The sequence below is a fragment of the Mucilaginibacter gracilis genome, assembly GCF_003633615.1.
Taxonomy (GTDB): domain Bacteria; phylum Bacteroidota; class Bacteroidia; order Sphingobacteriales; family Sphingobacteriaceae; genus Mucilaginibacter; species Mucilaginibacter gracilis.
Genome location: NZ_RBKU01000001.1, coordinates 2,825,371 through 2,940,713, shown reverse-complemented (window position 1 = coordinate 2,940,713; position 115,343 = coordinate 2,825,371). Strand labels below are relative to the sequence as shown.

Annotated in this window: 92 protein-coding genes and 1 tRNA gene (2 of these 93 only partly in view); 42 read left to right on the top strand and 51 right to left on the bottom strand. The window is 41.5% G+C overall.

Features of this window, described 5'->3' with window-relative positions; genetic code table 11:
- The 11 genes from tnpC to BDD43_RS12515 all read right to left on the bottom strand — a co-directional run.
- Positions 1–1,386 carry the 5' portion of an IS66 family transposase gene (gene tnpC / locus BDD43_RS12565; RefSeq protein WP_121197994.1) on the bottom strand. 474 nt of this gene lie to the left of the window's left edge, so the window shows 1,386 of its 1,860 coding nt (coding positions 1–1,386); the start codon lies at positions 1,384–1,386; its stop codon lies beyond the left edge, outside the window.
- A gap of 178 nt (positions 1,387–1,564) precedes the next feature.
- Positions 1,565–1,906 carry an IS66 family insertion sequence element accessory protein TnpB gene (gene tnpB, locus BDD43_RS12560; RefSeq protein WP_121197993.1) on the bottom strand — a complete coding sequence of 114 codons (342 nt, stop codon included), beginning with the start codon at positions 1,904–1,906 and terminating at the stop codon, positions 1,565–1,567.
- A 3-nt stretch (positions 1,907–1,909) separates the two neighbouring features.
- Positions 1,910–2,242, bottom strand: coding sequence for an IS66 family insertion sequence element accessory protein TnpA (gene tnpA / locus BDD43_RS12555; protein ID WP_121197992.1), 333 nt, complete (start codon positions 2,240–2,242; stop codon positions 1,910–1,912).
- Between the two features lie 9 nt (positions 2,243–2,251).
- Entirely contained in the window at positions 2,252–2,911 is a 660-nt protein-coding gene (locus BDD43_RS12550) for an NAD-dependent epimerase/dehydratase family protein (RefSeq protein ID WP_317128775.1), read from the bottom strand.
- A 108-nt stretch (positions 2,912–3,019) separates the two neighbouring features.
- On the bottom strand, positions 3,020–4,507 hold the full coding sequence (locus tag BDD43_RS12545) for a S8 family serine peptidase (RefSeq protein ID WP_246001865.1): 1,488 nt from the start codon (positions 4,505–4,507) through the stop codon (positions 3,020–3,022).
- A 38-nt stretch (positions 4,508–4,545) separates the two neighbouring features.
- The gene (locus BDD43_RS12540) at positions 4,546–5,034 is read right to left on the bottom strand and encodes a hypothetical protein (RefSeq protein WP_121197991.1); all 489 of its coding nucleotides are present in this window, start codon (positions 5,032–5,034) and stop codon (positions 4,546–4,548) included.
- Between the two features lie 39 nt (positions 5,035–5,073).
- Positions 5,074–7,482 (bottom strand): glycoside hydrolase family 2 protein, encoded by a 2,409-nt coding sequence (locus BDD43_RS12535; RefSeq protein WP_121197990.1) that lies wholly within the window; start codon positions 7,480–7,482, stop codon positions 5,074–5,076.
- Positions 7,483–7,573: 91 nt separating this feature from the next.
- Positions 7,574–10,270, bottom strand: coding sequence for an alpha/beta hydrolase family protein (locus BDD43_RS12530; RefSeq protein ID WP_121197989.1), 2,697 nt, complete (start codon positions 10,268–10,270; stop codon positions 7,574–7,576).
- Positions 10,271–10,281: 11 nt separating this feature from the next.
- Positions 10,282–11,580 (bottom strand): DUF255 domain-containing protein, encoded by a 1,299-nt coding sequence (locus BDD43_RS12525; protein WP_121197988.1) that lies wholly within the window; start codon positions 11,578–11,580, stop codon positions 10,282–10,284.
- 59 nt (positions 11,581–11,639) lie between these two features.
- Positions 11,640–12,833 (bottom strand): RagB/SusD family nutrient uptake outer membrane protein, encoded by a 1,194-nt coding sequence (locus BDD43_RS12520; protein ID WP_162847061.1) that lies wholly within the window; start codon positions 12,831–12,833, stop codon positions 11,640–11,642.
- A gap of 138 nt (positions 12,834–12,971) precedes the next feature.
- A protein-coding gene (locus BDD43_RS12515) for an IS630 family transposase (protein ID WP_233276784.1) occupies positions 12,972–14,104 on the bottom strand; the annotation gives its coding sequence in 2 pieces (ribosomal slippage) (positions 12,972–13,675 and positions 13,675–14,104; 1,134 coding nt in all).
- A gap of 174 nt (positions 14,105–14,278) precedes the next feature.
- On the opposite strand from BDD43_RS12515, the gene BDD43_RS12510 reads away from it, so the two are divergent.
- The 3 genes from BDD43_RS12510 to BDD43_RS12500 all read left to right on the top strand — a co-directional run bounded on the left by BDD43_RS12510 (position 14,279) and on the right by BDD43_RS12500 (position 17,150).
- Positions 14,279–15,013: a TlpA family protein disulfide reductase gene (locus BDD43_RS12510; RefSeq protein WP_121196124.1), complete on the top strand. Its 735-nt coding sequence runs from the start codon at positions 14,279–14,281 to the stop codon at positions 15,011–15,013.
- Between the two features lie 133 nt (positions 15,014–15,146).
- Positions 15,147–15,971, top strand: coding sequence for a hypothetical protein (locus tag BDD43_RS12505; protein ID WP_147425547.1), 825 nt, complete (start codon positions 15,147–15,149; stop codon positions 15,969–15,971).
- A 46-nt stretch (positions 15,972–16,017) separates the two neighbouring features.
- Positions 16,018–17,150, top strand: a protein-coding gene (locus tag BDD43_RS12500) for an IS630 family transposase (RefSeq protein WP_233276784.1) whose coding sequence is annotated in 2 segments (ribosomal slippage) — positions 16,018–16,447 and positions 16,447–17,150 — 1,134 coding nt in all. Because the reading frame shifts where the segments join, the coding sequence is not laid out codon by codon here.
- A gap of 122 nt (positions 17,151–17,272) precedes the next feature.
- Here the strand turns inward: BDD43_RS12500 and BDD43_RS12495 are convergent.
- The gene (locus BDD43_RS12495; protein WP_162847060.1) at positions 17,273–20,557 is read right to left on the bottom strand and encodes a SusC/RagA family TonB-linked outer membrane protein; all 3,285 of its coding nucleotides are present in this window, start codon (positions 20,555–20,557) and stop codon (positions 17,273–17,275) included.
- 203 nt (positions 20,558–20,760) lie between these two features.
- Positions 20,761–21,939, bottom strand: coding sequence for a FecR family protein (locus BDD43_RS12490; protein ID WP_121197985.1), 1,179 nt, complete (start codon positions 21,937–21,939; stop codon positions 20,761–20,763).
- A 267-nt stretch (positions 21,940–22,206) separates the two neighbouring features.
- On the opposite strand from BDD43_RS12490, the gene BDD43_RS12485 reads away from it, so the two are divergent.
- A complete protein-coding gene (locus BDD43_RS12485) occupies positions 22,207–22,407 on the top strand; it encodes a hypothetical protein (RefSeq protein ID WP_246001562.1) in 201 nt (66 codons plus the stop codon).
- Between the two features lie 5 nt (positions 22,408–22,412).
- Here BDD43_RS12485 and BDD43_RS12480 read toward each other — a convergent pair whose 3' ends face one another.
- On the bottom strand, positions 22,413–23,885 hold the full coding sequence (locus tag BDD43_RS12480; protein ID WP_121195838.1) for a transposase: 1,473 nt from the start codon (positions 23,883–23,885) through the stop codon (positions 22,413–22,415).
- A gap of 52 nt (positions 23,886–23,937) precedes the next feature.
- Here BDD43_RS12480 and BDD43_RS12475 point away from each other — a divergent pair, with 52 nt between their 5' ends.
- The 5 genes from BDD43_RS12475 to BDD43_RS12455 are packed head-to-tail and all read left to right on the top strand — an operon-like array spanning position 23,938 to position 29,474.
- Positions 23,938–24,993, top strand: a complete 1,056-nt coding sequence (locus BDD43_RS12475; protein ID WP_246001560.1) for an aminotransferase class V-fold PLP-dependent enzyme — start codon at positions 23,938–23,940, stop codon at positions 24,991–24,993.
- Between the two features lie 30 nt (positions 24,994–25,023).
- Positions 25,024–25,647 carry a TnsA endonuclease N-terminal domain-containing protein gene (locus BDD43_RS12470; RefSeq protein ID WP_121197984.1) on the top strand — a complete coding sequence of 208 codons (624 nt, stop codon included), beginning with the start codon at positions 25,024–25,026 and terminating at the stop codon, positions 25,645–25,647.
- Positions 25,635–27,380, top strand: coding sequence for a Mu transposase C-terminal domain-containing protein (locus BDD43_RS12465; protein WP_121197983.1), 1,746 nt, complete (start codon positions 25,635–25,637; stop codon positions 27,378–27,380). Before BDD43_RS12470 ends, BDD43_RS12465 begins: the two co-directional genes overlap by 13 nt.
- Positions 27,352–28,233: a TniB family NTP-binding protein gene (locus BDD43_RS12460; protein ID WP_121197982.1), complete on the top strand. Its 882-nt coding sequence runs from the start codon at positions 27,352–27,354 to the stop codon at positions 28,231–28,233. The genes BDD43_RS12465 and BDD43_RS12460 overlap by 29 nt, the downstream gene beginning before the upstream one ends.
- 32 nt (positions 28,234–28,265) lie before the next feature.
- Positions 28,266–29,474 (top strand): TniQ family protein, encoded by a 1,209-nt coding sequence (locus BDD43_RS12455; RefSeq protein WP_162847059.1) that lies wholly within the window; start codon positions 28,266–28,268, stop codon positions 29,472–29,474.
- A 155-nt stretch (positions 29,475–29,629) separates the two neighbouring features.
- On the opposite strand, the gene BDD43_RS12450 is transcribed toward BDD43_RS12455, so the two are convergent.
- The 5 genes from BDD43_RS12450 to BDD43_RS30035 form a co-directional block, all read right to left on the bottom strand.
- Entirely contained in the window at positions 29,630–30,232 is a 603-nt protein-coding gene (locus BDD43_RS12450) for an RNA polymerase sigma factor (protein WP_121197980.1), read from the bottom strand.
- A 98-nt stretch (positions 30,233–30,330) separates the two neighbouring features.
- Entirely contained in the window at positions 30,331–32,403 is a 2,073-nt protein-coding gene (gene mobC / locus BDD43_RS12445; RefSeq protein ID WP_121197979.1) for a conjugal transfer protein MobC, read from the bottom strand.
- Between the two features lie 10 nt (positions 32,404–32,413).
- Entirely contained in the window at positions 32,414–33,691 is a 1,278-nt protein-coding gene (locus BDD43_RS12440) for a relaxase/mobilization nuclease domain-containing protein (protein WP_121197978.1), read from the bottom strand.
- A complete protein-coding gene (locus tag BDD43_RS12435; protein WP_121197977.1) occupies positions 33,676–34,083 on the bottom strand; it encodes a plasmid mobilization protein in 408 nt (135 codons plus the stop codon). Before BDD43_RS12435 ends, BDD43_RS12440 begins: the two co-directional genes overlap by 16 nt.
- 186 nt (positions 34,084–34,269) lie before the next feature.
- Positions 34,270–34,434: a hypothetical protein gene (locus BDD43_RS30035; protein WP_162847058.1), complete on the bottom strand. Its 165-nt coding sequence runs from the start codon at positions 34,432–34,434 to the stop codon at positions 34,270–34,272.
- 153 nt (positions 34,435–34,587) lie between these two features.
- On the opposite strand from BDD43_RS30035, the gene BDD43_RS12430 reads away from it, so the two are divergent.
- Both BDD43_RS12430 and BDD43_RS12425 read left to right on the top strand, forming a co-directional pair.
- On the top strand, positions 34,588–34,797 hold the full coding sequence (locus BDD43_RS12430; protein ID WP_121197976.1) for a hypothetical protein: 210 nt from the start codon (positions 34,588–34,590) through the stop codon (positions 34,795–34,797).
- Between the two features lie 16 nt (positions 34,798–34,813).
- Complete coding sequence (locus BDD43_RS12425) at positions 34,814–36,340, top strand: recombinase family protein (protein ID WP_121201973.1); 1,527 nt, start codon at positions 34,814–34,816, stop codon at positions 36,338–36,340.
- Here BDD43_RS12425 and BDD43_RS12420 read toward each other — a convergent pair.
- Positions 36,336–36,409, bottom strand: a tRNA-His gene (locus BDD43_RS12420). The genes BDD43_RS12425 and BDD43_RS12420 overlap by 5 nt on opposite strands.
- A gap of 117 nt (positions 36,410–36,526) precedes the next feature.
- Here BDD43_RS12420 and BDD43_RS12415 point away from each other — a divergent pair.
- Together BDD43_RS12415 and rnhA are read left to right on the top strand one after the other, a co-directional pair.
- The gene (locus BDD43_RS12415; RefSeq protein WP_121197975.1) at positions 36,527–38,626 is read left to right on the top strand and encodes a heavy metal translocating P-type ATPase; all 2,100 of its coding nucleotides are present in this window, start codon (positions 36,527–36,529) and stop codon (positions 38,624–38,626) included.
- A gap of 241 nt (positions 38,627–38,867) precedes the next feature.
- Positions 38,868–39,335 carry a ribonuclease HI gene (rnhA, locus tag BDD43_RS12410; RefSeq protein ID WP_121197974.1) on the top strand — a complete coding sequence of 156 codons (468 nt, stop codon included), beginning with the start codon at positions 38,868–38,870 and terminating at the stop codon, positions 39,333–39,335.
- A gap of 205 nt (positions 39,336–39,540) precedes the next feature.
- Here rnhA and fbp read toward each other — a convergent pair whose 3' ends face one another.
- From fbp to BDD43_RS12360, 9 genes are all read right to left on the bottom strand, one after another.
- On the bottom strand, positions 39,541–40,590 hold the full coding sequence (gene fbp / locus BDD43_RS12400; protein ID WP_121197972.1) for a class 1 fructose-bisphosphatase: 1,050 nt from the start codon (positions 40,588–40,590) through the stop codon (positions 39,541–39,543).
- 24 nt (positions 40,591–40,614) lie between these two features.
- A complete protein-coding gene (locus BDD43_RS12395; protein ID WP_121197971.1) occupies positions 40,615–41,106 on the bottom strand; it encodes a metallophosphoesterase family protein in 492 nt (163 codons plus the stop codon).
- Between the two features lie 78 nt (positions 41,107–41,184).
- On the bottom strand, positions 41,185–41,892 hold the full coding sequence (locus tag BDD43_RS12390) for a tRNA1(Val) (adenine(37)-N6)-methyltransferase (protein ID WP_262707411.1): 708 nt from the start codon (positions 41,890–41,892) through the stop codon (positions 41,185–41,187).
- A gap of 199 nt (positions 41,893–42,091) precedes the next feature.
- On the bottom strand, positions 42,092–42,481 hold the full coding sequence (gene gloA2, locus BDD43_RS12385) for an SMU1112c/YaeR family gloxylase I-like metalloprotein (protein ID WP_121197969.1): 390 nt from the start codon (positions 42,479–42,481) through the stop codon (positions 42,092–42,094).
- Complete coding sequence (gene purL / locus BDD43_RS12380; RefSeq protein WP_211339672.1) at positions 42,481–44,703, bottom strand: phosphoribosylformylglycinamidine synthase subunit PurL; 2,223 nt, start codon at positions 44,701–44,703, stop codon at positions 42,481–42,483. The genes gloA2 and purL overlap by 1 nt, the downstream gene beginning before the upstream one ends.
- A gap of 247 nt (positions 44,704–44,950) precedes the next feature.
- The gene (locus BDD43_RS12375) at positions 44,951–45,613 is read right to left on the bottom strand and encodes an energy transducer TonB (RefSeq protein WP_121197967.1); all 663 of its coding nucleotides are present in this window, start codon (positions 45,611–45,613) and stop codon (positions 44,951–44,953) included.
- A gap of 67 nt (positions 45,614–45,680) precedes the next feature.
- Positions 45,681–46,274 (bottom strand): DUF4468 domain-containing protein, encoded by a 594-nt coding sequence (locus BDD43_RS12370; RefSeq protein WP_162847057.1) that lies wholly within the window; start codon positions 46,272–46,274, stop codon positions 45,681–45,683.
- A 69-nt stretch (positions 46,275–46,343) separates the two neighbouring features.
- A complete protein-coding gene (locus BDD43_RS12365; RefSeq protein WP_121201972.1) occupies positions 46,344–47,399 on the bottom strand; it encodes a porin in 1,056 nt (351 codons plus the stop codon).
- A 241-nt stretch (positions 47,400–47,640) separates the two neighbouring features.
- On the bottom strand, positions 47,641–49,302 hold the full coding sequence (locus BDD43_RS12360) for an ammonium transporter (protein ID WP_121197965.1): 1,662 nt from the start codon (positions 49,300–49,302) through the stop codon (positions 47,641–47,643).
- Between the two features lie 361 nt (positions 49,303–49,663).
- On the opposite strand from BDD43_RS12360, the gene BDD43_RS12355 reads away from it, so the two are divergent.
- Genes BDD43_RS12355 through BDD43_RS12340 form a run of 4 tightly spaced genes read left to right on the top strand, consistent with a single transcriptional unit; the run spans position 49,664 to position 53,545 of the window.
- Complete coding sequence (locus tag BDD43_RS12355; protein WP_121197964.1) at positions 49,664–51,850, top strand: glutamine synthetase III family protein; 2,187 nt, start codon at positions 49,664–49,666, stop codon at positions 51,848–51,850.
- Positions 51,851–51,904: 54 nt separating this feature from the next.
- Positions 51,905–52,459, top strand: a complete 555-nt coding sequence (locus BDD43_RS12350) for a hypothetical protein (RefSeq protein ID WP_121197963.1) — start codon at positions 51,905–51,907, stop codon at positions 52,457–52,459.
- A gap of 37 nt (positions 52,460–52,496) precedes the next feature.
- Positions 52,497–53,126, top strand: coding sequence for a hypothetical protein (locus BDD43_RS12345; RefSeq protein WP_121197962.1), 630 nt, complete (start codon positions 52,497–52,499; stop codon positions 53,124–53,126).
- A gap of 14 nt (positions 53,127–53,140) precedes the next feature.
- On the top strand, positions 53,141–53,545 hold the full coding sequence (locus BDD43_RS12340; RefSeq protein WP_121197961.1) for a hypothetical protein: 405 nt from the start codon (positions 53,141–53,143) through the stop codon (positions 53,543–53,545).
- Between the two features lie 128 nt (positions 53,546–53,673).
- Here BDD43_RS12340 and BDD43_RS12335 read toward each other — a convergent pair whose 3' ends face one another.
- The gene (locus BDD43_RS12335; protein ID WP_121197960.1) at positions 53,674–55,464 is read right to left on the bottom strand and encodes a chloride channel protein; all 1,791 of its coding nucleotides are present in this window, start codon (positions 55,462–55,464) and stop codon (positions 53,674–53,676) included.
- A gap of 120 nt (positions 55,465–55,584) precedes the next feature.
- Here BDD43_RS12335 and BDD43_RS12330 point away from each other — a divergent pair, with 120 nt between their 5' ends.
- Complete coding sequence (locus tag BDD43_RS12330; protein ID WP_121197959.1) at positions 55,585–56,766, top strand: AIR synthase related protein; 1,182 nt, start codon at positions 55,585–55,587, stop codon at positions 56,764–56,766.
- Between the two features lie 9 nt (positions 56,767–56,775).
- Here the strand turns inward: BDD43_RS12330 and BDD43_RS12325 are convergent, their stop codons facing one another.
- Together BDD43_RS12325 and BDD43_RS12320 are read right to left on the bottom strand one after the other, a co-directional pair.
- Positions 56,776–57,246, bottom strand: a complete 471-nt coding sequence (locus BDD43_RS12325; RefSeq protein ID WP_121197958.1) for a hypothetical protein — start codon at positions 57,244–57,246, stop codon at positions 56,776–56,778.
- Positions 57,247–57,251: 5 nt separating this feature from the next.
- Entirely contained in the window at positions 57,252–58,496 is a 1,245-nt protein-coding gene (locus tag BDD43_RS12320) for a cation:proton antiporter (RefSeq protein ID WP_121197957.1), read from the bottom strand.
- 92 nt (positions 58,497–58,588) lie between these two features.
- Between BDD43_RS12320 and BDD43_RS12315 the strand changes: the two genes are divergently transcribed.
- Positions 58,589–60,427, top strand: a complete 1,839-nt coding sequence (locus tag BDD43_RS12315) for a UbiD family decarboxylase (protein WP_121197956.1) — start codon at positions 58,589–58,591, stop codon at positions 60,425–60,427.
- A gap of 82 nt (positions 60,428–60,509) precedes the next feature.
- Here the strand turns inward: BDD43_RS12315 and BDD43_RS12310 are convergent, their stop codons facing one another.
- Together BDD43_RS12310 and BDD43_RS12305 are read right to left on the bottom strand one after the other, a co-directional pair.
- Positions 60,510–61,088: a hypothetical protein gene (locus BDD43_RS12310; RefSeq protein ID WP_147425625.1), complete on the bottom strand. Its 579-nt coding sequence runs from the start codon at positions 61,086–61,088 to the stop codon at positions 60,510–60,512.
- A 42-nt stretch (positions 61,089–61,130) separates the two neighbouring features.
- Positions 61,131–64,457 (bottom strand): TonB-dependent receptor, encoded by a 3,327-nt coding sequence (locus BDD43_RS12305; RefSeq protein ID WP_121197954.1) that lies wholly within the window; start codon positions 64,455–64,457, stop codon positions 61,131–61,133.
- Positions 64,458–64,891: 434 nt separating this feature from the next.
- On the opposite strand from BDD43_RS12305, the gene lpdA reads away from it, so the two are divergent.
- From lpdA to BDD43_RS12280, 5 genes are all read left to right on the top strand, one after another.
- On the top strand, positions 64,892–66,286 hold the full coding sequence (lpdA, locus tag BDD43_RS12300) for a dihydrolipoyl dehydrogenase (protein WP_121197953.1): 1,395 nt from the start codon (positions 64,892–64,894) through the stop codon (positions 66,284–66,286).
- A 130-nt stretch (positions 66,287–66,416) separates the two neighbouring features.
- Complete coding sequence (locus BDD43_RS12295; protein WP_121201971.1) at positions 66,417–67,268, top strand: MBL fold metallo-hydrolase; 852 nt, start codon at positions 66,417–66,419, stop codon at positions 67,266–67,268.
- An 81-nt stretch (positions 67,269–67,349) separates the two neighbouring features.
- A complete protein-coding gene (locus BDD43_RS12290; RefSeq protein WP_121197952.1) occupies positions 67,350–68,183 on the top strand; it encodes a sulfite exporter TauE/SafE family protein in 834 nt (277 codons plus the stop codon).
- A 2-nt stretch (positions 68,184–68,185) separates the two neighbouring features.
- Positions 68,186–68,569 carry a DUF1634 domain-containing protein gene (locus BDD43_RS12285; RefSeq protein ID WP_246001556.1) on the top strand — a complete coding sequence of 128 codons (384 nt, stop codon included), beginning with the start codon at positions 68,186–68,188 and terminating at the stop codon, positions 68,567–68,569.
- 243 nt (positions 68,570–68,812) lie between these two features.
- Positions 68,813–69,478: a hypothetical protein gene (locus tag BDD43_RS12280; RefSeq protein ID WP_121197950.1), complete on the top strand. Its 666-nt coding sequence runs from the start codon at positions 68,813–68,815 to the stop codon at positions 69,476–69,478.
- Here BDD43_RS12280 and BDD43_RS12275 read toward each other — a convergent pair whose 3' ends face one another.
- Entirely contained in the window at positions 69,479–70,138 is a 660-nt protein-coding gene (locus BDD43_RS12275) for a phosphatase PAP2 family protein (RefSeq protein ID WP_121197949.1), read from the bottom strand.
- A 78-nt stretch (positions 70,139–70,216) separates the two neighbouring features.
- Between BDD43_RS12275 and BDD43_RS12270 the strand changes: the two genes are divergently transcribed.
- Both BDD43_RS12270 and BDD43_RS12265 read left to right on the top strand, forming a co-directional pair.
- Positions 70,217–71,932 (top strand): amino acid permease, encoded by a 1,716-nt coding sequence (locus tag BDD43_RS12270; RefSeq protein WP_121197948.1) that lies wholly within the window; start codon positions 70,217–70,219, stop codon positions 71,930–71,932.
- A 30-nt stretch (positions 71,933–71,962) separates the two neighbouring features.
- A complete protein-coding gene (locus BDD43_RS12265) occupies positions 71,963–72,217 on the top strand; it encodes a SemiSWEET transporter (protein WP_121197947.1) in 255 nt (84 codons plus the stop codon).
- Positions 72,218–72,320: 103 nt separating this feature from the next.
- Here BDD43_RS12265 and BDD43_RS12260 read toward each other — a convergent pair whose 3' ends face one another.
- Complete coding sequence (locus BDD43_RS12260; RefSeq protein ID WP_121197946.1) at positions 72,321–74,285, bottom strand: KUP/HAK/KT family potassium transporter; 1,965 nt, start codon at positions 74,283–74,285, stop codon at positions 72,321–72,323.
- A 234-nt stretch (positions 74,286–74,519) separates the two neighbouring features.
- Here BDD43_RS12260 and BDD43_RS12255 point away from each other — a divergent pair, with 234 nt between their 5' ends.
- The 4 genes from BDD43_RS12255 (at position 74,520) to bcp (ending at position 77,892) form a co-directional block, all read left to right on the top strand.
- Positions 74,520–75,008 carry a T9SS type A sorting domain-containing protein gene (locus BDD43_RS12255; RefSeq protein WP_162847056.1) on the top strand — a complete coding sequence of 163 codons (489 nt, stop codon included), beginning with the start codon at positions 74,520–74,522 and terminating at the stop codon, positions 75,006–75,008.
- Between the two features lie 84 nt (positions 75,009–75,092).
- Positions 75,093–75,704 carry a fumarylacetoacetate hydrolase family protein gene (locus tag BDD43_RS12250; protein WP_121197944.1) on the top strand — a complete coding sequence of 204 codons (612 nt, stop codon included), beginning with the start codon at positions 75,093–75,095 and terminating at the stop codon, positions 75,702–75,704.
- A complete protein-coding gene (locus tag BDD43_RS12245; RefSeq protein ID WP_121197943.1) occupies positions 75,701–77,431 on the top strand; it encodes a M23 family metallopeptidase in 1,731 nt (576 codons plus the stop codon). Before BDD43_RS12250 ends, BDD43_RS12245 begins: the two co-directional genes overlap by 4 nt.
- A complete protein-coding gene (bcp, locus tag BDD43_RS12240) occupies positions 77,431–77,892 on the top strand; it encodes a thioredoxin-dependent thiol peroxidase (RefSeq protein ID WP_121197942.1) in 462 nt (153 codons plus the stop codon). The genes BDD43_RS12245 and bcp overlap by 1 nt, the downstream gene beginning before the upstream one ends.
- Before the next feature lie 78 nt (positions 77,893–77,970).
- Here the strand turns inward: bcp and BDD43_RS12235 are convergent, their stop codons facing one another.
- Positions 77,971–78,393 (bottom strand): EamA family transporter, encoded by a 423-nt coding sequence (locus BDD43_RS12235; RefSeq protein WP_121197941.1) that lies wholly within the window; start codon positions 78,391–78,393, stop codon positions 77,971–77,973.
- Between the two features lie 192 nt (positions 78,394–78,585).
- Between BDD43_RS12235 and BDD43_RS12230 the strand changes: the two genes are divergently transcribed.
- The 12 genes from BDD43_RS12230 (at position 78,586) to BDD43_RS12175 (ending at position 95,323) form a co-directional block, all read left to right on the top strand.
- Positions 78,586–79,140 (top strand): RNA polymerase sigma factor, encoded by a 555-nt coding sequence (locus tag BDD43_RS12230; RefSeq protein WP_121197940.1) that lies wholly within the window; start codon positions 78,586–78,588, stop codon positions 79,138–79,140.
- Positions 79,141–79,184: 44 nt separating this feature from the next.
- A complete protein-coding gene (locus BDD43_RS12225) occupies positions 79,185–80,093 on the top strand; it encodes a hypothetical protein (RefSeq protein ID WP_121197939.1) in 909 nt (302 codons plus the stop codon).
- Positions 80,094–80,118: 25 nt separating this feature from the next.
- Positions 80,119–80,637, top strand: a complete 519-nt coding sequence (locus tag BDD43_RS12220; protein ID WP_121197938.1) for a hypothetical protein — start codon at positions 80,119–80,121, stop codon at positions 80,635–80,637.
- A gap of 60 nt (positions 80,638–80,697) precedes the next feature.
- Positions 80,698–81,885, top strand: coding sequence for an aspartate aminotransferase family protein (locus BDD43_RS12215; protein ID WP_121197937.1), 1,188 nt, complete (start codon positions 80,698–80,700; stop codon positions 81,883–81,885).
- Between the two features lie 419 nt (positions 81,886–82,304).
- On the top strand, positions 82,305–84,581 hold the full coding sequence (locus BDD43_RS12210; protein WP_121197936.1) for a glycosyltransferase family 4 protein: 2,277 nt from the start codon (positions 82,305–82,307) through the stop codon (positions 84,579–84,581).
- 141 nt (positions 84,582–84,722) lie between these two features.
- Positions 84,723–85,730, top strand: a complete 1,008-nt coding sequence (locus tag BDD43_RS12205) for a glycosyltransferase family 4 protein (protein WP_121197935.1) — start codon at positions 84,723–84,725, stop codon at positions 85,728–85,730.
- 154 nt (positions 85,731–85,884) lie between these two features.
- A complete protein-coding gene (locus tag BDD43_RS12200) occupies positions 85,885–86,478 on the top strand; it encodes a TetR/AcrR family transcriptional regulator (RefSeq protein ID WP_121197934.1) in 594 nt (197 codons plus the stop codon).
- A 254-nt stretch (positions 86,479–86,732) separates the two neighbouring features.
- On the top strand, positions 86,733–87,860 hold the full coding sequence (locus BDD43_RS12195) for an efflux RND transporter periplasmic adaptor subunit (protein WP_121197933.1): 1,128 nt from the start codon (positions 86,733–86,735) through the stop codon (positions 87,858–87,860).
- Between the two features lie 156 nt (positions 87,861–88,016).
- Complete coding sequence (locus BDD43_RS12190) at positions 88,017–91,229, top strand: efflux RND transporter permease subunit (protein WP_121197932.1); 3,213 nt, start codon at positions 88,017–88,019, stop codon at positions 91,227–91,229.
- A 67-nt stretch (positions 91,230–91,296) separates the two neighbouring features.
- On the top strand, positions 91,297–92,706 hold the full coding sequence (locus BDD43_RS12185; protein WP_121197931.1) for an efflux transporter outer membrane subunit: 1,410 nt from the start codon (positions 91,297–91,299) through the stop codon (positions 92,704–92,706).
- 201 nt (positions 92,707–92,907) lie between these two features.
- On the top strand, positions 92,908–93,945 hold the full coding sequence (locus BDD43_RS12180) for a tetratricopeptide repeat protein (protein ID WP_121197930.1): 1,038 nt from the start codon (positions 92,908–92,910) through the stop codon (positions 93,943–93,945).
- 76 nt (positions 93,946–94,021) lie between these two features.
- Positions 94,022–95,323, top strand: a complete 1,302-nt coding sequence (locus BDD43_RS12175; protein WP_121197929.1) for a leucine-rich repeat-containing protein kinase family protein — start codon at positions 94,022–94,024, stop codon at positions 95,321–95,323.
- Between the two features lie 84 nt (positions 95,324–95,407).
- Here the strand turns inward: BDD43_RS12175 and BDD43_RS12170 are convergent, their stop codons facing one another.
- The 14 genes from BDD43_RS12170 to dnaE form a co-directional block, all read right to left on the bottom strand.
- A complete protein-coding gene (locus BDD43_RS12170; RefSeq protein WP_121197928.1) occupies positions 95,408–97,384 on the bottom strand; it encodes an OmpA family protein in 1,977 nt (658 codons plus the stop codon).
- A gap of 48 nt (positions 97,385–97,432) precedes the next feature.
- Positions 97,433–98,398, bottom strand: a complete 966-nt coding sequence (locus BDD43_RS12165; protein ID WP_121201970.1) for a PorP/SprF family type IX secretion system membrane protein — start codon at positions 98,396–98,398, stop codon at positions 97,433–97,435.
- A 17-nt stretch (positions 98,399–98,415) separates the two neighbouring features.
- The gene (locus BDD43_RS12160; protein ID WP_121197927.1) at positions 98,416–102,048 is read right to left on the bottom strand and encodes a CshA/CshB family fibrillar adhesin-related protein; all 3,633 of its coding nucleotides are present in this window, start codon (positions 102,046–102,048) and stop codon (positions 98,416–98,418) included.
- 357 nt (positions 102,049–102,405) lie between these two features.
- Complete coding sequence (locus tag BDD43_RS12155) at positions 102,406–102,984, bottom strand: peroxiredoxin family protein (protein WP_121197926.1); 579 nt, start codon at positions 102,982–102,984, stop codon at positions 102,406–102,408.
- Positions 102,985–103,065: 81 nt separating this feature from the next.
- Positions 103,066–103,311 carry a hypothetical protein gene (locus BDD43_RS12150; protein WP_147425624.1) on the bottom strand — a complete coding sequence of 82 codons (246 nt, stop codon included), beginning with the start codon at positions 103,309–103,311 and terminating at the stop codon, positions 103,066–103,068.
- A gap of 61 nt (positions 103,312–103,372) precedes the next feature.
- Positions 103,373–103,648: a hypothetical protein gene (locus BDD43_RS12145; protein WP_121197924.1), complete on the bottom strand. Its 276-nt coding sequence runs from the start codon at positions 103,646–103,648 to the stop codon at positions 103,373–103,375.
- A gap of 9 nt (positions 103,649–103,657) precedes the next feature.
- The gene (locus BDD43_RS12140) at positions 103,658–104,257 is read right to left on the bottom strand and encodes a sigma-70 family RNA polymerase sigma factor (RefSeq protein WP_121197923.1); all 600 of its coding nucleotides are present in this window, start codon (positions 104,255–104,257) and stop codon (positions 103,658–103,660) included.
- A gap of 206 nt (positions 104,258–104,463) precedes the next feature.
- The gene (locus BDD43_RS12135) at positions 104,464–105,210 is read right to left on the bottom strand and encodes a PP2C family protein-serine/threonine phosphatase (protein ID WP_121197922.1); all 747 of its coding nucleotides are present in this window, start codon (positions 105,208–105,210) and stop codon (positions 104,464–104,466) included.
- Complete coding sequence (locus BDD43_RS12130) at positions 105,207–105,854, bottom strand: FHA domain-containing protein (protein WP_121197921.1); 648 nt, start codon at positions 105,852–105,854, stop codon at positions 105,207–105,209. The genes BDD43_RS12135 and BDD43_RS12130 overlap by 4 nt, the downstream gene beginning before the upstream one ends.
- 2 nt (positions 105,855–105,856) lie before the next feature.
- Positions 105,857–109,231, bottom strand: a complete 3,375-nt coding sequence (locus tag BDD43_RS12125) for an AAA family ATPase (protein ID WP_121197920.1) — start codon at positions 109,229–109,231, stop codon at positions 105,857–105,859.
- A gap of 26 nt (positions 109,232–109,257) precedes the next feature.
- On the bottom strand, positions 109,258–112,149 hold the full coding sequence (locus BDD43_RS12120; protein WP_121197919.1) for a protein kinase domain-containing protein: 2,892 nt from the start codon (positions 112,147–112,149) through the stop codon (positions 109,258–109,260).
- 18 nt (positions 112,150–112,167) lie between these two features.
- Entirely contained in the window at positions 112,168–113,058 is an 891-nt protein-coding gene (locus BDD43_RS12115; RefSeq protein ID WP_121197918.1) for a double zinc ribbon domain-containing protein, read from the bottom strand.
- Positions 113,033–113,668: a hypothetical protein gene (locus BDD43_RS12110; RefSeq protein ID WP_121197917.1), complete on the bottom strand. Its 636-nt coding sequence runs from the start codon at positions 113,666–113,668 to the stop codon at positions 113,033–113,035. Before BDD43_RS12110 ends, BDD43_RS12115 begins: the two co-directional genes overlap by 26 nt.
- A gap of 345 nt (positions 113,669–114,013) precedes the next feature.
- Positions 114,014–115,343, bottom strand: partial view of a DNA polymerase III subunit alpha gene (gene dnaE, locus BDD43_RS12105; RefSeq protein ID WP_121197916.1) — the final stretch only. It continues 2,258 nt past the right edge of the window; only the last 1,330 of its 3,588 coding nucleotides appear in the window; its start codon lies beyond the right edge, outside the window; it ends in the stop codon at positions 114,014–114,016.

Here is a 115,343-nt window from a genome sequence, read left to right as displayed (position 1 = left end):
CAAGTTTGCCTCACGGCATTCGGCTTCAATGGCGTACAATTCATTGAACAGGTTCAATGGCAAAGCAGCGCGCTTGTCGTTGTTCTTATAGATCTCCTCGAACTTGCGGCGCACGTGCGCTATACAGCATACCAGTATATTGCCGTTCTTTGCAGCAATTGTCTCGTAAACCTGGTAACCATCTGCCTGAATGTAACCTTTGTAATCCCGCAACATCGTTTCGGGCACTGCGCCGCTCCGGGTAGGTTTGTAATCGTAAAAGACCAGCTTTCCCCAATGATGGAGATAGACCCAGAAGTAACCCAGTGCTGTTTTACCTGTTTTGGCCCCTTTTTCGATGACCTTCATCGTCGTTTCATCCACGTTCAGGTAATCTGCCTTTAATACTTCCTTTTTCAGTAGCTCGTACAGTGGTTCCAGCAGTTCGCAAACCTTGGTGATCCAGCCACTCATGGTTCCTGAAGCGATCTCAACGCCAGCTCTTTTGAAGATCTCGATCTGGCGGTACAGCGGTAAGCTGTCGATATACTTCGAGATTACGATATAAGCCAGTAACGATGCACCGGCGATACATTTATCGATCGCTTCTACCGGCAGGTCGGCTTGTTTCATCAGGGTACTGCCGTCTTCCTGCTTAGATGAGTAAACCGGGCGGATGGTTGTTTTTACAAAAAACTCGCCTGGTATGTATTCCAGCGTTTCGCTCACATCGTTGCGCACGAACACATCACCTTCGGCTTTATCGATAGGTTCCAGTACCAGCTCTTCCCGGCGCAGGTGCGCGGGAAGAGGGTTACGGCCCGGGTGTTTTTTAGGTGTAGTTACCGTGGTGATCTTCGTATAGCTGATATCGGTGATACCGGTAATGGTTTCGCTGCCGATCTCATCGGCCTGAATATCCAATCTTAACTGGTTGAGCTGCTCAGGGGTGAACTTTTCGCTTTTCTTACCAAAGATCATCCGCTGCAATTGCATCAGTTGGAACTGCGCACGCGCTAGTTTTTCTTCCAGTAGGTTAGCTCTTGATTCAGCATTGTCCCTTTGTTTAACCGCCTCTTGTGCTATTTGTATTGCTTTCTCGGAATTGGCTGTAGCGGCCTTAATATCCCCGACGTTAGTTTCAGTCAATTCCCGCAATTCTTTATTCAGATTTGACAGGGATTGGTTTGTTTCATTCGCCAATGTCAGGGATGCTGTCAATTTACCGTTGACCTCATCCTGCTGCTGAACCAGTTCAATAAGCCGATCTACTTGTTGTGCAGCTTTATCAGAGCGACTCATAGCCATTTCTAATACCTTCATGGCATCGGGCGCATCGGAATCGAAAAGGTCGGCAAATGCTACCATTTTACGGTAGAGCTGCCAGGCCTGTTCCGGCTCTTGCATAAAGTCCTCGAAAGTGTTTAAAACGCTGATTTCCACTGGTTGATTACACTATAAAAATACGTAATTTATTTGTTACATTCATAATTAAAAAGCCCTTTTTCGGACATTTTTTGCCACTTTTTTAATAAAAGTGGCAATCTTTTCGCAATCTCTTATTTGTCGCTTTTTCATCCTCATCTTACTCGGCTGTTTTCCTGAAAACGGTCTCCATCCTGATCCCCCGGATCAGCTGCAAAAGCTGTAACGGGGTGATGTAAAAGCCCAAGTCATCCACCCGTCCGGCAGGCACCTGGAACCTTTTATGCTCGATCCGTTTGCCATAGATCACATAACCATCGCCATCCCAGAACAGCATCTTCATCAGTGTCCTTGCGGAGTTAAAGAAGATGTAAACATCGCCGCAGCGCGGGTCCTGGCCCAGCTCGTTCCTCACTAACCCGCTTAGCCCGTCATAGGCTTTCGACATGGTTACTGTGAATGGATACAAAAAGTACCGGCGGTTTTCTAAAAAGTCCATCATCGCTTAATTGATAAAGGCTTTTAAGAATGCGGGATCGGCCTGCTGAAAGATGCGGAACAACCTGCCGTCCGGCAGTTCCAGTTCTGCTATCGGCAAACGCTCGGTCAGCTTCAGCACGTCGTCGGTAATGATGATCGGTTGCATATTACCTGTAGTTTGTTCCTGGTTCCTCATCTTGTACTTCTTTTGCCATTCATAAAAACAGCTGTTACTGATGCCATATAATTCGCAGAACTCAGGGATGCTGATACCCCCTTGTTCAAATTCCTCAATGGCTTCGTAGATCTGTTCATTTGTCCGCATTGTCCTGCCGGTCTTGTTTTTGTTCTGATCCATACTCTTAATTTATTGTTGGTATGGATCAAAGGTATTTAGTGTTTCTCGCCTTAAAAAAGAGTTGCCCGAGTGCTTACGGCGGTGCTTCAAAGCATGGTGAAAAATATCTACCGCATAATCTGTTGTCCCACCGCCTGGAGGCGCTGAATAGCTAATCAATCCGGGGTAACGAATGCTGCGCACATCAACGCCGTACTGACTGAAATAATAATTCGCCCATAATTCGCCAGCCACTTTACTAATACCATAAACTGTTGAAGGTTCGGTTATGGCATGTTGCGGACTAAAAGCCTTCGGCCCTGTAGGGCCAAACACCGCTATACTACTCGGCCAAAATACTTTTAGCTGATCCGATTTGGCAATATCTAAAACATTCAACAAACCTTGCATATTTAAGTCCCATGCTGCCAATGGCTGTTTTTCGCCATTGGCTGATAACATGGCCGCTAAATGGTAAACGGTAGTAATCTTTTCTTTAAGGATCAAAGTGCGCAACTCTAACTTATCCATCACATTCAGTTTAACATATGGACGCAGTTGGAAAGGCACATCGTTCAATAATTTTACGTCTGCCGCAAGGACGTTATCATTGCCGTATTTGGCTTTTAGTGCGCTGGTCAGCTCAGTACCAATCTGGCCGCAAGCCCCGATGACTAATATTTTGTTCAATGGATGAGTTTTTATTTTTTTTAATAAACAGAGATCAACCTCGCGCTTCACCCTGTTCCCCTAATTGAATAAAGCGATGCGTTTTGGTATTTTATCTAAGCTTCGCTTTCATTTTTGATACGTTTCCGCTAATTGCAGCGCATTATAGGCGTTTACGACACCACCGGTTATGCAATAGTTTGTCAAGGCACTTCTTTTTACAACACTTTTCAAGATAATGTCTTTTACCTCCAAAGCGGTTAGCTTGGGGTAGTATTCCCTAATTAAGGCTGCTAAACCGGAAACTACAGGGCAGGCCATGCTGGTCCCGTCAAAATAGGCATACTTGGAACCGGGTATGGTTGAATAGATCTGGACACCCGGCGCAAAAACATCAACCGATGTTTTACCATAATTGGAGAAACTAGCCTTCAGATGATCATCATCTTTTAATCCTGAAGCACCCACCACGATATAAGCATCTGCGACCTTGCCGTTTATGTATTTCCTATTGGGGAAATTCGCGGCTGAATCAATGTTCTTATTGCTATTTCCTGCGGCCTGGATCAACAAAACATCTTTCTTTAACGCATATTGAACCGCTTCGTCTACTACTTTTTTATCCTGGCTATAATCTTTACCAAAGCTCATATTGATCACCTTGGCACCACGATCTGCGGCATAACGGATAGCATTTGCCACGTCCTTGTCGCGTTCATCACCGTCAGGAACAGCACGAATGGTTAAGATTTGAACATTATCAGCGATTCCGTCAAGGCCTATGCCGTTATTTCTTACAGCCGCAATTATACCCGCTACATGGGTGCCATGTGTGGCATCAGGCCCCATAACATCCGGGCTACCGTAATTATGCTGCTTGCTGTTGAAATAGTCATCGCCAATAATAATCCTGGGATCGTATCCCGTATTCAACTGGTAATCGGCTTGCACCTTGAAGTGTTCCATAGGGCTGTCTAATTGTTCCTCTTTAAAAGATTTATAGTCATCTTTCTCTGTCAGGATTTTTATCAGGGTTTGGCAGACCTGTGTTTCTCCCGGCCCAACTGGCTGGTAAGTTTGAAAATCGCTTAGCTTTGGTTCTGGTTTACCGATCTTTTGAACGATGCTTTCAAGAATGCGGCGAAAGTTGCCCATGCCATCAACCATGCGCTGCGCCTCCGACAGCTGTTTTTGTAGCACTTGTTTTTCGGCATGGTAAGCCAGCAAGTCGGATGCGGGTAATTTGCTGGTATCCCGTTGTTCAAACTGCCGCACTTGGCGGGTCACTTCCAGGTTGTCGTAATGAACGTTGCCTTTTGGTGAACCGAGATAGCTCCAGCCATAAGTGCCAATATCAAAAGTTTTCTTTTTAGGGTTGATCCATAAAATACTTTTCAGGTCCTCATGGGTTGTATCTATACCCGCGTCAATAACGGCGACCGTAATTTTAGTAGCTTTCTTGCCCTGAAGCAGGGTGTAGGCCTTTTCTGTACTGATACCGAATAAGGTGTCCTTTTGCAAGTCTTTATTTTGCCAATTGGGAATCTGTTGCCCAAACACGTTAAGACAAAATAAAGTCCCGGCGGCGATTAATATAAGTTTAGTCACTCTAATCATTTTCTTGGTAGCAATTTTGCTGATTTGCAATTCCTGAATCATTGTTTACTATACACCGCGATAAAACTATAGGGATCACCACCACCGTCAGGTGTAACGGTTACCGCCATAGTGAGGGTTTTGTTATCCGCACTCAGTTCCCATTGCTCATCTCTTGTATATTGTAGTTTGTCATATTCGTTAGGGACGCTGACTTTCAGCATTCGTTTTAAACTTTTTTCTCCATTGGGTTGAATAGTGGAAGTGATCTTTGCGCCCGCACCGGTAATCATGTTAGCAGGCTGGGTATCCAGTGTGTTGATATAAGTGTTTTTATTCTCACCATTAATACTCACAATAGTAAGTTTATCGCTGGTTTGGGTAATATTCACTTGTTGAACGGCAACTACCGCAGGTAAGCTGCCAAAAGAACTTTTATCAGTGCTTAAAGTCCAGTTACCGCTAAAGTCAACGGTTTTGGTTTGCGCGAATATTGCAGAATGAATGAACAAGCTGCACAGGATTGCTAAGAAATGGATACGTTTCATAATTTAGGTTTAAGATGTCTGATTAGTGATTTATTATCTTTAATTCGATTTGTGTTGGTCAATAGCCTGCTGAAAAGTCGTCCGTTCTTGCTCACTGATATTTTTACCATATTTAGTTAGGTACTGATTAGCCGATGAGACATAATTTGACCAATCCTGCTTATTGTAGCAGGCGATAGTTTTCGCACGCAGGAACATTTCTTCTCCCGGCTCGCCGTATGATTTGATCTTAACTTCCAGCGCGTTCCAATCAGGGTTAGTGCTTGAATTCAAGAAAGGTTCTATTTCTCCTTTATAAATCATGTTCATCATCGCAACCGCGTATTCCCGGTCACCCATAACTTTTTTAAATCCTACAGGGTCCGCGTTCATCATCGTAAAGCCTGGATCTTTGGTACTCTTAGTAAATTGGCTGACTTGCTGGATATCTTCCTCACTCATTGGCTGTTTCAAACCTGCTATGTAAGCATTACTGGCCAGCGCGGCACCTGGTTTATCACCTGCCTGTATCGCCATCATTGCCATTTTCTTAAGGAAAGCCGCATCATGATTGCCATTGATATAATCATCCAGCATGGCGCTATATTTAATACCCGGCTCGGTCAGGTCGGCATCCTGTGCGGTAACGTCACCCAAGTTTGCCATCCAGTTAGGTGAATTAACATCCGGGTTCAGCTTACTGTGGATTCTCCTTAACTCTGCAAAAGGTATTTTGACCACTTCGCGGTCGTAGGTCATCAGCCCGTTCTGCTCACCTTCTACATCAAAGGGCTGGGTATAGATACTTCCCGATAGCCCTTCCTGCTCGAATAATTGCAGGTGCTGCTGCATAATAGTATATTTAGATTTTAATGCAGCAGGCTTTTCCTGGATGTAACCCCAGGCACTGCCGGTCAACCACTGGTGATCGGGGATGAAAACACCGATACCACCAAACTCACCGCATACCTGAGCCTTACCGGGTTGTTTGATACTCATCATTGGGTCCGGGTAAGCGTGCACGTCGGTCATATCCGCATCTACGTAAGCATCAGGGCTAGGGCTCCTTAATTGTTCGTTGACATAAAGCAGCTCGCCGCTATGGCCATTTAAAATCCTGCTTGGGTCGGTTTGCTTGACCCAGTCAGTTAAACGTTTCTGGTCATACTGCCCCCATTTTTCGTTGAACAATACCCAGGTTGTAATACAAGGGTAATTATGCAGCTGGGTCAGCTCCTCTTTACATCCTTTTTCAAAGGCTTCTTTTGCACCCGGCGGCAGCCCTTGGTTCGGGTTTACCATGTCCTGCCATATCAGCATCCCCAGTTTATCCGCCCAGTAATACCAACGTGCCGGTTCTACTTTGATGTGTTTTCTGATCGTATTAAAACCCATCGCTTTGATCGCTTTGATATCAAACGCTAAAGCTTCATCTGTAGGCGCAGTATATAAACCTTCCGGCCAGAAGCCCTGATCAAGTGTTCCCAGGTTATAGTAGGGCTTATTGTTCAGCATGATCCGGTCAATGCCTTTTTCATCCTTGCCGATACTGATCTTGCGCATACCAAAGTAACTCTTTACTTCATCGACTACTTTGCCATTCTTTTTTACCCGTACGATCAAATCATACAAAAATGGGTCTGAAGGCGACCACAAATGAGCATTCGGAATTGAAATATGACCATTATGCCAATCAGCAACTTTTTTGCCTTTATCGTATGCTGTCGCCTCGACCTGGGTACCTATTTTATCGTCCTGATTCACTTCAAGGTTGAGCAATCCTTTGTCGATATCAGGCGTCATCACTAAACTGCTTACTGCGTTAGTTGAAACTGTTTCCAGCCACACCGTCTGCCAAATACCAGAAGAAGGGGTATAGTAAATATTTGCAGGATTCAGCACTTGTTTACCATGTTGGCCTATGCCCTGGTCGGTTGGATCAAACACTTTTACCACGACCTCGTTCGCACCATCTTTCAGTGCTGTAGTAATGTCAAACGAAAACTCTGTATAACCACCAGCATGCTTACCGACCTCCGTACCATTGACAAATACCGTTGCTTCATAATCAACCGCGCCGAAATTCAATTTTACCTTTTCACCGGTTTTTAAAATAGGTTTTTCAAAACTGCGTTTGTACCAGAGGTTCTGGTTGGGTTGCAAGGATTTTTTTACGCCTGACAAAGCGGATTCCAGTGGGTATGGTACTAATATCTGTCCGTCAAAACCATTGGGCTTCGCAGCATCCTTCGCGGTTATCGCATAATCCCATAAACCATTCAGGTTTGCCCAGGTCTCGCGAACCAATAGCGGACGTGGATATTCTTTCAGTGCATTCGTTGGCCATACATCTTTTGCCCAGCTGCTTTGAATAGAAACAGGTTGCACCTTCCAATTTTGAGCTTTTCCATTTAACGGATAAGATAAAGCTAGCGCAAGAAGCAGTGTAATTATTGCTTTGATTTTCATTTGTTCAGAAAAGTATATTTAACTTAGATGTTACCGTATTAGAATTTACAGATTACAATGGGTTGAGCCATACAATTGGATTTTTGAGTATTCAACGCGGTTTGACTCCAACCGGTTCTAATCCCAATCCATCATGAATTTGTTTCATATTAGCAGGAACTCCTTCTACCATCCATTTAGGAGCGGGCGCATTTTTTAAATAATAATCAAAGAATTGTTTTAAGCGAATTGTATAATCAATTTGGTTATCTATGCTATTAAAAATACCATGCCCCTCCCCGTCATAAGATAATAACCAAACTTTTTTACCAAGATCGCTCAACACGTTAAAAAAACCCAGATCCTGAGTAAAGTTCACACGTGCATCTCCTTGGTTATGCAAGATTAGCAATGGGGTTGTAACCTTGTCAGCATACAGCTTAGGCGAATTCTTAATAAAATTTTGCAGATTGGCAAAAGGCGAGCCGAGGTCATCATAAGCGATAATACTAGTAGCAACATGAGCTGATTCTTTAGTAACGGCTCCAAATCCTTCAAACATATCCGAAAATCCTCCTCCTGATGCAGCAGCTGTAAACCTATTTGTGTGCGTCACAAAATAATTGCTCAAAAACCCACTCCAGCTATACCCTTCAAAAGCCATCTTAGTGCTATCGACAAATGGCAGTTTAACAATCTCATTTGCAGCCCCGGTTAAACACCTCATCGCTGACTCAGCTGCATTTCCCTGATCGTATCTAACATTTATGTCATAAACATAAACTAAGTAACCATTGCTAACATAATAGGGAATGTTAACTATTGAATTGCATAGCGCAGGCGAAATATAATTATTTAGCGATGGGCTTTCTTGCTGATAAGAGTAAAAAATAACCGGGTACTTTTTTGATTCAGAAAAATTTTGAGGCTTGTAAAGTATACCTAACGCCTTTTTATTGTCAGTCCTTGTAAAAGGAATAAGTTTCGCATCGAACCAGTTAAATTTTTTTTCTGGATTTATTTTGGAAATCTGTCGGAAATTCTTGAAATCAGAAGTAATAAATAAATTTTTTTCATTGGTATTTTGCTTACTAATTAAGTAAGAATTTACATTTTTTGCTGCTTTATTAAATATTCTGACTTGCTTACTTCTAGCATTTATATCGATAGCTTCGTATTGATAACCTCCATTAGTTAATCTTTTTGGGACTTGCGACTTGTGAATGTTAATTTCGTAATAATCATTATCGATATTTTTATAGTTAAATGATGTTAAAATAAGTTTACTTACTTTATCAGATTTTAAATCTATATAGTTTGAATTTTCAAAATTGTTTAACTCCGAAATTTGAAACCTGATTTCATTCCGACGTCCATAACCTCCGGTTAGACATTTGGGAGATAACTTGCCATTAAGGTCGATTTCCCATAAATCAAAATTATCGCCTAAAATAATTAAGTCCTTTCCCATTAGCCATTTTTGTATTCTAAACCCCCTTTGCTTCCAAGGTTCATCGGACTTTAAATCTGAAAAAGGTGTTCTAAGACTTTTCGTCAAATTAACACATTTTCCTGAAGTTATATTGTAGCTTATAAAATCTGTACTATCACCTTTATGCTCCTCTAAAATTACGTATTTTCCATTTGGAGAACTATTGTCATTAGGAATGCTTGAAAAGTTAAGAATATTTTTCGTTCCGTCACTAAGTAAAATCAACGATGGTTTATTGTCAAGAAGAACGTTTTTATTTGTTTCGAGGTTCGGCAACTCAAACCCTACTTGATCGTTAGATTTAATTGAAAACGTAGAGAACTTTCCTTCTCGATAGATAACCTTTTGATCTGAAAATCGAAAAACAGTATTAAATTGTGTTTTAATGCCATTACCCCAAACGGTATTTTGAACAACACGGCTTATTGTATCGGAATAATTGTATACATCAACACTGGCAGAATGAGGGATGCGAGTTTCTATTTTTAATGCAGATAAAGTTATAAGAATACACTTGTCATCGGCAACAAATTGTTCTATTTGCAAAAACTTCAATCCATTTCCTGCTAATTTATCTTCATGTATTCTTTCGATAGCCGCACCCTTGTTCAAATCGTACACAAAAACTTCTCTATAATCTTCGGTTCCTGTATTCATATTAGTAGCATCAAAAGCAATCTTATCGTTTCTTTTGCTAAAAATCACTTTTCCGAAACTGATGGCACGCCATATTTCCTTTGTTTGATTAGTGGAAAAAACATATGACATTAAAATCTGTTTGGACGAAGAATTGGTCACAATCATCAACGACGAATGATCTGGGCTAACAAAATAGGTTAAAAAACCTTTGAAAGCAGTTTGCCGGTTGTTTTTTAAGTTCTTAATTATCAAATCGTCTTTGGAATGATAGGCAATATAATCCTCTCTTTCAAATTGAAAAAGTCGAAAATCAGACACATCAAATATTGAATCTGCTCGAGCACTTCCAAGCGTCTGTTTTATTAGGGTATCGCCTTTTAAAAAAAATGCATATTTGCTATCGGATGAGAATGTTACTGAATTTAAGCTGACAATTCTTTTTTCCCAGGTGTTGTCGACGCGTTTCAAATGCAGCACTGGCAAATCTGATATTTCATTTGCAACAGAATAATATAAGTACTTTCCATTTGGGCTCAAATCATAATTATAATTTAATTCCGGCCAATTTTCTAAATCAGTGATTTGTAACGGTCTTTTTCCTTCTTGTGCAAAGGTTAGACCTGATAATTCTATAAGCGTTGTTAAAATCAACGCGATTTTTCTAAAGATAAATTTCATACATTTTTAAATTAGTTTTCATCCCAAGTTTTAGCATCACCATCTAACATTCGCGACAAACTCCGTTGAATAGGAATAATGTTATCTTGATCTTTCGCCTCCTGCACTTCTTTAAGAGCTTGACGCTCTATGATAATTGCCTTTTGTTTATCACCAGATTTCCAAAGGAGATTTCCATAGGTATCAAGCAATGTATAGGCAGTGGGGTAAGTTTTGATTAACTTATCCATATATGCGAGACCCTTATCAATTTCTTTGCTGTCTATACTGTGAAGTAATATACCGTTCCAGACGAATGCATTAATCATGGGTCTTTGCATGATATCTACGCCTCCCTTATCAATTAAATCAATATTTAACTGGATATAAGTCGGCCAATCCTTTATCTCTTCCGCCCAGCGAATTTTAGCAGGAGCTATCGCTTTCTCGGCTGTTGTAACATCAAACCTTAAGGTGATTTGCTTTTCAACGTCTATCCAAGACGGACTTATTCCTTGTTTTTTGGCGGTAGCTATGTTAGGATCAATAAAATCCTTCACGACTAAAAAATCAACAATTCTTTGAGAAAAGCCTTCTGCTTTAAAGGAGGAATCTGATGAAGCTTGATTTTTAAAGATGAATTTAATAAATGGATCATTTACGTTGAAAACCCTTCCAAACGCAGTAAACAACTGTAAATTCTCAGGTTTATAAAAACCTGAGAATTTATTGGTATTCATAAGCTCATCTTTCAAGGCCGTGGCGATTGCCAAAGCCGAAGACTCTTGTTTTTGTGCTCGCTGAAATTTGGCTAGGTTTAATAAATCTATTCCGCCTCTCTTTCCGGCATTAAACTCAGTTAGCTGCTCTGCTAAACCCTTTTTGATCGATAGTGCGGCTTTACCTAAATTAATAAATTCCTCTATTGATTTAAATCCATCCCGGCTATAAATCAACTCACCTTCAGGGTTAAAAAACAAAAATGCTGGGAACGCTTTTATGCCACCAATCCTCATAATCTGTTTTGCATCACCATACCAGCTTTTTACATAGTCATTGTCGTGAGTCGTCTGGTCCATTTGAACTTTGACAGAGATAAATCTCCCATTAAAAAAATCGCCTACTTGCTTGTTAATATACACCTCTTTATCCATTTGTTTGCACGGTACACACCATGTAGCGAATGCATCAACGAATATGTATTTATGTTCAAGCTTGGCTTGGTTTTTAACTTGCTCCCAGTTTCGATTTTTATCGAAAGATATTCCATGGGAACTTGCAAATGCAAAGGAAGGGACGAATAGGACCAATAATATTTTTATGATCTTCATTTTACTAAATTCTTAATTAGACAGATAATTCTTACTTGTGATAGTAAACTAGTATTCTATTAATAGCCTGTATTTTGCGTTAGTTGAGAGTCTTTTACTATTTCTTGATACGGGATCGGGAATAATGCTTTGAAAGATTCCCAAGTACTGCCCTTAACTACTGCAGCTTGAGTCATGATTTGATCAATAGTTCCAGTTCTCTTTATATCAATCCATCGATGTCCCCATTCTGTGAAAAGCTCTACTCTTCTTTCTTTTAAGATTGCAGCTTTCAAGTCAGATGTGTTATTGGCAACCGTATTAGCTAAACCTGCACGAGAACGAATTATGTTCAAATCAGCCTGGGCATCCGAAATTTTATTTTGCTCTGCCCGCGCTTCGGATCGTATTAAGTATTGTTCAGCAAGTCTCAGGACAATATCATATTCAAAAATATCAGTACCAATTGCCGGCACTTTGTATTTATAAGAAAAATAATATGTTTGACTTCCAACAATCACAGAGCCTATCCATTTTGATTTTCGAAGGTCATTATTCGATTCAAAACTATTAACTAATGAATTTGATAAATAAACCGGATAGCTAAAATCAGGCCCCGTTACAGGAAGTATGAAAATCTGAGCTTGATTTGTGTTTAAAAATGCTCTTACAGGTTGTAGCGCCCAAATTGTTTCGTCACTATTTTTTAAAAAGACCTGCTCCGGTGCAACTATGTTATAAGTGGGTTTATTCTCAATTACCTTAGTTGCTGCTTCTTCAGCGGCTAAATAGTTTTTTCTTTGGAGCTGAACACGAGCTAGTAACGCATAAGCCGCCATCTGATTAGGTCTTACTCTCTCGGTAGTAACGTTTTTTAAATTAAAATCTAAATACTGCGAATCTAAATAGTCTTTGGCTTGGAGTAAATCGTTTACAATTTGATTATATACATCAGCCGCGGCAGATCGCTTCAAAACCGAAGTTAATTTATAATCAGTTGTTAGCGCCAATGGAACGTCTCCGTATAAATTAACAAGATAATAATACATAAACGCCCTATCGAAGTAAGCTTCGCCTAAAATTCTGTTTTTGACACTTGAAGTAAGTTTTTTGGAATTTGACACTCCCTCAATTGCTGCGTTGGCTTCATATATTGACTTATATAACGCCGCCCAATAAGGTGTAGACACATTATCAATGCTAGCTAAATTATTAGTATAAAGTTGTTTTAGTCCAACATCTGTCAAATCTGCTAAAGTTAAATTATCTGACAAAAGTTCTGAATGATATGATATTGTTGAGATTCCGCCGAGCCCAAATTGGGAACTCATATCGGAATAAATATTTGTTATTGCAGCCGCAGCAGTTTTATCATCATCGTAAACATTTGCACTATTTATACTAGTGTTATGTTAATCGTGTAATGACGGATAAAGTCTTTTCAGTTTTATTCGCGCATCTTTATTTTCGAACTGCCAGTTAATTTTGCTGTTCTTATTATTTCTGTTGTGTTGCCATGCCGCTACCTCTTCATTGATCTTCAGCATTGTTGAAATATGCCTGTTTAGGCATTGCCCATTCAATACATGCAATTCTATCTCGGCCATATTGAGCCAGCTTCCATGCTTGGGCGTATAAACAAACTCAAACCTATCCCATAGCCTTTTGGCTTCGGCTGGTTCAAATGTCTCGTAAAATGCAGAGGCCGAATGGGTTTTAAAATTGTCCATTACTAAAGTTATTTTTTTCGCTGTCGGGTACCATTCATCTGCTATTCTTTTTACGAATAAAGCCCAGTCCTTTTTGGTTTTAAACGCCGTAATTTCTACAAAGCGCTTGCCCCTCAAAGGCTCGTTGGCCATAAATATATTGACTACCCCATGCCTTATGTACTCGTAATCTACTCTTGCCTCCTGGCCAGGCTTCATGGCTTGAGAGGGCTGCCCTTCTTCTATCAATTGTTTTGGCGACTCATCCATACATACAACCGGAAATTCCTCATCATAAGGTTTTTTGTATACATCCAATACGCGTTCCATATTGGCTACAAATTCGCTGCTTTTTTCCGGTGGTATTACCCAGCCCTTTACTTTCCAAGGCTTAAGTTCGTTTTTTTAAGCACACTTCTTACTGTTACATGCGAAATACTTTCTACATATTCCAACTCTACCATTTTATCGGCGAGTAGCCTTAATGACCATTTAGCAAACCCCTCAGGCGGCTCGCTGCAACACAAGGCAACCAGCTTCGCTTCTACATCGCCATCTGATTTTGTTTCATAAACACGGCTGGTGGGGCGACGATCTAAAACACCTTCAAAACCCTCTTCAATAAACTTTTTCTTCACCCGGTCTATCGTTCGCATCCCTACTTTCAGGACTTTGCTGATCTGTTCATTTGTTATTTTCTCCGCATATTCCCCTTCATCACAATTCAATAGTATATAGGCTGTCCGGAATGTTTGAGAACTATGGGAGCCCTTGTTGATTATCGAGTATAACTCTCCAACCTCCTCTTTTGTAAGTTTTATCGTATAACGTACCATCTGTAATTTGTTTTACAAATATACGCTTTTATACGTCATATTATATTTAACTTAACACTAGATACTGAAAGCCCTATAGAGGTAGATAAATACATAGCAACTAATTTTGACAGTAAGATAATAAACGACTTATCGAATAGCAGCAATTTGACCTGCCCTGCCTTTAAAAATCTAATGGGCTTTTCATATTGGTACCTTTATTACAGTTTCAAACACGATAACAAAGTAAAGAATAGTATTCCTTATGATAAATATGGCTCATTGTTAAAAAAAATCAATACGACCTTTAAAGGTGATGTTAGGGATTATGTTTTTTACAAGTTTATCAATCTTAATTTAAACGCGGTAATTAACACTTATGAAGAATTTAAGGTGGCTGCTAAAAACACTTTACCTTATTTAGGCAACATAAATAGCACGCTTTACCAAAACGAACTGATAACTCTCATAAATAAGAAAGAGTATGAGCTTGGTAAATACAAAATTGGAGATGCAGCACAAGCATTTTCGCTTGTTGATAATAAAGGAATTAAACATACGCTGTCAGATTTTAAAGGCAAGGTGGTTTTAATCGACTTTTGGGCTAGCTCATGTGCGCCATGTCGTGAAGAGACCCCTTACTTAAACAAACTGTATGAAAGATACAAATCTGATAGCCGTGTACAAATTATAAGTATTGCCGTACGCGATAGAAAGGATGCGTGGCAACAAGCATTGCAGCACGATAAACCGAAATGGTTGCAACTTTTTGATGGTGATGGTAAAACGAGCAATTACTTTACCAATGCCATACCTAAGTTTGTAGTGTTAGATAAAGCAGGATTAATAATTAATTTGGATGCCCCGGCACCAAGTAATGCCGACAAACTGGAAACCATTATTAAAACTCAAATTGAAAAGGATAAGTAGCGTTGTTTTAAAAAGATTTATAATTTTTCTTTTAATAGCTAATCCATCTTATAACAGGTGCCTTGCCCAGCATGTTACTATTTTCGGTAAAGCCCCTATACGCGTTGAAGCGCAAGGCGTATTGCTTAAACAAATGAACAGCAGAACTCTTGTTGGCGATATAAGGAATGAGATAAGACAAAAAATAATACCCATTTATATTGCAGGTAATTGGATAGCTATACGAACCACCAATGTCCCTTTTGGCACAATTAATATATCGGAGCCGGGACATAAAGAAAAGTATAATAATCTGATGCTTAATCATTATCAAATCAATAAGCTTTATGAAAGATCATACTATACCACAACCTCGGTACACGGACAGGGGTACATTTTGCAATTTGACAGCTTAAATAAAGTATTAAAGCAAGTAAAAAGCAATAAACGTCTTCTAAAAGAAGGGGTTGATATAGGCTATATTTCGCTAAAAATTAACGATTTCTTTTTTGTAGATTTTTATGATTACAATACCGATACACTGGTTCGTCGATATTACATTAAACGGCTTAAAGTAATTCCAGAAATTAAAGTTTATCATCAACAGCTGAAGGAACAAATACATGAAAGCCAGGTACAGACCGGTGGTATACAAAAACTGTTTTTTTCACCCGGTGGAAAGCTTGTCGCTGCTACTAATGCTAAACCGGAATTTAGGGATTCTGCTGTTAAATACCTTTTAATAAACCTAAAAACACGAGATACGCTACAGCAAATTGGCCCCACACTTTTAATGCTACCAGAGCTAGCTGCAAATACAGATTATGAATTGCAATTTAGCTATGTTATACAGCCAGAAAGCATGGGGTTACTTTATTTATCAGTAAAGCCATATTGGTATCAGTCAGCCATATTTTATTTTATAGCAACAATTGCCTTTACATTGCTTGTAATTACTGTTATACTAGTGTTAAGTTAAATATAATATGACGTATAAAAGCGTATATTTGTAAAACAAATTACAGATGGTACGTTATACGATAAAACTTACAAAAGAGGAGGTTGGAGAGTTATACTCGATAATCAACAAGGGCTCCCATAGTTCTCAAACATTCCGGACAGCCTATATACTATTGAATTGTGATGAAGGGGAATATGCGGAGAAAATAACAAATGAACAGATCAGCAAAGTCCTGAAAGTAGGGATGCGAACGATAGACCGGGTGAAGAAAAAGTTTATTGAAGAGGGTTTTGAAGGTGTTTTAGATCGTCGCCCCACCAGCCGTGTTTATGAAACAAAATCAGATGGCGATGTAGAAGCGAAGCTGGTTGCCTTGTGTTGCAGCGAGCCGCCTGAGGGGTTTGCTAAATGGTCATTAAGGCTACTCGCCGATAAAATGGTAGAGTTGGAATATGTAGAAAGTATTTCGCATGTAACAGTAAGAAGTGTGCTTAAAAAAACGAACTTAAGCCTTGGAAAGTAAAGGGCTGGGTAATACCACCGGAAAAAAGCAGCGAATTTGTAGCCAATATGGAACGCGTATTGGATGTATACAAAAAACCTTATGATGAGGAATTTCCGGTTGTATGTATGGATGAGTCGCCAAAACAATTGATAGAAGAAGGGCAGCCCTCTCAAGCCATGAAGCCTGGCCAGGAGGCAAGAGTAGATTACGAGTACATAAGGCATGGGGTAGTCAATATATTTATGGCCAACGAGCCTTTGAGGGGCAAGCGCTTTGTAGAAATTACGGCGTTTAAAACCAAAAAGGACTGGGCTTTATTCGTAAAAAGAATAGCAGATGAATGGTACCCGACAGCGAAAAAAATAACTTTAGTAATGGACAATTTTAAAACCCATTCGGCCTCTGCATTTTACGAGACATTTGAACCAGCCGAAGCCAAAAGGCTATGGGATAGGTTTGAGTTTGTTTATACGCCCAAGCATGGAAGCTGGCTCAATATGGCCGAGATAGAATTGCATGTATTGAATGGGCAATGCCTAAACAGGCATATTTCAACAATGCTGAAGATCAATGAAGAGGTAGCGGCATGGCAACACAACAGAAATAATAAGAACAGCAAAATTAACTGGCAGTTCGAAAATAAAGATGCGCGAATAAAACTGAAAAGACTTTATCCGTCATTACACGATTAACATAACACTAGTCTTGGGGGCCAACCTCTATAAACTTTTTACATGAGTAAAAACTTAAACAAGCCGCTAGCAAAATTGCTCCCTTTGATATATTTTTTTTCGTGTGTTTCATGATAGTTAAGTTATAAGGTAAATTGGATGCCCAAAGTGAAGGTTCGCAATGGAGGCAAGGAAAATGACGAGAGGGTCTCTGGGTCAAGTCCTTTGTATTTAGTCCACGTTAAAAGATTCTGACCGTGCAAATAGATCCTACACGACGAAAATCCCACTGATTTAGTCCATTGTGGATTTATTTCATAGGATAATGAGGCATTTTTTATCCGGATAAAAGATGCATCAGAATATGTTGCTTCGCTAAAACCAAAATTGTCGTTTGAGGGGTTTGAGTTAGTTGATGATTTCTGTATTAAAGCGTTGTCACCGGGTTTAGTCCACCGGTTTAATGCGGATACTAAGTTGTTACTAAATGCCCCCAATGGTGGAAATCCACTGATATCGTCTGAACGGCCCATTCTTTTTACATACTGAAATGTAAAATCTAATTGAAGATGCTTAAATCGGATTGAATTGGTTAGTCCTCCATAAAATTTAGGGTCGGTATTTATTAAAACTGTTTGATCAGCGTTCGATAGGGCTTCAGAAGTAATCTTACCATTTTTATCTAAATATTGATACAAGCCGGTTTCTGGATTTACACCGCGATAAGCATAGGCCCTTTGAATATCAATAGATTGCCCGATGACATAAATTTCAGCATTAGTGCTTTGATCTAAGTCCTTATATGCAACCAGCTTGTTCCTTGGAATTGTTAAATTGAAATTAGCATTCCATTTAAAATCTCCTTTATTCAAAGGTTGCAAATCCAATTGTACCTCCAAACCACTATTTTTTATCGTGGCAGGAATATTTAAAAGCACATCCCCAAATCCAGTAACAGATGTTAATGGATAGCCGATTAATTGATTTGATGATCGGTTTACATAATAGTTTGCATTAATTAGTATTTTGTTATTTAAGAACCCTAAATCCAAACCAAAATTCAGCTTTTTTGTAACCTCCCATTGAAGATAAGGATTTGAGTGGCCTCTTGGAGTTATTGTAGTAGAGCCCTGATAAGGTACATCAACGATATTATTATCGTAGACACTAGAAAAGCTATAATCCCCAATCTGATCGTTCCCTGTTGTACCATATGATAATCGCATCTTTCCAAAACTTAACACAGGGATGTGACTTTTAACAAAATTTTCTTCCGAAAATAGCCAAGCGCCTGCTGCAGAATAGAAATTTGCAAATATATTTTCCTCTCCGAATCTGCTGCTTCCATCGCGTCTGGCTGCTAACGTCATTATATATTTATTTTGGACAGCGTAATTTAATCTTGAAAATAAAGCATTATAATGATATTTAGATATGATGTTGTTGCGAACAACAATGGTTGGTGCAGCTTGAATATTTTCTAATTGAGAATCACTGTTAAATCCACTTCCTTCTATCGAAAAAAGATTATTATCTGTTTGTTGGAATGTGCTACCTATTAAAACATCTAAGTCATTGTCAAATATTTTATTTTGATAATGAAATTGCGGTTCAATAATCCAAGATTTCGTTGTTAGTGATCCTGATTTTGCGGAACGATAGTTGTAAGTTTCTCCTGGATTAAATGCGGTCATCGGAGTATAAGTATATTCCGTACCGTCGATCTTATTGAAGCCGAGATTTGATTGGAAAGTCAAATGTTTAATTAGTTCATATCCTAATTGCATATTTGATAATAAATTACTCGTTTTAGAAGAGTACTTATTCTCTAAAGCAAACAATGGATTTCGAAAGCTATAATTCCCAGGTGAATTAGGGACAGGTTCCCAATTTAAAGTACCATCGGAAAGATAAAGATCCGGAGCGTTTGGCGCTAATGTCATGGCTGTTCTTGTTAAGTCAGAAATCGCCAGAATGTTGTCGTCTTGTAGATAGGTTCCTGACAAGTTAATGCGGAAACGCTTATTACTGGAGGTATGATTTAAGGTATAACGAAAGCTTGCTTTTTTGTCTGCAAAATCACCGTTATATACAGTAGTTTGGTTAGTGTAACCACCGCCGATTAAAAACTGAGTATTCTGACTACCGCCTGAAATATTAGCTTGCAAATTGGTGAAGTGGGCTGTTCCACCTATTAATTCCTTTTGCCAATCGGTATTTTTATTTTGATCCCAATAAGCTAAATCTGGATAAAGTAACTTTTTAAATAAGTCTAGATTGTATGGAGGCGCTGTAAGGTCTATATTGTCATTTTTAAAAGCCTCTTTTCTGATTGCTAAATAATCTTGCGTATTCAACAACTTCAACTCTTTTGGTACTCTACTCCATCCACTTTGCAGATTAACGTCAGTCTTAGTTTCGCCTGCTTTACCTTTCTTCGTCGTTATTAAGATCGCACCGTTTGCAGCTCGACTACCGTATATTGCAGTAGCATCAGCGTCTTTTAGCACTTCAATGCTTTCAATGTCAGATGGGTTGATATAAGACAAAGGGCTACTGTTTGGAATTATGCTTCCTGCAATAAACGACGACAAGGTCGAAGAGGGAAATGGCACCCCATCAATTACATAAAAAGGATTGAGGCCACTCCTCAAAGAGTTTTTTCCTTGAATGAGGACATCGACACCGCTACCTGCATTACCTGATTCCTGAGTAATTAAAATCCCCGGTATTCTTGCTTGTAAAGCGAGAATTGGATTATTTATCGGTTGCATTTCTATTTGTTCTTTGGTAATTCCCGCACTATTACTGGTGCTAAACCTCCTCGTTGTCGTTGTATACGCTTGTATTCTAACCTCGTCCAGCTTAGAATTACTAATTTCAAGTGCTATAATCCCTAAATCAGAACTTACATTCATTTCTTTGGTCAAATACCCGATAAAAGAAATTACAATGACAGACTTTTCATCGACTTTTTGTAAGGTGAAGTTTCCTTCTTTATCAGTTGTGGTAACCTGACTTCCTTCTTTTAATTTAATTGTTACCCCCTGTAACGGTTGACCTTTCTCATCCACCACGCGCCCATGCACATCAATAGTAGCAAAAGCATTAACCATTTTATCGAGAAAGGAAGGCGTTTTTTTTGTGATGACGACAGTTTTGCCGTCAATTTTATAATTTAATAATAGCCCTTTAAAAGCAACCGTTAGTGCCTCTTCGACTGTAACATTGGTAACGGCAACATCGATTTTTTGATCTTTGGGAATCACATCTCCATCATAATAAAAATCAAATCCGCTCTGGTGGCGTATTTCTTTTAATACAGATTCTATTGGAGCTTTATGCTGATTGAGCGTAATACGCTGGGCGAATGTTGCCGCGCTAACCTGCATGAAAGTTGCTATAAGTATTATGGTGGTTAAGCGCATAATTAGCAGAAGTTTACGGATATACCTTTGAGGCATACCATAGTTAATAGTATAAATTCTATACATTTGCGAAGTTTGGTTTAAGCAGACTGTCTTTTTCTTTCCACGGAGCAGACAACTGCGGTTAACGTTTTATAATTATTTATGAGATGGTGCCAAACACCGACCAGGAGTGTTTGCGCACTTCTGGTTATTTTTTGTACTTATTTCCTCACCAAGATCCTCCTCCCTTCAACTTTAAAGTGAACTTGTCCACTGGATTCGATGAGTTTCAATATGGCAGAAATATTATTATTACGGGAAATCCAGCCCCCGGCTTGCATTGTATCAGGAATAGAAGCGTCATAAATAATCTCGACATCATACCAGCGAGCAATTTTCCGCATAGCTGTTTTAAAATTTTGATTATTTAAGGCGAAATCACCGTCCTTCCAGTCGGTAATACCCTCTATAATAGGATTATTATTGATCGTAATTCCACGGGCTGTAGTTAACGTTTGTTGCCCCGGTTTGATGATCTCAGTGTTTGTATTTGAAGCAACTTTTACGGAGCCTTCTAATAAAGTAGTGGCGACAGCCGTTTCGTCTGAATAGGCGTTAATATTAAAATGTGTTCCCAATACGGTAACTTCTTGCGTATTTGTAGTGACCTTAAATGGATGGCTTTTATCTTTAGCAACCTCAAAATAAGCTTCGCCGATCAATTTGACCTTTCGATCAGCTCCGACAAACCTCGCAGGATAGGTAAGAGATGAAGCAGCATTTAGCCATACCTGTGTGCCGTCCGGCAAATTCACTTGATAAGTTTCGCCTTTAGCCGTTGAAAGTGTATTTAATTGACCAGTTTCGGCATCACCATTACCGGCTACTGTGTAAACCACCCGGCCATTGGTTGTTTTTGCAATACTTACACCGGCCTGTTTGGCTATTTGTCCGGTTGCAGCATTAGATAATACAATCTTTTGACCATTAGCTAAAGTAAGAGTTGCGGTATGTTGACCCGGTGCAACATCATTAGCGACCAATTGGGTATTGTTTTTTGAAGGTTTGTTTTGGCTATAATAGAACAGGCCACCAGCTACTATCAAAATAGCTGCCGCTGCCGCCCAGCGTTTGAAGAAAGGATAATTTGATTTTTCAATAGCGGGTTGCTGAACTCTGATAGCAGCCTCGATATTATTGTAAACCCTGTCAATCCGTTCAGTATCCTGAATTTCAGGTGTAGCGTTATTTTTGAGCTCAGCCTGCATTAGGGCTGTAATTTTATCATCTAAGCTATTATCCTTAGTCAGTTCAAAATAAGCCGCTAACTCTTCCTTACTGGCAGTCCCGTCGGCAAGCTTCTTGAAAAGGTAGGCAATATTTGATTCGTTCTCCGCCATAGCTTATCTAATAATTGTGTTATAAGTGAATAATGTCGCCATTTATCTCTAAGACGTAAGTACTCAAACGCAACTACTATTCGCGTACCGATTTTTTAACAAAAATGTGATTTTCCTCTTTTAGTGGCACACTATTTCCGCTTATAATGGCACACTTTTCCACAGTATGTTAAAAAAATATTATGCGTGCATAGTATTCGGCTGAGCATTTTTGCGCCACCAATTCGCAAAGCAACGAATTGAGGCCTATTTATGATAACACAGCAAATGAATAACATTACAAAAGAAGAGTTAAACAAGTACAGGAATGACACAGCTGGCAGCTCTGCCGTGGTGCATTTCAACAATGCCGGCGCATCACTTCCGCCCGATGTGGTGATAAATACTATTGTCGATTATTTGAAGGAGGAAGCCACTTACGGCGGATATGAAACCGAGCATAAGAACATTGCGCGGATTGATCCCTAACTCCGCTAATTTAGGTAGTCTATGTCAATAGATTTAAAGAGGTCTTTTGTCTTTTTTGTTATTTCGGATCTTACCCAGGTGTTTCGGATTTTAGTTTGGTAGATGCTTTTTGATATTTCTACTATGTCCTTTGGTGCATATTTTGAAAGTTTGTTTGCTGTTTTTAGTCGTGTATACAACCTGTAGTATGCGATCATGGCTATAAAATTTGCCATTAACCATCCTTCCAGCACATATCGGTTCTGCATGTAGGTTTTGTCTGCAAGCAGGAAGTGCTTGTAGGCGTCAAACATGACTTCTATTTCATTGCGCTGTTTGTAGGTTTCATATAACATTTGTGCGGACACCGCTTCAGGCAGGTGATTCGTGAGTGTAAGTGTTCCAAAACGGTCAACCCGTTCAAAGAAATCAACTTCTTTATACTTATCAGGATGTGTTTGAGTACGGGTAAGGAAATCAGCTTCTTCTTCTACTCTAAGGCGCTCGTCAAGGTAAGTAGTTAGCATCAGTCCTTCTTTTTCATATTCATAATACCAGACCACCCTCTTCTGATAGGTGAAATAATTCTTTATACCTTTTTTAAAATTGGCTTGCTGTAGCGGTTCATAATCTATGAGATTATTATTTCTGTATAGTGGGATAATGAAATGAATGGAGGCAGTTTTGAGGTCAGCGACGTTTTTCTTGCTGTAAAATCCCTTGTCGGCAATGAAAACCACATCTTTGATATTTAGTTCGTCTACACATATCTTCATCGATGTAACGTCAGTAATATTCCCATTGATAAGTCTATAATACACCGGTTGTTGCATTTGTGCAGAAAAAATGTACATCAGGCGTATTTGTGGATCATAGCTATGCTGTGGATTATAACCCATTGCGTTGACTGAAAGATGTTCTGAAAGGGATGGTATGTGCGTAGAATCAATCATTACAAATTTATCCTGCATAGCTTCCCTTACCCCTAATCTGCCTTTCATCCAGCCCAGCAATAGTTCTCTGTTTTCTCCTACATATTTCAATGCAGCTGTAATTGCTTTGTCATCAAGACCTTTTGTGACCCAGTTCAGAGAACAGTAGTCATGTGCATGTTGAAACGGCATACGCTTTATTGGGTGCTGATAAGCAAAACGCATCATTGCTACTGTCAATAATGTTTGACTAACAGGCTCTGGGAAGAGTGTAAGTAAACTGGGAAGATCCTCAGCAAGCAAAGACGTAAAGAGATTATACAATCCGTATGTTTTGATATCTACTACCGGCAGGCTGTTGCCTTTATCTTTTATTAGTTTTTTATCCGACGGGACAAAGCCCTCCTTCTCGGTGATTTTACCAAGAAGTTCCAGGGTTATTTTATCCGTCCGCTTTTTTTCAGAATTATAACGATACTCAACAGCGTACTTGTAAAATGTACCCTTGATAAGCCTGATCTCTGTTTTTGGCTCTTTAAATTTTTGAATCCAGGAAGGTAACGACATAGACAACCTAATTAGGTAGCCCAAAATAAACAAAAAAAGGAACAATCAAGCGTTGTTCCACTATATTTTTCAAAATAGACGGGGTAATTATGCGGAGTTAGGGATTGATGGTGTTTATCAGCTTATCGCAGACCTGATAGGTGCTGTAAAGGAAGAAGTAGCTATATTCGAGAACGCGAGCGCTGCCTGGGGTACTGCATTCAAAGGATTGACCTTTCACGATGGTGATGAGATCATTACATGTGAGATGGAGTATGTAACCAACCTGATCGGCCTGGCAGATGTGCGTAAGAAAGGTGTTAAAGTGATCGTCATTAACAATGACGAAAGCGGCAACTTTCCTTTAGCTGACCTGGAGCAAGCTATTAACTCAAAGACGAAACTGATCGCTGTAACCCACATCCCCTCATCGGGTGGTGGTATCCTGCCAATAAAAGAGATCGGCAACATCGCATCCAAACACAAGGTGCTGTATATGGTCGATGCCTGTCAAACAGCAGGGCAATACCCGATTGACGTTAAGGAGATCAAATGCGACATTCTATCAGCAACAGGCCGTAAGTATATGCGCGCGCCACGCGGAACTGGATTCTTGTTCGTGAAGAAGACCGTTCAGGATCAGCTGTCGCCTGTGTTGCTGGATTTCCTGGCAGCAAGCAATGTCAGCCTCGATGGCTATACTCTACGGCAAGATGCCCGCCGGTTTGAACTTTATGAAAAGAGCCGCGCACTGACACTCGGCTTGGGAAAAGCGGTAGAATACGCTTTGAATATCGGCGTAGACAGGATCTGGCAGCGGGTGCAATACCTGGCCGATCTTACCCGTGCGGAGTTAAACGGTATTCCAGGTGTTACCTGTCATGACATCGGCAGTGAAAAGTGTGGTATCGTTACTTTCTCGGTTGCGGGGATTGATAGTATGCTGGTCAAAAACAAACTAGTAGAGAATGGTATCAATGTATCTTTTGGTGGTAGTCAAGCTACACCGATCTATATGGAAAAGCATGGGCTGAAAGGCATTGTAAGGGCTTCATTGCATTATTACAATACAGAAAGCGAGATCGCTACCATGTGCGATTTCCTGAAAGAGCACCCATTCGCTTCCTAATCCGCGCCCTTACCCAATTTCTATCTATTCATGATATTAAGACCCGTTAGAAAGATCGGTCTGAGCCACCGATCTATCACAGGCAAATACTTTAGTCGTAAAACAGGCACGATGCATTTGTTTGAATCAGCGCTTGAAAGGGACTGGCTTACCCACCTCGAATTTGACAATGAAGTATTGTCGTACACCACGCAGCCGGTCAAGATCTTTTATGACCATGACGGCAAAGCGGCAACCTACACGCCCGATGTTATCGCCTACTACCAGGAAGAACTGAAGCGCAAGCCTTTGTTGTGTGAAGTCAAGTACCAGGCAGAATTGCTGGAAAAACAATCTTATTACGAACCTAAGTTTGCTGCGGCTACCCAGTATGCTCAAAATAATGGCTGGTCATTCGCTACGATCAACGAGCAGCAAGTCAGGACAGTTTATTTGGAAAACCTTAAACTACTCAGCCGCTACCAGCAAACGAATATCAATAAGGAGTTTGCTGAAACTGTTCTTCAGAAGTTGGCCCATGTATTACCCATAACTCAGGTGACTGGCGGAGATCCCAAGTTGCTATATGCCGTTTGGCAATTGCTGGCAGCACAGCGTATTAAATGTGACATGCAGACCAAGATCACAATGAATACTATCATATGGAAGAGTTAGTTCCGCTTAATAGTCCCAAGGCGGTATCCGACTTATCGAACGAGGACTGGAAGATCGCGCAGTACCGCTATAATATTATAGCGCCCATCGTAAATAACGTACCCGGTATCACCGTAGCTAAGGTATGCGAAATGAGCGGCGTTCCCCGGCGAACGCTGCATAGGTGGTTAGACCGGTATCGAGCTAATCCTGTATTATCCTCGCTTGCTAAAACGGAGAACAAGCGCAATAGATACAACTATCAGTTGGCGACCAATGTCGAGGATGTTATTCAAACAGTCATTCAGGAGAAATACCTGCGCAAGCAGAAACTGAGCATCCGCAAGGTAAGCCTTGATGTGGCGTTGGCTTGTCGGGAGCATGGTTTGGAGATACCGCATTATTCAACGGTCAGACGAAGAATACACCTTATCGGTGAGGAAGAGAAACTGGCCCGCAGGCAACACCGCAGCATCGCGGAGAATAAATACCAGCCGTTGAATGGCCACTTTCCGGGAGCCGACTACCCACTGGCGGTCGTACAGATCGATCATACACCGTTGGATATCATCTGCGTTGATGACGTATACCGTGAGCCGGTCGGTAAACCTTGGGTCACTATGGCGATCGATGTTTACAGCAGAATGGTGGTCGGCTTCTATATATCGCTCGATCCTCCTGGCGCGTTGGGCACGGGCTTATGCTTATCCCACGCGATCCTCCCAAAAGACTTGTGGCTGTCTTCGTTGGATGTGAAAGGGAAATGGCAATGCTACGGAGTGATGCGGGCGATCCATATGGATAACGCCAAAGAGTTTCATGGTAAAATGCTTGAACGAGCCTGCCAGGAATATGGTATCGAGATCAACTTCAGACCGGTGGCCAAACCTAATTATGGGGGTCATATCGAACGCTTGCTGGGAACAGTGTTACAAGAGATCCATACACTGCCGGGAACAACGTTCTCCAATACGAAAGAGCGTAAGTACTATGATGCGGAAGGCAGAGCCTGCTTCACCATCAAGGAATTGGAGCGCTGGCTGGCGACCTTTATTGTTGGCGTCTATCATAACCGCCGTCATAATAGCATCAACACCACACCAGTCGCACGTTACCTTGAAGGTATCAATGGCAGCGATACGCAGATCGGCATTGGCTGGAGTGAGCCGGTCGCCAACGAACTAAAGCTAAAGCTTGACTTTATGCCGTTCGTAGAACGAACAGTGCAAAGGTATGGCGTAGCTATTGATATGATCTGGTACTACGGTGATGTACTGCGCAAATGGGTACATGCCTACGAGAAACCAAATGTCCGCAATCCAGTGCTGCGCAAGTTTGCTTTTAAGCGCGATCCACGCGATATCAGTGCCGTCTACTTCTATGATCCGGAGATCGAAGATTACTTCTGTATTCCGTACCGTAATACCACGCATCCATCGATCACCATTTGGGAATATAAGCAAATACTGCGCACGCTCAAAGCGCGCGGTATGGAGCATGTGGATGAGAATCTGATCTTCGACACTTACGCGCAGATGCGTGATATCGAGGAAAAAGCGGCCAACCAGGCGGCTATTGCCAAACGCCGTAAAGCCAATGAGCGCAAGGAATTGGCGACCAAAAACAGTATCAAAAACGAATTCGAGCGGGAGGAACCAGAGATCAATGATACCGGATTCAAATATGACCCGAATGAAGAATACTTACCTTTTGAAGAACTGATCCATGACCCTTTTAACCAAAATAACCGATAATAATAAGAACCTGATACGTATACGCCATATCCTTTCAGAACGCTGGATAGGATATCCTAAAGCCATGAAAGTGCTCAATAATATGGAGTACCTGATGCTGCATCCAAAAACTTACCGTATGCCAAGCATGTTGTTGGTAGCACCAACCAACAATGGCAAGACCATTCTGCTGCACCGTTTCTTTGATAGCTATAAACCCAGCATCACACCAGACGTGAGTTCGGCAAAAATACCTATCGTATATATCCAGGCACCACCAACGCCGAATGAAAAAGCCTTTTTTATTAATATACTGACGGCATTAAACGCACCTTTCCAAAAACAGAGCACATCTGCGCAGCTACAATACCAGGTGATGCGTATTCTCACCAATGTGGAAACCAAGATATTGATCATCGATGAGATACATCACATTCTTGCCGGTTCATATCTGTCGCAGCGTGCCTTCCTTAACCTGATCAAATATATCTCCAATGAATTACAGATCGTGATCATCGGTGCAGGGATCGCAGATGCTTATAACGCTATCAATACAGATAAACAATTGGCCAACCGTTTTGAGCCCTCGGTGTTGCCGCTGTGGAAACTTGATGCCGATTACTTTCGGCTGTTGAAAAGTTATGAAACCATGTTTGATCTGCATGAGCAGTCCAGACTTACTGACGAAGAGACGGCCATCAAAATACTAAGCATGTCGGGTGGCACGATCGGTGAGATATCCTCTATACTTCGAAAAGCCGCTGTATTGGCCATACAAACCGGCCATGAGAAGATCGACCTGTCTGTCATCGGGGAGATCGATTATGTCAGTCCTGCGAACCGTCAAAAGCAATATGAAAGGATGTTGCTTTGAGCTTTGCTGTTTTCGGTAATAACAGCAAATTATTGCCCGCATTCAGCCGTCCATATGAAGATGAAGTACTAAGCAGCTGGCTAACAAGACTTGCATTTGACAATGGACTAAACAGGCGCATGTTGCTAACCGGTGCGGGGTTAAAGCTGGAGGGTAAGACCGATTTCAACATTGATCATTTAAACGATATAAGGGCTCTTGACGTACTTAGCGATTATGCCAATTGCAGTTCTGACGCGATTCGTAATGCCAGTTTACATTATTATAATAATAAACTCTTTACAGTTAAAAACAATGGCGCTATACCGTTGATCTGGCAGGCAAAACGACCGGTATCTATCTTTAATGACGCAAGCGGTCAAGGTAATCTGCTTTTCTGTCCCGGCTGCCTGGCCCGTCGTGACCATCCTGTATATTACCGCCGAAAATGGAGACTATCCATATCCTTTGTTTGTTTACAATGTAAGTGCTACCTGCGGGAAGTTTGTCCGCACTGTTCAAAACCATCTTCTAAAATGAGAGATGTCAGTGCGATGGTCGATTATAAAAACTGTGACCGGTACCTTTTGGCGTGTGGTATCTGCAAAGGCGATATCAGTAAATGTATTCCCCAAAGCGCACCTGAACATATTATCCGCATGCAGCAGCAGATAAATAACTATCTGGATCAGCCTTATGGTACAACAGAACGCTATTCTGTGGGTTACTTTAAAGTTGTTCACGGCATAGCCCGTATGTTATTAAAAAACAGCTTAAATCTTCGTTACGGCCCATTCGTTTCTTATGTATACCATCAAACGCAAACTGTAGATTACCGTCTCGACCACCGAAACGCTGATCTCGCTGATCTTACCGTAAGACAAAGGGCCGATGTCTTTCGTATGGCCATGTGGTTACTGGAGGAATGGCCGGGGAGGCTAACAAAATTATGTATCAAATACCGGCTAAATCAAAAGAGCATGCTGTCAATTGTGCCTGACCCACCATTATGGTATTATAACACCATTGGCGATTTACCTGATGGCAGATCTAACGAAGATCGTGTATCAAAAAGATGGACATTATCAGTTGAAGACTTGCAATCAATTGAAGACAGGCGAAAACGTTGGAGATATGATATTGATGTTCAGGAAGAATACTATAATGGCAATACCAGTTACATTGATCCGCTGCCCGAATACGACCGGACGCGTGACCTTTATGAAATGCTTTACGTCAAACGATACCGATCATATTACTAAAATCATTTGTAACAAAAGTGTTACAAATAGACGGGAAAAATCACAAAATCGCATTCTGGCTAAATATGGGCACTTTTGTGTGCCATCAAAAGTGGAAATAGTGTGCCATTAAAAGAGAAATCTCACAAAAAAAATAATGGGAATTTAATTTCGCCCTATTTTCGGGTAAGAAAATAGAAAACAGCATAGGAAAAGAGGTCGGCTCTTTTCTCCATAAATGTGCGTATGTGCTTCATTGCTGATACCATTTGGTTGGCAACAGTACTTTTTGAAATATCCAGCCGCTCAGCAATCTGCTCATGGCTTAAGCCTTCTACACGGCTTAAATGATAAATCAGCTTCCTTTGCTGCGGAAGTAAATTAATAGCCTCTTCCAGTACGGCAGCGCTATCATTATAAAGCACTTTTTCTTCGGTTTCGTTACTTAGCTCGGTTGATAGATAAGTTACTTTTTCCAATAACCGCTTATTACTGGCTATCTTTCGCTGGTAATCCAGCGTCTTATTGCTCGCCATTTGAAAGATATAAGACGACTTATTGCTGACATCTACCAACTGTTCACGCTTTGCCCAGAGCAAAATAAACACATCCTGTATGATCTCTTCCGTAAGTTCGGGTAAACGAACCATCCGGTCAACAAAAGGGAACAGCCGTGAACTGTAATATCGGTAAATGGATTCGAAAGCACGTTCATCGCCCTCAGACAGTTGCTTAAACAGCTGCTCTTCGTTCAATAAATATTGGCTCCCTTTCGACATGATTTACCTGTTCCCTTGCTTTAAATTTACGCAAAATTTACGGCAATGTTACTTATAAAATCTTTAAAAAGTGACAGATTAACCTATGATTGAAATGTTTACATAGAAATTGTTTGCTCAGAAGAAATCTTGTTTTTTTTATTAATTCGCCTTCCTGATGCTGGCAAGTTGTCCCCGGCAGTTTTCTTTTTTACCGGCTTTTTCTTCTCCTGAACAGGCTCGATCTCCGGCTTCAACTTATCCAGTTCCGACTTTACCAGATTCGCTACTTCCTTTTTGACCTTCTCATAACATGCCATTACATCCTCCTGAGTAACTTTTTCGATTACGGGGATATCGCTATAATTTTCTTCTTCCCGTTTTATGGCGGTATGGTCATTTTGTATTTCGTTGTGAAACATTTTAAGCGCTATCTTCTGTTCCGGGTTATCAGCAACAAAGCCCACAAATTCACCGGAAGAAAGAGCAGCTATCTTTGATGCCGGTATCGCATAATCCATTTGCGTGGATTTAGTAAAAGATGTGTCCGAACCACTAATGTTCCGGCTTTCTTTTTCCTGCTTGATCTTGCCAAAGTTTTCACTTAAGGTTTTGGCTGTGTCGCCCGTAACCTGCCCGCTAATCACATTACCTACAATCCCGGTAATTACATCAGCCTGTTCAGCGCCGTAATCCTTTTTTAACTGGCTAAAATCCTGTACCGCCAACGTAGTCGCCACCTTATTACTGCGGGCAGTCGCAATCAGGCTATCCATATTGTTAAAATAAATGGTCGGGAATTCATCAAATACCAAGCTGCTTTTTTGTTGACCTTTGCGATTGACCAGCTTAATCATACGAGAAATATAAAGTGATAACACTGCACCATAAGTTTGCAGCTTCTGCGGATTATTACCTACGCAAATAATCTTCGGCTCATCAGGATTGTTAACGTCCAGCGTAAAATCATGTCCGCTCAGCACATAGTAAAGCGATGGAGAAGATAAACGGGCCAGCCCTATCTTTGCACTGGCAACCTGACCTTCCAGTTGCGCTTTGGCATTGTTCTGATGCGCAGAAATAAACGGATTGATCAATACCTGTATTTCCGGTTGCTGTTTAAGAATCGCGAATAAGGGGTCATAATCTACCTGCAACAATTCAATAACGTGTGGCAAAGTACAATATTTACCATCCTTGTATTTTCGCAGGTACCAGATGATAGCAGTCAGGAAATTGATCGGGCTTTCTACAAAGAAGTCACCCTGCTTTTTGATCCACTCGCGGTTTAAGCCCATCATAATGGTACGGCTCGCCTCGGTTGCATCTGTCAGATCGTCCATGCTTTGCGGGTCTAGCGGATTACAACGATGGGTACGGGTCAAATCATCAAAATTAATCAAGTAAAAGGCTGGCTGAATCTTATAGTTATGCCTGTATTGCAGAAGCTTGTTATAAGCGATCTTAGATAGGTCATCGAATTTAAAATCATATAGGAACATGGTAAATCCTTTTTTGATGTGCTGGTCGATGATATGTCGGATCACAAAATAGGACTTACCCGCGCCCGGCGTACCCGATACCAACAGTCCCCTGAACGGGTTAATGACGTTTATCCAGCTATCCCTGATTTTATCCTTTAGCCTATATTTTGCCGGCAGGTTGATAGAGTAATCATTTTCCAATAGTCGTTCTTCCTGCGGAAAGGTCTCGTTTTCAGTATTGAAAACATCCTTAGTCAGGCTGATTTTGATTAGCCGCGATAGCCAGGTGCCGCCAGTTAAAATAAGCAGGTAACCGCCAAGCGATAAGCCGATATACCAGACCGCTGTAAAGGTTGTGCCATTATGCAGGTAGAACACAAGCGGACTAAGCAGGTAAGCCAGTAAGCCAAAGGACAGGTAGGCAACAATGCTATTCTTTTTGATTTTCTCGTCCTTTTTGCCTTTTACGCCAAGCAGGGAAATTACTAACAGTAACAATCCAGCCAGTTTGGGTTTAAGTATGCCATTAAACAATCCCGTTCCCACCAGGTTGCCAATTAAACGATTGGTGAGTTCGGCTGTCCAGCCCCAATATAGGAAAGCCTTATAGCAGATGATATAAAAATGTATAGCCAGTATAGCTAGGCTTATTAGTCTGGTCAGATCAATAATCTTTCGTAATCCTTGCGTATCTTCTCCTGTATTCATATGATTAGCTTTATAAGGTTAATTCTTGTTGTTGTTGCTGATTCCGCTTTTTGCGTTTCTTTTTCCGTGGCACACCTGAGCCATAATCCGGCTGTGTTTTCGCTAAGGCCAGCGTCAGGAAGTTCGTCTGTTTGATAGGTTTCAAATAAGTAGTCGGCTCATTTTTCTGCGTTTTACTTACCCGCTGTGCCGGCCGGGATATAAATTGTTCCTCAGACCTCGCCAATCTGTTGGTGTTACCGAGCCGTTCCGCGATCCCTTTTGCACTATAGGCCTTACCCAGATCGCTACCGTTAAAAACAGTTTTGCTTTTATGGTCAACATAGGTGATACCGTAAGGGTCCCCGTTTTCACTTCTGCGAAAATTAATGGTGATCCCCGCCTGTCTGGCTTCCGTTTCAAACTTGGATATGGTTATTTCCCTGTAATTATCAAACAGACTATCGATCCGTTTAGCCAATTCCTCTTTATACAGTTTCCGGATACCCTTATTGAGTTCAAATTTTACTTCCAGGTTTCTGAAAGTCGGTTTGGTATAAAACGCGCTGGCTTTAATGGGCACGCCAACGGGGTTACCCTTAGTATCCAGTAATGAATACATGAGCCCTTTCTTCTGAAACATTGCCGTATGTTCTTCACCGCGCATCGCTACCACGTTAAAACATTTCAAGGCTGCATTCAATTCTGCAAGTGAAGTAAACCTATAATCCCGTGTTACAGCCGTTATTACGTTACTGAGTGCACGTTTAGTCGGTAGATGACCATACTTGGCCTTTTTAATATCAGCGGCTTTAATAGCCGCCTCAACCTTAAATATTTTGCTTTCCGCTTTGATCAGCTTAAAATCTTCTTCGATCTGTTTTCGTGCCGGTTCCGATAATTTACGGCCAATATCATGCAAGTCGATGCGTTCACGAGCGGCAGTAATGTTGGTGGTCACAATATGCAAGTGCTGGTGTGCAGCATCATGGTGGCGGTAAACTAAAAACGGTTGATCACTAAACCCGATCTTTTCCATATAAGCCGCTGCAATCTGCTGTAATTTGGCATTGCTTAAATCCTCGCTGGAATGAAAGTTCAGGGAGATGTGTAGCGCATTGGTTTTGACATTCGGCTTCAATTGGGTGAGGTGGGTAAAGCGGTGCAGTTTCTGTCCCACGCTCATGCTTTCAATGTCCCCGGCAAAGCCGCTCGCCATGATCAGGTTGGCTTCTTTTTCGCCAACCTTATTTTCGTTATAATAGAGCATAGCCCTTATGCTCTTACCTGTGCTTATTCTTGCAACCATTTGTCCGCCAGTTTTGAAATGATCTTCAGCAAGATTTCTACCCGTTCATCAACCTTTTTGTATTGTTCAGCCACCTTCAAAGCATAGAATCCCCTGTGTGTTTCGACCTTATCTGCATTGAAATGCCTGGTGATCTGGTTAATGTTGATGCCAATGGCTTTAAGCTCTTTCCGGATCAGTGCCAGCTCTTCCATGACAGGGTTCATGGTCGCATCATAGGTGAGCAGTTTGATCTTTTGGTTTAATAAAATCTTCCTGCATATGTCGGCAATGGATAGCACTCCGCTTTCTTTGCGCAGTTTTTCCAGCTTGTTGAACAAGCTTTCTGTTACCCGGATAATGATATTATGGCTGAGTAATTCTTCGGGGTTTTCCGTTTTTCTTCTTGGCATACACTTCACTTATATAAAGTTCAGGCAGCACGAGTTCCGAGTGATGCCCCGGCCGGAAGGACGGCAAAGATTTTTTGCGCATGCAAAAATACATCTTTGCCTAGACCACGCGGGCTACAAAAAAGCGCCTTCCGAAGTGCTGTAAAACTTTGGTTAATGATCGAATGAACTGTTATTAAATTATGGTTAACCGGCAGCCGGATCGGACTGAATTGCATAACCAAGCGACACCGCGCATCTCAATCGCTGCTTGATTTCCCGCCTGGGAGATTGGCCTACCTTTTTCAGTTTGAGGTAAGGGCTGCCGTGGTATTTACGGCCTTTTACATTTGGGTCTTTATGATCTTTCATCGGCTTATCATTTAATGAATGATCAAAGATGCCATGCCATCAAATCTGCTTATCAGTAGTACTGACAAATAAAAATGCCACAGAAAAAATCCATCAGTAGTACTGACGAACGACTGCCGTGTTATACGAATTTTGGTGCCATAATATTTAGCTATGCAACTTTATTTAAGAGAAGAAAAGCGTACGGTAACACCGAAAAAAGCAACGGAAATATTGGCTAAACATGGTACACATATCAGTTTAGAGACGGCTGAACAGATGTTGGATTTCCTGTATAAATTGAGTAACTTGTCTGTATCGGAAGCCATTTTGACCGTTTCAAGGCAAAAAAATGGCGTTTCGCCCAAAAACAGGAAATTATGAATTAAAGAAAAAAATTATGAAAACCGCAGATTTGTATGTCCGTGTAAGTACGGACGAACAGGCACAAAAAGGGTACTCGCCCCGAAGCCAGGAACACGTACTCCGACAGTATTGTGAAATGCAGAACATTAAAGTACGAAATGTCATCTTTGAAGATCATTCCGCAAAAACCTTTAATCGACCGGAATGGAAAAAACTGCTCATTACCCTCAAAAAACACAAGCACAAAACAGACTTATTGTTATTTACCAAATGGGACAGATTTAGCAGGAATACTTCGGATGCCTACCAAATGATCACCACACTGAAAAAACTGGGTGTTGATCCGCAGGCTATCGAGCAGCCTCTGGATATGAGTATTCCGGAAAACAAGATGATGCTGGCCATTTACCTGACTACCCCTGAAATTGAGAATGACCGCAGGGGATTGAATACGTTCTTCGGCATCAGGCAGGCCAAGAAAGAGGGACGATGGATGGGTAAAGCCCCATTGGGTTATGCAAACAAGGCGCGCGAAAACGGTTCCAGGTATATTGCTATTAAAGAACCGGAAGCGTCGGTAATGAAATGGGTATTCGAGCAGTTAAGTGAAGGTATTTTTTCAGGCGAACAAATATTGCACGCTATGCGTGAAAAAGGCATTAAATGCAGCAAAAATAACTTTTATACCTGCGTAAGAAACCCCGCTTACTGCGGAAAGATCAGGCTGGCTGAATATAAAGATGAACCGGCAAGACTGGTACAGGCATTACACGAACCGCTGATTTCAGAAGGGTTATTCTACAAAGTACAGGACGTACTGGATGGTAGAAAGAAAGTATATGGATTAGCGATAGCCACGCCAAAGGATCTGCCACTGCGCAACTTTTTGAAATGTCCTAAATGTCCAAGAATGTTAACCGGCAGTGCTTCCAAAGGCCGCACCACTTATAGGGTTTATTATCATTGCCGTTCTGCCTGTGGCGTTCGCTTTAGGGCTGAGGAAGTCAATAAGTCATTTATGGAGGAACTGCTGCTGTTTTTACCACGTAAAGGTTACTCAGAACTATTTGTCGAAACTGTGACGGACTGCTACAATAACCAAACACGTTCTATAAAAGAAGAACGCAAAGAATTAATACAACACATCAATGAGCAAAACAACCGAATTGATAAAGCCAGGGAGCTGATGCTATCAGACGAGATTGATGCGGCGGAATTTCGCAAGGTAAAAGATGATGCCAGTGAACAGGTGGTAAGGCTGGAAGCGAAGCTGAACACGGTTATGGAACAAAGTTCGAACCTTTTGAATATCCGACCGATAGCAGAAAAGGCCATTTTGAACCTGGAAATGCTGGATCGGTTCTTTGATGATTCGACCATTGCCGGTCAAAGATACTTAGTAGGGATGCTTTTTCCTGAAAAATTGACTTATTCTGAGGGGGGATGTCGAACCACAAAAATGAACGAGGCTGCGTCTGTAATCTATGTGAAAAACAAGGAGTTACAGGCAAAAAAAATGGGGCAAAAATCTGTTTTAAAGACCTTGCCCCATAAAGGGTAAATGATGGGGCTCGAACCCACGACCCTCGGTACCACAAACCGATGCTCTAACCAACTGAGCTACATCTACCGTTTTGGAGATTGCAAAGGTATAAATCTTCTGGCTAAAATCAAGTGTATTTTAATATTACATAAAGTTTACTTTTTTATTTAGAACGATTTTAAACTATTAGCTAGCTTTGTTACTATGGCAGAGCAGATGATTGAACTTAATGTTACCGGGATGCATTGCAACAATTGCGCCCTATCTATCCATAAACTTTTGGAAAAGAAAGGCTTCCAAAATATTTTTGTTGATTTTGCCAGCGAAGAAGTAAAATTTTCTACTACCGACGATTCGGTTTTACCCGAAGTAATAAAAAACATTGAAGGGCTTGGTTTTAAAGTGGTAGACGATTTAAACCTCAATAACGAGCACTTTTACGAAAAAGTGGAGAACAAATTTCTGTTTTCCCTCTTTTTTACCATCCCATTATTGCTGCATATGGTGCTGCCATGGCATTTTTTCCATAACCCAATTGTTCAGCTTATACTTTGCCTGCCGGTTTTTATATTAGGATGCATGCATTTTGGTAAAAGTGCATATAACTCCATCAAAGGCGGGGTGCCCAATATGGATGTTCTTATTTTTGTGGGTTCATCGTCGGCGTTTATTTACAGTTTAATAGGAACGATACAAAACCTTGGCCCCGATTACCTTTTTTATGAAACCTGCGCCACTATAATTACCCTGGTGCTATTAGGTAACGCGTTCGAAAAACGATCTGTTAGCCAAACCACCTCTGCCGTTAAAGACCTGGTAAAGATACAGCAGGTAACAGCAAACCGCATCCTGAATGGCGAAACCGAGATAATTAGTGCCAGGGATGTGCGCCCTGGTGATATATTGCAGGTAAACCAGGGCGATAAAGTACCAGTTGACGGGGATGTACTATCGGGAGATGCTGCTATAGACGAATCTATGTTAACCGGCGAGAGTATCCCGGTAGAAAAAACAAAATACAGTACTGTTATCGGCGGTACCATCGTTCAGCATGGAAACATCCGGATGATAGCTACCAAAGTTGGCTCTAATACGGTGCTTTCGCAAATTATTGAGCTCATGAAAAAGGCACAATCGGCCAAACCGCCGGTACAAAAACTGGGCGATAAAGTTGCCGCAATATTTGTTCCGGTTGTAATAGGTGTTGCGCTGTTAACGTTTGGGCTAAGTTATTGGCTGTTTGATGTAAGCTTCCAAAAAGCGTTAATGCATGCCATAGCTGTATTGGTTATATCGTGCCCTTGTGCTATGGGGTTGGCAACGCCTACAGCTGTTATGGTTGGTTTGGGCCGTGCAGCAAAAAATGGCATACTCATTAAAGGTGGCGATACCATCGAAGCTATAGCAAACACCAAATACGTTGTATTTGATAAAACGGGCACGTTAACAACCGGCAAATTCAGGATACAGGAAATTAAAACAGAAATTGATGATATTGAAAAAATAAGGGGCCTGATCTTTTCTATCGAAGAACGATCCAACCATCCTATTGCCCAATCGTTAGTACGCGAATTAAAATCGCTCCCGCTAAAAAAGGTTATCCTAAAATCTGTAACGGAACAAAAGGGCCTGGGTATGCGTGCCGAAGATATTGAAGGCAATAATTATTTTCTGGGTTCGGGACTGAAAAGTAATAAAGCCGATAATGGTGCCGACTTTAACCTCTTTTTGTACCAAAACCAACAGTTATTGGCGCAAATATCCATCGAAGATGAAATAAAACCGGATGCAAAGGAGTTAATAACCCAACTCAAAAAAATGAATATCATCCCGGTACTGTTAAGCGGCGACAGAAAAAGTAAATGCATACAGGTTGCAGATGCTATTGGCATTACCGAAATACATGCTGAAAAACTGCCCGAACAAAAGTTATCTATTATTGATTTATACAAACAAAAAGGCAAAACCGTGATGATAGGTGATGGCATTAATGATGCCCCCGCCCTAACCCAGGCTGACGTTGGCGTTTCTATGAATGATGCCAGCCAGGTAGCCATACAATCGGCCAGGGTTATTTTGCTCAATACCGATCTGCACTCGGTAGTTAAATTTTTGCAGATCAGTAAACACACGCTTATCACCATCAAACAAAATTTGTTTTGGGCCTTTGCTTACAACATAGTAGCTATACCAATGGCTGCAATTGGGCTACTAAACCCTATGTTAGGCGCATTTGCTATGGCTTTTTCGGATGTGGTTGTTATTGGCAATTCGCTAAGGTTAAAAGGTAAAAAACTACGTTAAAAAAACAGCCCCCTCTAAATCTCCCCCGATTGGGGAGACTTTAAGCTTTGCTACCAAACTCTGTTAATATATTGCTTTCCATTCCAAATCATTATCATCAACTTAGCAGGTCAAAAAAATAACTCAATAACTCAATAACTCAATAACTCAATAACTCAATAACTCAATAACTCAATAACTCAATAACTCAATAACTCAATAACTCAATAACTCAATAACTCAATAACTCAATAACTAATACATGGTGGAGATTTTTACAGACGGGGCATCAAGCGGTAACCCGGGCCCGGGCGGGTATGGCGTAATATTGCGTTCGGGCAATCATTATAAAGAGCTATCAGAGGGCTTCCGTAAAACCACCAATAACCGTATGGAGCTACTTGCAGTTATTAAAGGCTTAGAGGCGCTAAAATCGCCACAGCAGGTCACCATTTTTTCCGATTCAAAGTACGTTATCGAACCTGTTGAAAAAAAATGGCTTTACGGCTGGGTACAAAAAAACTTTAAGGATAAAAAGAACAAAGACCTTTGGCTGCGTTTTTTAGAACTTAGCAAAATACACCAGGTGAAGTTTGTATGGGTACGCGGCCATAACGGGCACCCCGAAAACGAGCGTTGCGATGTACTTGCAGTTGCTGCAGGAAAGCAAAAAACCCTTTTGATAGATAGCGTTTTTGAAGCGGAAGCAGCTAAAGGCAGTCTTCTTTAATTTCAGATAGCTTTTATATAATTACCTTTTACTAAACCCGCTATCATTAAAGCTAAAGGGAAGCCTACCAACATTCCCGATGCAAAATCGGGAATGGGTAAATAGTGAATTAAAATAAAACTACACGCAAGCACAAATAACCCAACTGGCAATAAAAGCCGGAATATCTTTGTCTTATTCATTCTTATTAGGGATTGATAAAAATTTACTGAATATTCACCACGCCCTCAAACGACTTTTTAGTTACCTGTGGCGAAAAGCATTTCATCATTTCTTCGGCCTGTTTAACCATATTGGCCGAGCCAATAAATATTGCAGAACGTTGGTGTAGTTCGGTAACGTCCAATGTTAAAATACGCTGATAACCGTTTGAGGCAAAACCTCCGGCCTGTTCAATAATAAAGGCCATAGGGTTGCACTCGTACACCAAACGCAATTTACCATTGGGCGCCTGCGCGGTAATGGGGTAAATAAATATTCCGCCCTTAATCATGTTACGGTGTAAATCGGCCACCATCGATCCGGTATAGCGCGATGTATATGGCCGTTGCGTTGCCACATCTTCTACCTGGCAATATTTTATATATTTTTTAACCCCATCCGGGAAATGGGTATAATAACCTTCGTTAATAGAGTAAATATAACCATCTTCGGGTATGGTCATGTTAGGGTGCGATAAGCAAAACTCCCCTATCGACGGATCGAGCGTAAAACCATTAACGCCTTTGCCCGTAGTATAAACCAACATGGTAGATGAGCCGTAAATTATATAACCGGCAGCTACCTGGTCAATCCCTTTTTGCAATGCATCTTCCATAGTGGCTTCACCAGCCTTTGACTTGCGACGGAAGATGGAGAATATTGTACCCACACTCACGTTCACATCAATGTTAGACGATCCGTCCAACGGGTCCATCGCTACAATGTACTTGGCATCTTTTGATATTTCCGAATCGATATATAAATACTCATCGTTTTCTTCCGAAACCACTACGCAACACTCGCCACCGCTCTTTAAAGCCGATATAAACTGCTCATTAGCAAATACATCCAGCTTTTTTTGCGATTCGCCTTGTATATTAATACTACCTGCATCGCCCAATATATCCATCAAACCGGCTTTGTTAACCTCGCGGTTCACAATTTTTGCAGCTATGCCAATATCACGCAATAAACGCGATAACTCACCTTTAGCGTACGGAAAATCTGCCTGTTTTTCAATTATAAATTGGCCCAAAGTAGTTAGTGCTGTCATATACTTAGTGTATTTTTTACAATATTATTTAATTAATTCTATCACCTCTAAGGTATGAATTTTTTCGTCAGTTATGCAAAAACGCATCAAAGTTTGCATCCTGTGCCATCCTTGTTTGCCTGCTGCACCGGGGTTTAGGTGCAAGCAATTAATTTTTTTATCAAAAATAACTTTTAATATATGCGAGTGCCCCGTTATAAACAAAGCGGGTGGCTTAGTGTAAATAGTACGCTTTACGCGCGGGCTGTATTTATCCGGATAACCGCCAATGTGCGTCATCCATACATCTACATTTTCACAATTAAAACGCAGGTCTTCGGGGTACTGCAAGCGAATATCCTTATCATCAATATTGCCAAAAACACCACGCAGAGGCTTAAAAGCAGCAAGTTGATCGGCAAGTTCTATGGTGCCAAAATCGCCGGCGTGCCATATTTCGTCAACACTATCAAAATGTTTAAAAACAGCATCGTCAAGATAGCCGTGCGTATCGGATAAAAGGCCAATTTTCGTCATGTCAAATTTCGGAAGTGTACTATTGGGTTGTTAAGCTCAATTTTTAGTGCATTAAACCCGGCGCAAAATAACATTTGCTCAAAAGATAGTAAAAAAATCTCTTAAACATTGCTGGTATTGCCCGCTGTAAACTTTTGGTGCATCGTAAATAACAAACTGCTGCTGCACTATTTCTGTTTCTGTTAAACCAAAGGCAATTATTTGGCGATGAGGTTCGCTATGGGCGAAGGATTGGATGGCGATAACCTGCTGCACAAATAAGCCGTTTTGCAAACACAGTTGCTTAACCAATACTGCCGTAGAAATGGGCAGTACTAACCAGCAAAGACCGTTGCTTGTTAGGTGTGTAGAAACTACCTTAATTAACGTTTCGAAGAAAAACCCATCGGTATGCTTGGCCAAATTTGTTTTGGTTGCTGCTGCCTCTAACGAATTAATATAGAATGGCGGGTTTGATACAATAACGTTATACTTGCTTTGTGGATACGTTGTAAAATACTCCTCAAACCCAACCGGGTAAACATTAAGCCTGTTTGCAAATACCGAGCCTTTAAAGTTTTTTTGAGCGGTTTGGGCGGCTGAAGTATCAATTTCAACCGCATCAATTATAGCATCCGGAAACCGCTGTGCCATCATCATGGCAATAACTCCGGTACCGGTGCCAATATCCAATATGGTTTGGGGCTGCCCTGTTCCTGCCAAACAGCCCAACAATACACCATCGGTATTGATTTTCATGGCGCAGCCCGATTGCTCTACCTCGAATTGTTTGAATTTGAATAGCAAGTCCTTTTTATTTTTTTGTCATTGCGAGCGATAGCGTGGCAACCGCACGTAGAGCAGCGAAGTTTGCGGGGCGAATATGTCTCCGTGCGGTTGCTTCGTTCCTCGCAATGACATAAACAAATAAAAGCTAATGCCATTGCTATGGAGGAGAAATCTTCTGCGCCAAGCATTAACCGCTATACAATCCCATACTAACGCCCTACTTTTCAACCAGTTCCAGTGGCAAGCCATCCGGGTCGGTAAAAAAGGTAAATTGTTTGCCGGTAAATTCATCAATCCTTATCGGTTCAACTACAACACCTTGCTGTTCTAAATATTTAACTGTGGCGGCTACATCGTCAACCTCAAACGCCAGGTGCCTTAAACCTAAAGCCTCGGGCTTTGAAGGCCTTGCCGGCGGATGCGGAAAAGAGAATAATTCAATTTGATATTGATCGCCAACCATCAGATCCAACTTGTACGACTGCCGCGCTTCCCGGTACACCTCCCGAACAATTTCGAGGCTTAATATAACGGTATAAAAATGTTTAGACACTGCATAGTCCGAACAAATTATAGAAATATGATGTATCCGGCTTAGTTTAAACATTAATCTCCTAAAATATCATGCAACACGTTATCAAAAACATTCTTGGCTTCTGCCGTTGTACCAAACGATTCTTCGTCAACCAACAAGTCGCCATTGTTAACTGTACCGAGTAAAGTAAATTCAATTTCTGATGTTGAAAGTAGCTCTATCAATGCTTCCTGCCCTTCAGGCTTAACCGATACCACTACCCTACCCTGTGCCTCGCCAAACAAAAACGCATCCTTACGGATACTGTCGTCGCTCTCAATGGCAAAGCCTAAGCCATTTGGCATGGCCGCTTCCAGCAGTGTTATGTATAGGCCACCGTCGGCAACATCATGTGCCGATTGTATTAATTTTTGAGTTATCAGTTGCTTAATTACCTGGTGTAAGGCATACTCTTTTTCCAAATCAAAATGCGGCGCAGGTGCAGCAAGTATTTTATGGTAGGATGCCAGGTATTGCGATGATGCAATATCATTAACCGATTCGCCTAACAAGTAAATGATGTCTCCGGCTTGTTTAAAATCGGCGGTCATGATATTGGCAATATCATCCATTACACCAAGCATACCAATAGTGGGTGTAGGAAATACAGGCCCATCATCGGTTGATTGATTGTAAAAGCTCACGTTGCCACCCGTTACCGGGGTTTCAAATTTAGTACAAGCTTCGCTCATACCTTTAATAGCGCCCACAAACTGCCAGTAAACTTCGGGCACATACGGGTTGCCAAAGTTTAGGCAATTGGTAATGGCAACAGGCTCGCCACCGGCGCAGGTAATATTACGGGCCGCTTCGGCTACGGCTATTGCGGTACCCTTTTGCGGGTCGGCGTATACATAGCGCGAGTTGCAGTCAACAGTTAATACAATGGCTTTATTTGTGCCCTTAACAGCTACCACGGCTGCATCGCAGGGGCGGTTGGTTGTCATGGTTTGTACGCCCACCATCGAATCGTATTGGTTAGTAACCCAACGCTTTGATGCAATATTAGGGTGCGATACCAAATGATCGGCCACAGCCTTTAAATCGGCTGGCTCGGCAACGTCTTCTATTTTAAATTGTTGATTTTTTTGAAAATATGCCGGCTCCTTATAATCGCGTTTGTAAATGGGGGCACCCCCACCTAAAACAAGGTCGTCGGCAGGCACGTCGGCTACTAATTCGCCATTCATATAATAATGCAGGCGTTTGGTATCGGTAACCTCGCCAATAATGGCACAATTAAGATCCCATTTATCAAAAACAGCCTCTACTTCTTTTTCACGACCTTTAAATACCACAATCAGCATCCGCTCCTGCGATTCTGATAGTAATATTTCAAAAGGCTTCATGTTAGCCTGCCTGGTTGGTACCTTATCCAAATCAATGCGCATACCATGCTCGCCCTTGGCCGACATTTCTGAATTGGAACAGATGATACCCGCAGCACCCATATCCTGCATGCCTACAACGGCACCGGTTTTAATAACCTCAAGCGTTGCTTCAAGTAATAGTTTTTCCTGAAAAGGGTCGCCTACCTGCACGGCGGGTAAATCGTTTACCGAATCTTCGGTTATATTTTTTGATGCAAAAGCCGCACCATGTATACCATCTTTACCTGTTGCCGAGCCTACTATGTAAACCGGGTTGCCAACGCCGTATGATGTTGCCGAAACAGTTTCGCCAGCCTTAACAATACCTGCCGACATGGCGTTAACCAACGGGTTGATATTATAACATTCGTCGAAAAATAATTCGCCGCCAACGGTGGGTATACCAAAAGCATTACCATAATCGCCAATGCCTTTTACAACGCCTTTAACCAGCCATTTGGTTTTATCCAGTTTTAAATCGCCAAACCTTAACGAGTTTAGTTGTGCAATGGGCCTTGCACCCATTGTAAAAATATCGCGGTTAATGCCCCCAACGCCCGTTGCAGCACCCTGATAGGGCTCCAGTGCCGATGGGTGGTTGTGGCTCTCTATTTTAAAAGCACAGCCAATACCGTCGCCCAGGTCAACCAGTCCGGCATTTTCTTCACCCGCTTTGGCCAGCATACGCGGCCCGTCCTTAGGTAAGGTTTTTAGCCAGGTTATAGAGTTTTTGTATGAGCAATGTTCGCTCCACATTACCGAGAAGATGGATAGCTCGGTAAAGTTGGGTGTGCGCCCCAGTATCTCATTTATTCGTTCAAATTCTTCGGGTAGTAAACCTAAATTTTTAGCGGTTTCAACGGTGGTTAATTCCTGGTGCTCCAATGTTATGTGGTTTTATGATAGAAAGCGCAAAATTAGGAATTTGCACGTAATATCCTCATTAAAAACCGGAATGTTTTTGGTTAGAAATAGAATAAATCAGAATCAAGAGACAAGAACCAAGACAGACAAAAGCAATTGTAAATATTTGCTATCCCCCTTTATTATTATATTTGAATGACGAGATTTGCATCTTGGCTCTTGATTCTCGCCTCTTGATTCTGATTTTCTTTGCTCTAGATTCTATCTCCTATCTATGCTCAATATTAAAATTAATAGGCAAAATGTATTTAACACGCACGGTTTGCCCACCTTGCATGCCTGCGGCCCATATGGGCGATAGCTTTAAAACCCGTAACGCTTCCTGGTCAAAACCATGGCCAGCCGGGCGGCTAACCAATATATTTGAGATGTGGCCGTCGCGCTCAACAATAAAACTCATTAATACACTTCCTGTTATCCGCTGTTGTTTGGCCTCCGGCGGGTAGCGTAAATTATTCTCTAAAAACTTAACCCAGGCTTCTACTCCGCCAACAGGCATTGGCTTAATTTCAACGGCGCGGCTATCTAAAACTTGTTCCACTATATTATTATGCCCATGCACGGTTGCCGGGGCTAATATTTTACTCTTTTTATCTATTTCAGGCTTTGCATCATCGAGCTTAATTTTAAGCTGTTTATCGGTAACCGAAACAGCACCCTTTTTGATATTAACAGATGCAGGTACTTTATCCATCAATAATGATGTTACCAAAACTATTACTGCAATAGATACTATGGTTATGGCAAAAGCCTTAAATAGGTTAAGTGCATAGTGCTTCCGCAAGTCGTAAGCACCATAACTTTTATTACGGTTCTCAAAAACCCGTTCAATCCATTCCGGACTATTAATGTCGAATTTTGAGTTAAGCATACGGTTTGCTATTATTTATCAAAAATTAACGGTGTTTACTACAATGTGGCATTCAACATTACTGTTTTTACCACTTATCAATATGTATTACTTTTTTTTCCAATTCCTTTTTTATCACCTTACTATGCTGGGTGCTAACGTACTTTTTTAACTTATCGCCCAATTGGCGGGCCGAAGTTGCAAACTGATCTAAAAATAGCGAAAGATCTTTATCGGTTATATTCTTGGATGATTTTTCGAGTGCAAAATCAACATTCTTATCTGCAACGTAATTTGTATATCTATCTCTTACATAAGGCCGGTAAGTTAAGTTGGTTAGCCAAAACCTGTATTTGCCTTCTTTTATTTCCATTTTTAACAGGTAGGCTACCTGCCCATCCGGGTGCTTTGCCAACGATTGTTTATGCACTATAAAAAAACCCGAACCTGATATTACCGCGTTTTTAGCATCCTGTTGGGTAAGGGTAAAGGTTTTATCGGTGCTGATGCCTTCAAAAAAATGCAAGCTCCTGTTATACAGGGTATCGGCACTATAGGTATCCATATTAACTACTTTGTAGTAAATATACTTGCCCTTATCGTCAAAAGCTAACGAATCTTTTTGTGCAAAGCTCGCTTTACCCACCACCAGGCAACAAATCAAAGCTAATATCTTGTTCATATGATATAATAAAGCCGTCCCGATAATCATCGGAACGGCTTATAAAATTAAGAATAATTTTTGTTTTGATTAGAATGCGTAAACAGCAGCAAGTGCAAATTGCGAAGCGCTTTTTGTTGCAGCTAAATTGCTGTCTTTAAACATTTTTTGTGAACCATTATCCAATCTAACTTCTGGTATGAAAGTTAACGGACCAGATTTGATGTTAGCTGTAAGTGTAAATGCAGTTACAGATTCGCCCGGAGCAGGAGTAGACGCTAAAGAGAATGTTCCGGTTTTAGTTTTAAAGTACTCACCACGTAAACCTAATACAACTGCTTTAGATACTGCCAATTGTGGATACAATGCAACACCTGTGAAGCCACCGGTTGCACCACTGGTTGCGCCTAAAGCCCATTTAGGAGATGAAAAATCGGCAGCGTTTAAGCCTAATTTAAAGGCATCAGTAATTTGGTAAGCAGTAGTTAAATCAAATTCGGTACCAGAGTACGAACCGGTTACTAAGTTTAAGTAAGCAGTCCAACCTTTAACCGGAGTTACAGTTAACTGTGCACCAAAGGTTGAAAAATCATTTACCGATTGGTAAGCATTCCAGGCATCGTTAAACACACCGGCCATTAAGCTTACTTTATCAGTAAAGGCATAAGTAAATTTAACACCTGCATTTTGGAACGGGCCATTGGTAAATAAATACGAAGTTGAGTAGTTAAAGTTGCCTGTAGGTGCAATTACTTCGTAACCAACAAATGTAGCCATGTAACCACCGGTAACATTAAATTTATCGGTAAAGTTGTAGCTTACATATAAATTTTGGATGTGGTTTCCAGGGGTTGGAATTGATGCATCAGAACGTGGACCGAAAGATACTTCGCCTACAAATGATGCTTTACCTACTGTTTTTTTGATACCAAGGTCAACCATACCTATCGAAAGGGAGTTTTGCTCGTTAGCAAAGCTGGTTGGGATGTTGGCAATTTTTTTACCTGCAAAATCGTACTTAAAGTAAGTATCAACAGATCCCGAAATAACCAGCGGGGCATCACCTGTAACTTTTATCGTGTCTTGCGCTTTAACTGCAAAACCCGATACAACAAGGGCAGTAATAAGTAATAGTTTTGATTTCATGATTTTTAATTGTGGTTTGATTGAATTGTGTGAGTGATTGTTTTGTAAGTTTTTTTTATCTTTCATTTTTACCAATTCCCTATTTTAATGCCAATAAATAGCCTATAGAGATAATTGGTTATTAATCATCAATTTAAAAAGTAAATAAAATGGTCAGTTAATTTTATGACCTACCATATTGATATAGTAATGCATCAATATGGTAGGTGTTTTGAGAAATTTTTGAATACTTGTTATTTAATTACTTAACAAGTTCTGGAGCACTCAATTTTGCAAGGTCAATATCTTCGTCAACAATGTCGGGATATGCACCTGTACCGTGCTCAAACATATCCAGGCCACCCGGGCCGGTTTCTGCTTCAACAGGTACGCGCAAGCTCCAAGGGTGAGGTAATTTCATAATGATAAACATCATTACAATACATACTACAAATGTAGCAGCAGTGATAATAAAGCTACCTATAGCCTGCGCTTCCAACACCTGGAAACCACCGCCATAAAATAAACCAGCAACCGGGGCAGAATTATCGGCACCTGTTGGGCCGGTTGCACCATATTTACCACAAGCAAATAAGCCTAATGATAATGTACCCCATATACCGTTAATACCGTGAACAGTTACCGCTCCAACTGGATCGTCAATTCTAAACCATTCAACAACGTTCATAAATATGTAAGTTAATACACCGGCAACTAAACCTAAAAGTATAGCGCCACCCGGGCTAACCCAGTAGCAAGGGCAGGTGATAGCTACCAAACCTGCAAGGAAACCGTTAATGGTATAACCTAAATCAAATTTACCTCTTGTTGGGCCAAACCATAACGCAATAAACATTGCAGCCATACCACCACCGCAGGCAGCTAATGTAGTGTTGGCGGCTATACGGCCAATACCTTGCATATCCATTGCTGATAGTGAGCTACCAGGGTTAAAGCCGTACCAGCCAAACCATAAAATAAAACCACCTATAGCGGCTAGCGTTAAGTTATGCGGAGGCGGCATACCACCTTTAGCTTTATCATCGCGGGCAAATATTCTGCCAAAGCGCGGGCCTAATACAATAGCACCTGCAAGCGATGCAATACCGCCTATGGTGTGTACAACGGTTGATCCGGCAAAATCGCGGAAACCGGTGCCTAACGCTTCAAAGAAACCACCTTTGCTACCCATTAACGCTAAGAAACCATCAGGTCCCCAGGCCCAGTGGCCAATTATTGGATAAATAAAGCCTGTGATACCGATAGAATAAATAATATCGCCACGGAAGCTTGTACGGCCAATCATCGCACCAGATACGATGGTAGAGCAAGTATCAGCAAAGGCATATTGAAAAATCCAGTGTGCTAAAATAGGAATACCCGTTGCACCATAAGTTTCGGGAATGTTTGACAGGAAGAACCATGAACCGGCAATTTTACCGGCAGGATCGCCGTGCCAGCCTATAAAACCATTTCCCCAACCAAACATAAAGGCATAACCAATAGCCCAGAAAAGGATACCGCAAAGGCATGTATCAAAAATACACTCCATTAATACGTTAACGGTTTCTTTAGTACGGGCAAACCCGGCCTCAAGCATTACGAAACCAGCTTGCATACCGAATACCAAAAATGCAGCAACCAACGTCCATGTGGTGTTGATAGAGTTCATGATGTTAGTTTCGATAGCGGTTGGAGTTGGAGCAGCCGCAGCAGCACTTGCATGCGAAGTAAGTAAACCAGGGATGGTAACCATGGCAAACAATACCAGCATCAATCCCAAAATTTTTCCTGAGAAAATGGTTATCCCCAGTTTCCATTTTTCCGCAGAAATGGTTGGGAATCTGGAAGGAGATGCTTCCCCTCCGCTGCCTTTAAACAAATTGAGCCCGAGCAATTTGTTTTTGTCAATTTTTAAATTCATAATGTTTGTTATTTAGTTTGATTGTTAAGTGAGTTACTGGTTTTATTCCTATTCTTCCGATTTATAATTGCAATTTTAATTAATATATCACAAAATTGATAGATTTCATAGAGATTTTTTTATTTATCCCTTAAATTTTAATCTGTTTTTAATAAATCATATGATTATTTGAATGATTTGATGAAATTATGAGTAATTTTTTAAAAAACCAATAGCAATCAGTAAAAAAATTCAATTTATTTAGAAAAAAGTTCAAAAATGGACTGCTTTTTAATCTACACTATTTTTATTCAAAAAACGCGTTGGTTATAAGGAGTTTTATATTTTTGATGAAAAAAAGCAACAACTTTAGCTATAAACTATGTCAAACATCAGATTTCAGGCCTTACAAGCGGTGTTAACCCGCACAATTCCGGAAGTAAAGGTATCCGGAGCTAAAATTTCAGATTTTTTTGGCTCAAATGTTTTCGATAAAAAGAAAATGATGGATTTTTTATCTAAGGATGCTTATCAAAGTATTGTAAGTGCTATTGAGATAGGCGAACCCATTCCGCGCGATATGGCCGAGCAAGTTGCATCGGCCATGAAATCGTGGGCAATGAGCAAGGGCGCCACACATTATACACATTGGTTTCAGCCGCTAACCGGCACCACAGCCGAAAAACACGACGCCTTTTTTGAACCCGCTGCTGATGGATCGGCAATTGAGCGTTTCTCGGGCGATGCATTGGCCCAGCAGGAGCCAGATGCCTCAAGCTTCCCTAACGGCGGCATTCGTAATACATTTGAGGCGCGGGGCTATACCGCCTGGGATCCATCGTCGCCGGCCTTCATTATAGAGAGTAATACCGGCAAAACTTTGTGTATCCCAACCGTATTTGTATCATACACGGGCGAAGCACTTGATTACAAGGCACCTTTATTAAAGGCATTAAATGCTTTAGATAAAGCTGCTGTTGATGTTTGCAACTATTTTGATAAAAGCGTTGAAAAGGTAAATGCATCGTTAGGTATTGAGCAAGAGTACTTTTTGGTTGACCTTGCGCTGTTTAATGCCCGGCCCGATCTTTATTTAACGGGCCGTACCCTATTCGGTCACGAATCTGCCAAAGGCCAGCAATTGGAAGATCACTATTTTGGCTCTATCCCCGAGCGCGTATACGCCTTTATGCTTGATATGGAAACCGAAGCCTTAAAGTTGGGCATCCCATTAAAAACCCGCCATAACGAGGTTGCCCCTTCGCAATTTGAATGCGCGCCTGTTTACGAAGAGATTAATTTAGCTATCGATCACAATCAGCTATTAATGGACGTGATGGACAAGGTTGCCAAGCGCCATAACTTTAAAGTTCTTCTGCACGAAAAACCTTACGCGGGCATTAACGGCTCGGGCAAGCACAACAACTGGAGCATGATAACCAATACGGGTAAAAACTTATTGTCGCCGGGCAAAACGCCTAAAAACAACCTCATGTTTTTAACCTTTTTTGTAAACACCATAAGGGCCGTACACGAGTATGCAGATCTTTTGCGCGCGTCTATCGCATCGGTAAGTAACGACCACAGGCTTGGAGCTAACGAGGCCCCTCCTGCTATTATCTCTATTTTTTTAGGCAGCCAGTTAAGCGATGTTTTAGATGAGATAGAAACATCACGCATCAGCAAAAAAATAAAAGAAGATGCGTTGCTATGGCAGGGCATCCCCAAAATACCGCAAATTTTACGCGACAATACCGACCGTAACCGTACGTCGCCATTTGCCTTTACAGGTAATAAATTTGAGTTGCGCGCCGTGGGCTCGTCGGCCAACTCATCAAGCCCGATGACTATTTTGAACCTTATAGTTGCCGACCAGCTTAAAAAATTTAAGGTTGAGGTTGATAAACTGATAAAAAAAGGTGAGAAAAAAGATATTGCCTTACTTACGGTAATTAAAAAATACATTAAAGAATCGAAATCCATCCGTTTTGAGGGCAATGGCTATAGCGACGAATGGGAAAAAGAGGCCGCAAAGCGAGGCCTATCCAACATTAAAACTACACCAAAGGCACTTGATGTTTTGTTGACCGAAAAAGTTGAAAAGCTTTTTGAAGAAACAGGTGTTTACACCAAGCGCGAATCTGAAGCCCGGCACGAGATATTGCTGGATAGCTTTTACAAAAAACTACAAATAGAAGCCCGTTTAATTGGCGAACTTGTTACCAATGTTATTATCCCTACGGCCATAACCTACCAAAGCAAACTGATTGATAATGTAAAGGGCCTCAAAGAAATTGGTTTAGATAAGCAACACTATGCCGCCCAATTGGATATTATTGAACGAATAGCCACCCACGTTACCTTTATTAAAAACAATGTTGACGAGATGGTGCAGCAACGTAAAAAAGCCAACGCTATTGACGACATCCGCGAAAAATCTATCGCTTATGACGAAAATGTAAAAAGCTATTTTGAACCCATCCGCTACCATGTTGATAAATTGGAGCTTTTGGTTGAAGACAGCCTTTGGCCATTGCCTAAGTTTAGAGAATTATTATTTATTAAGTAATAATTTATTAATATTCTAAATTTACTTTTATAGCTTATTCTCAAAATTTAATAAATGAAACGTCTTTTCTTTGTCGTGTTTATTGCGTGTATAGTTTTAAGCTGCAAAAAAAACAATAACGATACCACGCCATCTGCTACCGGTAGCAATACGGCAAGCTGGTTGGTTAATAATGTACCGGTAGTCGCAAATTCCAAAAACAACACGGTTAGTGCTTCTGCCGATTTCTGGCGAACCTATATCGGAGCATCTTTGGTAAACAGGTATTTTAATATTAGTTTAAACTATACCGACAATAACGGCAATTTACAAACAGTGCGTTTAATAACCGGCCCCTTGCCTTTAGATAAGGTTAACATTCCGTATTCTGTAAATCTGCTTGCCTATGGCGCTCCCGATCGGGCAGGAGCCATTATTACCAATTTCCAGGGAAGCACATCAACTTTATATTACTGCGATGCAACTACCAATACAGGTAATTTAACCCTTACTACCTTAGACGAATCTAAATATATTGTAGCAGGTAACTTTTCGTTTACAGCCGCTGATAGCCAGGGAAATAAAAAGGTAGTTCAAAATGGGGTTTTCGATATTACATACTTTCATTAAATCCCCGTTAAAATATTCAATAACAAATTAATAATTTATGAGATCTTTCATCATCACAATTTGCCTTTCATTTTGCAGTTTATTACTTGCTGCACAAAGCTTTGAAGGTACTATTGTTTACCACAACAACTACAAAAGCAAATTGCCCAATGTTACCGACGAAAAGTTTAGCGAAATGATGGGCAGCACTCAAAATTATTCGGTTAAAGATGGTAATTACAAATCTACCACCAACGGTACATTGCTGCAATGGCAGCTTTACAATAAAAGCGACAAAAAACTTTACACCAAAGTTTCAAGCTCGGCAGCTATACTTTGGAACGATGCTACCGTTTACGCCGACACCGTATTGAGTACCGAAATAAATAAAGGCGTTGCCGAAATATTAGGTTATAAATGCGACGAACTGATATTGCATTGTAAAAGCGGCACGCAGAAATATTACTTCAATACCAAAATTTCTGCGGATAGTAAACAGTATATCGGCCATGCTTACGGCAACTGGTACACCGTAATATCCAAAACGAATGCTATCCCTTTAAAAATAATTATGGATACCAATCAGTTTAGTTTTGAAAGCACCGCCACCGCGGTTAAAGCTGCAAAACTTGATAACACTTTGTTCCAGTTGCCCGCAGGTGCCTTAACAGTTAAAAGCCCGTATTAAGGTAATTTTTATTTGTGAAAACTTACGCCATTAAACATACCGCAGGGCTTACCTTGAACGATTTATATAACTATTTACATCGGGGTGGCCATATTGTAACTTATGGATATTGTGTATCTATTTTGGCTTTTACCTATCGTTTGGTTTCTTCGCCGCACTTTATTAAGCCCGGCGAGAAGATTTCAAAGTATCGGCTTTCATATAATATACGCTCGTTGTTATTTGGTTGGTGGGGCTTACCCTGGGGGCCGATTTATACCATTGACATGATTAAAATTAATGCAAAAAATGGTGGTGGTATGGATGTTACAACAGAAATTTTGATGAAAATAAAACAGAAATACGATGATGATTATAACAGCAAAATTTTTGAAGAAGACATTACTATTGATTACGAAGATGCTGAATTGAGGAGATAAAACATAAGTAGTGTTAAGTTAATAGTACTAAGTCTTGAGTTAAAAGTTAGATTATTTTTTTGACTTAGAACTTAAGAGTTGTGGCTAAAGACTATCCCTTCATTATACGATTAATATAACGGTGTTATTTACTTCACCTCTTCCCTCGGTGCAAATATATCGGCCTCTTTATGCTGTTTTAACATTACTTCGCGGTAACGCACAAACAGTGCCGATTTTGATATAAAGCCTATAAATAGTCCGTTTTTAACTACCGGCAGGTGCCATACGCCGTAAGTATCAAACACATCCATCACATAGCTTATCGACTCGTTATCGTTTATAATGGCTGGTGGAATTACCATTACATCAGCCACAGGCATATTTTCGTCGGCTACCGAAAACATGTATTTGCGCACATCGCTCAAAAAAACAATGCCTTCAAGCTTGCCTTCTGTACTCAATACGGCAAAAATACTGGTAGTGGTTTCGGCAACCAGTTTAAACAGCATTTTAAGCGTGGTGTCTTTATTAATAACAGCATACTCATTGTTTACCATACTTTTAAGGCTAATGGCATCAAGCATGCTATGGTCGGCACCGGGGTGAATGTTTTTCTCGGTGATTAAATGATGCCAGTACATGTTATGCGGATTGAACGCCCTTGATATGATATACGACATGGCCGAAACAATCATCAAGGGAATAAACAAAATGTAACCGCCGGTAATTTCGGCTATCAAAAATATTGCGGTAAGTGGCGCGTGCATTACTCCGCTTATGGCTCCGGCCATACCAACGGCTATAAAATTACTGGTGTTTAGGTGTATTAACCCGGTTTGGTTTACCGTAAAGGCTACCAGCAAACCCAAAAACGCGCCCGTAAACATTGATGGTGCAAAAGTACCGCCGTTACCACCCGAACCTATAGTAATACCGGCAGCTATAATTTTAACAAACACCAGGCTGGCAATAAACAGTATCATAACCAAGGGCTGCGATAGCAGATCGGGAAATAAGGATTGCTCTTTTAATGCATCAATATTACCGTTTAAAACCTCTTGCATGTAATGGTAACCTTCGCCTAATAGCGGCGGGAAAATCAATATCAGCAGGCCAAGCATCAGGCCGCCGGCAATGGCCCGTTGGTAGCGATTATAGTTTTTAAGAATTCCTTTTTCAAGGCCTCCACCAACTTTGGCAATATAAACGGTAACCAACCCGCTGAGTAAACCAAGCAGTATATAAAACGGAATGGCGGCCATAACCCAACCTTCGGTAACCAAATGGAACAATTGGCGCGAGTATAAAACCTTGGCAACAACCACACCCGTAGCACTTGCTATTAATAAAGGTATAAAGGTGGGTATGCTTATTTCGCCAATGAGTATTTCTATGGCAAACAGTACGCCCGCTATGGGGCTGTTAAATACCGCAGCTATCCCGGCCGCAGAACCTGATGCCAGCAACACAGTTTTCTCAAAAGGGCTCAACCTAAAAAACTGCCCCGTGTTTGAACCTATTGCCGCCCCTGTACAAACAATGGGTGCCTCCAAACCCGATGAGCCACCAAAACCTACCGTTAGCGAACTGGTAATTAAGTGCGAGTAAATGTTATTGAAAGCAATATTGCTGCGGTTGGTTTTAACATTAGCTAAAACGCTGCCTATCCCCTTTTCAATTTTATCGCGGTTAATTAAGTGCTGATAGGCTACCGTTAGTAAAATACCTACCGCAGGTAAAAATATATATAAGATATGGAACAAATGGCCCGATATATTAAGGCTTACATCTTCCATTAAGTGTACAAGGTATTTTAGCAACACCGCTGCTAACCCGCCTATTAGCCCCACAACCGCACTGCCGTAAAGTAAAAAGTTTTTTTGCCCGTTACGGGTAAGCCTCCAGTTATTAATAGCTAAAAAAATGGATTTAAACATAATGATGTATAGATGCTTTGCAATTTAGGTAATTTTTAACAGTTGGTTAAAAATTTATTGGTTAGCAAATATTCTCGGGTGGTTTTAGGGGGTTAGGACGCTAAACCTTATATTTGCCACATGGTTTCTTCGCAAAGATACGATCAGCGTGGGGTATCGGCATCAAAGGATGATGTACACCGCGCCATACAAAAAATAGACAAGGGCATTTTCCCAAAAGCTTTCTGCAAAATTATTCCCGATATTTTGGGTAACGACCCTGAGTATTGCAATATTATGCATGCCGATGGCGCGGGTACCAAATCGTCGTTAGCGTATACTTATTGGAAAGAAACCGGCGATATTTCTGTTTGGCGAGGCATAGCCCAGGATGCCATTATCATGAATCTGGACGATTTGCTTTGTGTTGGTGCTACCGATGGAATCTTATTATCATCAACCATTGGCCGAAACAAAAACCTCATCAACGGCGATATTATTGCAGCCATTATTAATGGTACCGAAGAAATTTTAGAAGAATTGCGGTCGCAAGGCATAGGCATACACTCAACCGGCGGCGAAACTGCCGACGTTGGCGACCTGGTACGTACCATTATTGTAGATAGTACAGTAACCTGCCGAATGAAACGCGCCGACGTAATATCAAACGACCGCATACAACCCGGCGATGTAATAGTTGGACTGGCATCTTACGGCCAGGCAACTTACGAAACCGAATATAATGGAGGCATGGGCTCAAACGGTTTAACGTCAGCACGGCACGATGTTTTCGATAAATCTATCGCTAACAACTATCCCGAAAGTTTTGACCCGGCTGTTCCCGCCGACCTGGTATTCTCCGGTTCAAAAAAACTAACCGATGAAATTAGTATCGGTAACAATCAGAACATTACCGCGGGCAAACTGGTGCTATCGCCAACCCGTACCTATGCCCCGGTTATTAAAACCATTTTAGATGGCTACCGCAGCCAAATAAATGGCATGGTACATTGCAGCGGCGGCGCGCAAACCAAAGTGCTGCATTTTATTGATAACCTGCATATTATTAAAAACAACCTTTTTGCCACACCTCCGTTGTTCAAGCTTATACAGCAAGAATCGCAAACCAGTTGGCAAGAAATGTATAAGGTATTTAACATGGGCCACCGCATGGAGCTTTACGTGCCCGAAAGCATTGCTGCCGATTTGATAAAAATATCGCAAAGTTTCGGTATTGATGCACAGATTATAGGCCATGTAGAAGCTGCCGATAAAAAGCAAGTAACCATACAATCGGAGTACGGCGAGTTTGTTTATAATTGATACGGGCACTTATTCCTTCATGTACTTTTGGTAATCGGCTTGCAGATCGGTTATATCTGCCATAATTGGTTTGCCTTTCCCGTTAAATAGCATTACACCAAAAAAAATGGTATCCAGTTTCATCACGTAAGTCTGCCCTCGCAACGTTTTAAACGTTATGGCTCCTTCCGAATCGCGCTCAACCTTTTTTGCTTTAACCGAATCAAGGTAATGTTCGGATTGCGACATGTAATACACGTTGTCATCAACAATAGTGTTATAGTCTTCTTTATTTTGGTGTCGCTTTTTAACTTTATCTATCAACTTAATACTTGGCTCTATAACAACGGCGCAGGGCTGGGTTATCAGGTTAGTATCAACGGGGCTGCTAACTTTAGTAACCACCTTGGTACTATCGGTAACAATTGTGGTTTTAACCTGCTGCTGATGGCAGGCCATCAACAATAACAGTAATGGGATATATTTTAATGTTTTCATCATTTATTTTAGTGTGCCTTTTTCAGTAGTCGCCGTGCAATATTGCCAATGCTTAGGCCCTGCACCAGTATCGAAAACACAACTACCACGTAGGTAATCAGCACAAATTCGTCGCGGTGCATGGCCGTAGTTAACGAAAGTGCCAATGCAACCGAGAGGCCACCCCGCAAGCCGCCCCAGGTTAAAATAGATATGGCGTGCTTTTCGAATTTAATTTTATAGCGCAACAACATCACCGGGAAAAACACCGAAACCCAGCGCGCCAGTAAAACCAATACTATCGACAGTACACCAATTAATAATACCGTTATGCTAATTTTTATAATGAGCATCTCTAATCCTATCAGCAAAAAAAGGATAGCATTCAATATCTCGTCAATAAGTTCCCAAAACTTTCCTAAATAATCGCGGCTAACGTCGGATAATGCGCCGTCCCTAACTTTATTCCCGGTAATAATACCCGCAACAACCATCGCTAACGGGCCCGATACATGTAAGTGCCCGGCTACAAAATAGCCTCCCATTACAATAGCGAGGGTTATTAATACCTCAACCTTATAATCATCAATGCTACGGAGGGCAAAATAGCCTACATAACCCAGCGCAACTCCAAACAGTAAACCGCCTATGGCTTCCTGTAAAAACAGTTGCCCGATAGCCAGTGCCGAAACATCTGCCGTACCCGAGCGTGCTGCCTCAAATAGGGTAATAAATACAACTACAGCAACACCATCATTAAATAACGATTCGCCGGAAATTTTCACCTCAAGCGATTCGGGAATTTTAGCTTCTTTAAGTATCGCCAAAACGGCTATCGGGTCTGTTGGCGATATAAGCGCGCCAAACAAAAGGCAATATATAAACGGAATAGGCAGGCTAAACAAAATAAACAAGTACCAGGTAAAGGCACCTATCAGCACGGTAGATATGAGTATGCCCAGGGTTGATAACAGCAAAACCGGCCAGGCCTGTTTTTTTAACTTAGCGGCATCAATATGTATTGCACCGGCAAATAATAAAAAACTCAGCATAAAATTCATCAGCACATCCCTAAAATCAATTGAGGAGGCCAATTGCAAAGCCTTGTCTGTTAAAAAGGGATGCACCTTACCCAGCGCAGCCAAAACCATAGATGTACCCAGCGATAGCACCATGATACCGATGGTTGGCGGCCACTTAATAAGCCTATGGTTAATGTAAGCAAAAACAGCAGCAAGTACAATGGTGATGGTTAAAATTTCGCTGATACCCATATATAAATATCATCAATTAATCACAATTAAACGAACGTTACCCCATTAGCTTATTTAATTTTAACTTCACCGCATAAATACTAAGGCCACATATGGGTTACAAAAGCTTACAATCATGCATTGCCGATCTGGAGCAAAACGGACACCTTATTCGCATTAAACAACAGGTTGACCCTTATTTAGAAATGGCCGCCATACACCTGCGCGTGTATGAAAACCAGGGCCCGGCACTGTTATTCGAAAACATTAAAGGCAGCCCCTTCCCTGCGGCATCAAATCTATTCGGAACTTTAGACAGGTCGAAATTTATGTTTCGGGATACCCTTGACAAAATTAAAACCCTGGTTGATATCAAAGGCGACCCTATTAAAGCTATTAAAAACCCGCTTAAATACCTCAATGTGGCGGCAACTGCGCTATCGGCATTACCTATGAAAACCGGTAAAGGTGCGCCTATTAATTTTGGCCGTACCCAAATCAGCCAGCTTCCGCAAATCATAAACTGGCCCATGGACGGTGGGCCATTTGTAACCATGCCGCAGGTTTATACCGAGGATATTGATAAACCCGGCATCATGAATGCCAACCTGGGCATGTACCGCATACAACTGGGCGGTAACGATTACGTGCAAGACGATGAAATAGGTTTACACTACCAACTGCATCGCGGCATTGGCATACACCAAACCAAGGCCAACGCAAAAGGGCAACCTTTAAAAGTGAGTATATTTGTAGGTGGACCGCCCTCGCACCCCCTGGCAGCCGTAATGCCCTTGCCCGAAGGCTTATCCGAGATGACTTTTGCAGGTGCCTTGGGCAATCGCCGGTTTAGGTATTTTTACGATGATGAGGGTTTCTGTATATCAGCCGATGCTGATTTTGTAATTACGGGCACAGTAATGCCGCAGCAAAATAAACCCGAAGGGCCTTTTGGCGATCATTTGGGCTATTACAGCCTAACCCATCCCTTCCCGCTGCTTAGAGTAAACCGGGTGTATCATAAAAAAAATCCAATCTGGTCGTTCACGGTAGTTGGGCGCCCCCCGCAGGAAGATACCAGTTTCGGCGCGCTTATTCACGAGATTACAGGTTCTGCTATCCCTAAAGAAATACCGGGCCTGCATCAAATAAACGCTGTTGACGCTGCAGGCGTACATCCGCTTTTATTTGCCATTGGCAGCGAGCGTTACACGCCATACCTCAGTGGCCGCAAACCGCAAGAAATATTAACTATAGCCAACCACATATTAGGCAGCAACCAATTAAGCCTGGCTAAATACCTGTTTATTTGCGCACAGGAGGACGATCCGTCATTACATGTTGACGATATTCCGAAATTTTTAAAACACATACTGGAGCGCATAGACTTAACAAGCGACCTGCATTTTTACACCAAAACCACCATTGATACTTTAGATTATAGCGGCAGCAACTTAAATGCAGGCAGTAAAGTTGCAGTGGCAGTAGCAGGGGATAAACGCAGAGAGCTTTGGCAGGAATTACCATCTACCTTTAGCTTACCGCGACCATTCAATAACTACAAAATGGCCTTGCCGGGAATATTGGCTGTAGAAGCCCCCGCCTACGCCAGCGAAAGCGAAACCATTAAACAGGTAGAGATATTAAACGCCCACTTAAAAGACGCCGGTTTAGATAGCCTGCCCCTGCTAATATTATGTGATGATGCCGGCTTTACCGCTCAAACTGTTAACAACCTTATTTGGGTAACCTTTACCCGCAGCAACCCATCGCACGATATACATGGCATTAACAGCTTTACCCAATACAAACACTGGGGCTGTAAAGGGCCGCTCATTATTGATGCCCGCATTAAACCTCACCATGCTCCGCCATTAATTAAAGACGCGGCCACCGAAGCGAAGGTAGATAAGCTTGGCGCTAAAGGCGGGCCGTTGCACGGAATAATATAAAATACGTTTTTAAAAAATCGCCTATAAAAAAAGCCGTTCCAGATAATCCTGGAACGGCTTTTTTAGTTTTTAACAACGCTAATTATTGTATCGCAAAAAGTTTAGCTACACTGAAAGAAGAAGATGTAGTTGAAGCTGTTGCAGCTGTATAATCAGTACTGTAAATTGTAACCTTAATGTTGTAAACGTGGCCGCTAATAAATGGCGTGCCAAGAGGATACTTTGTAGTAACATAAGGCATATTTAAAAGTATTGAACCCTGGTATATAGAAGTGTTTGGATAACTTGTAGATACGGGCGTATAACTAACTGAACCGTAAGATGGTGTATTAAACGAATCGGCGGCAGTAAACGAGTTGAAGTGCAAGGTTTGCACAACTACAGTAGATGCTGCATTATCATAAAAAAACACATCAATTGCTCCGGCTGTTTTATTAGTTGTTGTAGCACCAAATAAAATTTGAACGGTGTTTACAGGAAACGGAACGCTAGAGGTAGGCGCGGTAGGCAAAGCATATGGCCCGGCAGTAAACATACCTACACTTGATAACTGGATACCAGGTAGTGTGGCGGCTACAGCATCAACATCTGCCTTCTTATCGCACGAAACCATTGTTATTGTCGTCAGTGCAATAATAAAAGCACTTATATATTTTTTCATTTTCATCATTTCTTAAATTTTAGATCAATTTTATACTATTAATTAAAATTTATATTTTAAACCTAATAACAAGCTCCATGTAGTGTTGCTGGTCATATCCATATAGGGGTTAGTAACCAATTTACCGTTTAAGTTGGTATAAGTGTAAGTAGGTACGTTGTTTACGTAACCGTTAAACTTAACCGGGTTGGTAAAGGTTGTAGTTTGTTGTACACCCCAATACTTGTTTAGCAAGTTGGTAAAGTTTTGGATAACCGCGCTAAACTGCAAAGTATGTCTGGTTTTACCGGTTTGGATATAAACATCTTGCAAGAAATTCAAATCAACTTTATTAAACCATGGCACAAATGCTGCATTTCTTTGAGCATATTGTCCTCTATGGCTACTCAAGTAAGAACTGTTATTGATAAACTGATTCAAAGCCTGAGCTTCTTGTGCAGCTGTGTAAGTATAAGTTACACCGTTTACAGTAGCTGTAGTTGGAACAAATGTCAAATCATTAACATTCTTAGGAATGTACATTAAATCAGTATTACTGTTACCATCACCGTTTAAGTCACCATTAATAGTGTAGCTTATTGGTGTACCTAATGAGCCTGAATAGTATAAACCGAATGTAGTAGCACCGTGATTTAAGTAACGGATAGTGTATGATGCGTTAGCTACAACTCTGTGCGGAGTAAAGAAAGAAGAGTTACCTAATTCTTCCTCGTTTGATGTTCCGATATTAGGGTTACCTGAGTAAGTTGATGCTGCTGTTGAACCCAAGTTAGCGTTTACATCCTTAGCAACTGTATAAGTATAAGCAATTGATCCAAAGAATCCGTTTGCATAGCTTTTGCTCAATTGAGCAGTAAAGGCTCCTGTGTAACCATCGCTAGAGTTGGTTAACAAATAAATATTGCCCAGTGTTGGGTAAATTAACCTGTCGGTTGCAGCTACTGTTGCAGTACCTGTTCCTACATAACGTTCGCGAGAAAGGTCTCCCTCTTGTGTAAGGCCTGTAGCTGCACGTAAGTTAGCGTTAATATAACGGGTAGCATTAATATCCTTAGTATATAAGCCCTCTAAAGTTAAGTTATAACCATCGCCAAATGCTTTTTCTACAGCTAAGTTAGCTCTGAAAACTTGTGGGAATTTATAGTTAGGATCAATAACTACTGCACCCGAAGTTGGTACTGTAGTACCCGATGACGTTGGGAATGACCCAGGGAACTGAGCAGCAATGGTTGATGGATCACGAACCAAAGTGATTTGATTTAAGATTGCCTGACCTGCAGCTGTAGCGTTACTAACGTTTGAACCATTTTGTGGCATACCACTGTTAGTTGGCATGTTAGTTAAGTACACATAAGGAGTTTTACCTGTAAATACACCTGCACCACCTCGTAAAATTAAGGATTTATCATCCGCTAAATTCCACCTGAAACCTGCACGAGGAGAAAACAGGAAATGGTTTGAAGGCCATCTGCCTGTGTTATATGATTGCGTTCCACCATTTTTGTTTAACAATTGTAGTGCTGAAATTTGAGGATTTTCCGGTGGATCTTCAAGGTAAATTGGTTTATCGGCACGGATACCGTAAGTCAATTTAAAATTATCATTAACAGCAACTTCGTCCTGGATATATAAGCCTACTGTACCAACTTTTAACGAAGCCGAATAAGGTGCAGAAACACCTGGGGTTAAAGAGTAAGTATATGCAAAGTAAACAGGTGCTCTGTTATTCAAAAAATCATCTAACGAGTTGTAAGCGTAATAGCCCGCTGCACCTTGCATAAACTGGTTACCTAAATATTGGTAGTCATAACTAGCACCACCAGTAATGGTGTGTTTACCTGCATAAAACGTTAAGTTATCGGTAATGCTGGTTGTGTTGTTAATTACATCGTTATTTAAGGTATATGGATCGTTACCTGCTGTGATGTAGTTACTACCATTTTGAAAAATATCAATAGTTGGGAAAGTATCACCACCCGGGAATGAACGTTTAGTATCAGTTTGGGTAACTGCAAATAATAGTTGGTTTGATAATTTGCTGGTTATTGAACTGTTTAACTCTGCTGTATAAGTTCTAACCTTGTTTATAAAACCATAATTTGAGTTTTGAAACGAAAGCGACTGGTTACTATAACGAGCATATGGCAATGAACTTACACTGCCCGATTTGCCTGTTACTGTAAAGTTTGCACTGTTGGGTATAGACGTACCGTTTAATTGATTATCGGTAGTACCTGATAAATTGCTGTATTTTAACGTCAACTTATTTTTATCATTAATGTTAACATCTAATTTAGCCAAAAAGTTTTGATTGGCCGGAGCAAAAGCCGGGTAGTTATCATAAGCACCGGTAGAATAACCGTATTTTGACTGCAAGTAATCAGAAACTTTTTGCAGATCAGACGCTGTGGCTAAAGATACCGTTCCTATACCTGAACCATTGGTTGGCGAATATGCTAACCCTGGGGTTGTGCTCTTGGTGTTTTCGTAATTGACAAAGAAGAATACTCTGTTTTTGATGATCGGACCACCCAAGGTAAAACCATAGGTTTTGGTTGACGATTTTGCAAAGCTGCTCGAAATATCATTATCACCAATGCTTGTACCATTGTACGATTGGTTTTTGTAATAACCGTAAGCCGAACCTGTAAATGTGTTGGTACCGCTTTTGGTTACTGCGTAGATACCAGCACCTGTAAAACCAGACTGACGTACATCTACGGGAGCAGCGTTAACTGAGATCTCATCGTATGATTCGATAGAGATAGGCTGTGCACCACCACCTGGGAATGGATCAGTTGATAAACCAAAGCTGTTATTTAAGCTGGCACCATCAACCTGAATATTGTTTAACCTGCTATCACGACCTGCAAAGCTGTTACCATTTGCTAACGGGCTTAAACGTGTAAAGTCGGTAACACTACGGTTAATGGTAGGCAATGTTTGTAACATACGGCTGCTAATGTTAGTACTTGCACCGACTCTGGCAACATTGATTTCTTTTTTGTTGCTAATTGTTACTTCTTTTAAAGCTGTACCAGTCATATTCATGGTAACATTTAACAAAAACGGCTCGCCTAATTTTAGCACAATGCCGGTAAAAGTTTGTGGTTCGTAACCTATGTACGAAATAACCACTGTGTACGGACCGCCAACACGCACACCCGGCAATGTAAATTGCCCTTTAATGTTTGTGGTAGAAGTATAAGTACTTCCGCTGGGCGTATGTGTTGCCCTGATGGTAGCGCCGGGTAGAGTTTCTCCTTTGGAGTCTTTAATAATACCCGAAAAACTACTGGTAGTTACCTGTGCAAAAGCTGCTACAGAGGTTAGTACCGTAATGAATAAAATGAGTAAATGCTTCCTCATACTTGTCTGTTTAATCGTTTAAGTTAAAAAATGAATTATTATTCTCTGCAAATATACCTAACAGGGTATTAGCCATTGTTAAGTTAATGTTAACAATTCTTAAGTATTTCTCCACATATTTTACAATACCAACCGTTTAAAAGAGTACTTTATTGAAAAAAAAGCAATACAAAGGCAAAATAGCCTTAAATTTTAACGCTGCGAAAGTAATTTTCGTGGCCGTCAAATGGGCTGGCAGCGGTGCAGTCATAATTTATAGCATAGCGCAAGGTGCAGTATTTTACTTTTAATTAAATAAAATCACATAAAACGTAATGGCCCGGAGGCGGTTTTCTATCAATCTGTAATAAATCACATCAAGTCCATCATCGTGTATTTTCCATATCGGCGTTTTTATTTAGCTTTGGCCTAAATTGCAAAAACGATAGAATAATATGAATTATGATCTGATTGTTATCGGTAGTGGCCCTGGTGGTTATGTTGCCGCAATAAGAGCATCCCAGCTGGGTTTAAAAACTGCCATTATTGAGAAAGAATCATTAGGTGGCATTTGTTTAAACTGGGGTTGTATACCAACCAAAGCATTATTAAAAAGTGCCCAGGTTTTTGAATATGTAAACCATGCCGCCGATTACGGCATCAGGATACCAACTCCCGGCGTGGTTGATTTTGATTCGGTAATTAAACGCAGCCGCGGTGTTGCCGATGGAATGAGCAAAGGCGTTCAGTTCCTGATGAAGAAAAATAAAATTGATGTGGTAATGGGCATCGGCAAACTTAAAGCTAAAGGCGTAGTAACCGTTAAGCTTTTGGATGGCACCGAGGTTGAACATACCGCCAAACATATCATCATAGCCACCGGTGGCCGCTCGCGCGAGTTGCCTAACCTTAAACAAGATGGTAAAAAGGTAATTGGCTATCGCCAGGCAATGGTGCTGCCCCAAAAACCGGCATCTATGGTAGTAGTAGGTTCGGGAGCTATTGGTATCGAATTTGCTTATTTTTATAACTCAATTGGCACCAAAGTAACCGTGGTTGAGTTTATGGAAAATGTAGTTCCGTTAGAAGACGAAGATATTTCTAAGCAACTTGGCCGTAGTTTAAAAAAACAAGGCATCAACATCATGACGAGCTCTGTTGTTGAATCTGTTGATACATCGGGCAACGGCTGTAAGGTAAACGTAAAAACACCAAATGGCGATATTTTGATATTAGAGTGCGATGTTGTACTCTCGGCCGTAGGTATATCAACTAACCTTGAGGGCATTGGCCTGGAAGAGGTTGGTGTTAAAACCGACAAGGGCAAAGTTTTGGTTGACGATTTTTATAAAACTAATGTTGATGGTGTTTACGCCATTGGCGATATTGTAAAAGGACAGGCCCTGGCCCACGTAGCATCTGCCGAAGGTATTATCTGCGTTGAAAAAATTGCCGGTCAAAACCCCGAGCCGTTAAACTATAACAACATACCGGGTTGTACTTATTGCTCGCCCGAAGTAGCATCGGTAGGTTATACCGAAAAGGCAGCTAAAGAGGCCGGTTACGAAATTAAAGTAGGCAAATTTCCATTCTCGGCATCGGGCAAGGCCAGCGCAGCCGGAGCAAAGGATGGTTTTGTTAAAGTGATATTTGATGCCAAGTACGGCGAGTTTTTGGGCGCACACATGATAGGTATGAACGTTACCGAAATGATAGCCGAAGTAGTAACTGCCCGCAAGCTTGAAGCAACCGGGCACGAGATTATTAAATCGGTACACCCACACCCAACCATGAGCGAAGCCGTAATGGAAGCCGCAGCTGATGCGTATGGCGAAGTGATACATTTGTAGCCCCCCTGCCCCCTAAAGGGGGAGCAATAGGAGCACATAATTATTTGAGAACCCAGTTATTTAAGTATATACTGGGTTCTTTTAGTTTAAACATTAATTTTAATTCCCCCTTTAGGGGGTTATGGGGCTTATGAAACTATATAGTATCGAAACAGGTTTTTTTAAATTAGATGGCGGCGCTATGTTTGGTGTGGTGCCAAAATCGCTTTGGCAACGTACCAACCCTGCCGACGAAAATAATTTATGTACCTGGGCCATGCGCTGCCTGCTGGTTGAGGATGAAGGACGGTTAATTTTGATTGACAATGGCATTGGCGATAAACAGGATGCAAAGTTTTTAAGCCACTACCATTTGCATGGCAACGACACGCTCGATTCGTCATTAGCTCAACACGGCTTTACGCGTAACGATATTACTGACGTTTTTTTAACCCATCTCCATTTCGACCATTGTGGTGGTTCCATCATCCGCGAAGGCGATAAATTGGTGCCTGCCTTTAAAAACGCTACCTACTGGAGCAATGAGCAACATTGGAACTGGGCCATTTATCCAAACGAGCGCGAAAAGGCATCCTTTTTAAAAGAAAACATTTTACCTATTGCGGCAAGCGGCAAGCTTAAGTTTATTGACGTTACCGATGGTGTGCCTTTTACCAAAAACATCGTTATCCGTTTTGCATATGGCCATACTGATGCTATGATGCTTCCGCAGATCTATTACAAAGATAAAGTGATTTTATACATGGCCGATTTGCTGCCATCGGTTGGGCACCTCCCTATTCCTTATGTAATGGCTTACGATATGTTTCCGCTAAAAACTATGGCCGAGCGTAAGGCTATATTTGCCGAAGCAGTTGAGAAAAACTTCATCCTGTTTTTAGAGCACGATGCAGTTAACGAATGCTGCACCCTGCAACAAACCGATAAAGGCATCAGGGTTAAAAACACTTTCAAACTAATTGAGATAGATGAGATCGAATAGTTAACCTAAACGCAATAATCACATCCATATTGGGCAGCACCTGTAATTTATTGCTATTTTAGCCGCACATATACCTGCTGCATGTCTGTACTGTTGCTAACAATAATTATTTTGCTTGGGGCCTATGCCGCCGGCCTGGTTGGCTCGCTTACCGGCTTAGGAGGCGGGGTGGTTATTATTCCACTATTAACGCTGGTACTCCATGTAGATATTCATTACGCCATAGGCGCATCGCTGGTTTCGGTTATCGCAACATCATCGGGCTCGGCGGCAGCCTATGTTAAAGAAGGTATTACCAATATGCGCCTGGGCATGTTTTTAGAAATTGCCACCACCACCGGTGCAATAACAGGTGCAATAATTGCCAAATACCTACCCGTTAATTATATTGCTATCCTATTTGGCTCGGTTCTCATCTTTTCGGCCATCATGTCATTACGTAAAAAGGCCGAACGCGTTGAGCAATATAAAAGCAAGCTCGCTCAAAAACTAAAACTTAATAGCAGTTACCCTTCCGGCGATACTATAGTAACCTACGGCGTTAACAACGTGGCCGGCGGTTTTATCACCATGATATTTGCCGGTATCATGTCGGGCTTGTTAGGCATTGGTTCGGGTGCGCTAAAAGTTGTGGCTATGGATGGTATAATGGGCATTCCGTTTAAGGTATCAACCACTACAAGTAATTTTATGATAGGTGTAACAGCCGCAGCCAGTGCGGTAGTTTACTTGCACCGCGGTTATATAGACCCCGGTTTAGCAATGCCTGTTGTTATAGGGGTAATATTAGGTGCCTTTACCGGTTCAAAAATATTAGTACACGCTCAATCAAAAAAACTGCGTTACTTTTTTGCAGTAATTGTTACATTTTTAGCTGTGCAGATGATTTATAAGGGCATAAACGGCGACTTATGAAAATGCAAAAAAAACTAAACGATAAAGATATCGAACTGCTTATAGGCTCGCTATTGCGCTGGGGTGTGTTGCTATCCATGGTGGTTGTAATTATTGGTGGCTCGATATACCTGTACCGCCACGGACACGACATTAGCCACTATGATACATTTACCGGCCAGCCCGATTTTACCCGCCAGCTTAAAGCCATTTTTGAAGGCGTTATCAATATTCGCGGAAGGGCAATTATTCAATTTGGTATAATTTTACTCATTGCCACACCTATAACCCGGGTGCTGCTATCGGCAATAAGTTTCACAATAGAAAAAGACTATTTGTATCTCGGCATATCTGTTATTGTACTATCCATCATTACAATTAGCATGCTAGGTGGTTTTGGCGGGTAGGTACTTTTAGGTTAGCAATAAAGTTGGGCATTATTAAAAAATACAAAATCACAAAACACTGATTAATAAGGTTATATATCAATAACACTAACCCTTATCAGTGCCCTTTTCATCTCATTTCAAACTCCTTTTTTAACTTTTTAACACCTGTTTAATATACTATGGCACTATTAATGTAAAACCATATACGCCTATTAACCTTAAATAGCACAATTCATTTTTTTAAACTAGAAATAGAGAACAATGAAAAAGCTAATGATATTTTTAAGCGTGTTACTACTCATTAACCGAACGTATGCTCAAAAGCAATACTATTTAACGCCGGTAAAGTTAGATAGCTCGGTAGCGGTTTCTTTACCTAAAGAGTTTTCGAAAAATGCTGCTACCGGGCAACAAAGCTTTGTAGCAAACGGTGTATATGGGTCTTTTTTGGTTATACGCTCTGTAAACCCACCAGGTGGTAAAACGGTTAAAAACACTAACGGTTTAGATAACGTGTTTCAGGAGTACATTAAAAAGGTACAAACATCATCGGGCAACGGCACTGTTGTTAACGTGCGCGATACAACTATGGGTAAGTTAGCCGTGTGCGATTTTATTTTACAAACCGATACGGGCAGCGGTGTACAATTGCGCCACTTTAAGTTGCTATACACTAAAAATACAACTTACACTTTTGAGTATTTGTATGATGATTTCCGTAAGGATGAAGCTGATGGCGAAATGAAAGCGTTTTTCTCGTCAATCAAAACGGCTCCCGATTTGGACCGCGACGACCAATATATAGTTACCGCACAAAGCAGTCAACCCATTATTGTTAAAATAATTTTATTCGGTTTGATACCTTTAGCTATTATTATAGCCGTAATTGTGTTTTTAAGGCGCCGTGATACCATGACGCTTACCTAATCAGCGGGTTTTTATAAGGCCTTTGTTCCATTTTTCGGAGCGCAAAAATGCTTTATTATCAATCCAGGTAATCCAAAATACGGTTACGATAACGCCTATTGCCGAACCGCCTACAACATCCTCAAAAAAATGTTCGCTAAGGTACATGCGCGAATAGCCTACCAAAACAGCTAAAACAAAAAACACCAGCCCCCAGGTTTTCCTGGGGGTTATGTAGGTTAGTACCACCGCCGCCGAAAAAGCCGATACGGTGTGGCCCGATGGGAAGCTCAATGTTTCGAGCATTTCAACCCCTTTTACCAAATACATTTTGCTGGCCTCGGCTTTAAAGTAAATAACCGGGCGCGGTGTAGCTATAATGCGCTTTAACACCTGTGCTATTATGGAAGTTATAATATAACTTGTACCCATTAAAAACCCTTTGCGGTAATTAAAAAACAACAAGCCTATAGCTATTAGCACGCAAATAATACCATCGCCCATGTTTGTCCACAAGGCAAAAAACACATCTCCAAATGCAAAATGCCAGCTATTGAAGGTAAAATAAATTTGCGCCTTTGTATAAACTAAACCTATTACCAGGCAAATACCCAATGCTATAAGGTATGGAATAAACAAAAATTTGATCTGTTTTAAAACATCGAGTAGGCCTGTTTTCATGGGCGCAAGTTAATTAGATAAGCTTATTTATTCAATGCAAAAAAATCGTTATGTTTGGTTTTTAGCTAAATTTCAACAATGTCGAGCAATATATTTCGTAAAAAGTCTGTAGAACGAATTTTATCTGATGTAGCAAGTGGTTTCAGCGACGCTGAACACGGAGGCTCGGCATCCCATCTTAAAAAAGAATTAAACGTTAAAGACCTTACGTTGATGGGCATTGCGGCCGTGGTTGGCGCGGGTATATTTTCAACCATTGGCACAGCGGCGTTTAACGGTGGCCCCGGCGTATCTATTCTGTTTGTATTAACCGCAATTACCTGCGGCTTTTCAGCCTTGTGTTATGCCGAGTTTGCTTCCCGAATACCTGTTTCGGGCAGTGCATATACCTACGCTTATGCCTCATTTGGCGAATTGATAGCCTGGATAATTGGCTGGGATTTATTAATGGAGTACGCTATCGGCAACATTGCCGTAGCCATATCATGGAGCGAATATTTTGTTAACCTGCTGGAAGGTTTCCATATCCATATCCCCTCCTACTTAACTATGGATTATGTTTCGGCTTACAGGGCAAAATCTGCCATAGCCAATTTAGCTGCTCACGGAGTAACCGCTATTCCTGATGCGCTTAAATCGCAAGCTACAGCCTGGGCAACGGCACCCGGCATTGGTAATTTTAAACTTATAGCCAATATACCCGCACTTGCCATTGTATTTGTAATTACCTACTTAGTATATATTGGCATCCGCGAAACCAAGAAGGCTACCAATGCTATGGTTATTTTAAAGGTAGCCGTTGTTATTTTTGTTATTATAGCTGGTTTTTTTTACGTATCGCCGGCTAACTGGCACCCGTTTTTACCCAATGGCTTTAGCGGGGTAATGAAGGGTGTTTCGGGCGTGTTTTTTGCCTATATCGGTTTTGATGCCATATCAACCACCGCCGAGGAATGCGAAAACCCGCAGCGCGATTTACCGCGCGGGATGATCTATTCATTAATTATTTGCACCGTACTTTACATTTTAATAGCGTTAGTATTAACGGGTATGGTTAGTTATAAGGAGTTGCAGGTAGGCGACCCGTTAGCATTTGTTTTCCAACGCATTGGTTTAAAAAATATCAGTTACGTTATTTCTATCAGCGCAGTTATAGCAACGGCAAGCGTATTGCTCATTTTTCAATTAGGCCAGCCGCGTATATGGATGAGCATGAGCCGCGACGGCTTACTGCCCAAAGCGTTTTCGAGGATACATCCAAAATACAACACGCCATCCTTTGCAACAATAGTTACAGGCTTTGTGGTGGCTATCCCGGCTCTTTTTATGAACCTTACCGAGGTTACCGACTTAACCAGTATAGGCACCCTTTTTGCCTTTGTTTTGGTTTGTGGCGGCGTACTGCTACTACCACGCGAAGAAGCACAAAAAGGCCGCTTTCACCTGCCTTACGTAAACTCTAAATTTATTGCGCCTGTTATTTTTATTTTAGGTTGCGTACTTTTTTATCACAACTTTATAAGCCTGTTTGATTACAGCGGTGGCTGGGATTTATATAAAGACAAGCTGCCCTATTTTGTGTTTGTAATTTTAGCGGCATCGTTAACCATAGCTGCCTTTGTTAAAAATTTATCATTAATACCGGTAATGGGCTTACTAAGCTGCCTTTACCTCATGACTGAGTTAGGTTATACCAACTGGCTCCGCTTTTTAATTTGGCTGGTTATAGGCCTGGTTATTTATTTTACATATGGGTATAAAAACAGTGTGCTTGCTAAAGAAGCCCGTATTTAGGCTCATTCATCAAAAACACCTATCATTAAAATGAATTACATAACTATTATTGGTTATATGGCTGCATTTGGTACAACGGTATCATTTTTACCGCAAGCGGTTAAAACCATTCAAACTAAAGATACATCGGGCATATCATTGCTTATGTATAGCTTTTTTACGCTGGGTACGGCTTTATGGCTAACCTACGGCATCCTATCGCACGATTTGCCCGTTGCCATAGCAAACTTTATCACTATGCTGTTTGCCAGCGTTATTTTGGTTTATAAAATTAGGTATAAGTAATATACACGAAACTAATGATGTAAGCTACCCATACAGGTACATAAAACAAAAGAGCCCGAAGTAAAACTCCAGGCTCTTGTATCTTAATTATTGCATCTTGATTCTAACTCCGCATTCTTCTCTTCAGCTCTACGCTATCCGGGTCGGCTAATAACAAAGGCACTTTTTCAACCGTAACAAAACTTAGGTCGAGGCCAAAACTGCGTTCTTCGGATAAACTTGCCTTTTTCAGCAGAAAATAATAATTCATGATAGATTTTTCGTACAATGACAAATTGTGCGACCGCGACAGAATTTTCTCCAACACAATAAAACGGAAATCGCCTACTATTTTATGTTTGTTTAATGATGTGTAACGGCTTGTAATATCAACCTCGCCATTCTTAACCAGGTCTTCCACCACCTTACGGAACAATAAATTCACGCCCTGGTCAACACGGAAACCCAATTTAAAATCAACACGTATCAGTTTATTCGGAATTAAAAAATTTACGTCATATTCGCGTACATGCGGTTCGTCCATTACATTAACGTGTACCAGCCAGTAAACATCGGCACGTTTGGGTTGCTTTTGCAAAATAGAGTAAATAATTTTCGATTCTATTTCCGAATCAAAATTAGCACTCGTTAAATACACCAGTTGCGATGCATATTTAGGCACCGATTCATCATCGCTCAATTCTTTGATAATAGGATAGTAATCGCTTACTTCGATAAACTTAACATAGCGGTTACGTATGCGGCGCGCCGTGTGCCAGCACCACATAACGGAGAACAGTATAGCACCAACCGTTAAAGTAAACCAGCCACCGTGGGCAAATTTAACCATGTTACTGGCCAAAAACGTACCTTCTATTGATATGTAAACCGCTAAAAATATCCAGATGATATAAGACGGAAAGTTTTTGGCCTTCAAAAATTTAGATACCAGTATGGTAGTCATTAGCATAGCTAATGTGATACTTAAACCATAAGCGGCCTCCATACGGCTTGAGTGTTGAAATATGCCCACTACAACCAAACAGCCCGCCCAAAGTAACCAGTTAACGCTGGGTACATATAACTGCCCACGTTCGTTTGATGGATAGATGATTTTTAATTTGGGCCAAAGGTTCAATCTTACAGCTTCGGCAATGAGCGTGAACGAACCCGATATTAAGGCCTGGCTGGCAATGATAGCCGCTACGGTTGCAATACCTATGCCGTATATCAAAAACCAATCGGGCATAATTTTGAAAAACGGATTCATGTGTACTTCGTGTGTGCCTTCCATATGGGTAAGGTATTGGCCTTTTTGCATTATTAGCCAAGCACCCTGGCCCAGGTAGTTTAACACCAGGCAGGTTTTAACGTAAACCCAGCTCACCTGTATATTTGAGCGGCCACAATGCCCCAAATCCGAATATAGCGCTTCGGCACCGGTGGTGCATAAAAATACAGCACCCAAAATAACAAAGGCATTAGGGTCTGTAGCCAATAAATGGTAAGCGTAATAGGGATTTAGCGCCATAATGATAGATGGCACATGAACTATTTGTATAACACCCAAAACACCCATCATGGTAAACCAAATAAACATAATGGGCCCAAAACCCTTCCCTACGAAGTTTGTACCAAACCTTTGTATTAAAAACAAAAAGGTGATAATGGCCACAACAATATAGGTAGTTGGCAGATTGGGCCTAATTTCGTCCAGCCCTTCAATGGCTGATGATACGGTAATAGGCGGGGTAATTATACCATCGGCCAGGAGGGCGCAGCCGCCAACAACGGCCGGTACCAATAACCACTTGGCCCTTCGGCGCACTAACGAAAACAGGGAAAAAATACCTCCCTCGCCCTTGTTATCTGCCCGTAGGGTTATAACCACATACTTTAGGGTTGTTTGCAATGTTAACGTCCAGAATATTAGTGATATACCGCCAAATATCAGATCGGAATTGATGGCTTCTTTACCCACCAGTGCCGTAAATACGTATAATGGCGAGGTACCAATATCGCCATAAATGATACCCAGGCTTATTAAAACACCCGCTGCCGAGAGCTTACTAAAATTATTATGCGACATTTATTGTAAAAAAATAATATAATATTAAACTATTTAAGCTCTTTTGCGTATATATACGTAACAAACCATTTATGTATGATAGATTGCATTATTAATGCACAATGTTAAATAATGTTAAAACAAAACATGCAGATTAATAATAGTTAAACGCAAACAAGTTTTATTTATACTTTTGTAACCCAAACTACCCCGTATTTGATGACACGTTTTTACCGCTTTACATGCTCATTATTGATGTTTATCGCATTAGCGATATGCATGAATAATGCCCTTGCCGACGGTAAAATACCCCGAAAATCCGACACGACGAAATTAGTCAAAGTATTTACAAATAAAAACGATAAATCATATCTCAAAAACGGCATTAAAATACCCCTGCCGCCGTTAAAACCCGGGGTTACTGTTTACGGCGGCAATAGCTTAATTAACCGCAATTCGTTAAACAAATTTGACCAGGATAAGCTTTTAACCAATGTACAGGTTTTCCCAAACCCTATTACCGACCAGATAAACCTGCGCTATTACGTTACCAAAAACAGCAACGTAAGCATAAAAATAATGGACGTACTCGGCAACGAAGTAATTACCCTTTTTTCGCAAAGGGTTGATCCGGGCGAACAAAAATTTACCTTTAACCTCAACAACAAACTATCCAGCGGTTTTTATTTTGTGAGGATGGTAGTTGGCAGCGAGTCGGTTATCAAAAGAATATCCATACTGTAATAAACATTTTATACAAAGGCCGCCCGTTAATTAACATAGGCCCTTTAATTTTTTTAGCTTTGGCTGTAACTTTTTGCAAAACGCATGAAAATAATAGCCATAGGACGCAATTACGCCGAACACGCCAAAGAATTAAACAACCCCATACCCAGCATACCGGTAATTTTTATGAAACCGGATACCGCACTGTTAAAAGATAATAAGCCTTTTTATCATCCTGATTTTTCGGAAGATGTACATCACGAGATTGAGATTGTGCTTAAAATATGCAAGGAAGGTAAAAGCATCAGCGAAAAATTTGCATCGGCCTATTTTGACGAAATTGCTTTGGGTATTGATTTTACTGCGCGCGACATTCAAAGCCGGCATAAAGAAAAGGGGCTGCCCTGGGAATTAGCCAAAGCGTTTGATAACTCGGCACCGGTAAGTAATTTTGTACCCAAATCAAACTTTACCGATATGTACAATCTCAACTTCCATCTTGACATTAACGGGCAGGTTAGGCAAAAGGGCAGCACTCATGATTTGCTTTTCTCGTTCGAGCGCATTATCGCATTTGTTTCGGGATACATCACTTTAAAAAAGGGCGACCTGATATTTACCGGCACACCTCCGGGCGTATCAAAAGTAAGTATAGGCGACCACCTGGAAGGCTATCTGGAAAACGAAAAACTACTTGACTTTTATATAAAGTGATCCTAAAATACCATCTCATCTTCCTTTTTTCAATTGGCATTGCCGTGAGTACCTGCGCACAGGATATTGTGCAAACTCATACCTATCCCAAAGATTTTTTTCGTTACCCTTTAGACTTGCCCCCTACTACGGCGGGTACCTTTGGCGAATTGCGATCTAACCACTTCCACTCCGGGCTCGATTTTAAAACCAACCAGCGTACAGGCTACCCAGTGCATGCAGCTTTTGATGGTTACATATCAAGGCTGCGCATTCAATACGGTGGCTTTGGCCGCGCGGTTTACATTACCCACCCCAACGGCTTTACCACCGTTTACGGGCACCTGGAACGTTTGGCACCCGAACTTGCCAAAATTGTACACGATTACCAGTACGAACACCAAACCTATGAGGCCGATATTACGTTGCTTCCTTTTCAGCAAAATTTTATAAAGGGGCAGGTATTTGCCTGGTCGGGCAATGCGGGCGCATCGGCAGGGCCGCATGTTCATTTCGAGATCAGGGATGCCATCACCGAGCAAACTATTAACCCGCAACTTTTTGGTTTATCCATTCCGGATAAAATACCGCCAACTATTAGCGGCTTATACGCCTACCATTTAAACGGATTACCTTTTAGCGAAAAAACAGCTAAGGAGTTTTATCCGGTTGCAGGTTCGGGTGCTGCGTATCGTTTGTTAAAATCTTCGGTGATTAACCTAAGCGGCGATATTGGTTTCGGCATTATGGCTACCGACCGTAACAGCACCTCCATGAATAAAAACGGCGTTTATTCTATCCAGCTAAAAGTTGACGATAAGTTGATATATACCTTTGCCGTAGAGCGTTTTGCGTTCGATCAAACCCATGCCATTAATGCCCATATTGATTTTCCCGCATTTTTAGCAACGGGCCGCGAAATACAAAAGAGTTTTATTTTGCCGGGCAATAAAATATCGGTTTATCCGCAACAGGTAAACAGGGGCATTATAACTTTTAATGATGATGCAATACACAACATTGAATACGTAGTTAAAGATGTTGCGGGCAATACATCAACTTTAAAATTTAAGGTAAAATCAAAACCAGCCGAGCCGCCATCATCCCAAAAACCACCGGGGGTATTGTTTAAATACAACCAGCAGAACGATTTTAGTTTTGATAAGGCACGCGTAATTATCCCGCAAGGCAACCTTTACGACGATTTGTATTTTAATTACGCTGTGCTGCCCCGGCATCCCGGCGCATATTCAGCCACCTATCGCATACATAACCGCTTTACGCCCATTCATGATAGCTTTGAACTTTGGATTAAGCCCGATAGTAACATTGGCGCACTGGCTAATAAAGCTGTAATTGTAAATACAGCCGGTGGCTCGGAAGGCGGCCTGTACGAAGGCGGCCTGTACGAAGGCGGCTTTATTAAGGCGCATTGTAAAGGCTTCGGCGATTTTTTTGTGCGGATTGATACCGTGGCGCCCGTTATTTACCCGCTTAACATTACCAATGGCAAAAATATGGCAGCAGCTAAAACCATATCGTTAAAAATGAGCGATAATTTATCGGGCATAAAATCGTACAACGGCAAGGTAGACGGGCATTGGGTTTTAATGGAACTGGATTATAAAACCAAAATTTTAAGCTATACCTTTGACGAAAATGTAAAGCCCGGCAAACATGTGTTTACTTTAGCTGTTGCTGATAACAAAGACAACCTTTCACTATTCACCGCTAATTTTTACCGATAATGGCAATTTTAAAAGAAGGCGACAAAGCCCCCGATTTTACTGCAAACAACCAAAATGGCGAAACCATTTCGCTATCAAATTACCTGGGCAAAAATGTGATACTCTATTTTTACCCTAAAGATGATACCCCAGGCTGCACCGCCGAAGCATGCAGCTTCAGGGATAATTACCAATCGCTTTTATCGCAGGGTTTTGAGGTTATTGGTGTTAGTACCGACGACGAAAAATCGCACAAAAAATTCGAAAGCAAATACAATCTGCCCTTCGCCCTCATTGCCGACCATGATAAAACCGTGGTTGAAGCCTATGGTGTTTGGGTTGAAAAAAGCATGTACGGTAAAACCTATATGGGTACCGCCCGTACCACGTTTTTAATTGGCCCCGATGGCATCATTAAAAATGTAATTAGTAAGGTTGACACCAAAAACTCGTCGCAGCAGATATTAGATCTGTTAAGTTAATGATTGAAGGATTGAGTGATTGAAGGATTGAATGTTTTTGATTGGCTTTTCCATTCAATCACTCAATCCTTCATTCATTCAGTCATTGTTATAAATCAGTACAAAAGTGCCACCAACTATCATTGCGGCACCAATTGCCGATTTCCAGGTTAAGCTTTCGCCTAAAAACAAAACAGATAATAAAATGGCCAGGGCAACGCTTAATTTATCTATCGGTGCAACCTGCGATACCTTCCCCAGTTGCAATGCCTTAAAATAAAATATCCATGATAAGCCGGTGGCACAGCCCGAGAGGATCAAAAAAGTCCAGTTTTGTTTGGTAAGGTTGCCTATGGCATGTTCGCCGCCCTTTACCAAAACTATGGCCCAGGCCAAAAACAAAATAACAACGGTGCGTATTGCGGTAGCCAGGTCGGTATCAACCCCTTTAATACCTATTTTAGCAAAAATAGCCACAAGGGCCGCAAAAAAAGCCGAGAGCAAAGCGTATATCCACCACATAATTTTATTTTAATTGTTAAATTTAGCCAAACAATATGTAGATAATCTGATTATATTGAGATAAACTATTGACGCTGCATTAAAGTTTTTACTTTAATTGGCAAATTAAAAAGCTATTGCAAAGCAGATAACATTATTATATTTGTGTGTTACAAAAGCTTTGATAGCGTTTAAAAAAACCAACAAAATTACATGTCTAACCAGGTTGATGATGCAGTTATACTGGAAAAATTCCAGGATGAGAGAACACGGAACGAGGCATTTAACCTGTTGCTCAAAAAATATCAGCAAAAAATATATTGGCACATCCGCCGCATGGTAGTTAACCACGACGATGCCGACGATCTTGTTCAGGATGTTTTTATTAAAGTATGGAAAAGCCTGCTAGGTTTCCGCAGCGACGCCCAACTTTACACCTGGATGTACCGTATTGCCACTAACGAATGTATTACTTTTTTAAACCGTAAAAAGTTAAAAAATAACATTCCGCTTGATGATGTATCGCACGAACTTGCCGAATCGTTAGCCGATTCGAGTTACTTTGATGGCGACAAGGCACAGCTTAAATTACAAAAGGCATTATTAACGCTTCCCGAAAAACAAAAACTCGTTTTTAATATGAAATATTATGACGAAATGAAGTATGAAGAAATGTCGGAAGTGCTGGGAACAAGCGTTGGCGCACTCAAATCGTCGTTTCATTTGGCAGTGAAAAAAATTGAAGCATTTTTATTAGCAGAAGACTAATTTAGATTAAACCTTTTGCCAAAAAAAACATCTATACCCTGGTAATGAGTGAAGAGAGAGAAAATATGGAATGGTTAAATGAGTACCCTATGCTAAAACAGCTTAGTGCTGTTAATGCTTTTAAGGTACCGGCTAACTATTTTGAGGAAATGGAGGGGCGTATAATGGATGAAATTAAATTAGCACAGTTAAAACAAGCCTATCCGCAGGATGGCTTTGTTTTGCCCGCAAATTATTTTGATGAATTAACACAAAACATTAATAGCCGGATAGGCATTGATGAGGTTTTAAATAACGGCAAAGGTTTTACCATTCCGGAAGGTTATTTTGAGCAGCTTACAGGCAATATTGAGAGCCGCATTGCGGTTGATGAATTATTAAATAAAAGCCCTGGCTTTACCGTTCCGGAAAACTATTTTGACCAGCTTACCGGTGATATAGAAAGCCGCATAGCTGTTGACGAACTTTTAAATTCCGAAGCTGGTTTTAACATTCCGGAAGGTTATTTTGAGCAACTTACGGGCAATATTGAAAGCCGTTTAGCCGTTGAACAATTTGCAGATAACGAAAAAGGTTTTATAGTTCCGGAGGCATATTTTGAAGGCTTAGAGGCCCGTATAATACAAAACACCATCAATGTATCGGCACCGGCACCAACAGGCACTGCTATAGTACGTAAGCTTTGGACCACAACCGCGTTTAAGTATGCTTCGGCGGCGTGCTTTTCGTTGATTGTAGGAGCCGCTGTTTTAACCAGCGAGTTTAATGATACAGCGATACATAACCGGTCGGACTTGCATAAAGCGTTATCCAAAATTTCAAAGTCGGATATGGAAAATTATTTGGAACTCAACGGCGATGCTTCTACCATTATGGAAAATGCAGATCCTAATAGTTTAACTGCTATTTCAACTGCCGATGCTGATGATAGCACCACGGACGTATTAAATTAAATATTGGTATAATTAACACACACTAATGCGTTACCTAACTGTTATATTTTCATTTTTTGTTAGTTTGGCGGTTTACGGTCAGGCGGGAGATACGCCACCACGCGAAGATCACCGGCTGCAACAACAACGCAGGGAAGTACCAAAAGAAAACCGGGCCGATAAGCCAAACCGAGGCAATAATGTACCCAATGCGCTTAACAGGGTAAAATTGATTAAAACTGCATATATTACCAAAAAGCTCGATTTAACACCCGAACAATCCAGCAAGTTTTGGCCATTATACAATGAGTATCAGGAAGAAATGTTTGCCGTGCAAAAGCAGATACGCCTTAATAACTCGCCATCGCAAACTAATGGCAAAGACCAGGTTTTAAACGAATTATTATTAGAAGATAAAAAAACCAACATAAAACGGCGTTATGCTAACGAGTTTATGAAAATATTGCCTCCAGAAAAAGTAAGCCTGATTTACAAAAGCGAAAAAGACTTTCAGGACGAGATACTGAAACAATTTAGAGAACGAAAAAACGAGGCAGGAAACTAAAAACTATAATTTAAAATAACAAAGGCTCCGGTAATGCGGAGCCTTTGTTATTTTTGCGGTATGACAACCCTGAGGCAGCTTTTTTTAAACCATAACGCGCAAACTACACATTTCCCGCTTTTACTTGAGTTTGAAAGCGCCAGGGGCGTTTATATATATGATAAGCAAGGGAAGCCTTATCTTGATTTAATATCGGGCATCGGCGTAAGCAACATCGGGCACTCGCATCCAAGGGTAATTGAGGCCATCACTCAACAGGCCGAAAAATACATGCACCTCATGGTATATGGCGAATATATACAGGCCCCGCAGGTTAAATTTGCCGAAAAACTGGCTTCCTTACTACCCCTGCAACTTCAGTGTACTTACTTTGTTAACTCCGGCTCAGAAGCTATTGAGGGCGCCCTAAAACTGGCCAAACGATATACGGGGCGCAGTAATATTATTGCCTGCAAAAATTCGTACCACGGCAGCACACATGGCGCTTTAAGCGTTATGGGTAACGAAGTGTATAAGCAGGCTTACCGCCCCCTGCTCCCCGGCATTCAATTTATTGATTTTAATGATGCGGCACACCTGGAGCAAATAACTACCGAAACTGCCTGCGTGTTAATTGAAACCATACAAGGCGAAGCAGGCATACGCGTGCCCGATGTGGCTTATATGCAAGCACTAAGGCAAAGATGCACCCATACAGGTACCCTGCTTATTTTAGACGAGATACAGGTTGCCATGGGCCGCACAGGTAAAATGTTTGCCTTTGAGCATTTTGGTATTGTGCCCGATATTTTGGTATTGGCTAAAGCTTTAGGCGGCGGTATGCCTATAGGTGCGTTTGTATCGTCGGCTCAAATAATGGATTCGCTGCGCGAAAACCCTATTTTGGGGCATATTACCACTTTTGGTGGGCACCCGGTTTGTTGTGCCGCCGGTTTAGCCGGATTGGAGGTTTTGTTTAGCGAAAATTTAATTGAGCAGGTTAAACAAAAAGAAGCCCTGATGCGTGCCCTTTTGGTACACCCTGCTATACGCGAGGTACGTGGGAAGGGCCTCATTATGGCCATTGAGCTTAAAAACTTTGAGTTTAACAAAAAAGTGATAGACCGCTGCATCGAAAACGGTGTAATTACCGACTGGTTTTTACACTGTACCAATTCTATGCGCCTGGCCCCCCCTTTAATTATTACCCATGATGAGTTAACAATGGCCTGCAATGTTATTTTAGAGGCCTTGGATTATTATTCGTGATAAAAAAGTTACAATGGCGCAAAATATCTATAATCAAAATACCCCCCTATGGCATACCCTGCTATTTTTAAGTGTTGATTGGGCAACAATTTTGGTAGTTATTTTGGCGCTGGTTTTAATTGGCTATCTACTCAGGTGGTTTATTTATCTGCTAAAAAAGCTATTCAATTAATCCTTTTAGCCGGTTTCCCCGGCGTAGGCCTAATGTTTTGATGCAAGCAATCATTGCATCAGCTCGCTTCCTATCATTATCCTATCCTTGGCATCAATTGGGCTTTTAGGTGCCGTCCAATTAATACAATGGGCACAGCAAATTGATTGGTGTGTTCCATAAATTGCCCCGCCATGGGCATTGCTGCCAAACAAAGCTACTTAATTGCTGTTATTCCATCACACTATCTAAAACACATATACTTTGTATGCGCATTGCTTATATATCAACGTATCCGCCGCGTGAATGCGGTATAGCAACATTCAATCAAAATTTGGTAGGAGCTGTTAACTCCAATTTCACAGGTAAAGATGCGCTTACACAAAGCGGTTTTGTTGTAGCCATTAATGATTCTGAAACTTTAAAAGAATACGAATATCCGGAAGAGGTTAAATTTATCATCAGGCAAGACCACCAAAAAGATTACATACGGGCCGCCAATTACCTTAACACCAGTAACGCCGATGTTTGCATAATGGAGCACGAATTTGGTATTTATGGCGGCGAAAGCGGCATTTACATACTACCGCTCATCAACAGGCTCCAAAAACCGCTCATAACCGTGCTGCATACCGTACTGCGCGAACCCAGCTTTGTGCAAAAAATAATTATGCGCGAAATTGCCGATCAATCGGCCAAGGTAATTGTAATGAGTAAGCGCGCCATTGAGTTTTTAATTGATATTTACGAGATACCAGCCGAAAAGCTACAAATAATTGAACATGGCGTACCCGACCTGGAAGCCGACGAAAAAAACGAGCTTAAAAAACTACCTGCCTTTAAAAACCACAGGGTGCTATTCACCTTTGGGTTAATAAGCCGCAATAAGGGCCTCGAAACTGTAATTAGGGCGCTCCCGGCTATAGTTAAGCAAAACCCCGATGTTATGTATGTTATTTTAGGTAACACTCATCCCGGAGTTTTAAAAAATAACGGCGAGGAATATAGGGATAGTTTAAAACGGCTTGCAAACCAATTAGGAGTAAGTAAAAACATAACCTTCATCAATAAATTTGTATCCGAAGAAGAGTTGTTTCAGTACTTAACTGCTGTTGATATTTACATTACTCCTTATTTAAACGAAGCACAAATTACCAGTGGCACCTTGTCATACGCAATAGGCGCGGGTGCAGCCGTGGTATCAACACCTTATTGGCATGCTACCGAGCTTTTGGCCGACGACAGGGGCCGGATATTTGATTTTAAGGATGACGAGCAATTAGCCGCCATTGTTAACGATTTATTAGGCAACAGCGAATCGCTTACTCAGTTGAAGCGTAACGCCTACAATTACGGTTTGCATTTGCGCTACCCTAAAATTGGAGCCGAATACATTAAGGTATCTCAGCAAGCTTTGGCAAGGCATGATAATACAGAGAAAAACTTGGCAAGTACTATTGTTGACCCCGAAATTATGCCACGCTTTAGCCTCGACCACGTGCTGAGGTTAACCGACGATACCGGCATAGTGCAACATGCTAAATTTGGCATTCCTAATTTAAAAGAAGGTTATTGTTTGGATGATAATGCCCGCGCCCTTATTATGGCGCTAATGGCCTACCAGCGCAACAAAAGCCCCGAAGCCTTAAAATTACTGCCTATTTACCTCAGTTACATCCATTACATGCAAACAGAGGATGGTAACTTTCGCAATTTTTTAAGTTTTAGCAGGCAGTATCTTGATGATATAGGTTCCGAAGATTCTTTTGGCCGTACCATATGGTCGTTAGGGTATTTAATTAATTGTGCCACTAATAACTCTTACCGTGAGTTTGCTGTTGAGATATTTCACAAGGCGGTGCAACAGTTTAAAAATTTGTATCATTTGCGTGGCCTGGCTAATACCATTATTGGCGTGGCACTATACCTAAAAGTATTTCCGGCAGATGAAGGCATGCTTAACGAGATGAACAGGCTAACCACGCCATTGATGGATTCGTACGCGGCACATCACGACGAAGAATGGCACTGGTTTGAAGAAAAAATGACCTATGATAATGCCATATTACCCTTGGCTTTAATGCATGCCTGCGAAATTACAGGCGACAGCAAGGTTAGAGAAGTAGCCCTGGAATCGATGGCGTTTTTAGATAAACTTACCTTGAGTAACGGTTACCTTACCCCTGTTGGCAACGAGGGCTGGTATCACAAAGGCGGCGAGTTTCCGCTTTACGACCAGCAAGCTATAGAAACCATGGCTATGGTGCTCATGAACTTCCAGGCATACCAAATATGGCACAAACCCGAATACATTGAAAAGATGTTTGCCTGCTATATGTGGTTTTTAGGAGAAAACACGCTTCGCGCCCCCTTGTACGACCATGAAACCAAGGGCTGCTGCGATGGTATTTTGCCAACAGGCATAAACCGTAACCAGGGTGCCGAAAGTACACTGGCTTATTTAATTAGTCACCTAACGGTATTAAAAGCCTTTGAGTTAGAGTATGAGTATCATAAATATGGGCAAACTATTCAGTTGTGCTAATCAATAACATTAAAAAATCGGTTCGGAGAGGTATTGATTATTAAATGGTGATATGCTGCTTTTTATCAACATATCACTACCTTACGCCAACCAAAGGCCATTTCCGCAGCAAGCGGGCATAACTTAAACCTGTATAATTTTATGAAAATAGCTGTACTTGCACCCGTAGCATGGCGAACCCCGCCCAGGCATTATGGCCCGTGGGAACAAATAGCATCAAACATTGCCGAAGGCATAATTAACTTAGGCGGCCAGGTTACCTTATTTGCCACCGGCGATTCTATCACCCAGGGTAAGCTGGCTTCTGTTTGCGAAACTGGTTATGCCGAAGATAATACCCAGGATGCCAAAGTGCTGGAATGCCTGCACATCAGCAACGTAATGGAGCGCGCCGGTGAGTTTGATATCATCCACAATAATTTTGATTTTTTGCCCCTCACCTATTCAAAGCTTATTAAAACACCCATGATAACCACCATTCATGGGTTTTCGTCGCCGCGGATAATTCCGGTTTATAAAAAGTATAACCATAATTCGCACTATGTATCCATCAGCAATGCCGACCGCAGTGCCGATCTTCGCTATCTGGCTACGGTTTACAACGGGCTTGACCTGGATGCCTTTAGCTTTAACGATTCGCCCGATGATTATTTACTATACTTTGGCCGCATACACCATGACAAAGGTACAGCCGAGGCTGTTGAAATAGCCATAAAGAGTAAACGCCGCCTAATAATTGCGGGCATTGTACAAGACGAAAACTATTTTAAGCAAAAAGTTGAACCGCACTTAAACAAACAGATACAATTTATTGGCCATGCCGGGCCCGAAAAACGGAAAGAGTTGTTGAGCAATGCAGCGGCACTGTTGCACCCCATTAACTTTAACGAGCCTTTTGGCATGAGCGTGGCCGAAGCCATGATTTGCGGCACTCCGGTAATTGCATTTAATAAAGGCTCGATGCCCGAACTAATTAAAGATAAACAAACGGGTTTCCTGGTTAATACCGTTGACGAAGCTGTTGACGCCGTTAAGCAAATTCCGCGCATAAACCGTTACAACTGCACCCAATGGGCCAAAGACAATTTCTCGAAAGAGAAAATGGCGAGTGATTACTGGAGCCTTTATCAAAAAATAGTTAATAAATAGCGCGGGTAACAATTAGGTTTATAAATTATTATGTGGCCAAGTTGCCATGTTTTTTTAAACCCTACGTTCAATTTTACATTTCTATGTAGATTACAAATCACTTATCGCTGTACATTTGCTGAACGGTGTTAAATAAATTTACACCGTATTAAACATGGCAAGCAAGGATAGGATACTACGTTTGAAAGAGGAAACCAGAATAAATATTCTGGATGCTTCGCTTCAAATTGTAAAGGAAGAGGGATGGCAAGCATTAAGCATGCGCAAAATTGCAGATGTTATTGAATACACCGCACCGCTCATTTATGAGTATTTTGCTAATAAAGAAGCTATTATACTGGAACTTACGCGAAAAGGTTTTTTATTGCTGTCGCGGGATATGGAGTTGGCAAAAAACCAACATCAATTACCGGCCAAGCAACTGGAAGCAATGTGGCTTGCCTACTGGAACTTTGCCTTTGCCGAAAAAGAATTATACCAGGTAATGTTTGGCGTTAATACCAATTGTTGCGAACTGGCCAAAATTATCCCCGAATCGGAAGTACCATATAATTTGATAGCCGAGGTGATAGAGCAAATAATGAACAAGCCTACTGAAGATGAGGTATGCACAAAATATTTCACCTTTTGGTCGGTAATACACGGCCTCATATCAATTAATCTTTTAAAGCGTGGCCGGTCTGACGAGATGAACCATGAGGTACTCATAACCGCCATTAATGGCATAACACGGTCGCTAAACGACTAAACAATACCCGGCACCTTAAAAAATGCAAGCCATCACTGCGGTTGCACTTTAATGAGCCAATTACATTCAGAAACAAAATCGAACATAATCATGAAAAAGAAACCCAAACCCCGTAACATTATTTTAACATCGTTAAATAATTTAACAATGTTAAATATTCTTTTTAACCGTTAGCAAACACAGCAACACTACCATATAGCCTAGCAAGGCAAACAAACACAACAAATTTTACAAACACTTCAAATCAAATGGTCATGAAAAGTATCTATTTCGCGTTAATCGCAATATCATTATACGGCTGCGCTTCAAAGCCGCAGGCTCCGGCGGCAACGCCTCCCCCGTCGTTACCGGTAGTTAGCATAGTAGCCGGTAATCAAACCACTTATCAGGAATATCCCGCCTCTGTTGAAGGTGCAGTTAACGTTGAGGTACGCCCTCAGGTAAGTGGCTCGCTCGACAAGGTTTTTATTGACGAAGGTGCCTTTGTTAAAGCAGGCGAACCGTTGTTTAAAATTAACGACCAACCTTATCGCGCACAGCTAAACAATGCCCTGGCAGCGCAACACTCCGCCGAAGGCGCAGTGCTAAACGCTCAGTTAGAAATTGACAAGCTTACCCCTCTGGTACAAAACAAAGTAGTTTCCGATTATCAGCTTAAAACGGCCCGTGCAACTTACCAAATAGCTAAGGCCAATGTAGAGCAGGCTAAAGCCAATGTTGCTACCGCTCAAATTAACCTAGGCTATACAACCATTAAAGCACCTGTAAACGGTTACATAGGCCGCCTGCTAAAAAAACAAGGTAGCCTTGTGGCTCCTACCGATGTTGAAGCACTTACACAACTATCAGACGTGCATAACGTGCATGTTTACTTCTCGTTAAGCGAACAGGACTTTATCAACTTTAAAGAGCAATACCCTGGTGGTACCCTGGGCGATAAATTAAAACACCTGCCATCGGTATCGTTATTATTAACCGATAACAGCGAGTATAGCCAACAAGGGAAAATAGACATGATAGACGGACAGTTTGATAAAAACACCGGTGCTATTACACTAAGGGCAAGTTTCCCCAACGCACAAGGTTTATTACGGTCGGGCAATACGGGTAAGGTACGTTTGAGCTTACAACACAACAATGCTTTGGTTGTACCACAATCGGCCACTATGGAAATGCAGGATAAGGTATTTGTTTTTGCCGTTGCCGATAGCAACAAGGTTAAAAAATTGCCAATCACCATCATCGGAAAAAGCGGAACCAACTACCTGGTTAAAGACGGCGTAAAGCCAGGCGACCAAATAGTGGTTAGCGGTTTTGACCACCTGCAAGAAGGCACCGTGATACATCCCGAACCTGCTCCCGCTAAAGTAGCTAAAAACTAAAACAAGAATCAAGAGGTAAGAATGAGAGTCAAGATGTAAGAATCAGGAATCAAGATATAAAGCAAAGGCGAAGATAAAGACCAATCTATCTTGCTTCCTGCATCTTGGTTCTTGCTTCCCGCCACTCGCTTCTTGCCTCTGCTAAATAAAGAAATCATGTTCCAAAAATTTATAGAAAGGCCGGTACTTTCAACCGTTATCTCCATCTTATTGGTGATATTGGGTATACTTGGCTTAAACAATTTGCCTTTACAACAGTTTCCGGATATTGCGCCGCCTGCTGTATTAGTAGCAGCCGTATATCCCGGCGCCAATGCCGAAACTGTGCTGCGTTCGGTAGCGCCATCGTTAGAAGAATCAATTAATGGTGTTGAAAACATGAGCTATATGAGCTCAACCGCCAGTAACGATGGTACTTTGGCTATTACCGTTTACTTTAAACAAGGTACCAATCCAGACCAGGCTGCGGTAAACGTTCAAAACCGGGTAACACAAGCCACAAGCCAGTTACCTGCCGAAGTTGTACAACAAGGTATAACCACCACCAAACAGCAAAACAGTTTAATTGGTGCCGTTGGTATGTATACCGAAGATCCTAAAAAATACGACCAGGCTTTTGTGGCCAACTACGCCCAAATCAATATTATACCCGAAATAAAACGTATAGCAGGCATTGGTAACGCAACCATATTTGGTGGCGTTAAAGATTACTCTATGCGTGTTTGGCTTAAGCCTGGCCAATTGGCGGCCTACAAAATTACCCCCGCCGAAGTGATGGCAGCCATTCAGGATAAAAACCTGGAAGCAGCACCGGGTAAACTTGGCGAACGCAGCAGCGAAGTATTTGAATACATTATCAAATACAAAGGCAAACTTACCAAACCCGAAGAATACGAAAACATTGCCATACGTGCCAATACAGACGGATCGGTACTACGCTTAAAAGATGTGGCACGTGTTGAACTTGGTGCCTATTCGTACACAAGCGTAACCCACTTAAACGGGCACGACGGTATTGCCATCGGCTTAATACAATTAGCCGGATCAAACGCTAACGAAATACAGATAGCCGTTGATAAGGTGATGGAAAAAGCCGCTAAAGATTTCCCGGTGGGTATTAAGTACAACCAGTTCTATCGTACCAAAACCGCTTTAGACGAATCTATTGACCAAGTTGAGCATACCCTGATAGAAGCTTTTATACTGGTATTTATCGTAGTATTTATTTTCCTTCAGGATTTCCGTTCAACCTTAATTCCGGCAATAGCCGTTCCGGTGGCTATTTTGGGCACCTTCTTTTTCATGAACCTGTTTGGCTTCTCAATTAACCTTTTAACCTTGTTTGCCTTAGTATTGGCCATAGGTATTGTGGTGGATGATGCCATTGTGGTTGTTGAGGCCGTACACGCCAAAATGGAGCACAAGCATTTAGCACCCAAGGCTGCCACAACCGAAGCCATGCACGAAATTACAGGTGCCATTATATCCATAACGCTGGTAATGGCAGCCGTATTTTTACCTGTAGGTTTCATGACGGGTTCAACAGGTATATTTTACCGGCAGTTTGCCTTCACCATGTCTATCGCCATTATCATATCGGCGGTTAACGCATTAACATTGAGCCCTGCACTGGCGGCTTTATTCTTAAAAAGTAATCATGGAAAGGAAGGCGATGTTGTAGTTAAAAAAGGCTTTAAAGATAAATTTTATGCCGGTTTTAACAGCAGCTTTGCAGCAATAACTAACAGGTATGTTGGCGGCTTAAAGTTCCTTATAAAAAATAAAAGCGTTGCAATTGGCGGCCTGGTATTAATTATAGCTATCACGGTTTACCTGGGTAAAACAACAAAATCGGGCTTTATACCTACCGAAGATCAGGGCTTTGTGGCTATTGCTGTTTCAACACCATCCGGAACATCGTTAGATGGTACAACCAAAATGCTAAACATAGCCGAAGCCAAATTAAAGGCCTTACCGGCTGCCAGGTTTGTAACGGCCATATCGGGCTTTAACCTGTTAACATCATCAAACAGCCCGTCGGCGGCGGTAATATTTGTATTGCTTAAACCTAATAAAGATAGGGGCGCGGTTAAAAATATTGATGCCATACAAAACGTAATACGCGGCGAACTGGGCGCGATAACGGCAGGTAGTTTCTTTGTATTCAGTTTCCCAACCGTTCCGGGTTTCAGCAACGTTGAGGCACTTGATGTTGTATTGCAAGATAAAACAGGCGGCAAGCTTGATAAATTTAGTGGCGTAGCCAACACGTTTATAGGCGAATTGATGAAGAAAAAGGAAATTGCTTATGCTTTTACATCCTTTAAAGCCGATTATCCGCAACTACAGTTAGAAGTTAACGACGATAAGGCTAACCAACTGGGCGTAAATGTGAAGGATATTTTGCAAACCATGCAGGCCTATTTTGGCAGCGCACAGGCATCGGACTTTAACCGCTTTGGTAAATACTACCGTGTGGTTGTACAGGCAGATATTGCCGACCGGACAGATCCATCATCAATAGACCGTGTTTTTGTTAAAAACAAGCTTGGCGAAATGGTGCCTATCAATACATTGGTTAAGCTAACCCGCGTTTATGGTTCCGAAACTGCTTCGCGTTATAATTTGTTTAATTCAATCGAAATCAATGCCATTCCGAAACCGGGCTATAGCTCTGGTGACGCCATTAAGGCGATAGAAGAAACTGCCAAAGAACAATTGCCATCGGGCTTTGCCTACGAGTTTTCGGGCCAAACCCGCGAGGAAATTGCATCGGGCGGGCAATCAACCATCGTGTTTATTCTTTGTTTAATATTTGTGTACTTCCTGCTATCGGCACAATACGAAAGTTATGTATTGCCTCTGGCTGTTATACTCTCAATCCCTACGGGTATTTTAGGTGTATTTGTGGTATTGGGCTTAACTGGTATCGAAAACAACATTTATGTACAGGTGGCACTCATTATGCTCATCGGTTTACTGGCTAAAAACGCCATCTTAATTGTGGAGTTTGCGGTGCAGCGCCGAAAGGCAGGCCAGCCATTAGTGGCCGCAGCTATTGAGGCTGCAAGGCTAAGGCTGCGCCCCATCATCATGACATCGCTTGCCTTTGTTTTCGGTTTGTTCCCCATGAGTATTGCAACCGGCCCATCGGCGCAAGGTAATCACTCCATCAGTATCGGCGCAGCGGGTGGTATGGTATCGGGAGTAATCCTGGGCCTATTCATTATCCCGGTGTTGTTTGTAATTTTTCAAGGGTTGCAAGAAAAAATTACCGGCGTACCCTTAGCTGTATTGAATAATGGCGGACACGGCGCACATCACACCCCTCACGTTGACGTGCTGGATGACGAATATAACCGTAATTAAATAAAACACGAATGAACCGCCTGCTTTTGCAACAGGCTGTTCATTACCACTATAAATATTAACAAAAATGAAAAATCAAATTAACAGGCTCGCTCTAATCTTACTTTTTTTGAGTGCTTGTAAAGTATCAAAAGATGTTGCGCCAACTGCTACATTACCTGCTAATTACAGGTACACCGCCACAACAACCGATACCAGCAACATAGCCAACATACAGTGGAAAAGTTTTTTTACCGACGCTACACTACAAAAATTGATAGATAGCGCTATTGTAAAAAACTACGATATGCAAATAGCGGTTAAAAATGTCGAGGCATCGCAATTGTTGCTTAAACAGGTTAAATGGAACTATGTACCAGAGGTTGCCTTAAACGTAACAGCCAGTAGCAGTCGCCCTTCCGATAATAGTTTAACAGGCTTGAGTTTGAGCCAATATAACCTTAGTTCAAAACATATTGAAGATTACTCGGCCAATCTTTCACTTTCGTGGGAAGCGGATATTTGGGGTAAAATACATAACCAACAAAAGAGTGCCCTTGCCGCTTACCTGCAAACTGCCGAAGTACGCAAAGCTATACAAACTAATATAGTAGCAGGCGTATCGCAAGGTTATTTTAACCTGCTTATGCTGGATGCTCAAATTAAAATTGCCAAACAAAACGTAAGGCTAAATGATAGTACCTTGCGTATTATTCAATTACAATACAATGCCGGGCAGGTAACATCGCTGGCTGTGCAGCAAGCGCAGGCACAGCAAATGGCGGCTGCGCAACTTATACCGCAATTTGAGGAAAATATCAGCATTCAGGAAAATGCAATAAGCATCTTAACCGGCCAACTGCCCGATCAAATTACCCGCAATGCCACTATCGATCAAATTAGCGTACCGGAAACTCTATCTGCCGGTGTACCTACAAATTTGTTAAGCAGCAGGCCCGATGTCAAAAGCAGCGAACTTGCACTCATTATAGCAAACAGCAACGTAGGCATTAGTAAAGCCGATATGTACCCGGCATTGCGTATTACCGCAAGTGGGGGCGTTAACACATTCACGGCAAGTAACTGGTTCAATATTCCGGCATCGTTATTTGGTATAGTGGCGGGTAGCGTTATACAACCTGTGTTTCAGCATAAGGAGCTAAAAACCAAATACCAGGTAGCCCAGGTTGAGCGCGAAAAAACAGTATTGCAATTTCGCCAGTCGGTGTTAAATGCTGTAGGCGAAGTATCAGACGCGATGGTGAAGATAGACAAGTTAAAATTGCAACAAAATATAGCTGCCAGCCGTGTAAGTACACTGCAACAAGCAACAAGCAACGCCAACTTGCTATTTAAAAATGGCATGGCTAATTACCTGGAAGTAATTACCGCCCAAAGCAATGTATTACAAAGCGAACTTGAACTGGCAACCATTAAACGCGACCAGCTAAACGCCGTATCCGAATTATACCGCTCGTTAGGCGGTGGCTGGAAATAAGCACCAATTCCATTTCTAATCATAGCAAAGCCTGTAGATCAACCAATCTATGGGCTTTGTTTATTTTAGATAAAACGTATAATAATTTGCTTACAAGTTTAAATTTAGCTGCTGTGCGGGCGTTGGTTAGATGAGCGATTTTCACCAACAACAAATTAAAAATCGTTTCGAGTTAACGGGCACATTTTGTAGTTTCAAAACATGAAACGTCTTCACAAATTATTGTTCATCATTGCCTTAATTATACATTACAGTGTTTCTGCGAAAGCACAAAATAACAATACTGCAACGGAGCTGATTAAACAGGGTGTGGCCCTAAACAATGAGGGAAAATATGCCGAGGCTATTGATAAATTTAATGAGGTATTAAAAAACGATTCCGAAAATGAATATGCCAATTATCAAATTGCGTTCTCTCTTTTTACATTCAAAAAACCCAAAGAGGCCATTCCGCATATTGAGAAGGCAATAAAATCAAATAATGCCACGTTAAGCGCGGCAGCATATTGTTTATTGGCTACTATTTACGATGACGACCATCTAGCTCAAAAAGCAATTGAAACATATAACGCTGCCATAAAAATAAAACCTGACTACCCGCAAATCTATTATAACCTAGCAATCTCCTATTTCCGCAACAAGCAATACGCGGAGGCCGAAAGCAGTATTATTGAAGCTATAAAGCATAATCCCCAACAGGCAACCAACCATCGTTTGTACGCTTTGGTAACCTTTCATCAAAACAAACGGGTAAATGCCTTATTGGGTTTCTGCAGTTTTTTGCTGCTGGAACCAACCGGGTCGCGAGCTATTGAAGCTTATGGTAACATCCAACATATTATGCAGGGCGGCGTACTTAAAGACGATAAAGGCAATACAATACTGCCAGTTTCGGATAACAACGGAAAGGAAACCGATGCATTAAATTCAGGAATTTCAATGGCAGTGGCGTCGGGCAAGGCAAAAAAGTTAAGCGGTTTAGAATTATTTGAATACGAACTGAAAGCTATATTTAGTTTAGCCGGTCAATTATCGGAGAAGAAAACCGATAAATTGTTTTTTGATAAATTTTTTGCCGACTATTTTTATAACCTTGCCCAAAGCACCAATATGCAGGCATTTACCCATACCATTACCCTAACCGACAGCAAAATAGACAATGCCAAATGGCGTAAAGAGAATACCGGCCAAACAAATGCTATGGCCGAATGGCTAAAAAATACACAAAGAGTTTATTGAGATAACAATAACTATGGTAAAGGAAATTAAGATAGCTACAATTTTTTCTTCTATATTGCGATGGCAATAGAAGGCCATGCAAACTTTAAAACAATTACAAAACGGCGAACTAAAAGGCGCAGTATCGCTTAAACTCTCCGAAAATCTTGATAGCTTCCCGACAGAAATATTTGACCTGGCTGATACGCTGGAAGTACTTGATTTGTCGCGAAATAAGCTAAGTGCGTTACCTGCTGATTTTGGTAGGTTACAGAAACTTAAAATCTTTTTCTGCTCCGAAAACTTATTTACCATACTGCCCGAAGTTTTGGCCGACTGCCCTTTACTGGATATAGTGGGTTTTAAAGCTAACAGGATAGAAACCATACCTCCAAAATCTCTTAATCCTAATTTGCGTTGGTTAATTTTAACGGATAACAGGGTAACAGCCCTGCCCGCCGAAATAGGCAATTGCAGCCGTATGCAAAAGCTAATGCTTGCCGGCAATCAACTAACCAGCCTACCTTATCAACTTAGCCAATGCCGCAACTTAGCACTTTTACGCATATCGGCCAATAAACTAACCGAGTTACCCAACTGGCTATTAACAATGCCAAAACTTTCGTGGCTGGCGTTTTCGGGCAATCCGTTTAACGTAACACCGGCAATAAATCCGCTTGCTTTTGTTGGCTGGCATGAGCTGGAAATAAATAGTTTGCTTGGTGAAGGCGCATCGGGCATTATATCAAAAGCTACATGGCGCAACGGCACCGAAACTAAAACGGTGGCCGTAAAAATATTTAAGGGTGCTGTTACCAGCGATGGTTTCCCCGAAGACGAGATGAATACCTGTATTACTGCGGGCTCACATCCGGGATTGGTACAACTGGTGGGGCAAATTACTGCACATCCCGAAGATAAAAAAGGCCTTGTGATGGAACTGATACCCGAGCGTTATTACAACCTGGGTTTACCGCCAAGTTTAGTAAGCTGTACACGCGATGTTTTTAAACCGGGGTTGAGCCTTACTGCCGGGCAAATTTTAAAAATTGCAGGTACAATAGCGTCCGTAGCTACCGAACTGCATAGCAAGGGCATTATGCACAGCGACTTATATGCACACAACACTTTAATAGACGATGAAGGAAACACCTTGTTTGGCGATTTTGGCGCAGCTTGCTTTTACGATAAAAACCATCTGCAACTGGCCAACGCACTGGAGCGCATAGAAGTAAGTGCCTTTGGCCATTTGTTAGACGATTTACTGTCGCTTTATAACGGCACTCAAGTGCCAACGGCTTTATCCAAATTAAAAAAATTGAGAGACGATTGTACCTCGGCGGATGTATTAACACGCCCCGGATTTCAATATCTAAAAACCGAATTGGCAAGTTTGTAGCCTACCAGCAGCAGTTATAAACCAACAGCCCCTTTTCTTACCCGGAAAAGGGGCTGTTAGTTTTACAAGCAATATGCTAAACGTTTATTGCTTAACAATAGTAAATTCAGTTCGGCGGTTTAGCTGATGCTCGGCTTCGCTACATTTAACACCATTGGCACAACGGTTTAGCAAACGCGTTTCGCCATAACCACGGGCACTTATACGGTTTTTATCAATACCGCCTTTTTCTATAATATATTTTACAGCAGCATTAGCCCGGCGTTGTGAAAGGGCCAAATTATAGGCATCGTTGCCACGGCTATCTGTATGCGAGCCAAGTACAATCCAAATAGTTGGGTTTTCGTTTAATATTTTAATTAACTTATTAAGTTCAATAGCGGCATCGCGCCTGATGTTTGATTTGTTAAAATCGTAATAAATATTCTCTATGCGTATGGCCTTGTTTAAGGTTGTTTTTTCGAGATACAGATTTTTTTTGATGGTTTGCGATGTTGTTAAGCCTACTGTACTTATAGCCTGGTTATCACTCCTAAAGTTTGTTTTCTCGGCCATCAGGGTATAATCACTTTCCTCCTCAAGGTTAAACTGAAACATACCTAACGAATCTGTTTGTACCTTTAATTCCGTTCCGCCTGTTTTAGTTAAGGTTACAATGCTGTTAACAAGCGGCAAACGGGTAATTTTATCATAAGTTATCCCTTCCAGCCTGTAGTTAACAAATTGCTTATCGCTAAAGCTATAAATATCATCGCTGCCGAGGCCGCCCAGCCGGTTAGACGAGAAATACCCTGAACCGCCGCCGGTTAAAGTAAATGCAAAATCATCCTGCGGCGAGTTGATGGGATAGGCCAAATTAAGTATCCGCCCAAACGTAAGGCCATTACGCTCTGCCTTATAAATATCAAGGCCGCCCATACCTACACCGCCATCGCTCGAAAAATAAATGTGGTTGTTCCCTTCATCAACTATTGGCGTGCGTTCGTTACCGGCAGTATTGAGGTCGCGCAAATTAACCGGTGTACCCCAGTCGCCCTGCTCATCCCTTTGGCAATAATAAATATCTGTTCCACCTTTACCTCCCGGCATATCGGATACAAAATATAACGTTTTCCCGTCTGGAGATACAAAAGGATCGCCTACCGAATACTTGTCTACATTATTGTATTTAAACGGAACAGGCTTTTGCCATCCGCCGGTTGCCGGGTTCTTTTTCGCCCAATATATTTCAAGATTGATGGTTTTGATGACCGATTTAGGCCCCTCGCTTTTTTGGGGAGCCCTTGTTAAGGTAAAATAAATTTCGTTGCCATCCTTAGAAAATGCAGCCGCACCTACGTGATAATCTGTTGGAGCAGCAATCGAAAAAAGTTTGAGCGAATCGCCTCCGCTTCCGCCTACCGGCGATTGATATAAGCGCAGATAATCATTACCCGTCCAACCGTAAATCTTTCTGTCGGGTAACTTGTCGCCATCAATTTTCAAAAATGGCTTATCGTCCATCGCGGCCTTTTCAGCTTTTTTGTTGAAACGATCGGAAGTAAAAACCACGCTGTTTTGATATTTAACAGCTCCCCAGTCGGATTGCGGACTATTTAAAGCACGCTCATTTTTTAGCACGATGGCCGTAGGATGCCGCATCCAGCGCATAGACGAATCGCAAGAAGACAACCAGATACTCAACTGAAACCGGGTTACTTCTTTATCAAGTGCTGCGTAACTTTCAAACTGTTCTTTTGCCTCGCTATACTTCGAGTTGTTTTTTAAAGCCTCGGCATAGTATAAAATATTAGCACTCTTACTGCCCGGGAAACCCATTGCGGTAACATACCAGCTTTCGGTATTTTTATAATCGTGCATCAGCCTGTAGCAGGTGGCCAGGCGTTCGGCAGTATACAGGGTTTCTTTTTGCCAGTATGCCTGCGAGTATAATTCGGCAGCTTTTTTATAATTAAACAAATTGTATTGCTCGTCGGCCTCTTTAAGTATGGCCTGCGCCCTACCCTCTTTTACAAGCATAATTAGCGCAATCAAAACAACAATTGTAAATATTTTCTTCATTTATATGTTCATACTAATCAAACATTCTGTTTTTGTAATCGGCAATAATTAAAAATACCTCGGTGTAAGCATCCTGCTTTTGCGGGTTTTAAAGTAGTAGCCTATTGAAATTTCGTGCGTGCCGCCACTATAACCCTGCAATGGCCCAACTGATAAATCATAAGCATAACCTACACGCAGGTTTTCTACAGGGAAAAGCTCAATTGCAGCAACTGCCGAATTACTGTTGCTCAGGTCGCTCTGTAAATAGTTTTTATTGTAAAGCTTTACCCCCATGCGGTATGAGCCGCCCAACCATATTTTATCACCAAGAATAAAAAAGGCATTGGCATCTAAACTGGTAGGCCCGCCCCTATCGTCTTTAAGTAAAACACTCGGCTTAAGTTTTATATCCTCGGTAAGCGGTAAAAGCATACCGGCGGTTAAATAAATATGCGGCTTTGGCTGCGCCACATAATTAAAGTTTTTAAAATTGCCATACTGTGCAATTAAGTTATCAACCGATAAGCCCGCATAAACAGCTTTGTTTGCAAAGTAAATGCCCAACCTTCCATCGGGCACTATAAGGCTTTGTACGCCGGTTAACTGGTTAGGCTCTGGGTCGTTAGTGCTTAATAACGAGCCATCCATACTCAACTGCATAACACCAACACCTAAACCAAATGCCAGCCTCGATGTACCGTCGGCATTTAGCCTTAACCTGTAAGCATAATTGGCATAGGCCGAAAGATTAGTTTGAGCGCCCAACTTGTCGCTGCTTATTTGCATGGCCAGGCCAACGTTACCATCATTAGCACTGGCATCCACCGCTAACGACATACTTTTGGGTGCCCCGTTAATACCCGTCCATTGGGTGCGGTAGTAGCTATGCAGGTTTAAATTTTCTTTATAGCCGGCATAAGCCGGGTTAATATAAATACCGTTAAACATGTATTGGCTTTGCTGCGCATCCTGCTGTGCATAAACAAGCCTGGCGCATAGCATCAATGTTGATAAGATCAGTATTCGTCTCATATTATAATGCTTCTCCATTATTTTTTTAATGTTCTTATCAATGTCACATAACCTTTAAACACCTGCCAATCCGTTCCTTCGTTGGTTTTTAAACGCAATAAATAATAGTAGGTACCCTCGTTAAGGCCTGTGCCGCTCCAGGTGTTTTGATAGTCGTTTTGCCTGTAAACCTCGTTGCCCCACCGGTTTACAATTATCAGTTCGTTATGGGCATATTGGTTAAGGTTTCTAATCTCGAATACATCATTTACGCCATCGCCATTCGGTGTAAACATGGTAGGTATTTTAATGCCTTCAAAAACATCTGTAACTGTAACGGTAGCAATATTGGTGTAATAACCGTAAATATCTTTCACGCGGTAGGTAAAGCTATCGGGGCCGTTATAACCAATTGTTGGCGTATAGGTTACGGTTCCGTCGCTATTAGCTTTCACTGTTCCATGCGCGGGCTGGGTCATGATTTCGATACTTGTTGGATCAAACGGTACACTGCCCGGGCTATCATTAGTGAGGATGCTGATTACTACCGGTTGGTTTGAGGTAGTGCCCGATACATCATTTGCAGCCACAGGAGATTTTGGCACCGAAATTACTACGCCCGATGTTGAATTGCCCGTATGCCCAGCAGCATCTTTACCTGTGGCCGTGGCCAAATTGGTTACGCTGCCGGCATCTCTGTTTGCCTGGCTTACCGAATATATTGTGGTATAAGTTACACTTGCGCCGGGCACCAATATTCCGGAAGGTAATGCTATCGAAAAATCGGTAAGGTTTAAAACAGCATCGGTTAAAGTGAGCGTGGTAAGGGTTACGTTGCCGGTATTTTTTATCACAAACGTATAAAAAATTTGGGTTACGCCAGATAGTACCCCCGTTTTGGTGAGGGTAACCGCAGCCACCGGCACTATGGTAACCACCGTTGGATCGTCAACGGCACTTGTCGACGGGTCGTCGGATTTTGGTTTGGTTACCACGTTTCCTTTAGGGTCGGTTGCGGTAGCTGCCGCCTGGTTACTGTAAAGGCCTGCATTAACATCGGCCTGCGTTACAGTATGTTTTGCGGTTACTGTGGTTGACGCTCCCACCACGAGGCTGGCTACTGATGCTGGTGTAATAGAACCGGCATCGGCCCCCGCATCAGTTACGGCAATATTTGATAAAACCGAGGTGCCGGTATTGGTAACTATCAACGCATAAGTAATGATGTCTCCGGTTTTGCTTACACTGTTGGTAGCCGCCTTAGTTAAGGTGTATGATGCCGTGTAAACAGTAATAGTAACGGTTATCGGGTCGGATGCGGTACCATCGGGCGTGGTTAGTATGTAGGTGTATGTATCTGTACCTACATATCCGTTAGCAGGAGTGTAAGTTATTGTGCCCGATGGGTTTACAAGTATAGTACCATGCGCAGGTGGTGTAACCGCAGTAACCGTGGCACCTGTAGCACTGGGGCCATCATTAGCCGTTACTATGGTTGTAATGGGTGTATTAACCGGCGTTTGGCCAACATCATTTGTACCTACTGGTTTTACGGTTACTGTTATTAACGCACTTGCACTTTCGGCGCCTGCGTCATCCTTAATGGTGTACATTATAGTACTCTTCCCGGTAAAGGTGGCAACAGGTGTAAACGTTACTTTGCCTGTTGTGGTGTTTACGGTATAGGTGCCCTGGCCCGCAATGGTTACTGTTGTTTTCTTTACATTGTCGGCAGGGTCTATCAACAACACTTTCGTAATATCAAGTGTGCCATCCGGGTCCGAGTCGTTAGCAGGTATATCAAGCGTTATAGGCGTCCCAATTGTGGTTGTGCCTGCATCTGCAACGGCAATCGGGATTTGGTTTAACCCAAAATTCACACCCGTAACATCCAGGCTCGATCCTGGTGTTACCACCTGTATGCGGCAGTTTGGCGTTCCGGCTTCTATACCAGTATTGCCCGCATTGTTGATACCATAGGTTTCGCCTGCGGCTCGCCAGGCAGCGGGTAAATTTGCTACCACGGCAGCCAACAAACTGCCTGTTGCTACGTTATTTGTTGAAATGGCAACCGTATAAGTACCGTTGTTAATGTTTAATAAAGTATAAGTTCCGTCGGCGGCAACAGTTACCTTATTTACTACCACACCGGTATTATCAACCAGGTAAGCATACAACTGCACGCCAGATACCTTTTGAATTGCTGTGCCTGATATAAGGCCATCAAGGGTTCCGTTATGGTCGTCAAATATGGTTCCGGAAATGGAGAGGCCCACAACATCATTCAATTTATAATCTTCGGCCTCGCCATCGGCGGCGTACGAAACACTACGCTCATCAATATTGGTACCGGTATCATCCAAAAGTGTACTTGTTGTGATGCGGAGCCTGGCATATAAAGGCCCAACTTTTAGTTTGCTGGAGAAACTGGAATTTAAAAAAGTGAGTACAAAAACCTGGTTATTAGTATTTGCCGGTACAGGTACCGACACCATTTCGCTGGCAGAAAACACCCCATCGCCATTAAAATCTATCCAGGCATAGAGCGTTGCCGGAATGCTTTTGCCGTTAGTAACAGGTATATTGAACACCACATTACCAGCCTGATTTACTTTCACGGTAGGCAAGGTAGCTGGCACTAAGGTGCTTTCGTCGGCGTTGCCAACCAAATCATCGTTATTGGCCAGTAAACTGCTAACGGGTTGTCCATCCGGGTCAACATTATTATCGCCAATATAAACGCTCGACTTAGCTAAAAGCGGTGTGGTTTGATAGTTTACAACCGCATAGGTACCGTCGCCGGCATAATAATCTGTTATTTGAAACTGATCGATGTAGTGCCCTGGTGTACCGTATGTTGACGGCGCATCGCCCTCATCAAAGGGCAAAACAAAACCTATCCCTATCCCTGTTAAACCCGACCCTTTCATCGAAACGTTTTTAAGGTTACGCGCCCCGTGAGCAAACAATACCGCCTGCACACCAAAGTTACCGGGCAATAAATCGGCATAAAGTTTAAATGACCTTCCACCGTTCGACAGATCCATCTTATAATGGCTATCCTGAACATTGCCTTCGGTTCTTTTGTTAATTAACTGCCATGAAATGGGGTTTGGCGTATCTCCCGAAATAAATTCGCCGCTCGAATCAATAGATTCTGCATCGGCAATTACCATGCCCGGATATATTACATCCGTGTACACGCCATTAATTAATATAGCCACCTTAACATCAATATCAAATGTTACCTGTCCGCCGTATGGGCTTACCAAACTTGAATTAGATACACCTCTCGACGCTGGCTTGGGTTGGTTATTACCCGAATAAATAAGATCGAGCCCATCGTGCTCGTAGATGCCCGGCGTAGAAGACGACATGGTAGCCGTTGCACCACCCAAAAAAGCCTCGTTACTAATAATGGCGGTAATACGCACCGTGGGCGAAAATTGCCATACATAAGTACCGTTTACAACATTATAAGCATTGGCCCCGGCTGGGTATGATATCATGGTGCTGCCTTGCCCGGTAGGGTCCCAGGTGAGCCAGTAAACCGAATTATATAAATTAGGACCAGCAGTGCCGCCGATAGCATACTGTGCCGATACCCGGCTGAAAAATTGGGTGAATATGGCGAGCAGGAAAATTATTTTGAGCAGGTAAGTTTTAACCATAGTACATTTTTAATTACAGCAACAGCAATGTAACTTATAATAATGTTTTTTATGCAAGCCACCAAACATTTTTAAAAAACCTGTAAACTGCCAAATAACGATTTAAATATAGCAATACCTTAGCTTTTTTACGCATACTTCAATACATAGTTACAATGACATGAGGCATCGATTAATTTTTTTTCGCGAGATGCGGATATTGAGAGAGTGGTAAGAATAAAATGCTTGTTTAAAAAGTAAGCTAAGCAAACACCCCTCACCCGCCACAATTGCAGCAAATGAGGGGTGGGTATAATGAAAATTAGGTGTGGATAAAAAAATCTCCCGTATCAGCACCAGGCTAACGGGAGACAATAATTATAGCTTTTGGAGGATAGCAGCCACAGAGGCTCTTTTACGATAGTCTTTATCAAACTGAACGTAAATAATTTTACCGGATTTATCTATCAGGTACGTTGCCGGTACGGGTAACACATTATCGGTATTGCCATTGTTTCGTTCAAGGTCTATACCATAAGTTTTGTACTTGGCCACCATCGCTGCATCCATCGCGAAATTAACATCGTAGGCCTTCATCACACGATAATCTTTATCATGTACTATTGAAAATGAAGCATGCGTTTTTTCGATGGTTTTGTTGATATTATCTCCGGTTTCGGGTGTTACGCCAAGCACGTAGGCACCTTTTGCTGTTAATAGCTGCAACGAATCTTGCAATTGCTGAATGTGCTTATTGCAATAAGGGCACCATTGCCCGCGATAAAAAAATAAAAGCACAGCCTTGTTGGTTTTGAGCAAGGCTTTCAAACTTATTGTTTTGCCCAAATTATCAGTTACTGTAAATTGAGGTGCCACGTCCCCTGTTTTTAGGCCACTTTGTGCCCATACGGCCAGTTGCATCATCATGCAAAAGCTTAATAGTATTAATTTCTTCATTTGATTTTTTTTTGGGGGGGGGGTGGATATAAAAAAGAGAGAAGGATTACAGGCATCCTTCTCTCGTAAACAAAATTTACCTTACATTTTACTTGTGGTATCTTTCATTTTGCTCATTTGCTTTTTGGCAGGTTTTGCTTTTGCCATTTTACTGTCCATTTTGTCAGCTTTCATCTTGTCCATTTTCATTTTGTCCATCTTTTTCTTGGCCATTTTAGCAGTGTCTGCCTTTAGCGTAGTGCCATTTGTTTTTGCCTGAGCCGAGATGGTGAAACAAGCTATCATCAACACTGCGATAAAGCTTAATTTAAAGTTTTTAGTTTTCATGAGTTGTGGTTGTTTATTTACCTGCTTAGTTGCATGTAGCCACCCCTCCTTACAAACTATTTTAATTTTTATTTAATTCGTTTTCAATCCTGTTTTGCATCTCCTTTTTAACGGTATCACTAAGCTTTATTTCCGGGTGTTGATTATCATTAATCAATTGCTTTACCATTCGGTTAATTAATATACTCTGGCGTTCAAAAGTTTTACATACCGAGCATCCCGCCAAATGCAACCTAAGCTCCAACTGTTCGCGCAGCGATATTGCGCCTATTTGTTTCTTTTCAATCAAAAAGGTTGCTTTACGGCAGTTGTAAGTAATTTTTTTTATCTCGTTCATGTGTTTAGGCTATATCCAGTTTTTTTGAAGGCACGCCCGTAAATTAAGTTTAGTGCGATGAATAATTACCCAAAAATTATTGGGAGTCAGTTTCAATTCGGCGCAAATATTATCGGTATTTGTATCATCCATGTGTTTCATGGTAAAAACTGCCATCCATAGTGCAGGTAGCTTTTGCATACACTTTTGCAGTATTTGAGCAAACTCTTTACTCTCCATGGGGTCGGCTGCCTCCGCGCCGAAAGCTACTGGCCGGTACTCATCGTTCCAGTGGCCCGTTTCCTGGTCAAAAAAGTCTGCCTGTTCCTGCTCTGCATCTGTGGTACTTGTTTGTTGCGACAATCCCGAAGACCTTTTGCGATAAACATCAAACACTTTATTTTTCAGGATAGCGGTTAGCCAGGTTCTTTCGCTGCTACGGCCCTCAAAGCTTTTTACCTTTTGCAGGGCCGCTAAAAAAGTTTCTTGAACCAGGTCCTTAGCAAGTTCGGGGTTGTTTACTCTTGTTAAGGCAAAGCTGTACAGGTAATCTGCATGGGCGGCTACCCATCCGTGCGGGTGGATAGCATTGCCGGGCGAAACAGTAGATGTACTTTGATCTGCTGGCATAGTATACTAAATGGCGTTATTTTTTACTCAATTACAAACAAGTGTTGTAAAACTAATCATTTGCCGCTTAGTCGCCCGCGCCGTTAATTCCTTACAACTATTTTAAATTTATTTTTGGGGTGGTTATTAACACAAATTATTTGCGCTATTAAGATTTTACTATTACGGGCCTACATCAGTACAAAAACCGAGTACTTTAACACATTTTATTGTACCGATGAGATACAAATTTTAATTGCCGAAATATTATCGTTTCCACCATTGGCTATAGCTTGGTTTACCATATCTGCTAAGGGGCTATTCAAACTCAGCATGTTTTCAATCTGCTCAAATTTTAGTTCGTTATTAAAACCATCCGAGCATAGCAACATCACATCGTTATCCAACAGATTAACTTCTTCAAAATCGAAAAATATTGTTTTTGCCCCTCCGCCAAACGCGTTTGCTAATCTGTTTAAAGGTATATTGGCATCGTTTAAAAGGTTACTCAAACTATGGTCGTTTGATAATTGGGCAAGTATACCGCCACGCAGCCGGTACAGTCTGCTATCGCCAATATTAACGGAATAGGCTGCTCCGTTATAAATTAACAAGCCAATAAAGGTTGCACCTAATTGGTAATATGCTGGGTTGGCTTCGCCTTTTGCATTGAGGCCCTCATGAAGCATTTTTATACCCTGGTTAAGGATAGCATAAAGCTGGGTTTTGCTTAAAGAATTGGGCAATTGAGCCGCCAAAGTTTGCATATGATTTACCACAAGCTCACTTGCCACCTCACCTCCCAAATGGCCACCCATCCCGTCGGAAACTGCAACAAAAAAATTTCGCTCGGTAGCATCAATGGTATATTCAACCGCCTCATCACGAATGAGTTGATTACCTATCAATATCATATCCTGATTACTTTTGCGTACCGCGCCAATGTTGCATATAGCCTCTATTGCAAACTTCATAAATGTTGGGTTCCGTTTGTGGGCACAGCATTGCCGGTTGCCACCGACTGATCTGTTTTAACAGCAAATTCAATATTAGCTACCAAAATATAAGTACCATCTTCTATCACAAAAGTTTTACCCGGTACACATTTTACTACATTATTCCAATCCATATTGGTGGTGCTATATTTTGTTCCGTTGGTTGAGCCTAAATCTTCAAAGCTCCAGCCGCCAACAGCCTCATAACGAAAAATAAGGTGCTTGCCGGATATGGCAGAATAAGTTTGTAATTTATCTACATATGGCCCTGTATTTCTTCCAAATACCTCACCGGGCTTTAAATCAATATCGAGGTTAAGCGTATGGTTTATTAATTTTAATGCCGGAATAACGCCATTGCTATTAACAGTTGCAGCAGGCTGGGGCGTGGAAATTTGGGGTACGGCGGTTGCTACCACCTGGCTAAGGTTTTGTGAATTTACGGTTTGTGTGGTGCCTGGCTTTGCGGCAACTAAATTACCTCCGTCGTATTCGCAAAATTTTTGGTTACCCGGTTTGCCGCAGGTTTCGCACAAGTATATTTGTTTACCGCATTGGTCGCAATAAGCACTATCCATTTCAATATCGGCTGTACAATCAAGGCATTTTATGGTGTCTGTCATGGTTAATCAATAAGGTCGGTATAAATAATTTCGTTTATCAAAGGTGTAATATCCGTACCCTGCTGTTTCAATAAACTTAACCTAACGGCCTGTTTTTCCATTGATCGCTCAAATAAATTCCTTACCGATCGCCCGTTGGCAAAATGCTCATCCCTGGTATTGTACATGTTTTCAAAAAGCGCCTGTACCTTGTCGGTATCGGCTTGCGCAAGTGTTAATTCATTTTTTGCAAGCATGCCTTCAAATATGTCGTAAAGTTCGTTCGGCTTGTAATCCTCAAAATTAATCACCTTCGGGAAGCGCGACGCCAAACCTTCGTTAGATGCCACAAAACGATCCATATCACCAGGATAACCGGCTGCAATAACAATAAATTTACCTTTATCATCTTCCATCCGTTTTAATAAAGTATCTACAGCTTCTTTACCAAAATCGTTAGGGTTTCCTTCGGGTATCAACGTGTAAGCTTCATCAATAAAAAGCACGCCACCCATTGCCGAGTCGATTACATCCGAAGTTTGTTTGGCCGTGTGCCCCACATATTGCCCAACCAAATCCTTGCGGTCGGTTTCAATCAATTGGCCAATAGGTAAAACATGCAGTGCCTTAAATATACTGGCCAAAATGCGCGCCACGGTTGTTTTACCCGTGCCCGGCCTTCCCTTAAAAATTAAATGCAGGTTTAAAGCCGTTGCCGAATTATAGCCGGCGGGCTGCCGCATTTTTTGTATTTCCAGGAAACTTATCAGGCTGTTTATTTCATTTTTTACGGCTTGCAGTCCGGTTAAATTGTTCAATTCGGCCAAAATATCGCTTACAGAAACATCCTTGGTAGCCTGGAAAGGTATATCTGCTGCCATAATTGCCAAAGCATCATACGGCAACCCATCATTTTTTTGCTTAATTATTCGTTTTGATTGTATTTGAACAATGTCTTCAAAAGCATTTCTAACGGTGCGGCCATTGGCAAAACGCTTATCGCGCTTTTGATAAACATCTGCCAGGTATTGCTTAACGGTTTGTTGCGCAGCATCATCAACCGAAAAACCGTTTTGTTTTATCATGGATAGCATAATCTGGTTAAGCTCATCAGGCAAATAATCGTCGAACGTTATTTTTTTAGAAAACCTGGAATCTAAACCCGGGTTGCTATTTAAAAAGTCGCCCATCTCTTTAGAGTAGCCTGCGGCAATCACAATAAATTTACCACGGTCGTCTTCCATACGTTTCAACAGGGTGTCAATAGCCTCGCTGCCAAAGCCGCCACCGCCAGAGCTTATTCCTTTTGATAGCGTGTAGGCCTCATCAATAAACAATACCCCACCCATTGCACTATCAATAACTTTGTTTGTTTGTACCGAAGTTTGCCCAACGTAGCCCGAAACCAAATCTTTATCGGTTACCTCTATCAACTTGTCGGACGGTAAAACACCCAGGCCTTTAAATATTTTAGCCAAAATGCGGGCCACCGTAGTTTTGCCCGTACCGGGGTTGCCCGAAAAAACAAAATGCAGGCTGATGCTCATTTTTTTTGTTCCCGATGCATTCCGGAGTTTTTCGCCCTGTAAAAAGTCAATCACTTCGGATATTTCGGTTTTTACCCCGCCAAGACCCGTTAGTTGATTGAGTTCGCTTAAAATCACATCCACTCCTGTAGACAAGTCCGTTTCCTGTTTCGGCACATCCGCTTCTAACAGTATCCTGTCATAATTCTCGGAAGTTGCGGCGCTTATCCGGGCAGCCCGTTTATTGAGTATAGCTTCGTACAAGCTCCTAACATCACGGGCATTACCAAAATCACGGCTTCGCTGGTCAAACATTTCCTGCAATACGGTTGCTGCTTTGGTATCAGCTTCGGGCTGTAATTCAAACCCACCTTTTTTTACAAAACCGCGCAAAATTTGAAGTAACTGTGCCGAATTATAATCGGGCAAGTTGAAAATATTATCCTTTACCCGCGATTTCATTCCCGGATTAGCATCAATAAAATTTTGCATTTGTTTTTGATAACCGGCAGCTATCATAATAAACTTGCCCCGGTCGTCTTCCATTCGTTTTATCAGGGTGTCAATAGCTTCCTGGCCGTAGGTGTCCTGGTCGTTTTGCATCAGCGTGTAAGCCTCATCAATAAATAACACTCCACCCATAGCTTCATCGCAGGCTTTTTGAACCAACAGAGGGGTTTCGCCCACGTATTGGCCGACGAGTTTGCTGCGGTCGGCCTCTATCACATGCCCGCTGGATAGTATGCCCGATGCGGCAAATATTTCGCCGAGCTTTTTTGCCAAAGTTGTTTTGCCCGTACCGGGATTGCCGGTTAATATCATGTGTGCACCAATAATATCGGCGTTACCATTTAATGCTGCATCCTTTTGCTGAATTGCTGTAAGATTGACCAGATTGCGGATGAAACTTTTAACCGAATCCATACCAACAAAATCATCCAAATCCGCGAGTACTTCGGCGGCAGTTTTGGGGATGTAAACCTGGCCCTTAATATCCGTTTCGAGCAACATTTGTGGCGGAAACTGTATATCCAGGTCGGCAAAATGGTCGCTAATCACGTTGTTAACTTCTTTAAGTACCAAAAAACCGCCTTTTCCAATTTTAACAGCCTGTTCGGCATCGCTTTGATTGCGAAACAAAAAAGACAAACGGTTTTTTAGCTTTGCCGAAAAGCTATCCTGCTGGGTATATCGCTGATCCTGAATAGTTTTTTCGGCCAAAGCCACCATCTGATCCAGCGTTAGCACCGGCAAATAAAATTTGAGGTTAAACCTGTTGTTAACCTCGGGGTTTGCCTTTAGGTATTCGCGGAAGCCGTCCTCTTTAGATGCTAAAACAATAATCGGGTCGGGCGGGCGGCTCTCAATCTCGGCGTATAATTTGTCTATCTGTGTTGATTGACCGGGTTGATAACCCGAAGGCACTAACTGATGTACATTATCTATAAAAAGTATGCCGCCTTTGGCATTGTCTATATTAGTTTTAAGGTCGCGTGCAAATTCGCCAAATTCGGCTGCGGCTACCGCTTTTACGGCATTTTGGGTTGTTATGCCATTTTTAAATAAAACAGCACCAAGTGCATTTACAATGGTGTTTTTACCGGTGCCCGAATCGCCAACTAAAATGGTAAACAAATTATGCTTATCATAGCTAAAGCCAGCCTTGCGCATATTAACTGCGGCATTAATTTGCTTTTTAAGCTGCGCCTTTACTTCGTCGAGGCCTACTAAGGCGTCCAGTTCGTCAAACTGGCTAGCGCCTGTGGCACTTACGGTTGATGTTGTTGCAGGTGTACTTACAATAGCAACCCCGCACGACTTACAAAATTTGGCAATAACCCGGTTAGGGCTCTTACATGTTATACACTCCATTATCAATCAATAAAATAACGCAAGGCTTATGCCCTGGCTGGTGCCGCTAACATGATAGGGACGCTCTCATTAAATAATTCATCGTTAATGCGCGCATCGGTTCTTTTATCCAAATCCTTAAGCTTTACATCCTTTTGGCTATTTACCGCCGCCCTGGCATTGTTGGCATTAACCACCCAGGAAGAATTTGAATCTTTTAAAACAGGACGGAGTAACAATGTCGTGAGCGTTTTTCTTACCCTACCAGTCTTAAACACGCTACTGAATATCATCATAAACATTGCAATTACAACGGCAATTTCGAAACCGAGAAGAATGGAACTAAAAACTTCGGAGTTGTTAAACAGTATCAAATTAAAAAGGATAATTAGATAAAATAGAATTAAAGACGATGTTACGAAGAAGATAAATAAGAAATCGTCAAACTTCTTGTAAAAATCTATCTGGGCTTCTACCTGTGTATCTTCAAATTTTTTAAATGTATCAATAATATCTTTTTGGTCTTTTACTCGCTGGGCGTTATACTTTGTTTCAATTTCTTGCTTTTTAGTTTCAACTTGTTTAAGTTTTGCATCAATGGCTGTAATGGCCGGCAAACTTGCAAAAATTGGTGTTACCAGTTGAGCCGAAAAATCTTTCAAGCGGGCGCAATAGGCGTTAAAGCTATCGGAGTTATTTTGGATGTTTTTCAAATCGGCCAAAATATCAGCCGCTATTTTATGGTCAAGTTGTTTAAGTATGGCAACGGCAAGTGCTTCATCTGCCTGTTTAATTTGTTGCAGGGTTTTCACCGTTTTCTCCAGGTTATCTAAGGCATACACCGCAACCGATTTTTGGCTAACCAGGAAACTTACAAATGCCTGGGAAGTAACATCCGAAAAATTTTGGAGGCTAGCATTACCATTGTGAAAGTTAAGCTTTCTAAAACCGGCCATTTGTATAGCAAGCGGATAGGGGTCTATCGGCGCCATATTAATAACCCTAGTATAAATTGCTAAAAAATCGGCCTCGTTAACATTCCCGCTAAATAAAAGTGTGGCAAAAACCGATTTAAGCGAACTGTTTTTGTAATGTGTAAGCCAGTAATCGGCATTACTTATATTTTGAGCGCTATCATCCGAAGTAGCAAACCGCGATAAATTAGCTTGTAATAAATTTGAAAATCCTGCAACGTCTGTTACTTCTTTATCATCGAGCTTAAAGCCGGATACCTGTAGCGTGTAACGCAAGGTTTCTAAATTGCGATGATCTGTATCTGCTCTCCAGGTGCTAATAGCACCGGCCATATTATTATAGGTCATGTCGAGCCATAAAGAAACCTTAGAATCTTTATTGGCTACTTTTGATGCTAAGGTGGTTACAATTCCCAGGTCGGCATTCATCAGGTCCTGTATGTTATCATACTGCTTTTTGTGCATCACCAGGTTATTGTCGTCAAGGTCGAGCACTATTAAGTTTAGAGCCTTTTCCGGTTCAAATTGCGCATAATATTTCTGATACTTTTTTATCCTGTCGTCAAAACCGCGGGTCTCTAAAAATAGGTATAAATTGGCATGGGCTTGCTTCAAATCATCACGATAATGCGCTGCGTTGGCTTCAATGTGCCGGGCTATTTCGGCAACGCTATTACATACTGTACCGTCGTACCCTTTAAATGACCGCTCTTTATCTAAAATGTAAATTGCCTTGGTTACTCCCAATTCGGCATTCTCGGGCGTGTTATTAGGAAACTCATTTTCAACAACATACAGCAAATCGCTATACATATCCTGCGACGATGCTTTTACCCAATCGGGTATAGCCCTGGAATATAACTGCCTAACTGCCCTTTTTCTGTCGCCCTCCATCAGGCGGGCTAATTCTTTAGGGTCATCAACAACTACGTTGTTAAGGTCGTCCCATTCATAAGGCTGAAACGACGCCATTCTGCCGGTTTCGTGTACCTGCACAAATTCGCCGCGCATCCATTTTTGTATTTCCTCGTAACCCCACCTTTTAGGCGGCTCGGTTGTAATCAGTCCCTTAATCAGGTTTTGCACATCATGATCGATACTTGTAGGGATACTTACCCTACCCTCAATCTTGATACGCATCACCATAAATTCGGCCATATCCTTAAACGGATCATGCCCCAGCCAAAGCTCCAGGAAACTAATGCCAAGGGCATAATAATCTACCTTTTTATCAAGCGTGGTTTGGTTATTAATGTTGGTGAATAGTTCGGGGGCGGCATAGGCCGTTGTTCTGTTTACGCTGTTGGTAAAGCGGTAATCGGCACCGGCCTGTAGTGCCGAAGATATACCGAAATCGCCCAGGGCAATTTCGTCCCTCGCGGGCGAACGGAAAAAAATATTTACAGGTTTTATATCGCGGTGAATAATGCCGTTTTGGTGACAAGCATTTAACGCCTCGGCAATAAGTGCTGCATATTTTTTGATAGTATCTACGGATGTAAGCGGCATAGCCGAATCCAGCGTGCCGCCTGTCATGTATTCGCTCAACTCAAAAAAGCGATCCTGGTACACGCCCGAATCAAGCGGGCTCATAATATCGCGCCTTTTTAGGGCGTGCAGCCGGGTAATTATTTCATCTTTTGGCCTATAGTTAGAGAAATAATATTTAAGCACAACCTGCGCATTGCTGCCCTGGAGCAGGTAAATTTCGGCTTCGCCCGAACTGGTTATGTGTTTTATAATTTTAAAATCGTGGCCGTTTAGGTTAATCTGCAAATTTTCGGCAAGGTGAGCAGGCACCGACGACCCGATGATTGCTGATGCGGAAGTATTCCCTCCGCTCTCTACAATGTCGCTTGCCGCAATTCTGCTGGTTGCACCAACTGCCGACTGATCCGGCAAGCGGCTGGTACTGTTACTTTGGTTAGGTATAACACTGTCGTCGCTTATTCTTTGTGTACTCATATCAAATTCCTTAAACTACTATATATCGTGGTAAGTTATTGTCTCTATCTGTTTGCCCTCACTGTAGATCCAGCTGCCGCCATCTCGAGGGCAAGCGCATTGCGACGGATTATCGTGAACGTTACCCGCAAAGTTGCACCTCCAACCAATACGTGTTGGCTTTATGTAAAAAACATTTAATTCGGGCAATGATATTTGAAGGCCGGTATAAAACTTTCGTGCTTGCTGGTTATCAGCAAAAGCTTGTTTTTGCAGTGCGGCTATCTTGCTCTGCAAAGCCTCGCGCTGCTCGTCAATACTTGCCGTTGGGGTATTGGCCACGGGCTGTTGGTTAGATACTTTATCGGTTGCATCAATGTTAGCCTTACCAAAAGAAAACTTTGATACCGCTGTTTTATCTTGCTCAACAGCCTTATTATCGGTAAACTGCTCCTCGTAATTTTGAAGCTGGTTTAACCACGAAGCATCTTGCGGCGGTGCCTGCACCTGTGGCTTAGGTTTGGGGCTTGCAGCCTCCATACTTTTACTGAGTACCTCCATTAACGCCTTTATTTCGGTAACCTGGGGCGAAGCGTTTAATTGTTGCAGGTAGTTTGCCGAATCGCGCGAAACGGGCTGTTTACATTTTGGGCAAAAATCAAATATAGAATGGGTGCCACAGGCCTTGCAAATATTGCCTTCGGGATTATTACCGCAGGTTCCGCAAAATTTTTGCCCTGGTTTTACCGCAGTATAGCAAAAACAGCAATGCCCCTCTAACAACCATGTACCACAATTTTCGCAAATATCGGCCCCGGGAAGGGTTTTATGGCCGCAGTTACGGCACAAGGTAGGGCCCTGGGCCTGCTGGTTATCAGTGGCTATTTGCTGCTGCTTTTGGTAATTATTTTGTTGCTGCTGGCTGTTCATGTTGCTGAATAGGCATTTTGATGTATTTAAAAAACACTTTTTTGTTGTTACCCGAGTTAAGTATCAAAGTATCGCCATTAAGTGCTAAATGATAATACGCCTCAGGATGTTTATCATCCGATAACTGATCTTTTACAGGAGTTTCGAAAGATGCGACTTTAATTTCTCCCGACATCTTTGAATCAAAAGGCACGTGTTTAAAATAATGCATCACATTTTCCCGGTAACCGGCCTTGCTCCAATCTTTAGTAAACATGGTAATGCTATCCTGCGACATGGCATAGGTAGAAGCCACCTTAGTGGTATCTTTCGGTAAGTAATGTGCAATGTAAATGGAGTCTTCAAAAAGTATTACGGTATCTTTAGGTTTAAGGCCAATATAAACGCCGTTATATTGGTGCCTACGCTCTCTCTTACCGTATGTTTGTATTGCACTTGCCCAAAATGTGCCGTGTATAACAAGCAAGCCCGCCACAATACATAACACCATTTTTACAATAAGCCCCTTTGACCGGGGAGCGGGCATTACCGAAATTATAAAAACACCGTAAGAGATTAACAAAAGCGGAATGAGGTATGCCGCTATCTCATATAAAATTATCAATAGCATAAATAATATTTAGTGTGTTAAATATATAATTAATTAGTTATTTATGGTATTTATAAAAAAATTAACACCATTAAGGCACAGAGGATGCATATTAATGGCACACAGTTAATTTAAATAATAGTTAATAAATTTCAACCTATGCGCAATTACACTATCGGTACTAATTAAAAAGTTGGGATTATTTATTTAAGTCGCAAAATGACTATTCACAATAAATCCACTCATAATCAATTGATTATAAATGGATTTATTGTGAATAAGTATCAAGGAATTTAGAGAAATGCTTAAACGAGCGGGATTGCCTTGGGTATGGGCAATACAAACAATCGGCCGTTAAACATTGCTTTAAGCCAAAACCGGCATAGCTTTAGTCAGCATCTTAATTTCTTCCAGCAAATCGTCGCTGGGGTTAACTTTAAATGTTTTGGAAGGCATATCAACCAGGATAGATTCGTCGGCATCTTTTATCTTAAACCGCAGGGTACAATTTTTAACCGGATATTTTTGGTTGTTTGCTGTTACCATTTCTTGCAGGTTGTTTAGCATATCGCTGTTCAGGTCGTTAAGGTTAAGTATTACAGTTAAACTTTTGGTAAACTTATCGCGCATTTCGCTCAACAGGCTCATTTGGGTTATGTTTAAATCCCAATTGCCCTCCTGGCGAAACTTCTCGATAATGTTACCCTTAACGTGGATAAAGCAATCTTCCATCAGCAAGTTTCTGAATTTGATATATTCATCGCCAAAAAGGGCAAATTCGTAAGAGTCCAGGTAATCTTCCAAAACAAAGGTGCCAAATGGTTTACCTGTTTTGGTAGTTTTATGCTGAACCTTTGTCATGATGCCGCCAATACTTAATTCGGACGACGTGCGGCGCAGGTTGTTAAAAGCTATTTCGGTTTCCTCGCCGCCTTCTTTGTTTTTCATCCTTTGCAGCAACTTTAAATCGGCAACGGTGTGTTTGCAAAAGCGTTCCAGCTCTACCTTATAATTATCAAGTGGGTGCCCGGTAAGGTAAATACCGATAACCTCTTTCTCGTATTTCAGTTTTTCAATCAGCGGAAATTCCTCGGCATCGGGCATGGTTGGCTCAGGAATATAGGATGCCACCGACCCGCCAAATAAGTTTGACTGCGAACTGCTTTGCGTGTTTTGATAGTCATTGGCATATTTTGTTAAACGCTCAATACCGCTCAAAACACCATTTTCGGTTTTAGCGAAAAACTGAGCACGTTTTAAGTTAAAACTATCAAAGGCGCCGCTATAAACCAAATTTTCGTACGATTTGCGGTTAACAGCCTTTACTGTGGAGCGCTGGGCAAAATCGTAGATAGATTTAAAAGGGCCATTACTTATCCGTTCGTCAATAATACTTTCCACGGCTTTATCGCCAACACCCTTAATTCCGGATAAGCCAAAACGGATGTTGCCGCTGCCAACTGCCGTAAACAATACTGATGATTCGTTTACATCCGGCCCCAAAACTAGCGTACCCATGCGGCGGCACTCTTCCATAAAGAAAGATATTTTCTCCATGTTGTTCTGGTTGTTCAATACCGCGGCCATGTATTCGGCAGGGTAATGCGCCTTTAGGTAAGCCGTTTGATAAGCCACCAGCGCATAACACGTAGAGTGCGATTTATTGAAGGCATATTGTGCAAAGGCTTTCCAGTCG

Bases quoted from the DNA above. Each gene is read 5' to 3' on its own strand.
- BDD43_RS12225 (WP_121197939.1), top strand. From the start codon at position 79,185: ATGAGTGAAGAGAGAGAAAATATGGAATGGTTAAATGAGTACCCTATG.
- BDD43_RS12530 (WP_121197989.1), bottom strand. From the start codon at position 10,270: ATGAAATTTATCTTTAGAAAAATCGCGTTGATTTTAACAACGCTTATA.
- BDD43_RS12280 (WP_121197950.1), top strand. From the start codon at position 68,813: ATGAAAAAGCTAATGATATTTTTAAGCGTGTTACTACTCATTAACCGA.
- BDD43_RS12175 (WP_121197929.1), top strand. From the start codon at position 94,022: ATGCAAACTTTAAAACAATTACAAAACGGCGAACTAAAAGGCGCAGTA.
- BDD43_RS12215 (WP_121197937.1), top strand. From the start codon at position 80,698: ATGACAACCCTGAGGCAGCTTTTTTTAAACCATAACGCGCAAACTACA.
- BDD43_RS12220 (WP_121197938.1), top strand. From the start codon at position 80,119: ATGCGTTACCTAACTGTTATATTTTCATTTTTTGTTAGTTTGGCGGTT.
- BDD43_RS12265 (WP_121197947.1), top strand. From the start codon at position 71,963: ATGAATTACATAACTATTATTGGTTATATGGCTGCATTTGGTACAACG.
- BDD43_RS12200 (WP_121197934.1), top strand. From the start codon at position 85,885: ATGGCAAGCAAGGATAGGATACTACGTTTGAAAGAGGAAACCAGAATA.
- BDD43_RS12345 (WP_121197962.1), top strand. From the start codon at position 52,497: ATGAGATCTTTCATCATCACAATTTGCCTTTCATTTTGCAGTTTATTA.
- BDD43_RS12115 (WP_121197918.1), bottom strand. From the start codon at position 113,058: ATGAACAGCCAGCAGCAACAAAATAATTACCAAAAGCAGCAGCAAATA.
- BDD43_RS12320 (WP_121197957.1), bottom strand. From the start codon at position 58,496: ATGGGTATCAGCGAAATTTTAACCATCACCATTGTACTTGCTGCTGTT.
- BDD43_RS12335 (WP_121197960.1), bottom strand. From the start codon at position 55,464: ATGTTTAAATCCATTTTTTTAGCTATTAATAACTGGAGGCTTACCCGT.
- BDD43_RS12490 (WP_121197985.1), bottom strand. From the start codon at position 21,939: ATGGCGGAGAACGAATCAAATATTGCCTACCTTTTCAAGAAGCTTGCC.
- BDD43_RS12135 (WP_121197922.1), bottom strand. From the start codon at position 105,210: ATGAAGTTTGCAATAGAGGCTATATGCAACATTGGCGCGGTACGCAAA.
- BDD43_RS12190 (WP_121197932.1), top strand. From the start codon at position 88,017: ATGTTCCAAAAATTTATAGAAAGGCCGGTACTTTCAACCGTTATCTCC.
- BDD43_RS12270 (WP_121197948.1), top strand. From the start codon at position 70,217: ATGTCGAGCAATATATTTCGTAAAAAGTCTGTAGAACGAATTTTATCT.
- BDD43_RS30035 (WP_162847058.1), bottom strand. From the start codon at position 34,434: ATGAAAGATCATAAAGACCCAAATGTAAAAGGCCGTAAATACCACGGC.
- BDD43_RS12125 (WP_121197920.1), bottom strand. From the start codon at position 109,231: ATGGAGTGTATAACATGTAAGAGCCCTAACCGGGTTATTGCCAAATTT.
- BDD43_RS12330 (WP_121197959.1), top strand. From the start codon at position 55,585: ATGGTTTCTTCGCAAAGATACGATCAGCGTGGGGTATCGGCATCAAAG.
- BDD43_RS12460 (WP_121197982.1), top strand. From the start codon at position 27,352: ATGACCCTTTTAACCAAAATAACCGATAATAATAAGAACCTGATACGT.
- BDD43_RS12325 (WP_121197958.1), bottom strand. From the start codon at position 57,246: ATGATGAAAACATTAAAATATATCCCATTACTGTTATTGTTGATGGCC.
- BDD43_RS12355 (WP_121197964.1), top strand. From the start codon at position 49,664: ATGTCAAACATCAGATTTCAGGCCTTACAAGCGGTGTTAACCCGCACA.
- BDD43_RS12535 (WP_121197990.1), bottom strand. From the start codon at position 7,482: ATGAAAATCAAAGCAATAATTACACTGCTTCTTGCGCTAGCTTTATCT.
- BDD43_RS12540 (WP_121197991.1), bottom strand. From the start codon at position 5,034: ATGAAACGTATCCATTTCTTAGCAATCCTGTGCAGCTTGTTCATTCAT.
- BDD43_RS12160 (WP_121197927.1), bottom strand. From the start codon at position 102,048: ATGGTTAAAACTTACCTGCTCAAAATAATTTTCCTGCTCGCCATATTC.
- BDD43_RS12450 (WP_121197980.1), bottom strand. From the start codon at position 30,232: ATGTCGAAAGGGAGCCAATATTTATTGAACGAAGAGCAGCTGTTTAAG.
- BDD43_RS12285 (WP_246001556.1), top strand. From the start codon at position 68,186: ATGCAAAAAAAACTAAACGATAAAGATATCGAACTGCTTATAGGCTCG.
- tnpB (WP_121197993.1), bottom strand. From the start codon at position 1,906: ATGATGGACTTTTTAGAAAACCGCCGGTACTTTTTGTATCCATTCACA.
- BDD43_RS12430 (WP_121197976.1), top strand. From the start codon at position 34,588: ATGCAACTTTATTTAAGAGAAGAAAAGCGTACGGTAACACCGAAAAAA.
- BDD43_RS12235 (WP_121197941.1), bottom strand. From the start codon at position 78,393: ATGTGGTGGATATACGCTTTGCTCTCGGCTTTTTTTGCGGCCCTTGTG.
- BDD43_RS12170 (WP_121197928.1), bottom strand. From the start codon at position 97,384: ATGAAGAAAATATTTACAATTGTTGTTTTGATTGCGCTAATTATGCTT.
- BDD43_RS12195 (WP_121197933.1), top strand. From the start codon at position 86,733: ATGAAAAGTATCTATTTCGCGTTAATCGCAATATCATTATACGGCTGC.
- BDD43_RS12130 (WP_121197921.1), bottom strand. From the start codon at position 105,854: ATGACAGACACCATAAAATGCCTTGATTGTACAGCCGATATTGAAATG.
- BDD43_RS12140 (WP_121197923.1), bottom strand. From the start codon at position 104,257: ATGCCAGCAGATCAAAGTACATCTACTGTTTCGCCCGGCAATGCTATC.
- BDD43_RS12440 (WP_121197978.1), bottom strand. From the start codon at position 33,691: ATGGTTGCAAGAATAAGCACAGGTAAGAGCATAAGGGCTATGCTCTAT.
- BDD43_RS12375 (WP_121197967.1), bottom strand. From the start codon at position 45,613: ATGCTTAACTCAAAATTCGACATTAATAGTCCGGAATGGATTGAACGG.
- BDD43_RS12395 (WP_121197971.1), bottom strand. From the start codon at position 41,106: ATGACGAAAATTGGCCTTTTATCCGATACGCACGGCTATCTTGACGAT.
- BDD43_RS12435 (WP_121197977.1), bottom strand. From the start codon at position 34,083: ATGCCAAGAAGAAAAACGGAAAACCCCGAAGAATTACTCAGCCATAAT.
- BDD43_RS12260 (WP_121197946.1), bottom strand. From the start codon at position 74,285: ATGTCGCATAATAATTTTAGTAAGCTCTCGGCAGCGGGTGTTTTAATA.
- BDD43_RS12150 (WP_147425624.1), bottom strand. From the start codon at position 103,311: ATGAAAACTAAAAACTTTAAATTAAGCTTTATCGCAGTGTTGATGATA.
- BDD43_RS12505 (WP_147425547.1), top strand. From the start codon at position 15,147: ATGAACAGCAGAACTCTTGTTGGCGATATAAGGAATGAGATAAGACAA.
- BDD43_RS12510 (WP_121196124.1), top strand. From the start codon at position 14,279: ATGGGCTTTTCATATTGGTACCTTTATTACAGTTTCAAACACGATAAC.
- BDD43_RS12370 (WP_162847057.1), bottom strand. From the start codon at position 46,274: ATGAACAAGATATTAGCTTTGATTTGTTGCCTGGTGGTGGGTAAAGCG.
- BDD43_RS12465 (WP_121197983.1), top strand. From the start codon at position 25,635: ATGGAAGAGTTAGTTCCGCTTAATAGTCCCAAGGCGGTATCCGACTTA.
- BDD43_RS12415 (WP_121197975.1), top strand. From the start codon at position 36,527: ATGGCAGAGCAGATGATTGAACTTAATGTTACCGGGATGCATTGCAAC.
- rnhA (WP_121197974.1), top strand. From the start codon at position 38,868: ATGGTGGAGATTTTTACAGACGGGGCATCAAGCGGTAACCCGGGCCCG.
- BDD43_RS12480 (WP_121195838.1), bottom strand. From the start codon at position 23,885: ATGTCGTTACCTTCCTGGATTCAAAAATTTAAAGAGCCAAAAACAGAG.
- BDD43_RS12365 (WP_121201972.1), bottom strand. From the start codon at position 47,399: ATGAAATCAAAACTATTACTTATTACTGCCCTTGTTGTATCGGGTTTT.
- BDD43_RS12295 (WP_121201971.1), top strand. From the start codon at position 66,417: ATGAAACTATATAGTATCGAAACAGGTTTTTTTAAATTAGATGGCGGC.
- BDD43_RS12155 (WP_121197926.1), bottom strand. From the start codon at position 102,984: ATGAAGAAATTAATACTATTAAGCTTTTGCATGATGATGCAACTGGCC.
- BDD43_RS12275 (WP_121197949.1), bottom strand. From the start codon at position 70,138: ATGAAAACAGGCCTACTCGATGTTTTAAAACAGATCAAATTTTTGTTT.
- BDD43_RS12310 (WP_147425625.1), bottom strand. From the start codon at position 61,088: ATGAAAAAATATATAAGTGCTTTTATTATTGCACTGACGACAATAACA.
- tnpA (WP_121197992.1), bottom strand. From the start codon at position 2,242: ATGGATCAGAACAAAAACAAGACCGGCAGGACAATGCGGACAAATGAA.
- gloA2 (WP_121197969.1), bottom strand. From the start codon at position 42,481: ATGTTTAAACTAAGCCGGATACATCATATTTCTATAATTTGTTCGGAC.
- BDD43_RS12545 (WP_246001865.1), bottom strand. From the start codon at position 4,507: ATGATTAGAGTGACTAAACTTATATTAATCGCCGCCGGGACTTTATTT.
- BDD43_RS12210 (WP_121197936.1), top strand. From the start codon at position 82,305: ATGCGCATTGCTTATATATCAACGTATCCGCCGCGTGAATGCGGTATA.
- lpdA (WP_121197953.1), top strand. From the start codon at position 64,892: ATGAATTATGATCTGATTGTTATCGGTAGTGGCCCTGGTGGTTATGTT.
- BDD43_RS12205 (WP_121197935.1), top strand. From the start codon at position 84,723: ATGAAAATAGCTGTACTTGCACCCGTAGCATGGCGAACCCCGCCCAGG.
- BDD43_RS12230 (WP_121197940.1), top strand. From the start codon at position 78,586: ATGTCTAACCAGGTTGATGATGCAGTTATACTGGAAAAATTCCAGGAT.
- BDD43_RS12360 (WP_121197965.1), bottom strand. From the start codon at position 49,302: ATGAATTTAAAAATTGACAAAAACAAATTGCTCGGGCTCAATTTGTTT.
- BDD43_RS12495 (WP_162847060.1), bottom strand. From the start codon at position 20,557: ATGCGCTTAACCACCATAATACTTATAGCAACTTTCATGCAGGTTAGC.
- BDD43_RS12470 (WP_121197984.1), top strand. From the start codon at position 25,024: ATGATATTAAGACCCGTTAGAAAGATCGGTCTGAGCCACCGATCTATC.
- fbp (WP_121197972.1), bottom strand. From the start codon at position 40,590: ATGACAGCACTAACTACTTTGGGCCAATTTATAATTGAAAAACAGGCA.
- BDD43_RS12315 (WP_121197956.1), top strand. From the start codon at position 58,589: ATGGGTTACAAAAGCTTACAATCATGCATTGCCGATCTGGAGCAAAAC.
- BDD43_RS12110 (WP_121197917.1), bottom strand. From the start codon at position 113,668: ATGCTATTGATAATTTTATATGAGATAGCGGCATACCTCATTCCGCTT.
- BDD43_RS12120 (WP_121197919.1), bottom strand. From the start codon at position 112,149: ATGAGTACACAAAGAATAAGCGACGACAGTGTTATACCTAACCAAAGT.
- BDD43_RS12145 (WP_121197924.1), bottom strand. From the start codon at position 103,648: ATGAACGAGATAAAAAAAATTACTTACAACTGCCGTAAAGCAACCTTT.
- BDD43_RS12180 (WP_121197930.1), top strand. From the start codon at position 92,908: ATGAAACGTCTTCACAAATTATTGTTCATCATTGCCTTAATTATACAT.
- mobC (WP_121197979.1), bottom strand. From the start codon at position 32,403: ATGAATACAGGAGAAGATACGCAAGGATTACGAAAGATTATTGATCTG.
- BDD43_RS12350 (WP_121197963.1), top strand. From the start codon at position 51,905: ATGAAACGTCTTTTCTTTGTCGTGTTTATTGCGTGTATAGTTTTAAGC.
- BDD43_RS12250 (WP_121197944.1), top strand. From the start codon at position 75,093: ATGAAAATAATAGCCATAGGACGCAATTACGCCGAACACGCCAAAGAA.
- BDD43_RS12165 (WP_121201970.1), bottom strand. From the start codon at position 98,398: ATGAGACGAATACTGATCTTATCAACATTGATGCTATGCGCCAGGCTT.
- BDD43_RS12485 (WP_246001562.1), top strand. From the start codon at position 22,207: ATGAATAACATTACAAAAGAAGAGTTAAACAAGTACAGGAATGACACA.
- BDD43_RS12525 (WP_121197988.1), bottom strand. From the start codon at position 11,580: ATGAAGATCATAAAAATATTATTGGTCCTATTCGTCCCTTCCTTTGCA.
- bcp (WP_121197942.1), top strand. From the start codon at position 77,431: ATGGCAATTTTAAAAGAAGGCGACAAAGCCCCCGATTTTACTGCAAAC.
- BDD43_RS12185 (WP_121197931.1), top strand. From the start codon at position 91,297: ATGAAAAATCAAATTAACAGGCTCGCTCTAATCTTACTTTTTTTGAGT.
- BDD43_RS12305 (WP_121197954.1), bottom strand. From the start codon at position 64,457: ATGAGGAAGCATTTACTCATTTTATTCATTACGGTACTAACCTCTGTA.
- BDD43_RS12425 (WP_121201973.1), top strand. From the start codon at position 34,814: ATGAAAACCGCAGATTTGTATGTCCGTGTAAGTACGGACGAACAGGCA.
- BDD43_RS12290 (WP_121197952.1), top strand. From the start codon at position 67,350: ATGTCTGTACTGTTGCTAACAATAATTATTTTGCTTGGGGCCTATGCC.
- BDD43_RS12255 (WP_162847056.1), top strand. From the start codon at position 74,520: ATGTTTATCGCATTAGCGATATGCATGAATAATGCCCTTGCCGACGGT.